The organism is Nonomuraea sp. NPDC004702 (genome assembly GCF_053601695.1).
Window position 1 is genome coordinate 1 of sequence record NZ_JBSGCE010000016.1, and the last position, 105,344, is coordinate 105,344.

Consider the following 105,344-nt stretch of genomic DNA (forward strand, 5'->3'; position numbering starts at 1 on the left):
TCGCCGATCGTGACCGGCGGCCTGAGCTGTACCTCCGAGCCGTTGCCGCCCGGCCGGAACGTCAACCTGCCGCCCTTGATGTAGATGCGGCCATCAGTGGCGGGCATGCTGCCCGTGTCGGGGGCGGCCATGCCGCGCATGATCCACCCCTGGGACGCCTCGGTGAGCGCAGGCCGGGACTTGAGCTGGGCCTCCAGGTCCTCGACGCGCTTCTGCAGGGCCCGGATCTCGCCCATCAAGTCGTTGGGGAAAACGTCAGGCACCGGGAGCCTCCTGTCCCTCAAGCACGAGCTGCGCTTCTTCTTTGCCGGAGTCTCGGCTGGTGGGAGTGACGCGCATGCCGATCACGCGGCGGATCCGGGACTGGCGGACGTGCCACTCGTTGTCCAGCTTGATCATCGCTGTGTCGCCGAGGTTGTTCGGTGTCAAAGTGGGGTTGGCGCCGAGCGCGATCGTCACCTGGTCCACGCGCAGTGCGCCGGGAGCTCGCGCCGCCCAGAACGCGGCGTAATCGTCCAACGTGGCCTGCACGGTCGCGGTCGGGTACGAGATCGTCCGGTCCAGCCGGGGCCAGCCTGCGGCCAGGTGAGCGGTCGCGGCGGCAACGGTGGACACGAGCGGAGTCGCCGACGTAGACGCGTCCGTTGAGATGGATGAGCCGCGCGCCCGCCACCTGGTAGCCCCTCGTAGGGCGTCGATCTCTTCTGACCATTCCAGGATGTCGCCGCCGTGAGAGGAGTCGACGAGGACGTGCTGCGGTTCGGCCTGCCCGAGCGTCGGGTACCCCCAGCGCCATTGACGTTCCAGCACGCCGGAGACGAGCGCGAGGTCAATCGCCCACTCAAAGCCGTTGTCGACCTGCGCCAGCTCGATCAGCCGTTGCCCGTAGGTGCCGCCCTCCGAGTCCAGGTAGGAGCGGGTTCGCAGCACGCCTGAGGTGCCGGGCTGGAGCACCAGTCCGATGTTGGCGTTGGCCTGCGCCATCGCGTGGCTGAGAAGCTGCCGTGCGATCTCGACCTGGTCGATACCGGTGTAGAAGAGGTCCTGCTGGATCTCCACGTGCGACAGGTAGGCGTCCAGCGTGGAGCCCCGCAACTGCACGGTGGGGATGCCGCGGCGGGACCGTCCGATCGTCGCCGCGGTGATCCAGTACTCGCCCCACGGGATGCCGTCTCTGAGGATTTGGCAGGAGATGACGCCAGGCCCGCGGTCCAGGACGGTGTCGTCGAGCGGGATGATGTCAGCGACCTGCGCTCGCACCTTCCGGTTCGGGATCGGGATGCTGGCCGAGAACGAACCAGCCTGAAGGAGCCGCTTGTCGAACGAGACGCCCTTCAGATCCAGGTCGCCCAAATACTGCCGGTCAAGGACTCGGATAATCGAGTACCTGTAGCGAGACGTGCCGCGGCCTGGGGTGAACGGCTGGCTCGGCGGCGGATCCGGCACCTGTGCTGTGGACGCCTCCACCACGACGACCAGCGCCGCACACGCCAACAGGGTCGTGCTGGCCAGGTGGAACTGCTGCCCCGTGGCGGTCGTGGAGACGACGTTGCGCCACACGACCTGTCCGGACACGTCGTCCTCGGACTGGATGTCCGCCAGCTCGGCGAACCCGACCGGCGTCGACCAGCTGACGGACGTGTTCGATGGCGTCCCGGCTGCGAATCTGAATTCCAGCCCGCTGGACGTGGCCGGCACGATGCTGGGCGAGATCGCCGCCTGGCTGTTGGTGAACGCACTCCCCAGCCCCACCTGCGGCTGAGTGGTGACCGCGCCCGCTATGGCAACGACGACACACACGCCGTCGGCGGTGCCCCCCTGTGTGATCGTGTACTGGGCGGGTTCGGCGTTGGTGCCGAGCCGCCACCACACGTCCACCGCCGACAGGGTCCCGGCCAGGCCCTCGATGTGGCCGATCCGGGTCCACGTTCCGCCGCCTGTCAGGTTGGCGAACCCGCCGCCGTCCACGCTGAGGAACGCCAGCAGCGACATGCCTGACGTGACACCTGTAGGTGCGTTGACCTGCCATGAACCCGTTTGGCCGATGCCCTGCGTCCACGAGCGGATAACGGCGGCCAACGATCCACCGCCTCACCACGTGTCGTGCAGGTCAGAGAGTGGCGTCGCGCCAGAAATAATCCGCGCCCTCGCCGCCGCCCGAGGTGGCGGTGTAGAGGATCACGTTGTTACCCGGGGACAGGACGAAGTCCTGCACGGGAACGCTGCTGCCGGTCAGCGCCGACATCTTCGACACCCCGGCCAGGGTGATGGTGCCGCCGTCGGTGTCGATCTCCAAGGTTTGCCCGGCCGTCAATGTGATGGCGAGCTGCAGCGTCCGGTCTGATGTCTGATTGGCGAGCGTCGGGTTGGTGACCGGTCCCTCGATGCGGATTAGCGGATGAGAGGCAGCGTTGCCCGCGTTGCCGAGCCCGGTGGTGGTGTTCAGCGGGACGGTCACCCCGTACCGCTCCAAGCTGTACCGGCGAGGATCCGCACACGCGATCAGCAAGGACACTGTGGGCAGGCCCACGTTGTAGTCGCCATCCAGGTCGATGTCGCGGGCGATGACCTGCCCGTACGCGAGCGTCGGAGCCCCATACGACTTGATCACCAGCGGTAGCGGATCCTCCGAGTCCGGGATGCCGGTCGCCGCCGCGAGCTGATCGATGACGGCGTCGATCTGCGTCGGATCCGCAGCCGAATCCGGCTGCAGCTTCAAGGTCACCAGGCGCTGCTGGGCGAGCTTTCGCGCGTCCCACGCGCCGTGCCGGTTCGGTCTCTCCTCGTTGAGGTTGTCGATGTTCGGGGTGCCCATCCACCCCTGCACCGGCAGCAGCACTCTGACGCTCGTGCTGGGCCCCCACAAGGTGCCGTTCCACTCCACCTCGCCGTTAGCCCCGGTAAGACTGTCTCCGGGTTTGATCGGGACGGTGACCGAGATCGCCGGCCACTCCGAGACGCTCTCGAACGGCGGGAGGGTGAACACCTGGTCCCGATGGAGCGTGATCGCCGGCCACTCGCTGATCGACTCGAACACCGAGAGGTTGACGTTGGCGTTCGGGGTGACCACGCTGACCGCAGGCCACTCCGACACCGACTCGAACGGCCCCAGCCCGATCGGCCGATCCCACATGCGTGGGTGACGGGCGATGACCGGGCGGTTCGAATATGAGCGTCCGGAGCGGGCCACCGGCCACCTCCCTTACCAGTTGGCGGCGCGGTGCACAGCGGTCGGTGGCGTCCAGACGCGGTTCGGCGGAACAGGCTGTTCTTCGATGATCTCGACGGCGATCCACGTCCACGACGCCGCCGAGGTGCTGAAGGCGTCGAAGTTGAACGTGACCGCGGTGCCGATCGCCCCGGTGTTTGCCGCCTTGACGACACTCATGCCGGCGGTATTGATGCCGCGCACCCACACCTGCTCGTCGTCAGTGGATGTGGGGGCGCCACCTGCGGCGGTGTCGCGGGCCACGGCCAGGCCGCGGCTGTTGGCCACCGTGCTGTTGTAGCCGGTCGGGCTGATGTTGTTCGTGGTGCTGCTGCCCGATCCGGTCGCGCCGATCGGTGTACCCAGCCCGGCACCGGTAACCACGTAGACGCTGAATCCGCCGACGAACGTGGCCGCCGTGTCGCGCGCCACCGTCACGGTCATCCCGGTACGAGCGTCCGGAACTGGAGCAGTCCAGATCGCGTCCTTGGAATCGGCGGTGATGTGCCGTTGAGTCCACGTCAGCGCGGCACCCGAGTTGGACAGCGCCGCCAAGCCGCCGATCATCGTGCAGGCGACCAGAAGGCTCTGAGCGGGCGCGTCGAACGCGGCGGTAGGCAGCGACGTCGCAGAGGCGGTAGAGACGAGCGGCGGCGACGTGGCGATCGCGATCGCCATCAGCAGCGCTCAAACCACATGGCGGCCCGCACGTTGACCACCGCTGGCGCGGTCAGGCGCAGCACGAACCCTTCCCCCAGCGCGGAATCCGGCGAGTCGCCGAGCGGCCAGTCGTACATCACCAGGCCGCCGTTCGGGGTGAGCAGGAACGCTTCTACAGCGGTGAGCACGGTCGGTTCGGTGGTCCAGTTCTTCGCCGCCTGAAACCCCGTCGAGGCGTGCCTGCCGTACACCTGGTTGATCGTGACCGTGGTGTTGTTCGTGCCGGTCGGCGGCTGTGTGGCGAACGTCGCCGTGCACACCTCGACCAGCACGGGCACCGCCGACGCGGTCACGCCGTCGAAACCGACCCGGAACTTACGCAGGTCCACGGCGTGGTTCGCGGTTGTCGCGCCCGACTTCACGCCGAGAATCGTCTTCGCCGTCGCCGCGGCCAGCGCCACCGCGCCCTCGGTCGTGATGCTGTATCCGCTCTTGGCCATGAATCGGCCTCCTCACATGCGAAAACCCCCGCACGCTGGCGAGGGTCGAAGGTCGAATTCGATGGTCAGGCGGCGTTGCGCAGCACGGTGCGCCACAAGCCGGTCGTGTCAGGCGTCACCGTGTAGGTGCCGTCGCTGGAGTCGTAGGTGGCACCGAACCAGCGCAGCATGAACGCCTTGTTCGACAGGCTCGACGCGTACACGAGCAGGGCGTCAGCAGCGATCGTCGCCGACGTCCACGACACCGCCGAGAACCGCCACCCAACCTTGTTCGCCGCACCGGCCAGCTCAGCAAACGACACCACGGTGAGGCTGCTCCCGCCCGCCGTGTATCCGGGCCCGGTCGTCTCTCCCGAGTTCCACGGCGCCGTCCCGTAGGCGGGATTCGTCTGGCTGAAGTCGGGAGTCACCGACCCGGTCCACAGCGCGCCCTTGAACACGCCCGGCGTGGTGGAGCCGACGTCGATCGTGATCTGCTGCCGGAACGTTTTGACGTAGGTGTCGTTGAACCAGCCGTCCTGAGTGATAGCCATGACGCTCCTCAGGCCAGGTTGATCGTGACGTGCTTACGCTGCTTGCCTGACGGGGTGGTCTCCTCCGTCACGATGTGTCCGGCGGTGTCCCGGACAGCCTTGAACCGGCCGCCTTCAGGTGTCGCACCTTCGGCCACCTCGTCCCGAGTGGCAGATGTCCACCCGGAAGGCCGCGTCTGGATGTTCTTCTGCCGTAGCCGCTCCGCGTACGGGATGTCCTCGGCTTCGTTTTCAGGCATGGCTGAGCCCGCCCTCCTCACGTGTTGATGTTGAAAGGCGGACTCAGCCGCGCGTGTACAGGTCGGCCTTGGCCCACAAGATGTCGGAGTCGACCGTCTCCTTGATCGTGGTGCCGTTGAAGTTCACCGTCTTGTTGATGATCGGAGCGACAGACGCGGAGCCCGAGCCGTTCGCGCCCGCACCGTACGAGCCCCCCAGGCCGCCGTAGGATCCGCTGATTTGCTGAGGCTTGGACACCTTCGACGCGTTCACCGGACCGCTCGACGCGTACCCGGTGACCGGCTGAGAGCCAGACACCATGCCGCCAGCGGTCGACTTCTTGGGCTGGTTGCCATCGACGAAGCCGCCGCTCTTGCCCTTCAGTGACCCCATGCTCTTCGTCGCACTGGCGCCGATCCCGCTCTTGGACGAGCCGGCCTTGGTGGAGCCTGTCGACTTCTTCGCCGACGCCCCGACCTCCTCCTTGATGGAAGCCATGGTCTGCGTCAGCTCGTACACCGAGCCCGTCAGACCGTCCACCGAGCCTGCCACCGTCGAGGACATGTCTGACACGCCAGTGCCGAGCAGGTCGATGCTGTCCCCGATCACCTGCGATCCCGACAGCCACGACTGGTCAAGCTCCGCGGCCGATGCCCCGACTTTGCCGATCGAGGACGTCAGGCTGCCCGCCTGACCCATCGTGGATTGCAGCGCCCCCATGACCGCCTGCAACCCGCCGGCCACCTGCATGCCGCTCGCGTCGATCGTGACCGACAGGTCGGACAGGCTCTTGGCGGCCTGCTGGTTGCCGAGCTGCAGCCCGAAGTCGTTCGCGACCTGGGCGAGCAGTGCGATTGCCCGGTCCCGGTACTGGGACGCGTACGGGATGTACGCCTCCTTGCCCGCCTCAGCGAACACGGTGTTGCTGCCGGACACGAACGTCGCCTGATTCGCGACCATCGGCTTGATGCCGCCGGCTGCCATCAGATCGACCCCGCCAGCCTGGATCCCGCCCGCGGCCTTCTTCTTCGGCGGCGTTGACGGGGCCTTGATGCCGATGGGGATGTCGTACGGCTTAATGAACTGCTGGAGCAGAGCGTGCAGAGAATCCTTGGCCTTCTGCGTGTTGGCCGTGATCTCAATCTCGCGCGACTTCAGCTGCGCCAGCATGTCGCGCAAGCCCTTGGCCGAAAGCATGGCCTTCTCCGCGTCCGTACGGGAGATCCCGTACGCCTGTGCCAAGAGCAGGATCTGCTCGCGAGCCTCAGAGTTCTTGCCCGCCAACTGGCCGAGTTTCGGAAGCTGCTCCAGGATGGTCCTCGTGCCATCAGTGGTCTTGCCAGACAGCGTGGCTGCACCGTCAGCCGCTAGACGTACCGCGTCGATGTAGCCGGCGAACTTCTCCCGAGCGACGATCACCGCGTCCCGCTGCTTGTCGGTCATTGACGCGTTGACCTGCAGCTTGCCGTTCGCGGCGTTGATCGCCTGCTCGGCGTCGTTGTACGCCTTCTTCATGTTCTGGACCGCCTGCAGGGCGTCCGTGCGACCGGCGAAATCCGACAGCGACTTGGTCAGCCCGCCCACAGCCGTGGTCGCGGTTCCGGCAGCGCCGCCCATCGTGCCGAGCGCATCCCCGGCCACCTTAGCCCGGATCGCCGCAATCTCCTTCTGGTGGTTGAGCTTGTCCAGCTCCTCGCTGAGCGCGTCAACCCTGTCGCCGGCAATCTTCCCAGCGCTGGTGAAGTAGATCCATTCAGCGATATTGGCGCCTTGCTGAGCTTCCTGCTCCTTCAAGGCTTGCGTGACTGCCGCAATCTGCTGGTCGAGGTTGTCGCCAGCACCGGCCTTGACAACGTCAACGAACTTACCTGCAGCCTCCGTAGCCGCCGCAAATCTCTCTTCCAGGAGGATCAATCCGCCTGCAGTCGCGACTCCTCCAGCGATGGCACCGACGCCGCCAAGCTTGTCTCCGAGCCCGCCAACTGCGTCACCGAGCTTGGACGCTCCCGTCTTGGCCTTATCGAATCCGTCCCGCAGGGCGCCAAGCTTGCCAGGCATGTCCAGAAAGAACCGTGCGATCCCAAGTCCGGCCTGGGCGGCCTTGATGGCAATGATTGCCACAGCGATCAATCGGATGTGCTCAGGGTCCATCCCGGCCGTCAGCTTGGCGAGAAGGCTAAGGCCACTGAAGGCACCCACGCCGAGCGGGGCGACCGCCTCGCCAATGTTGCCGAGGGACTTGGCGAGGTTCTTCGCCAGTTCCAGCACCTCGGGCGCATTCTCCTTCACGTAAGCGATGAACTCGTGGAACTCGGGCGAGTTCTTGAGGTTCTGGCCCCATTCGGAAAACGCCTGCGATGCCTTCTCTACCCCGCCAACTACGGTAGGCGTGAACGGCAAGAATGCGTCAATGAGTCCAGCGACGCCCGTTGTAACGTTAATGAACGAGTCGCCCAGGCCGGTCATGGCGCCGGGGATTTGCGTGTTGAGGTTGAATAGGAATTGCTGCCAGAACGGGCCAGTCAGGGCTTTCTCGGCGTTCTGGCCGAACGCCAGAAGCCCGACGCTTGCGCTCTTGGCAAGCGGTCCTGCCTCCTGCAGGCCCAACCTCATCAGGTCAAGGCCCTGGTTGATCACGGGGAAGACGTCCGGTTCGAGGGACCGCTGCCAGTCGACGTACTCGTCCTTAAATGTCTTGATGTTCTTGGCGAGCGCGATCTCTTGCTTGTTCAGATCCGCGAAGGCGTCCTTGAGCTTCGCCGCTCCGCCACCCCCGCCGGACATGGCGGCCTGCTGCTGAAGGTGAAGTTGCTTAAGCTGGGCTTCCGCCTGCGCGACCTTGTCCTGGGCTTGCTTGAGCTTGTCCAGGCCGGCCTGGTACTCCTTGGTGCCCTTGACGCCCTCACGGTTCGCCGCTGCCGTGTCCTTGCGCGCCCGCTGGGTCTTGACCTCCTGCTCCCTGCTGCGCTGCTGGGCCATCTCCAGACCGAGCATCGCCCGCTCAAGCTCAAGGTCAGACGCCTTGCCCTCGTCATGCTTCCCCTGGACGTCGGCCAGCCGAGCCTCGGCCTCACGCACCGCCAGCGCCGCATCCTTCTGAGAGAGAATGCTGCGTTCAAGGCTGAAATTCATGTCCTCCAGGGCTCGCCTGCCCGCCTCGCGCGCCCTGGTCAGGTCCTCTTGGGCCGCCCTCTCCTCGTTCTGGGCGTCCTTCAGCCTGCGCTCGGCCTGCTCCAGCTGCATGGCCTGCTGAGCCGCCTGAGCTGCGGACTGGCCAGCTCCACCCGTCGCACCGCCCGCCGACTTGGCCGCGGTCTCCTGCGCCTTCAAGGCGTCGTTGATCCGAGACAGGGCGGGAACCGCCACCGCACCGAAGGCTGCGGCTCCAATTCCGGCAGCCGCGAAGGCACCGCCGAGCGCGGTCACGCCTACAGCGAGGGTTGTCACCGCTGGGAGAGATGCGAGCGCAGCGCCCACCATGGCGATGCTGCGCAGCGCCCCTGCCGCGTCCGCATCGATGGTCACGGTTGCGGTACGGCCATCGACCCGGTTGATCTCGCTGTCGATTGACCGTAGCTCAGCCATCGCCTGCGCGACGCCAGCCTTGACCTCGAACGCCACGTCCTTGTCGTCGAGCGCTTCCAGCTCCCGCTGCAGCGCCTGCATTTCGGCGTACGCCTCAGCGGCATCGATGTCGACGCCGACCGTCTTGGACGACAAGCTTTCGAGCCGTGACCGGATCTCGGCAATCTTGACGTCGGCCGCAGAGCTGTTGACGTCGATGTCGATCGGCGGCAGCCGCTTGGCCGCGTCCTCCAGCTTCTTGCGGAACCCGGCGGCGAACCCTGCGCTCTCACTGAACTTGCGGTCCAGCTCCTTCAGGGTGCTTTTGGCCTGCCTGCCACCGGCCACGAAGTCCGTGACCGCGAGCTTGAGACGGGTGGTAACGGTGCGATCGGCCACGACTCACCTCCATGTAACGAAATGAGTCGTTCAGCACTAATGAGGTGTTGTACCGTGTCACGATCGCTTGCGGGATCGGGGGATTCAGCGAACCGAGGGAGTTCCCGTGAATATCGGGCCAAATGAAATGCTCGTCGGCCTATTCGTGGTGGTCGTGATCGGCGTGCTGGTCATCACCGTCGTGATGACTCTGCGCCGCAGCAAGAGGCCCCGCTAGCGCACCTTGCGCACCTGGAAGACCCAGTCAGTAGGGTCCTCGATGCTCCGCTTCTTCATGGTCAGCGGCGCGCACCCGTGGCATTTCAGCGGCTCCAACGCCACGTACGCGCCCTCGCTGGCCGGATCTGTCGTCTCCTCCAACGGGAGACCGCACCCTGGGCAGAGGCCGGCCTGCGCATCCAGGTCGGCCGCGGCCCAGTCGCGGTCATCCTCGGTCCATTCCGGCTCTCGAACTGTGATCGCCCGCACCAGACGGCCCTCACCGTCGTACTCGAACTCCGTGATTTCTCGCGGTTCACGCCCGAGCAGTTTCGAACGAGGAATGCCGTACGTACGGGCGATCTTCAGCTCGCGCTGGTGTTGGACAGAATCGCGGAGGCAGCGTACGAGAAAGGGACCTCGCCGGAACCGCCGTTCAGCTCCAGGATCGCGTTCCACAACGAGGACCACTGGCCCTGGGTGATCCGGTCCACGATCTTGCCGGCCTGATCCTCGTTGATACGCGGCTTCACCGAGCACGCGGCCAGCGCGGCAACCGGGAACGTGTCGCGGTTGAAGTCCGCGGGCGCGTCTTGCTTGCGCGGCTTGTGCTCCTTCAGCAGGTCAGACCACTCCTTGCGGGGCAGGGCCCGCAGCAGGAACACACGGACGTGCTCCTGCATCTCGGCCCGCAGCGCCTCGATCTCGCCGGCCAGTCGGCGCGCCTCGCTGCCGCTGCTGGCGAGCGAGTCGCTCTCAGGCTTACGCCGGGCGGCTTCCAGATCGCGTTCGAGCTCTTCGAAGCGCGCCTGCAGATCGCCGCGCAGGCAGATCGGTACCTCGGTTTCAGGCAGCTTGAGCCCGTCCAGGAAGTCGTCGATGTCCTCGACGTACCGCTGTGCGGCCACTACGCCACCACCGCGTCGATGTCGGAGTCACTGTGGTTGTACAGCTTGGAGCTGAACTTCTGCACCTCGTTGAGAGCGGTCTGCTGCTTCTTGCGCCTACCGTTCTGGACGGGGTGGATCTCCGCCTCGTCGCCCGTCACCCACGGAAGCGCCTCGTCCTTGGTGCGGCGCACAGCCAGGAAGCCGTCCTGGAAGGGAACCAGGGTGTTGTAGGCGACGTCCTCGCCAGATACGAGCTTGCGCTTACACATCAGCTCGATGTTGTACTTAGCGGTGCCCACTCGCTCGGTTTCGGACTTGCTGGCCAGGCTGGTGTTGTCCACAGGCGACTCATCGGGCTCGATTCCCAGGCCGTCCTTGAGGATGTACTCCTGTAGGTCGACGCCGGCGTTCAGCTCGGATGCGGGCGGGTTGGAGATGCTGGACAAGGTGAGCAGGTACGTCACCTTGATCATGCCATCGCCGAGAAGGTCCTCACCGGCCATCGTTGTCCTCCTTGTCCTTGCTGGCCGGGCGCTTGGTGGCGCTCTTGTCCGGCGTGACGGTTTGCGTTTGCTCGGCGGGCGCCGGCTGGTCGAGGCGCTCGTACGCGCCTGCGAAGTACGGGTAGGCGGACTCGCCGACCTGGGTCTCCTGGCCGGTCTCGCGGTGGCGGACCGGGATCATGCGTGGGCGGCCCATCAGCCGATCACCGCGAAGGTCAGCGTGGCGCCCGGCGTTGCAGACCAGGTGAGGGAGATCAGGTTGGAGTCGGCGGGGTCTCGCATCGACGGCAGAAGCAGGATGTGCGAGAGGCCAACCGCCAGCGTCCACGGCTTAGCCGGGTTGGCGACGTTGTAGTTGGTCTTGCCAGGAACCGTGACAGTCAGGGTGACCGTTCCGGCGGTGGTGTTGTTGATGACCATCCGCGTCGGACGAGTAATGCCGCTGATCTTGTCGCCAACGGCAGCTTGATGCATGGTCAGGGTCGCACCGTCAACGGTCGTTCCCTGTGGTGCTCGGGTGGCCATGGGGCTCCTTTCGGGGCATGCCAAAGAGCCCGGCCACCCATGGGTGTCGGGCTGAAGCGGGTCTTTAGTTGGTGCGGTCGCTCCGCACCAGGTATTGCGCAGTGGCGAAGAACAACGGCGTCGAGGCGTCCTCGCGCTGGACCGGCTGAGCGCCTTCCTGCCGGATCGGGCGCACCCGCCTGCCGGGAACAGTCGGAACAGTTGTAAGCAGGGACGTGGCAATCTTGTCGGCCACCAACGCCGCCTGCTCCGGTGTCACGCCCACGCTCGTCACTTGGAAGCGCAGATCGTTCGGCGCATCATCCGACAGCGAGCGATCCGCGAACGACTCCATGCCGACGTCTGGATACAGGACCGCGTACGGCATAGACGCGTTCTGCGGGGCCATCGCCCAGTAGATGCCGATCGTGTTCGGCAGAGCAGCGTCGATCATCGCCAGGATGGCGTTGACGAGCGGGCGCGACTCCAGCGGCGCGCTCACATCAAGTCCTTCACGAGCTTGTCCACCGCAGCGTTGAACTCCGGCTCGATCGCCGTAGTAGCGCGGGCCCCGTCTAGGTGGGGCGGCTGGTGCACCGAGCCGAACTCGAAACCGCGCCCCATCCCGCCTTGCGGGAGCAAAGAATCGGGCCCCACCTCCCACACCGCTGCAGACAGGTCGTAGATCTGGCTGGCAGTGATGCTGCGCGGGTAGTGCTTGCCGTGTGGCAGCGCGGTGTCGCGGGCGTTCTCCCGCCACTTGCGCTGCAGCTTGAGCGCGTAGTCCTTCACTAGCGGAAACGCGCCCTCTGCCACGCGCTGAGCTCGGTCTTCGATCTCGTCGCCGACAGGGAGGAGCTCGGAGAAGTCCAGGTCGAGATCGGCCATCGCTTATCCCTCCTTGTCCTCCACAAGCAGCCGTCTAGCTGTGGACGTGCCGGCGAGGTTGATGCCGATGACCTCCAGCGGCCTGCCGACCAGCCACGCATCATCAGATGCGGTGACAGTCAGCCGGTCCTCGCGCCGGATCTCCGGTGCGGCATCCCACGGCAGCACAGCCACGTACTGCCCCAAGGTGACTTCACGTTCGCCCCACTCCGTCTCGCTGCTGGAGCGGGGCTTGATCCGGCAATTGCCGCTGTAGACCGTCGTGTACGTCTGCTCGTACTGGCCGGTCTCCTCGTTGAGCACCGGGTCGCCGTCCCGCCGCCCCACCGTGCAGGTGTCCCGCATCAGGCGGAGCGCCGCAGCACGGCCGGCAGCCAGGACGCCTTCGACGCTCACGACCGGACCCTCACCATGTAGGCGGAGGGCGGATCGCCGAGAAAAGCTCTCAATTGGGACTCTTCTCCCATTAGCAGCCCTGAGGCTGTCTCCAGGGAGTCGGTGGCGTAGGTGACGGAGTAGTCGTCGATCGACTCCGACCGGACTCCCGCCTCCATGCCGCCGCTGGCCGGCGCTGAGCCAAGCCGAGCGGCCACCGAGCAGACGAGCTCCAGGAGTTCGTCGGGAATGGGGGCGAACCCGTGGACGTAGGTGACGTTCACGTCGTAGCACGACGGGACGCCGGTGATGCGGTCGTAGCCGTCCCATCGCCAGCCCGTCAGGGTAGCGCCGCCGTCCTCAGCGAGTTTCGCGACGCTGGTGACGGAGAAGACCGGAGGGCCGGGCAAGGTCACCACCCCACCGTCCACGCGGAGGCGGACGGTGGAGGTCGTTTCACTAATCTGCTGGCCGGCCGCCCGGCGGATTCGCACCGACGCGCGGTCCAGCAGCTCGCTCTCGCGCCCCGCTGGCAGGGTGTAGCCGAACCGGGTTGCGTCGGCCGCTGTCGCGAGCGCCGCCATGTTCAGCTCGCGATGACCAGCGGCACGGTGCGCTTGAACGCCGGGGATGCGAGCGTGGCGGGCGCAGTGGTCGTCAGCGACGAACCAGAGGTGACGGCGAGGTTCGTCTCACCAGTCAGGACCGGCTTGGCGCCGACGGCGCCCACCAGAGTGGGCGGGGTGCCTGCCGTGACGTTGATCGCCGCCCAGTAGATGCCAGACGTGACCACGCGGTACGCGCTGGACAGTGCCAGCGTCTTAGCGGTGTCGGCAGCCCACGCCGTACTCGTCTGGTCCGCCGTCTGAGCGATCAGAGCCGGGGTGGACGCCGTCGAGTACAGCGCGAACCACCACGCGGTCGGGGTGGCCGCGGCAGTCGCGCCAGAAACGAACGTCAGGTTCGTGATCAGGTCACCCGCCGACAGGTACAGGGGAACTGCCGTCATGACGCCCGTAGAGAGCGCGGCCAGATCGGCCAGCGGCGCCCGGGGCAGGTTCGCGCGGTGGAACACGGCGTCCTGCGAAGGGCGGCTGGCACCGCTGGAGAGCCAGCCGAGGTCCTCGCGCACGAGGCCGGTGTAACGGCCGTGAACGGTCACTGCTCGTCTCCTTCATCGTCGGCGAACCGCTCGACGAGCTGGTCGCGGGTGAGCTGATCGGCATCAGCCTCAGCCATGCCGTGGGCAACCGCGTAGGCCACCCACGCGGCCTTGGACGCGGACTTGCGGGGCGGAGCGTCCTCGTCCGCCTCGGGCGCCTGCTCGGCGATGGCAGGCTCGATGGGATGGACTCCGTAGCCCTTGCGGCTGAAGTAGGCGAGAGCCGCAGCGTTGCTGGTGTGGCCGACGCCGCCGGAGAAGACGACGCCGGCGACCTCGCCGCGGAACTCGGGCTCCGGGGTGGTGATCCGGTACAGCATCACGCCACCTTCACGTTCCGGAACACGCCGCACGCCTTGGTGTTCTTCAGTACCGCGGCGAGCGGGCCCATCTCGACCTCGCCCGACTTGACCGCGCCGGCGGTGGTGAAGTCGGGCATGACCGTCTGGACCAGTGGGCTGCCGGCGACGCTGGCACCATGGAAGGCGTCCAGGCCGAAGCACACGGCGTAGATGTCAGTCAGGTTCGTCTGCGTGGTCTGACCACCGGCACCGTCCGGGTCACGTGACTCGATCGGGATGATCGGGCCGGAACCGTCGGCGGTGTCGCCAATGTCGACGAGCACCCAGTCGCCGTACCGGTCGATCTGACGGCCGAGGTCGTCCTTCATCGACGTGTACATCGACGCCCAGCGGGCCAGAGCCCGGATGCGGGTGATCGACTTCGTGTTGCCGAGGATCGCCTTCACGCCAGGCGGCAGAGCACCCGGGGTGCCCTGGTCGCCGCCGCCGACCTTCGACGGGACGATGCGTGACAGGAAGTCGTCCAGCTCATCCAGCCGCGAGTTGGCCTCGGCCTGCGTGTCCACGGTCGCCATGGACCAGTCGGTCCACATGTTGGTGCTGCCCGGGAAGTACTCGGTGGTGGTACCCGTCAGCAGCTTGTCCAGGCCGTCGAAACCGGCGGCGTCAACCGCGGTGTCGCCGTTGATCAGCTCCTCCTGCACGCGGATCTGCACGCCGGTGAGGAGCTGCTGCATCTGGAACGTGACTTCGTTCGTGGCAGCCTGACCGAGCCGGGCCAGCGCCCGGTCGATGGAGAAGGCGCCACCGAGCGGCTTCAGGTCCACGGAGTAGCGCTGCCGAGTGGCCTGACCAGTCGAGTACTCGGTGTTGTACTGGCGGAACGCCGCCGTACGGGCCGCGGTGAGGCGGGTGTAGCTGTAGGTGAGGCTGCCGCCGCCGGTGCCCGGGGTGACGGTGTCGTCCCACACCATCTGGTCCAGCAGCCAGCTGTAGCGGCGCAGGTTGTCGATGACCGCGTAGTCCACGTCGGACTGGGTGTTGACCTGCGCCTGCGCAAGGGTGACAGGCATGAAATCTCCTTGATCAGGAAGGCGAGAGCGCCTTGGTGACGGCCTCGGTGAGGCTCTTGGGACGGGTCGGCTTGTTCGGCTTTGCGCCGCCGTCGCCGGAGCCCTTGAACCGCTTGCCATCGCCTTGCGCGGGCGCGAGGTAGGGCTTCTTCTTCAGCAGGTCGTCGATCGCGTCGGCGACCTGGTCGGCGTCGATGTTTCCATCGGCGTCCACCTCGAACTGGGTCAGGTCGAGGAAACTCAGTGCGTCAGCGGGGTCGGCCAGCTTGCCGGCCGCGGCTGCTCGGATCTCCGCGCGAACGATCCGGTCGTTGGCCTTGGCGATGGCGGCCTGTTCGGCTTCCCGCCGGATCTCCTCCCGGTCTGGGGCGTCGTCAGCCTTCTCCTCAGGCTTGGACTTGGCCTTCTCGGCAGCGCGCCGCAGCTTGGCCAGTTCCGCCTCGGCCGCGTCAGCGCGGGCCTTCTCGGCGCGAGCCTGTGCAGCGGCGGTCTTCCGCTTCTCCTTCTCCGCGGCGAGCGCCTTCTCCCCCGCGGGGCCGAGCGGCTTGTCCTTGTCGTCCTGCTCGCCCTCGCCCTCTTCGGGCGCTTCCTCTTCGGACGTCTCCTCCTGCTCGGGGTCGCCGTCTTCGTGCTCTTCTGAGGCGCCGAGGACCGGCCAGATCGGGTCGCCGTTGCGGCGGAACCCCAGAGCCTGGAGGCCGGTGAGCAGGTGAGTGGGAAGGTCTGTGGACATGCATGTCTCCCGTTGCGGGTCGCCAGTGCGGCGTCTTTGGGCATGAGTAAGCCCCGACCGGTTGCGGCCGGGGCTCGGGTGGTGGCGCTATTCGGCGATGGCTACGACTGAGCCGTTGGACCAGCCGCGCGCGCGAATGAGGTCGAAGATTTCAGCGTCTCTGCGTCCGAAGCGGCGGCCCAGCATCGCAACCGTGTCCTGAGCCACGCCAGGGGTACAGGTGACGATGCCATCGTGGAGGTTCGCGGTTCCGAGCAGCGTTCCGGGCGAGCCGTCGGCGTTGACCTGGTGGAAGCGAATCTCAGCCAAGGAGGTCCGTCCTTCCGCCCGCGTATGGCGCTACCTCGTCGAGGACGCCGAGCGAGTAGTCAAGCCACGAACCACGCCCCAGCAAGTCGAAGTCAGGCCGCAAAGCTCGCAGGCGGGCCCGGAGTGTGTCCACGTCCTGCACTGTAAGAGGGTTCGGCACCCACTGGCCATCGCGCGAGTAGTGCGCAGCCGGCCGGTCGGGCGTGTCCTGGACAATCGGCCCGGTCTCCGCAAGGTTGTGCTCGCCCCACGACCACCCGTGGTCGATGCCGACCAGGCCGTCCGGGCTGGTGATGATGTTGCCGCTGTTGCGGTCCGCGTTCGCGATCAGGTGGTCAAGCAGGCCCAGCAGTTGTCCGTCCGTGCCGGAGACGTCACCCGCGCCCACGTTCCCTTCGACCCAGTTCATCCACACGGTGTCGTCGTTCTCGCGGTAGACGCGCACGACGGGCGCACCGATCGCCTGCCCGACCAAGGAAGCGAGCTGTTCAGCGTCGGCCTGCGCGCGGAGACTGGCCGCGACCTCGTTTGGGTCTCCCCAATCCATGCCCGTCTTGCGGACGAATGCGCCATTGGGGAGTCTGACGAGTTCGGTCGTGGCGGACTGGCCGCCCGAGAGCGCGGAAACCTGGGCGTCGTCCATCCGACGTGAGGCGTCGACCAGGTCACGAATGTTGGTGGTATCGCGCTGGTACGGGGTGGATTCCGTGCGCCTGGACGCCAAAACCGCCTGATCGCGCCCCTTCGGCGCCACCTGGGGCCTGTCAATGAGGTAGCCGTGCTCATGCAGGAGCTGGATGGCTCGGTCCCGGTCGCCGCCCGCATCCTGGAGGATCTGTGCGGGCATGAGCCGCGTCTGGCCTCGCAGTCGCTTGCCAGCGACCCCTCTTCGGGTGGAGCCTTCAGTCGTGGTTTGACGCCCACCAGCGACCTTCATCCCGCGCCGCGCGTTGACGACTTGCGACACGTCCGCACCCAGCCTGATCGCTTCTGCGCCAGCGGCGGTGAACGCCTTGTTCTGCTCGTCGGCGCTCATCTGGTCGAACAATGCACGCGGGTTCGGGGGCGGCGTATTGCCCTCTCTGTGCGGGACCATCGTGCAGTCGCATCGCTCGTGCCGCTCGAACCCTGTCGAGTAGCTGTAGACCCTACCTGCCAGGACGATGCACCTGGCGCACGCCGGCAGAGTCACATGCCGGACGTACATGACCCACTCGCGACGCGCAGTGATACCCACCTGGTCGGCGGCTCGGGACGCGTCGGCGATCTCAGTGTCGACGATGTTCACCAGCGATGCGAGGCCGCTACGCAGAGCGTCTTGGTCGTCCGCGCCGCGCGCCAGCAGGCCGAGGGTCCGCAGGGCGGGCTGCATCAGCAGGCCCGCCAGCGTGCGACCATCCGCAGCCACTCCAGCCAGCGCCAGCGGATCCACCATGAAAGGCGAAGGGGGCACCTGCTGCTCCGCCGCGAGCGCGTCCAAGTACCGCTGAGCCTGCGCCGCGGCAGCGGCCTGCCCGCCGGCAAGGACACGGATGATGTCAGCGAGCAGATCCAGCCAGGACTCCCGCACGCGGGCCGGATCCACCTGCCCCCACAGTGCGTAAGCCTGCCGAATGGCGAGGCGGGCGATCCGCTGCTGGTTCCGGTAGTGGGCGTCGGCGATCTCCTCGACGGTCATCGCCTACCCCTCCACAGGCTCCTCTGGAGGATCCTCGCCGGCCTCGTTGACAGGCTGCCCCTGGGCCGGTTTCGGGTTCATGAGCTGCGCCATCGGGTCGGACTCGGCTTCCTTCTCGCGCATCTTGAGGACCCGGGCCACCTCGTGAGGTTCAAGGCCGTACTCCTCGGCGATCCACTCGATCGGGAATCCGATCTGGCGCATCTTGACCAGCGCGTCCACCTTCTGCGCTAGGGCGCGGAACTGGATGTCTTTCCAGACGACCGTGCCCGACCTGCACGCCTTGGCCTTGGCCTTGTCGTTCTGCACGAGGGCCATCAGCGTGTAGATCTCGCGGATACTCGGGTCGACGTACACGATCCGCTCGCCGGTCTTGGACACCAGCCCCGACTCCGCTGCGGTCAACGCCTCCGCCGACAGGTTGGCGAGCTTGCCGATCAGGTAGTGCGGCGGCGTGCGGGTTTGGGCGGCTACGTGCTCGACGCCTTGCTCAATCACCTTGCCGTACGCGTCCAAGTCCGCGGGCGACCATTGGGCGATGCGGGCGTTGTCGCCCGGCACCCACAGGATGCGTTCATGGTTGAGCGTGTCGAGCTCGACCGGCCTGTAGCCGACAATCTGCCCCTGATCGTTGAGGATCGGAACCTTGGGGATGTCGGCGCCGAGCACGATTCGCTGTGACAGTGACGCGTAGTCGAGGGCGTTCAGTTGGTACGCCCACACGAGGTTGATCGCGTTCTGCATGGCGATCACGCCGTCAATGTCGGACAGCGGATCGTCATCCAGGAGGTCCTGGTTGCGCAGCTCCACCATCGGAACCACGTTCATGGGGTTCGGTAGCGGCCACACGTCGTCGTTACCTTGCCGTGGCTCCCAGCCGCCCCATGCCGACGCGTTGACAAGTCCCGCGCTCGGCACGACCAGGCCAGTAACCGTCTGTCCCGTCCGAGCGGCACGATCCCTCTGGAACTTCCACACGAAGTCCCGCTGGTAGAGGGTGGCGTACTCCTTCGTGTCGTCGGCCCACAGCTTCAACGCCGCGGATCGACGCCCGGTGTCGGAGTCGTAGGCGACGATGGCCTGATCCGGGCGCTCCCAGGTCACTAGAGGCGTCTCATCGTCCTCAGGGTCGCCCCACACCAGGCAGTAGGCGCGAGAGGCTGCCAGCGTCGTAACAAACGCCTGCGACGAGCCACGCTCGCAGTTGGCGGCCTTCCACGCCTTCGACAGGTCCCTGTCGGCCTTGCGGCTGCCCTCATCCAGCCGGATACCGAGCACGTTCATCCGCTCGGCCGGCACCGCTACGACAGGCTGGCACCAGTTGTCCGCGAACCCCTCGAATCTCGTCGCGAAGTACTCCCGGAACTCAGGCGACGCGTAGCAGAGCTGATGCTTGCCGCCGTAGTAGTCGAGCCGTCTCCGGATGACGGCCTGGCGTCTGTCCAGTTCCTCTGCGAGCCGGTTGAGCACCTTCGTGGCCGCGATCGCATCCTCGGACATCTGGATCTCGGCCACGCGTCACCTCCTGGAAAGTCGGGTGGATGACGCGGTGTACAGGATGGACTCGGTCACGGTGAACAGGCCGGCCGCGGTGGCGTCGCCGGCCGCCTCGTGCGCGAGCACGCTGCAGACGGCGAGGTCGATCTTCTGTGTTTGGCTGGGCTTCTCCAGCACGTACCGCTGGCCGGGCCTAGGAGCCTTACGGGCGTTCTTTACCTGGATGGCGGTCTGCTGGCAGCCGTCATGTGAGAACGGGCTCTCGACCTTCACCACGTCCGTCAGCAGCCGCTCGGTGGCGGCATGCATCTGTGTAGGCCGGAACGTCGACCAGCGGATGACGACCTTGTCGCCGTACCGGTCGGCCCACGCGTCGATCTCTGACGTCCAGCCGGGCGGATCCAGGTAGGCGCGGACCACCTTGAATCGTGTCATGAGCTCGTCGAAGGCCGCGGCCACTTCCAGTCGCGGCACCTGGCCGCCGTACTCGGCAGGGTTCCAGATCGTCGGCAACTGGTCCGGCCCGTACGTCGGGGTGAACTGGTAGCCGTCCGCGGTCTCCGCGCGGATGCCCGTCCAGTCGTCGGAGTCCGACCCGTCGAATCCGAGCACGACCGGCACGCCGTCCGGCACGACCCGCACCTTGGCGCGGGCGTCCCATTTGTCGCCGTCGAGCCAGGCGCCCTGGCCGTAGACGATGCGGTTGCCGAAGAACCGCTCAGCCTGACCGGGGTCCTTCTCCAGCAGCTCCGCTGCTTCGGCCTCGATCGCGTCCAGGTCCACCCACGGCGAGCCCTCGTACACGATCCGGTGGATCTTCCGCCGCTCCTGCTTGTTCCGGTAGGACAGATGCGCCGGTGCCTGAGGGAAGTCGCGGAAGATGTCCTGCGCCGCGGACTCGAACGTCCGCTGCGCCACCGAATCCTCTGACGGGTCCCAGCCGTTCGTGGTCTCCCACGCCCTGCCGCCCATGCCGGCGAGGCCGCGGCGCTGAGTCTCGGCGACGCGGATCATCTTGTTCGTCGCCGTCCAGATCCCGGTCTCGTCCTGCGGCACGAACGTAACGCGCTGACCGAGCCGGGATTGCGCTGAGGAGGTGACGACGTCGATCCGCCCGCCGCCAGGGAGGCGGATGAACTCCTCACCCGTCTTCGGGATCAGCTCCGTCAACGGCCCATAGTCGATCATCGGTCGTAGGGCGTCGTAGATGTTGTCCGTCTGCTCCTCGGACGTGGCAGTGATCTGAATCAGCGGAGTCGCCCACGGCCTGCCCATCGGCTCGCCCGGCTCGTACTCGTACGTCCACCCGCAACCACAATCGTGATCGCGACAGTCGTACAGTTCACCGCCCTCGGCCCACCCGTCGAACAGGACCGGCCCGACTGCCTCGCCGCACACCACCGCACTGATGAACGGCCCCTTGCCCGTCTTCTGCGGGCGGACCGTCTGCGACCTGCGGTAGTGGAACGCCGGCGCGAGCTGTCCCCGCTTAGCGGCCGGCTTCACTCGGTAGTGGTTCAAGACGTTCCACAGCTGCCAGTCCGACAAGGCGAACGGCAGACCACGATCCTCACGGTCCGGGATGACGCAGTGAGCTTCGATCCAGTCGCCGACCAGGAACCCGAGCGTCGGCCACGAGACAACCCGCTCAGGCGTCCCCGTCACCGTCGATCACCTTGAAGCGCGACTTCGACGACGACCGCCGCGGCGCCTGCTTCTTCTCCGGCTCCGCCGGCGCGAGGTCGATCTTCCACCGGTTGCGGAGCATCCCCTGCACCGACAGGCCAAGCGAATCGAGGTACTGGCGGACCACCTTCTGCAGTTCCACCGACGCCTTCGGCTGCTCAGCCTCGGCCAGCTTGCGGACGAACATCGCGACCTCGTACCGCTGGTCCAGTCGCTCCCACATGACCGCCTGCGGACGTGACCACAGATCCACCCACAGATCCCACTCGCGGTCCTGTACGTCGATCAGAGGCCACTCTGGCGGCTCCCCCCGCCGTCCCTCGCCGGGCAGTGTGGTCCAGCCCGCCTGGTCGGCCTTACGGTCTCTCCTGAGCGCGTTCGGGTCCGGCGCCGGGCCAGACACCACGCGAGCACCTCCACGAGGCATGTCGATCACTCCTCAGCCACGTTGCGCGGCATCGGCGATCACCCCCTTGCGAGGTGATCAAGAACCTTCTGAACCTGGCGCACTTCCGGCGCCCCTCCCCCGCGGTCTCCTGTAAATCGGACATAGGGGGCATACCCCCACCCCCTCTGACCTGCGGAAACACGGCAAGCCTCTGACCTGCGGAAACGCCGCTCGTCCTGTATGTCCGTTTTCGTGTGTGTCGACATCACCCGCAAGACTGCAAGTGCCAGCCGCCAGGTTGATCACGTGCTGTGCGTGCGCTGTGATGCTCGTGGCTCATGGCCCTGAGGTTGGTGTGGTCGTGGCCACGTGGCCCCTTAGGGCCGAGCCCGTCTATGTGGTCCACGTCCGTGGCCATGGGCCTGGCGTGTAGGGGTAGGGCTAGGCAGGTGTCGCACTCACAGTGTGGGTGTGTGCGTAGGTATGCCTTGCGTGTGCGCTGCCATGCTCTGTCGTAGCCGCGCCGTGAGGCTGTACCACGGGCCTGCTCTGCTCTGGCCTTGCACCCCTCACACCTACCTTTAGGGCACAGGGTCGGGCAGCCTGGGGTGCTGCACACCTTGAGGGCCGGCATGAGGCTAGCTGTGGATGAGGTCGGTCTCGGACAGCACCCACAGGGCGAGGCCGGAGAAGAGCAGGACCATGACCCACGCCTTCTGGATGGCGGATACAACTCCGCCGGCGAGGAAGGCTACGAGGGTGAGGAGTAGGAGGATGTCCATGACGGGTTCTCCGTTCCTGCGGTGATTACGTTGGGTAGGTATGGGGCCCGCGCTTGGGGAGACTCTGCCCTAGATTTCTTACGCTGGGTGATCGACATGAGTGCGTGGCACCCGGCTGTAGTCCTCGCCCCGGACAGGCTCTACCTCGTGCGCCGGAAACCAGGACTGCTGTTCTGGCTGGAGCCCGCCACGGAAGCCTGGGACGGTCAGCACGTACTCAACCAGCGCTTCCCACGTCCGGTCCGCCTTCTGCCGCCACTGCAGGATGTGGCCCGCCTTAGCGGGATGCTGAGGGAGACGGACGACGGGCTGGCCTTGCATGAGAGCGAGGATACCCAGCAGGACGAACGTGTATTCGAGTCGGGCTAGCGGCTGGTGTCGAGCAGAGCGGCAGCCTCCACGCTGAGGTGCTCGCGCAGGCGGGGCAGGTCGCAGGTGAGGATGCGGTCCAGCACGATCGGGCAGGCGTTCTCCCAGCCGCCTTCGTCCTGCACCTGCTCCAGGCGACCTACGAGTGTGGCGAGGTCGACCTGTAGAGCGTCCATGCCGGCCTCCGGGGTGAGGGGTTGTTCCGGGCGGGTGCTCCCAGCGAAGGCGCACACGGTAGGTGTGTCCTCATACCCGCCCGGAGGACTAGGAGGTCAACCGTCGATGTCGCGGAAGCGCCTGCCGACCAGCCAGCAGGCGAACCCCTGGACGGCGACGGAGAAGACCAGTGCGGCGACGCTCATGAGGGCCCAGAAGGCGTCGTCGTCCATCACTCGCTCAACCACTCAGGGTTGAAGCCGGGACGGTGGCGGTAACCGCTCGCAAGGAGTCGAACGAGGATGTCTGACTGGTGGGCGACGAGGTAAGCAGAATTGCCCTGTGGACGCTTCAGCGCGTACTCCGTGGTGCTTTCGCACAGCGCGATGAGGCGCAGTTCGGCTTCGCAGCGGGCGATCGTGTCCCGAGGGCCGTGGCGCACGATGTACTCGGCTCGGCCCGCGTCCATGCAGTAGTCGTAGTCCGTCAGGTCTTCGACGCTGTACCAGTCGGGCCCTTCGTTCCGCGCCCTGGCGAGGTCGCTCTCTATCGTCGAGCGGAGCCAGGAAAGCAGGTCATCGGCGGCCATCAGACGAGACCATTCCCTCGGGCCCAGCCTTCGCCCATGGCGCGCAGAAACCGCTGATCGGGCGTCTCGGTTGTCTGGACGTTAACGACCACTCGCGAGACAGGCTCGTACGTCTCGGCGAACACGTCCTCGGCGCACGGGTAGAACTCGCCCTTCACGCCCTTAATCACCCACTGGCCCGGATACACCGTTACCCACGTGTCGTGCAGCTCGTCGTACACGTGGGCGTGCTCCCACACTCCTGTGATCTCGTCCGGCGTGAGGAACCGCGACTCGCCGTTGTCTCGGACGCCGACGAACGTCTTGATCTCCTGAGCGTTCTCGCCGGTCCACTGGACGGCAGTGATCTCGACAGGCTTCTTCCTGAATCGGGGCATGCGCGTCTCCAGGGGGGTGCAGGGGGTTGTTGTGCGGCCCTGGACCCAACCCCCCAGCTAGTCAGGGCCGCACGCATATGGGGGTGGGTTGGCGGCCCCGCTCCCTCGCCGGGACGTGGGCCGCCAACCCGCTCACGCGACAGTCACCTACGGGGGCAGGAGTGGTCGCGCGAGCAGCGCGCCTCCAGCACAGGGCACGCGCCTATGGGGATCTCTAGCGGCGTATAGGGCCGTGAAATGCGAAAAGCCCCGCCGAAGCGAGGCTTTCAGGCATGGCTACCGCACGCCGTTTGATCTTTCAGTGAGCAGATTAGCACGCCACAGCCCTTTTGCGCCTACTACGGTCGCGCGTCGCCTCAGCCTTGAATACGTCAGCAAGGCGGAACAGCTTATGCTTGCCGCGCGTGCCGGCCGGAGCCAGCGCGCCACGGTGCACCCATGTGTAGATCGTGGCGACCTTCACGCCCACCTGCTCTGCCGCTTCTTCCGCAGTGAACAGCAGCTCGTCGAAGATGTCGCCTGTCACGCCTCCACCCCGATGCCCTCGTCGAGGAGGGAGGCGAGCCACGGCCACTGGTCGAACGGCCAGCGGTGGCGTTGCGGCTTCTCCCACCCGCACGGACATTCGTTGTCGTCGCACAGGCACTCGCTGTTGACGCAGATGATGAGTTCCCGCTCGGGGAACGCTCGCATGCTGGTGGCGTCGCAGATGTGGCAGCGGAACTTGAGCTTCCGCACCACCTCCGCGTCTCCGATCGTCGAGGAGGCCAGCCGTCGCAGGCGTAGCGCCTCGCCGTGGACGTGGTCGGCGAGGTCCTCGTGGAGGTCGATCCGGTCGAGCAGGTCCACGAGCCGGCGGATCCGGTCTGTGGTGGTGGGGTGCTCCAGCGGGGTGAGGCCGAGCCTGTCGCAGACGGCTTCTTCGAGTTCGGCAACGGCGGCGGTGATGTCTGCGGCGGCATCGAGCACTTCGAGGCGGAGCGGCGCCCTGCCGTCGCCGAGCGCTTTGAGGCCGCGGGCGAGGTTGTGGAGCTTGGCTTGGCGTTCCTCGACGGCGCGGGCGTCGAGGCGGGCCCGCTGCTGTGGGGTTAGGTCTTGTTCGGCCCACCGTCTGGGGGTGCCGGGGAGTAGCGCGGTGTCGAAGTGCTGGAGTGCGTCGCGCAGAGCGGCGAAGTGATCGTACGTGCGCTGGGACATTTCGGCCTCCCCGATGGATACGCTTACGGGAGACCGCTTATGAGGGCATTGCGGTGGGCGAGGACTAGTGGGACGAGGCGGCTCTCCGGTGGTGCGGAGGGCCGCTTTCGCTGTCTACTGAGAGTCTGGCGCATGCTTTGATGCGTGCTCGCCATCAATCGTCTCACGAGTTCGTAGGCTTGAGACGACCACCCAGGCGAGGGTTCCCAGCGCCACCAGGACTCCCATGACGGCCAGCGCCGTTTCCGATATGGCCTGCGCTGCCACGCACGCACCGCCCACCACCCCCAGGCCGGCGATGATGACCCTGTCCCTAGTAAAGATCTTCCGCCGGGGTTGTGCGGCCGGCGGCGCCGGGAACGCCTCCCACAACAGCCCGCATTCGGGGCACCGCCACGGCTGTCCGTTGGCGTGCGCCTCGGCGGGGCGCTCACAGCGGTGGTCGCTCAAGGTGTCGTTCCTTCTGGCGCCGGTCCTTCTAGGCGTTCGCTGAGCCGCTCCCCGGCCTTGGTAAATGGCCCCGCGAGCCGAATTCCTGGGTAATGCTGCTGCATATGCGGCCACACCTCATCGATTAACCCGCGCCCGCGTTCGTAGGGGTGCACGTACACCCAGATGGCGGCGGGCCCGCCTTTGTAGTCGCGGCTGTTGACACCGATGGCGCCAGCGATGAGCCGGGCGCGGCCGATGAAATATCGCTGCGAGGGGAGCAGTACAGCGGTGACGTGATCCCCAGGTGGGAACTTGGCGTTGTAGCCGACTCCCATTTCGGTTTCGCGATCGAACTGGCGGCAGAGCTGCTCGACGATGCGGCGTAGCCTCATTGGGGACTGCTGGGAGACCAGGGGCCATCGCTGACGGTTCAGCGTGTCTGGCAGGTAGGGCATGCGGATGACGGTCCAGCCGGCTACCAACATGGCGCCAGGATCCATATTGCGTTCCGTCACGTCTCCTCCAGCAGATCGGTCTGTCCCTCCACGTCCCACCCGGTAGGGACACCAGTGATCCGTAAAGGCTTGCGGGGTGCGATGCCGAGCTTGGACGCGCAGTCAGGGCCGATGCCGAGAGCACGAGACTCGGGGGTGCGCAGGGTGTGCTTGCAGGCGGCGCACCGGGTGACGTGCTCTCGGGTGGCAGGCTCGTCGAGGTCGAGGTCAAGAAAGAGGGTCACGGAGGTGGTTCCCACTCGTACGGCAGCGCGATGAACGCGCAGTTCGTCCATCGGCAGACGTCTTCCGCCTTAGGGCCGAACTGGATGTACCAGGCCGTGTCCGTGAAGCGTGGCTCGTCAGCATCCATCGAGCCCTCGGCGACCAACTCGGCATACTCCTCGTCGGTCTCGTACCACTCGGTGCGCTTCTCCAGAAGGATGCCCAAACCTCTCAGCCGTTTGTCCGGGTCTCGGCTGTACATAACGGACGTCTCCACCACGAGATCGCCAGGCTGCGGGTCTGAGAGCCGCCTGTCGATGTCCTCCACGACCGGGGCGGGGTTACCGACCAGGGTCGTTCTGTAGAGCAGCCGAGCCACACCGATGAGGGCTTCGCGGTGCATGACAGCAGAACCTTCGAGGGAAAGTAGATCGTCCTCGCGGTCGGTGCCGCTGGCGACGTCTTCGCGGGGTTGCTTGAGGGTCACAGGCACGGATTCTCCTCCTGGGACACCTCAGGGGGCAGGGCGAGGAGTCGCGCTCCAGCAGCGGCCACAGCCGCGCGTGCGTTGCCTGCCAACTCCCCGAACCCGGCGATCCCTTCGCGGATGGCGCGGACCTGCTCAGGGCTGAAGAGCGAGGGCATGTGGTCAGTGTCCGTCATCAGTCTCCTCCTCTGGGGGCAGGCTAGCGTCGAGAGCGGCACGAAGGCGGTCTCTCGCGGCCACCACCTTCTGTGCCCGCGCTGGGTCGTCCTCTGGCATGTAGGAGTGGCGGACCGTGAGGCGGAGGTCGTCTGCGGGAACGACGACCATCCCCGCAGCCTCGACGGCCCTCACGTGGACCTCAGCAGCACTCACGCAGACCGGGCAGCCTCTCCCGTCCTCAGGGCGACCGCAGCCGGCCAGGGCTATCAGCTCAACGGGAGTCACGGGGTCGTCTCCTCGGGCACGTCGTTGCTGGCTGCCTCGCTGACGAAGTTCTTGTCGGCGACCATGAGGATCAGCGCCCACCGGCGCATCCCGGCGAGGCGATACCAGTGGGTTCGGTTCTGGTTGCGGTGGGCGGTGTTGGCGAGTTCCCAGCCCTGGCGTCTACGCAGGCTGATCTTCAGCACGGGCGTCTCCTTCGATCTCGTCGGCGACCGCGAGCAGAATCGCGATGCCGCTGCTGCCCTGGACCAGGCGCTTGTGCCGCTTGATGAACGCCCGGAAGTTGACGAACCCCCACTGCTCGTCATCGTGGGCGATGCTGCGGATCTGCTCGGCCATCTCTCGCTGGGCTTGGGCGGCGAGGACAGGAGCAGCAGCCTCCAGAGCAGCGCGGGCGAACGCCTCGCGGTCCCACTCGCGCAGGCTCTCGTACTCCCTGCCGATCGCCAGCGCAGCGGCTCGTACGGCTTCCTCGGGGATGCGCTTCGGCTCTCGGGTCTCGGCCACGGGTCAGCCCTCCTCAGGGACGTCAGTGGCACGGGGCCACGTGAGATCCGCGTCACTGTCGCGGTGCAGACCGTCGTGGCCGTCACGCCGGTCGCAGATGACGGGAACGGGGCCGACGAGGGCTCCAGTGAGGCATGTCCTGCGGCTCTGTCGCTGACGTTCGGCGCAGCGGTGCGGAGGCAGCGACTCCAGAGTGCGCGGGCGTACTCGTGCCCCGCAGTCGTCGCAGAGGACGGAGCCAGTAGCGGCGAAATCGGCCTCGGGGTCGTAACTCTTCGAGGTGTCAGCCACGGGTCAGTCCTCCTCTCCGAGCGCCAGGAAGGCGCAGCGGAGTGCGTACTTGTCGGCATAGTCGGAGTGACCGCACGCGGACTGTTCGATCCGGCGGATCTGGTCGATCGTGGCCGGCGGAAGGCCAGTCCCGAGACGAATCAGGTTGGTCAGGTCGAGCATCTGCTCCGCCTCCCAGCCAACCCATGCGGACTCTTCTCCGTACGGTCCGGGCACACGCTCTTGTCTCCTGTAGCGCTGTTTCGCGGCCTCCCGCAGACAGTCGAGGAGGCGGTCTCTGGCTGTGATACGCGCTTCGAGGCTTGCCATCGGGTCAGCCCTCCACTTCCTGGGAGGCTTCCGCCTTGCGGCGCAGCAGCTCCCAGCACCAAGAGCAGCCGCACAGCTCCCAGTGGTCCTTGGTGGCTTCGGCGAGCCGCTCTTCACTGAGCAACCGGAGGCCGGAGTAGTCGTCAGCCATCGGGTCAGCCCTCCTCGGACGCAGGGGCGGGGATCTGTCCGAGATTGATCAGGAGCGCTACGCCCTTCGTGGTGACGACTAGCGGGCGTCCCTTCAACGGCACGTAGTCGCCCTTGCGGAGGAGGCCGGCGTTTCGGAGAGCGTCCAGGGTGCGACGGTGGATGCCGCCTCCTGGGCGTGATGATCCCGGGTCGCGGTCCACGTACACGGTGCCCTCGTGGGCGCGGCGGAGCAGGACGAGCTGGGCGGTGGAGATCGTAGCCATCAGGAGCCCTCCTCGGAGGAGGAGTCCGGAGAGGCGGAGCTCCATGGTCCCCATGTCGTGGTCTTGACTCGTTCGGCGACGATGCCGCCCTCGGCCTTGGCCTTCTTCTCGGCGAGGTGCTGCGGGTAAGGGCCGTGGGCGGACAGCTTCCCCTTGCCCCGCCAGTAGGAAACGACGACGTACTCGCGCTCCTGTTCCTTGTACGTCGGGTCGTCGCCGAACACGTCGGCGAGGACCTCCCGCTCGTTCGGGGTGAGTTCGTTGCTCATGTCGCCTTCCTTGGCTGCATTGGGGTCTTGGGTTGCGCCCTCTCCCGTGTAGGCGGAGAGGGGGCGGGGGTCAGTCCTTCGCGGCGTCTCGAACGGCCGCCTTCGCCATCTCGATCAGCTCGCCCGTGCTGGGCAGCGGCGGCTGAGCTTCGGGCTTCAGCAGCGTGTTGAAGGCGAGGAAGTCGGCAACCATCCGGTCTTCGCAGTAGACGGCGTACTCGCCGCGCTGGCTCGGGTAGCCGATGCCCAGGTGGTCGATCTGGTAGGTGCGGCCGTCTTCGCCGACGTACTCGGCGACCATCTCGGTGGTGTCGCTCATCTCGGTTCTCCGTTCAGGGGGTCAGGGGCGGGCGGGACAGTGTTGTCCCGCCCGGAGGTCCGGTGGAGGACACCGGGACCGGAGGGGGTCAGTTGTCGTGCTCGTCGAGTTTCTGCTCCCAGTCCGGGTTGAGTTTGGGAGCCTCCGCCCTGGTGCGGGGCGGGTCGTTGCGCCGCTTCCAGATCCGCGCCCAGTAGTCGGGCAGCAGTGCCAGCGACACCAGGGAGCAAAGCGTGGACTGCGGACCGAACCCCATGAGGGTCCAGCGCGCCCAGTCGCGGGCCCTCCGGAGCGGGCGGCTTCTGCCGGACAGGTAGCCGAGCAGGAGCCCGAGCGTTCCTGCGATCGCGAGCAACATCACGTCTCCTGATCAGGCGCAGACGGGGCGGGCGTCCAGGTAGTCGGCGTTCTTGCGGGTGATCGACTGGCCGTTCTCCAGCACGAGCGTCACCTGCCGGTAGCGAATCTGGCCGGTGCTGCGGAGCTTGGCCAGGTTGACGTGTTTGACGACCTCGGCGATGCGCAGCCACGGCCCGCGCGAGGTGAGGCGGACGTGCCAGCCCTCGCGGATCGCTCCGGCCTGCCAGTCGCCCTCACGGCCGGGGCCGACGTAGCGGAGGTTCTCGTGCTCGCCCACCCGCCACGACAGGCGCTCGGCGAGGTAGCGGGCGTTGTCCCACATGTGGTTGGACGGGTTGAGGTCGCGGCGGTCGTTGGTGCCGTGGTGCCGGACGAACTCGCCGTCGCGGCGCTCGACGAACACCCAGACGGGTCCGGAGAACGTGTTGGTCTCGGCCTGCTCGCGGAGCAGGCTGCCGTCCAGTTCGGGAACGTCGAGAATGCGCTCGACGGTGAGGGTGTGGCCGGTCAGCTTGGTCGCGGTCATGAGCGTCATCACGTCTCCTACGTCGGGGTGGGCCTGTCTTCAGGGAGAGGGGGTTGGGGGCCCCTCTCGGGGCCCGGGGGTCTGCTAGACGGGGACGATCTCCATCCACCAGGACCACGAGGGGCCCTCCTCGTCGGGGTCTTCGTCCCACCGGATCAGGTACTCGGCTTCGGCGTCTTCGCCCTGGCCGTCGATGCGGGTCCGGAGGATGGTGCCCTGCGCGGGGTAGTCGGTGTCCCAGTAGCGGATCCGGGTTCCGATCTCCATGACCTGCATCTCGTTCTCCTTGACTCCCTTATGGTGGCTAGCCACCTTCTGATGAGATGAACATAGCATGCCCCCTAGAAGGTGGCTAGCCCCTCTGGCACACTGATCTCATGCCGACCGAGCACCGCCTGAGCGCCAAGGCGTTCCGCCCCCAGCCAGACGAGTACGACCCCGTTAAAGACGGGCTCGCCGAGCGGCAACGCACCATGGACGACTTCCTGCGCGCCTTCCTCCGCCTAGCCCGCGAAGACCTCGACGCCGCCCTGAAGCTCGTAGAGCCGCACTGGCCGCCCGCCAAGCCGAAGGTTGGCCGGCCCCGCAAGACGCCTCCCGCCGGCGAGTAGCCCGTCACCGGGACTCCCACCGGACGATCAGCTCCTCGTCCGTAGCGACCACCTCGGCGGCGTCATCCCACTTGGCGGCGTCCTCGCCCAACGCCTGACGGGCCAGCGCCACCAGGTCCGTCAGGTCTCCCCACACGCACGGCAGCGGCAGCGTGTACTCGGTCCAGGTCTTGGTCACCTCACGGTGCGAGACGCGGGTCATCGGGACGCCTCCCCAGACTGCTGCGAGGCCGAGACGGGCGCGACATGGCCGAGCGCGACGCCCCCTGCCACGCCTTCCACCATGACCACGGGCGTGTGCCCGCCGAGCATCCACGCCTGCGACCGGGTGCGGGTGGTGAGGCTGTCATCTTCGCCCTTGATGGGCCAGTAGCGGACGGGCGTGCCGACAGGCCGCCGCGTGTTCCAGTCGGCGACTTCCTGATCAGGTGTGCCGGTCATCGTTAGATTCCTCTCTCGAACACGGCCTCAGATAGGCCATGTGTCGATCTTGATTAGGACTGGAGTTCTGTTCTCGGAGCGCTGAGAGCCCTTCAGAAGCGGCTCTCAGCCACCCGTCCGCTACAGGGAGACCGGAGACGCCTCTTCTCGTCCCGTAGCGGCCTTCTGGGGCCCGCTAGAGCCGGTCCCGTCCGAGCCGTCCCCCGCCTCCGCGCCCGTCGCCCCGAACAGTGCGGCGCACGCCTCCCACGGCGACAGCCCGCCAGCAGTCAGCCGGTCCAGGTCAGCCACCACGTCCAACTCCGCCGCCTCCACCTCAAGGACGGTGTCGGCGTACGTGGTGAGCATCGGGCTCGACTCGGCCACCTCGGAGACGACAGCAGGAGCGGCGGGAGCGGTGTCAGCCCACGGGGCTCTGACGAGGCGGGCCGCCCACATGTCGAAGGCGCTCACGTCGCGGTCCCGTTCAAGACCCGAGCCACCCGCAGCGCGTACGTGAAGTCGTCCGGTAGCGGCCCGTCCTCGCGGAGGTCCACGCCGTCCCAGGACTCCAGCCAGGAGGCCAGAGGCTCAGCCAACGCAGGCGAGGCGAGAGCGATCCACTGACCGTCGTTCACGGCCTGGTTGCGCATGTAGCGCCAGGCGGCGTCTTTGGCGGCCAGGTTGATCTCTGCAGTCAGCGCGTCGTCCGCGCTGACCGCGACCTGCATGCCGTAGTCCTCCTGCTCTTCCAGGTCGCCGCACACCCAGCGGCCCGGGGTTGCTCCAGCGGCCAGCATGCGCAACTTGGCCGCTGCCTCGCGCAGCTCGTCGCTGAGGGTCATTTCGCTGTCAGCGCGTTCAGTGATCTTGGTGTCAGCCATTCGGGGTCTCCTCTCTAGCGGGGGACGGGACAGGGAGCGCCGGCATCGGCTCGCCGCCCAGCAGTGCCGCCCGGTTCGGGCACTGGCTCAGCGGGACGCCCAGCGGAAGACCATCCACGGCCAGGGCCGCCTTCAGGCGCTTGGCCCAGGTCTCTTTCAGGTCGGCCGGGTCGTAGTACTGCCGGTCGTAAGAGCCGTCGATCACCACGGCGATGTCGAACCCGCCGTGCGGGCTCTCGATGGCGATGACCTTCAGCCAGTCCTCGCGGATCTTCAGTAAGCCGGCCGTGGTCTCGGGAGGTGTGGTCATGGGCGGTCCCTTCAGGAGGCCAGGTGCAGGTTCGGGGAGCCGTTGACGGGCTCGGGCGCGAAGTCGACGGCGCGCGCGTAGTGGCCTTGCCAGACGAGCGGGATGGTCGCCGTGGGGCCCTGGCGGTGCTTGGTGACCATCACGTCGAGTTCGCCGGCCCGGGGGGTCTCCTGGTGGTAGACGTCCTCACGGTGGAGCAGCATGATCACGTCTGCGTCGTTCTCCAGCCCGCCCGACTCGCGCAGGTCGGAGGTCATCGGGCGCTTGTCGGCCCGCTTCTCCGACTCGCGGTTGAGCTGGGAGCCGACCACGACCGGAACGCCGAACTCGCCGGCGAGTTTCTTCAGGCCGCGGCTCATCTCCGACACTTCGAGTTGGCGTGACTCGGCGCGCTTGCCGCTGCTCATGAGCTGCAGGTAGTCGACGACGATGAGCGCGGGCGGCATGCCGTTGCGGCGCATCCGGCGCACGGCGGCGCTCAGGTGGGCGATGGTGGTGCCGGGGTTGTCGTCAATGATCAGGTCGTCGTACTCGGCGAGCTTGGCCGACGCCTCGGACGCGCGGATCCAGTCCTGGTCGGACAGCTCGCCTCGCTGGAGCAGGTGCAGGTTGACCCGCCCCATGGCGGCGATCATGCGCATGGCGATTTCGTCGCGGGTCATCTCCAGGCTTGCGAACAGGACCGGCTGGCCGAGCTTGTGCCGGACATGAGTCGCCAGGTTGATCATGAAGACGCTTTTGCCCATGCCCGGCCGTGCGCCCACGATGATGAGCTGGCCAGGTCGCAGCCGGGTGAACAGCTGGTCCAGGTCGCTCCAGCCTGTCGTGATGCCCTGCATCGGCGTCTTCGACCCGAGCCGGTCCATCAGCGGGCCGACAGCGTCCGCCACCGACAGCGCCGTGGACGGCGTGGACAGGCGGGTGGCCTCGTCGATGGCGTCGCGGACGGCGTCGATCCGCTCGTCCAGGTCCACATGGCGGGCGCCCATGATCTGCTTCACGCGCTCGGCCGCGGACAGGGTGTGGCTGGTGATCGACGCCTCGCGCACCTGCCGGATGTAGCGTCCGACGTTGACCGCGGTCGGCACCCCGGCGAGCAGGTCGTGCAGCGTGAGCACTCCGCCCACGCGTGGCAGGTTGTTGTGCTTGTCCAGCTCGTCGGCGACGGTCAGTGGATCGATCGGCATGTTGCGGTTCGCCAGCGCGGCGATCGCCTCGAACACCAGCTGGTGGGCGCCCCGGCGGAAGTCGCGGCTCGTCAGGCTCTCCAGCGCCAGGCCGACTGCGTCGGCTGACATCAGCATCGATCCGAGCACCGCCGCCTCGGATTCCAGGTCGAGTTCGGCCTGCTCGTCCCGGTCGGCGTTCATGAGGCCATCCGCTTGTCGTCGCCCTCAAGCACCACGACGGTCGCGCCCGACGCCAGGCGGGAGGTGATCCGCTCGCCGAGCTTCTCGTCCAGGTCGTCCAGGTTCGAGGTGATGATCGTGGGCCGGCCGTGCGCCCACCGGGTGTCGATGACCGGCAGCAGCAGCTCTCGCGTCCATTCGTTGATGCGGAAGCTGCCCAGGTCGTCCAGGGCGAGCACGTCGGCCTCGCGCATCTCGGCGAGCCGCTCCAGGTCCTTGGGCGGGCCGACCGTCTCCTGCCATTCCGCCTGCGACAGCATGAGCACCTGGCCGGCGAAGCCGCACTTGATCGCCCGCTCCATGACCTCCCAGCTCGACCACGTCTTGGCGACGCCGGTCGGGCCGAACAGGATCAGGTTGCCGGCGGTGCTGCCGAACAGGCGTGACCCCCACTGGGCGATGTCGTCGTGCAGGGCTCCCTTGTGGCGTAACTGGATGGGGCGCTTGGCCTGGAAAGCGGCCACGCGCTCGCGACGGCGCCTAGCGTGCCACTCCGACAGGTCATCGTTCATGATCGCTTCCTTCCGAAGTTGCGGGCGTTCTCGTAGCCACCGACACGGGGCGGCAGGGGGGCCGGGCCCTGGTGAGCGGGGCCATCCGTTCCCGTGGCAGACCGGGCCGGGGTGGGCTCATCGAGCCAGCACTCGCTGTTCAGCCAGGTGGCCGGGTGCTTGCCGTAGCCGCGCAGGACCTGGGGGTCGGCGTGGTAGCGCTGGGCAGCCTCGACGAGAACCGAGATGTCGTCGACCTTGCGGACAGCCTTGTTGAACGCCTTACGGGCCGCAGCGGGCGCCTTGTGGATCGGGTAGGCGGCGTACCACTCGGCGAAGCGAGGGTGCTCGGCGTCGTCGGCCGCGGACTTACCCCCCGCCCCCCTCTTGGTTGTAGAGAGTTTGTGTTCTTCTTCTGAAGAAGAAGAACTACTAACACCTATAGCGCGGCCAATTTGGCCAGTGGGCAAATTGGCCACTGGTTGCGACCTGCGGGTTTGCGATCCCACCGTCTCGCCTACCGGCCAATTTGGCCACAAGGTCCCGTCCCTAGCGTCCAGATTGGCCGCTCGGGGTTCACCACTGGCCAGATTGGCCGGTAGGGATTTCTCCTGGTCAGCACCAGCGGCCAGATTGGCCACTGGCCAGATTGGCCGGTAGGACTCCCCCGCGCCGACCTGCCTACCGTCCAAATTGGCCGGTAGGGCTTCGGTGGGGTTGAGGCGATAGCTGTCGGGCAACCGATGACCCGTGTCACTCACCCGCCGGCGGCGAGCGATGAACCCGCCCTCCTCCAACTGGTCGAGGTAGCGGCGCATCGAGCGTGTGGCGACCATCGCGTCCACTGCCACCTCCTCCTGACTTGCCGTGCACTCCCACGCTTCGTCCACCCGGCGGGCGAGGCACAGCAGCGCGATCCGTGCTCCCGGGTTGTTGGCGATCGACTGAGCCCACGCCCAGTCGATCGCCGCTTGGTTCACGCCCACAGCTCGCGGCCCTGCGGGTTGTTCGTCGTCGGTCACGTAGAGCGGCTCTCTCTCGGGTGATGCTCGGGTTCGGGGCTATGAGAGGTGTGCCGGTCTTCGGGGTGTCGCCACTTCAGTCCCCCTGATCAATCAGTGGTTCGATTTCGAGACTAGCCCACATTGACATGTGGGGCCTACTTTTCATGTGGGCACATTGCTAAGTGGGCCCCACATGCTAAGGTGGCCACATCAGTGGTGTGATGATGGAGAGGTGACCGACCAGATGGCTGCCCTCGACGCCGCATACGCCCGAGTCCGGGAAGCGGAGAAGTTTGCCGAAGACCTCGTCAATGCCGCATGGCTGGACTTCGGTCGCGCCATCCGCGATGCCCGCTCGTCCGGCACAAAGCAGGCCGACATAGCCCGGCACTTCGACCGAGAGCCGGAACACATCCGACGCTTGCAGGAGGACGCGGATGTTGTCGATGGCCTGAAGCCTCCGCCCGCCCGCAAGATCCGCCGACCAGCGCGCGATTCGGTCGCCGCGGCGTGGGCACTGCATAACGTTTCGGCGGTCAGCCCTGAAGAGGCCTCTGCAGTGCTGGAAGCAATCAAGGCGGCAGCTGCCGGCAATACGTCTACCGGTGCCCAAGACGAGAAGACGCCCTAAGGCCTTCACGACGCCGCCCTAAGCCGAACCGCGTCCTTCACGGCGTCGGCAGGGATCAGCGCCACCCGCAACCCCAACACCGCCGCGTACGACTCCAGCCGGTCCAGCGGCGGCAAACTCCTGCCGCTCTCCCACTGGGAGACCGCGTTCTGTGAGACGTGCAAGCGCCGGGCAACTGCTTGCTGTGTCCAGCCGAGCTCATAGCGGCGGTCTCTCAGCTCGGCCACCAGGGCGTGCAGAGCGAGCGTCACGACGCCACCGCCTGCTTGGCCCCTTGCCGGCGTCGACGCCCTGCCTCGTTCGCGCAGTCCTTGCACTGGGAGTTCAGGCCGTCCTTCGAGCGCCGGTCCCGCGGGAAGTCGGCCGCGGGCAGCTTCTCCAGGCAGCTGTGGCACTCCTTCTCGTCCACGGTCGACGCGGGAACGGGTTCGGGGTGGGTGGTCGCGTACCTCATGCGCCGGCGACGCTGGGTGGCGCGTTCTTCTTCGCTCAGCCCGCCCCATACCCCGTACTTCTCGGGCAGGTCGAGGGCGTAGTTGAGGCAGGCGGTGCGGACGGGGCAGCTCCGGCACAGGAGCATGGCCTTCCATTCGCGGACGTCACGCTCGGGCTGACGCTCCCCCTCGGGGCCGAAGAAAAGCACCAGGTCCTCGCCGCGGCAGCGTGCACGCTCCTGCCAGGACCAGTTAGGCGTTGCCACGGGTCTCCTCCTCGTCTCGGGTGGGGACGGCGAACAGGTCAAGGGAAGGCTGCAGCGGTTTCGACAGCCGCCGGCGGATCAGCTCGGCGTGGGGCGGCTCCAGCTCGATCAGGACGGCGCGGAAGCCCTCCAGGACGCACGCCTCCCCCGTGGTGCCGGACCCTGCGAAGGGGTCCAGCACGACGCCGCCGGGAGGGGTCACGAGACGCACAAGCCAGCGCATGAGGCTGAGGGGCTTCACGGTGGCGTGAGCGGTGCCGTCGTCGAGCTTCGGCCGTTCGGCGCTTCCGGCCTTGGCCTCGTAGCGGAAGGTCGGGAAGAAGCGGGAGGCGCCGCCGTCGTCACGGCGTTTGGTCACGTTGTGGCGCCCCCAGATCCCGGAGTAGGTCGCCCCTCCGCCTGGCTGCGACACCTCGGTATCCCGGATGTCGCCACCCGCGCGCCGGACGCCGCTCTGCCGGTCGAGTTCGGCGACCGGGCAGTCCGGCTCGCACGCCCCTTCGTCGACGCACAGGGCGCTGTGCGAGAAGACGAGGTTGGTCGGCCAGCGGCCCTCAGGGGCCCCGCCGCGTACTCCCGGCAGGGGAGCGAAGTTCGTGCCGCCCCGGTCGGTGTAGCGGGTCTCCTGCGAAGCCTCACCGACGCGGGGACGGGACTCTCCGGTCGGCGCGATGCGACAGGCGGCGATGTTGATCGCACCCACGCCGTATCTGGTCACGTTGGCGGCGATGGTTCCGGCCGGCGGCTTGCGCGCGAGGATGATGGGTTCGTGGGCGGGCTTCAACGTCGTGTTCCACCCCTCCCAAGCCGCTCCGTCGCCGAACGCCCTCTCCATGGCCTTGGCCACGCTGATGCCCTTGCTGAACCCTGAGCCGTAGATCCAGTGCAGGCTGTCCCTGATCTCGAACCCGACGTCCTCGATCGCGGCAGCGAGCCGGTGATAGGTGCGGGTGCCGCCGAACGCCAACAGGTGCGCACCGGGCTTGAGCACGCGGAGGCACTCGGCTGCCCACGGCTCACACCATGACTGGAACGCCCTCATGTGGGCCGCGGCCTCGTTCGGAAAGTTTGGGCGCGCGCAGGAGCAACCGTTCGGGCGCGTGCGGTCGTACTTGGTGCCGCCGCAGTTGCGGCACACCGGGTTGCCGGAAGCGGCCCAGGAAGGGGTACCGGTGTGGCGGCGGAACGGCGTCCCGTCGCTGGCGCCGATCAGAGGCTGCTTGCCGCCAGGCTTGAAGGTGTCCCACTCCGCGCCCATGAATTCCAGGCCGTAGGGAGGGTCAGTGACGACGGCGTCAACGCTGGCGTCGGGCATCCCGACTAGCACCTCGCGGCAGTCCCCCACGTACAGCGTGACGGTGTCGTCGCTCCAGTACGGCCCAGTCACCGGTCCTCCTCGAACACGTCGTAGAGGTCGGCCTCGCCCTTGAGCACGGCGCGCAGGAGCCTCTGATGACGGTCCAAGCCCGGGTTGAACTCCGGGTCCGCCATCTCCTCCACAGGGCGGGAGCGGCGCCACATCCACGAGATCGCGGCGATCAGGACCAGGGCCAGGACGCCGGCCGTGACCGGGAGGAGCGTCCCCCCGGAGGCGGCGTTGGCGAGCGTGATCCAGTCGGCGAGGTTGCGGAGCACGTCCATCACTCACCGCCCGGCTCAGCGCACGTGTGGGAGGAGATCGCCTGAACCATCTCGACCAGGTGCGTTCCTGCCTGAACCTCCATCAGCGGGGTCTCGCAGGTGCCGCAGGTCAGCCAGTGGTATCCGTCATCGCCGTTGATGTAGTCGGCGGCAGCTCCGGCGGGCAGCACGATCGGGTCCGTCTCGCCCTCGACGACGACCGCCCGGAAGCACCGAGTGTCAACGTCTTCTCCGTCGTCGTCCACGCGACTGACCGACACTCGAACGGTGCTCCCGATGGCGTCGCAGGCGACCCAGTGGGCCAGCCGCTCGTCGTATCCGCGGCAGCCGTACACCGCCAGCGCGGCGGCGACTGTCTCGGGGGTGATCTCGCTCATCGGGAGGTCTCCTCGTAGGGGTTGCGGCGGAAGGGCTCGGGGGCGAACGGGACCAGGTCCTCGTCCGCGAGCGGGACCATCGCGAGCGGGGCCCGGCGGCGAGGGAAGACCACTGCCGGACGGAACTGGGCGAGGCTGGCCCATCCGGTGAGCGACCCGTGACGGCGGTGCCGGCCAGAGTGGCGGGCGAATAAGCGGGTCACGAGTGCCCCCCAACCCGCTCCAGCTCGTCGTGCGCGGCCCCCAGACGGGCGATGTTCCCGTCCGGGTCCCACGACTGCTCCCCGCCCGGCGGAGGGACGTGAACCCCAGCAGCCGCGAGCATGTCGGCGTACCCTCGGGCGACGTCCCGCGCCGCACGCGACTCGGCCTCGAACTGGTCCAGTTCGGTCTGCTTCTGCGAAATCCACGCCATCCGCTCGTTGACCTCCTGCTGGAGGACGCGGATCTCCTCGCTCTTCTGCACGGCGAGAGTGCCCTGCGACTCGGCGTGGTGGGCGGCCTGGTTGAACAGCGACTTCAGGTCGCCGACGACCTTCTCCGCTGCCTGCTGGGTGGCGAACACCACGGGAGGCATCGGGGCGGTGAGCTGATCCTTGCGAGACATTGAAGCTCCTGGTCAGAAGTGAGTCTTGGGAGAGCCGCCCCCTCGCCCCGTCCCCCGATAGGTCGGGGCGAGGGAAGCGGAAGATCAGAGGTCAGGCGGTGAAGTGGTTCACAACGGCGATCACGGCCCACAGGCCGACACCCAGAACCACCAGGGCGATCACGGCGCAGATCGCGAACCAGACGTTGAGACAGCCGTCCTTGGGAGGCGTAGGAGTGGGCATGATCATGGCTGCCTCCTTAGGCGGGATGGTCGATGTCGGAGGGGCTGCCGTGCTCGTACTCGGCACCGCGGGCGAGATCGGCTCCCTGGGCGGAGAGGCACGCCTCACAGGTCCCGCACGGGTACAGGCCGGTCCTGCGCAGGCACGGCGTCGGGTCGCACTCGTGACCGACCGGCATCGTCTGCCGGCAGGTGGGGCAGAACGCCACCTCGACCACGCCTTCGAGCAGGTCCAGTTCGACCGAGTGGACGACCCCGCAGGACAGGCAGGCGGCGTCGTCACCATCGATCTCGTGCTGAACCACAGGGCCGCAGGTGGGGCAGGGCAGGTTCGCCTTCACGACGCCACCGCCTCGACGTCGTCGACCCGCAGCCACGTCCCGTCAGGGAGCGGGAGCGCCCAGCCGAGCCAGGCGACCATCACCGGCTCGGTAGCCGGGTCGGTCGTGCCGTTCGTGGACAACACCCACCCGTACGCTGCCGCTTGGCACTCCCACGGCTTGAGCGTCACCTCGCCGTGGCAGCCCGAGACGGGCGTACCGCACAAGGTGATCAAGTTGGAGATGACGTTCGCCGCACGTGAGCCGCCCTGCCCCCGATTGCGCCGGTGGTGGACGTTGCCGCCGCCGTTCAGGACGACGCCGCACATCACGCACGTGTCGTTGTCGCGGCGACGAGCCTGGACCTTCAGCGCGTCCAGGCCGCGGTTGGTCTTGGCCTGCTTGGAGGCGCTCCGCTTCGGCGGGTTCGGGGCGGTCTTGAAGCCCTTGCCCCGCGGCATGGGCTTCTTCGGCTTCAGCTCCGTGTACCGCTTCAGCGGCCCGCCGGGCTTCACTGCTCCCCCGCTTCGATAGCGGGCTGCAGGAACCGCTCCAGCGCTTCCGTGACCTGCCCAGACCGGTAGGCGGCAGCGATGGCGTCCTCCGCCCCGTCGGCGACCTTCGTGATCGAGTACGGGTCACCGACACCGACCTCGACGCCGGCGACCTCCGAGCCGTCCGTGTCGACGGGGTGCCCGTGGCGTTTGCAGTCGTCCAGGATCTTCTTCTCGAACGCCGGCCGGACCGACGTGGACGTAACCTCCTCGACCTCACCCGGGTAGTGCATGGCCACCCAGGCGACGAACTTGTCCCGGTCCGTCACCCGGGCGGACACGCGGCCCTTCGCCTGAGTGACTGCCCCGGCGACTGTCCCGTCCGGGAGGACCGCGTTCGTGCGGTCCCCCGGCAGGGCGGTCTGACGGAGCTCAGCATCAGCGTTGTCCTTGGCCTGCTTCAGACGGGCGGTAATGACCTTGAGCACGACCTCGGCCAGCGCCACATCGTTGGAGATCACGCGGCAGCCCCGTTCGACTCGGCGCTCATCTCGTGGTTGAGCTGCTGGATCCGCTGGTTCACGTACGCGGCCTCCGCGTCGCTGATCTCCCTCGCCTTCAGCAGCGGGTTGATCGCAGCCCACACGCCACGCAGGGCGTCGACGTTGGCGGCGTTCTCGGCCTCGCCGAGCAGCTTCCGCGCAGACTCGGACAGGTTGTCCAGGTCAGGCGACTCAGCGCCCGGCTTCATCTCCGTCATGTCGCGCACGTTCGCCGCGGACGGGTCGCACTTGAGCGCGTCGAAGATGAGCCGCTCCAGCGTGAAGTCAGGCATCGGCTGTGGCTTGTCCACGCCCGGCTTGATGCCGGCGTGGACAGAGCGGGCTCCCACCACGATCGGCGGGTGGTCGCGGGACAGGCGCACCCACACGGACGCGTCGTAGGAGAGGTTCTTGTGCCCCTCCACCTTGTAGTCCTTGCTGCCCTCGACCGGCCTGCCCGAGCTGTCCAGCGAGGCGACCTCTTTGCCTCGGGCGGTCATGACCACGATCCCGGGGAAGGTCATCAGCATCGTCATGAGGCGGCGGTGCCTCGCCGTGGCGTCGTTCCAGAGGTTCATCGGGATCTGCACCTCAGCGTTGGGGTCACGCTGAAGCCGCTGCTGGTTCGACCTCGACCCCTTGGCGCGGTTCGCCGCCCAGTCCTTCAGCAGGTCCCACTCGGCGGTCATCGAGTCGATGACCAGCACCACGGGCGGTTCACCAGCGGCGGCGGCGCGGGCGGCCTCCTGCCGGATCTCGGCGACCTGGCCGATGATGTCCTGCCAGGTGCCGTCGTGCTCGACCACTAGGTAGCGGGCTCCGGGGATGGCACCGTACTCGTCGGCAGCGCCCTCATTGAGGTCGATCCAGTACGTCTGGCCGACCTTCTCCGACGCGGACAGTTCGGCCGCGGCCCAGCTCTTGCCAGCTTTCTCGCCGCCCTCCAGGAGGATCAGCGGCCACGGCACCGCACCCGTGGGCCTACGGGTCCTGATCGCCATCAGGCCACACCTCCCTTGCGCTGGCGCTCCCTTGCGCAGGTCACGCAGCGACGACACCTCGGCTGCTTGGGTGAGCGGTATGTGTTCTCGGGGGTGTACTCGTGGCCCCGGGGGCAGTGGGTGATGGCCTCTCCCTGACGGCGTAGGTTCTCCACCTGCGTGACCGGCTCCAGATGCCAGGGGTTCACGCAGGGCTTGTTCCGGCAGAGGTGATCCACCTGGAGGCCGTTGATCTCCATGTCGGGAGCCCAGAGCATCAGCGAGGCGCGATGCGCGAGGAGGCTGCGTCCGCCCATGTTGAAGTAGCCGTAACCGGCCAACTGGCGGCCTCGGGTCCACTCCCAGCAGCCCCCGTCTGTCACGCGGATCTTGCTCATGAAGCGATCGGCTTCGCGCGAGGCGTCGATGTGCCAGCGCCGCAAGTCGCGCCGATCGTCCTTGGTCGCCGGCTCGAACGTGAAGGTCACTGCTGCTCGTCTCTCTCGTCGTTGGGGGTGTAGGTCTGGAGGGGGCGGGAGTGCTCGCGCCAGGCGGCTACAGCGCCGGCGCACACCTCCCGCCGGTCCACGTCCAGACGGGAGTGCAGGGCGCCGGTCACGGCCAGCTCGCGCACGTCGTGCTCGGTGAGGCGCATCTGTGTGGCGGCGTCAGTGATGGACAGCCAGTTGGAGGTCATGACGCCTTCACCTCGATGGGTGTCAGGCAGTCGCACCCATAGGCGCTGCATTGCTGCGTGAACGTCTTGCTCGGCTCCCACTCCCCGAACTTCCGGCCGGTGTGCTCGTTGACGACCAGGTGCCCGCACTCGCAGCGGGCCCGGAGGTCGTCTTCGTCCCACCAGGTGTGGCCGCGCTTGTCGCCCGGGACGACCGCCTCGACGCGGTATCCGACGCACTCGCCCATGCCGTCGAGTTCGCCTTCATCCATGAGCAGCTCGGCGTCGTCGGCGGATTCGGCGGTGACGCGGTACTCGTACTCCAGCAGGGCGCGGATGATGAACTCCTGCTCAGGCATGTGCCGCTCCCGCCTGCTCGGCGAGACGGGCAGCCTCAGCCAGCGCCTCGAACACCGCGGCGTCGGTAGGCGCGGTCTGGTATTCCGGGTCGAGGCTGAGGTCGAGCGTCTTCGGCCCGTCATTCCATCCGCTGACCAGGTCGATCAGGCTGCCGGCGTCGAGCTGGTCAGCGCGGATGTCCGGATCGATGACCTGGGCCAGTAGCTGGCCCGCACTCACCAGCACGTCATCGACTGGCTCGTACTCGTCCGGGTCCGTGTCCTGGAGCTCCGACCAGTAGTACGGGGTGTACCCGGCGGCGACACCCATCGCGCCGAGCACGCAGCACCGGCCGTCGTACTCGTAGTCCCCGAAGGCGCGGCCCCGCTCCTTGAGCACATCGATCGTTCCGCGTAGGACACCGATCGGGCTGGGGATGACAGAGATGAGAGTCACGCCGCCACCTCTTCACCCATCTGAGCGGCCAGGTCAGCGCGCCGCGCCTGATCGATCAGCTGGTCGCGCAGATCGCCGGCCGCGCGGATGTTGTCGTCGTCCTCGACGCCGTCGGCGACGCGCACCGCTCTGGCTGGGGTAAGGCCGTACTGGTCGGCGAGGATCGCGGTGAGCAGCGACGTGCGCAGGCGAGGACCTCCGTCGTCGTACTGGTGCTCGTAGACGAAGGCGGCGAGCGCCTCCAGGGCGGGGCTCATTGGGCCTGCTCCGTGCGCTGCTCGATCACCGTGACGACGGCCTCGTACACGCTGGGCGTCTCGCGCTTCATCCACTCGAAGAACTCGATCTGGCGCTGCCAGTCCTTCAGGGTGGGCGGTATCTTGTTCATGACTTGCTCGCTCTCTTGTCGTGGTCCGACTTGCGGTTGAGCGGGTGGTCAGCGAGGTCAGCCCTGTCCGGCTGGCCTCGCGCTTACTTGCAGGGCTTGTGGTGACGGCCCACGTACTCGCTGGCGTCGGCCTGGCGGCGCTCGATGCAGCCGACACGCCAGCCGGCGATCACCTGGAAGCGGAAGCGCTCAGCGCGGCTCATGCGGCGTCTCCGATCAGGGAAGAGAACGGAGCGGTACCGCCGAGCTTCTTGTGCAGGTAGCGCAGCCCGTCGACCGTCAGCCGGACCTGCTGCGTCAACTGCTCCTCATGCGTCCGCGGGTTCTTGTACGAGCGGGACCGGAGCTGGACGTGCCGCTCGTGAGCGGCGTACGGGATATCCCGCGAGTCGATCAACTTGAGGTCGCGCAGCGTCTGGAACAGCCGGTTCTGGCCGGTCGAGATGGCCGGGTCACGGTTGAGGACGAACGCGGCCTCGCGCACCGAGTAGTCGCCATGCGCGGACGCGAGCACGTCCCACGACGACGCCTTCGGCTCCAGCTCGCCGATCCGCTCGTTCGCCTTGTCGATCGCGCGAGCCTGCCGGGCGGCAAGCTCCAGCGCGTCGGCGTACGTGCGGGGGATCTCGAACTGCGGCTGCACCAAGTACGAGCCCGCCCTGCGGATGGCCGGCAACACCTCATCCGTGACCCAGTCCTGAAACTGCTCAGCGAACGTCGTGTTGCTCCGCATGATGAGCCGGTAGAGGCCAGCCTCGGAGATCAGGACCGTCTGCGGGTCGAGGCCCAGCTCAGCGAGGGGGAACGATTCGTTACCCCCCTTATGACGTGCAGGAACGTGGTCCTTGATCGCCTTGCGGGTGTTGGCGTACGCCAGGATGGTCGCCGCGTCCTTGCCGACGAACCACGGCTCGCCGTCAAGCAGAATCGACCTGACGACCTGGCCAGTGACCGGAAAGCGGAAGGGCTGGATGTCGCTCATGCCGCCCCCTCGCTGCGGTAGAGGCGGGACACCGTGAAGTCGGCGACCGGCACGTTCGGGTTCGTGGACGCCGGCGGGCGCTTGCGCTGCGTGGTGCGCTTGGGCGGAGCCTGCTCGCGCCGCTGCGCCTTGGACTGCTCGCGCGGCTTGGCCTGCTTCGGCTCCTGGGCGGCCCCGGCGATGATCTGGGCGATCTGCGCCTCGGTCCAGAACACGTGATGGCCGAGCTTGCTGCGAGGGATGTTGCCGGCCGCGCCCTGCTGGTACATCCAGCTTGGGCTTTTGCCGATGAGGGCGGCGGCCTGGCGCACGTCGTACCTGACTGGCGGAGTCACGCCGACTCCTTCTCGGGCACGTGGCAGACCTCGAATATGTCCCCGAACTTGAGTCCGTCGATCTGAAGCAGCAAGCCGAACAGCTTGGGGCCAGGGGACGACAACCCTCGAACCGCTCGACTCCATGTGGCTTCGTTCACGCCGACTCGTTCGGCCACTTCCCGCGATGTGGAGCACTTGAAGCGCTTCATGAGCAGGTCGTTGACGCCTTGGCGGATGCGGATGGTGGGTGCCATGTTTCCCTCCTTTCCTTGCGTGCAAGCCACATTAGTCACGTGCATGCGCCTTGCGCAAGGCTCATGTGCATGATCGTCGGAGTCATGAAGCTGTAAGGAAGGGGAAACGGTCTGCATATAGGGTCTGACCAGTACCCTTGCGCCGGACGCAAGCTAGACAAGGCTTGCGCAAGGCTCTATCGTCATGCACATGGTCAAGACGCCTGACTGGCCAGCCGACCGTTTCAAGGCGCTCATCGACCGCATCCTTGACGAGACTGGCCTGAACAAAGCACAGCTCGCTGCACTAGTGGGGATCAACCCCTCACAGGTGAGTCGCTGGTACAGCGGCGCCACCCGGCCAAGGTTCGAGACGCTCACCGGCCTCGGCGCCGCACTCAGAGACCGACATCCCCAACTACGCCTCGGCCCAGCCGACCTGACGGCTGCCGCCGGCTACTCCACCGAGGACGCCATCCCCTTCCCCGCCCCGCCTCAGGTCGAAGCGCCGGCCCTTCCGTCCCACCTGGCCGACATCGAGGACCCCACCCCCAAAGAGGCCGCGATGCTCCGTTATCTGGCATCGATGCAGGAAGAGATCCGACAGCTCAATAAGAAGGTCGACGCCCTGACCGCTGAGCGTGATCGTGACGACTTGGAGAACGGAGCTTCTCAACAGAAGGGCGCGTGACGGCGGAATACCTGTCCGAAACTAGGGCAAGCGCGACACTTATTGTCACAGAATGACCACAATCACGTGCGGGGCATAGACCACTCACGGGGCCCAGGCGTCACATAAAGGTCCCGACAGCTCATAAAGGCGAGGGATAGCACAAAAGTACGCATCAAGGGGAGGTGCGGACGTTTGATGACGTCCCCGAGCAACGAAGCTCCTTCTACCAATCCCTCCTACAACAGCCTGATCCGACGCGCGTTACGGCACATCAGCCGATCCTCAGCGCGCGAACGAGCCCTCGCACAGGTGGTGGCCTCCACCGAACTAGAACTCGACGAAGCCAGACGCCGGGCCAGCATCGGCGCCCAAGGGGAGGAGGTCCCCGAGCAGATCACGCACGCCCTACGGTCCCCTAAGGGCGTCGACCCTACTGTGATCGTCTACCACGACGGCATGACGATCAAAGCCAACCTCTATTCCCAGGGAAAACGAAACCCTCGCCGAGAAGCAGCGGTCTGGCGTTGCATACGCGAGACCGCCATTCGGGCACGGGAGCAGCTCCCGTGACCGAGAACCAGCGCGACAACGTGCACGAATACAGGCGTGAGCGGTTAGAGCCAGAAATCGCCGCCATGTCTGTAGAGATCGACGAAGAAGACAACCCCATTGTGATCGTCAATATCGACGACCCCGCCGCCAAGAAAGCGATCAAGAAGGTGATCGTGTGGCTTGGCGGCATCACCGGGCTCGCCTGGCTCCGCGAATGGGCCGCCGAGTCAGCGCAACGACAGATCGCCCTAGCGGCGGCCAGTACTGCCGCAGTTGTCATCGCCGGCGCAGCAGTAATGACGGACGTGACTCGGCACGACGTGGCCCCCGCGCCTCCCATCACTGCCGAGAGGATCGTCACTCTTCCTCCGCTGCCCCCAGTCACGATCACCGCGGTTCCGTCCACACCTGCAAAGCCGTCACGCCGGCGAACCACCGCCGGGCAGGCAGATGGCGAGGACGAGCCGCCTCCTTCGACGGCGCCCCCGCCGAGACTCGTGACCACCCCGAGGTCGTCCTCCACAGCCGCCCCTGCCACATCGCCGCGCGCTCACACGACGAAGCCGACTGCTTCGCCCAAGACCGCAGAACCCGATGGCCGCCACGGCGACGCAGACTCGCGCGAGAGAAGCGCAGCGCCACCAGCCACCACGCCACCGTCCCCGCAGCCCACCGCTCAACCGGAACCCACTCCGGAGCCCACGGTGGCCGCGGCTCAGGACTGCGACGGCGTGGTGGAGGTTGACCTGGATCCGCTGCTGGATCTGTGCCTGCTCGGCTAGCCTGCGCCTAATCCCTCACCCTCAAGGAGCTCCCCCATGGCGTTCCATCAAGTGCGCGCTGACGGCCGGATCGTCGCGCGCTGGAAGAGAGCAGACGGCACTTTCGGAACCAAGTCCCGCCACCCCGACACGAGCGAGTACTGGAAAGACGGCGAGGAGGCCGAGCGCTGGGGCGAGTGGATGGAGGACCTCGAACGCCGGGGACTCGCCCCCGACTACTCTCGCAAGCGCAAGAAGCCTGCCCCAGAGCCCGAACCTGAGCAGGCAGACGACGGCGTGACCGTCAACGAGTGGTTCGCTCGCTGGTGGGAAGGGCTCGACGTCGGCCTGAGATCCCGCGGCAACTATGCCTACCTGTTCCGCGCCCACGTCCTGCCGGAGTGGGGGCACTGGAAGCTCGCCGACATCAAGGCCAGCGACGTCAACGCCTGGGAGCAGCGCATGCTCAAGGCCGGGTACGCCCGCGACGGCGTCGCATCCGGCGCTCGCACCAGGCTCGCTACGCTCCTCGGCGACGCAGTCACCGAAGGTCTGATCGGCTCGAACCCTGCGCTGCGGCAGCGGCACCGTGGGCGCCGCTCCGGCGTCGGTACTGCGGGCCGCGGCCGGGAGAAGACCGCCATCACGCCGTTCGAAGCGCTCTGCCTGGCCGAGCGCATGGGAGTGCTGTCCGGGCGCGACGACGAGACCATCGCAGGTCTCTTGGCGGCCTGGGGGGCGCTCCGGTACGGCGAACTCATCGGCCTGCAGCGTGAGTATGTCAAGCTCGGCCGCCTCCGCATCGACTGGCAGCTCATCGAAGACAGCGGCAAGTTCTACCTCGGGCCGCCCAAGGACGACAGCAACAGAGACGTCGACCTGCCCGCGTTCCTGCAGAGCCTGCTGAACCGGCAGATCGCCGCCCATCCGGACCAGCGGTGCCGGTGCAAGCCGGTGACGGTCGAGGGCCAGGAGGAGCAGCCGTGCCAGGGTGGCGGCCCCTTCGTGTTCCTGGGCGAACGTGGCGGCCACCACCGCAACTCCAACTTCGCCCGACGGGTGTTCGACCCTGCCGCGGACGGCTGGTACCCGACGTCGAAAGGCAAACGCGGAACGGCTAAGAACCGCAAGGAGGATAAGAACCAAGCCGCCTACAAGCCGGTCCTTGTAGAGCTCGCCAGTCCGTGGCCGGGAGCTCCCGTTCCGGCGTGGCCGGCGGCTGTTCCTGGGCAGCCGTTTGAGCATCCTCCTCTGCGCGGGTATCAGCGGCGGCCTCTTGGGCTTGGCGTGAACGCGGCGTCCTCTCGCGCCCAGTTGGTGGCGTTCGCCATCCGACAGGGCATCCCGGAGGAGCAGGCGCACGATCTGACGCGGGAGGCGATCCTGGACCTGTTCGTCCGCTCCCGCTACGTGTCGGAGGGGGCGCCGGTCGCGTCGTGGCTGCCGGTCAAGGAAGGGCTGACCCCGCACGACCTTCGGCACGCGCACAGCACGTGGCTGATGGATCTGGGGACGCCTCTGCAATTGCGTGACGACCGGATGGGGCATGCCTCGCCGGAGATGCGCGGCATGCGTGGAACGTACACGCATGTGTCGCGGGAGTCGCGGGCTTGGTTGCGGGACCAGCTGGAGCGGTTATGGCAGGACGCGCTCGCGCGACGGGCGTGGTTCGGTCTCCATTCCCCTGTCGCTGTCTTGGACGAGTTGCTAGCTCCGTTCCGTGACGGAGAGCGGGAGCCGATCGCCCCGTTCGAGGCTCGCGGAGAGATACTCCAATTCCCTACTTCGCGTGCGGGTTAATGGGCTCTCATCGCGAATCCATCGCGAAAAGCTCTGGACAACGAGAAACGCCCGGCTCCGAGATTCCTCGGACCGGGCGTTTTGCCTGTTCAGAATGCGAGCCCCCAAACGGAATCGAACCGTTGACCTTCTCCTTACCATGGAGACGCTCTGCCGACTGAGCTATAGGGGCCTGTCCGCTCGCTGCGGACAGGTGTAACCATACACGGCACTCAGCCATGATGCGAACTCGTACGGGCCTCCACCGCGCCGCCGGATCCGCGGCGCGCGGCGAGATCGATCACCTCGCACAGATCGGCCAGGTCGACGTGCGCGGCCACCTCCGCCACCGAACGGCAGTCGGCGACCAGCCACCCGTTCCTGCGCACCCGCAGCACCTGCCGGCCCGCCCGCATCACCGGCACGACCTCGACGCCGTCGAGGCCGACCCATCGCCTGTCCATAGCGGCACACCCTAGCCGCCGGGTCTCTCAATTTCCGTCCGCCACAGGCGTTACCGCCATGCCAAGTCGGCACCAAGAGGCGTCTAAGAGCCGCGTCCCACGCTGGTGCCAAACGGACAGAAGGAGCACCGAAATGGCACCCAACATGCTCGGCTTCCGCATCACGCACCGGGCCATGCGCGGGGACACCCGCCGTCTGGCCGAGGTGATGAGCGCGATCGCCGCCGGCGAGCAGCCTGCCGGTCAGGAGCGGCTGCGGGCGATCGCGACGTTCACCGCCAAGCTGTGCGCGGGCATCCACCACCATCACCAGGCCGAGGACAACGTGTTGTGGCCGGTCATCGTGCGCTCGGCGGGCGCCGAGGTGGACCTGAGCGACCTGACCGACGACCACGCGGCGCTCGACCCGCTGCTGGAGGAGATCACGACGGCCGCGGCCCAGCTCGGCTCCGACGGGCAGGCGGCCCGGCGGATGGCCAAGTCCCTGGCCGCGCTCGCCGACCTGCTGGACGAGCACATCGAGGAGGAGGAGCGGCTGATCTTCCCGGTCGTCGCCAAGTACGTCTCGGAGGCGGACTGGGAGAAGGTCGAGACCGAGGTCAGGAAGGGCGGGGACGTCCGGTTCGACCTGCCGAGGATCGCCCAGTACGCGCAGCCGGAGGAGCTGGCCGAGCTGCGGCGCCTGGCCGGGCCGGTGCTCGTGGTGCTGCTCGCGCTCATGGGGCGCGGCCACCGGCGCCGCCAGAGCCTGATCTTCGGCACGCCGTGAGCCTCCTGGGACGGCTCAGCGGCGCGCCCGGCGGCGGGCGGCCTGCGCCCAGTGGGGCGAGCCGACGCGCTCGGCGACCTGCAGGGCCTGCGCGTAGTGGCCGTCGGCCGGCAGCCCGAGCAGCTCGGCCAGGTCTCCGAGCACCAGCGCGACCGGTCCGAGCGTGACGGACCCGCTGCTCATCCCGGCCAGCTCGTCCGCCCACGGCAGCAGGACGCGGTAGGAGCGTGCGGCCACCTCGCGGTCCTCCAGGGCGACGGCGGTCTGGCCGCGCAGCGCCTGCCACATCAGCCAGTAGTAGTTGCGCGGCAACCACGACTCGGGCCGCCACACCCGCCGGGCCGCGTCCAGCTCGCCCGCGGCCGCCAGCGCCCCGGCGTAGATCTCGTGCACGGTGGCGCTGTTCACGCGTTCCCGGATGGCGGCCAGCTCGTCGAGGGAGTCGCGGACGTTCCCGCGGGCCATCCGGACGGCGAACCTGCCCAGAGCGCCCATGGCCCGCGCGTTGACGCCGCCGCGCTCGGCCATCTGCTCGGTGAGCCCGGTGTAGACGGCCTCCGCCTCGTCGAACTCGCCCTCGACCAGCTTCCGCAGCGCGCCGAACAGCGCCAGGATGGCCAGCGACATGCCGAGCTGGCCGCTGGTGGACACCGCCACGCCGCTGTCGGCGTGCCGCCTGGCCGCCTCCAGGTCGGTGCGTCCGAGTGCGGCCATGAGCAGCGCGCAGTGGCCCAGCGTGAGGTAGCCGACGAGCCGGTGGGTGCGGCCCAGCTCCAGCAGCTCGGCGCCGACGGCCTCCAGCTCGTCCCGCCGTTCGGGGCTCAGCACGGCGAAGTAGCGGGCGTTGAGCGCCAGGCAGAGCAGGTCGGGACGGCCGAGGCGGCGGGCCAGGGCCACGGCCTCGGCGCCGGCGGCGTCCACGCGGTCGTCGTCGTGCCCCTCCAGCTCGAACACGAGCGCGGCCAGCAGGCGGCAGCGCGTCTCGTCGTCGGGACCGGCGGCCAGCTCGCGTTCCACGGCCTCCATGAAGTCCCGGTTGTAGAGGGAGTCCACCTGGATCGTCCAGACCACGGGGGCTTCGTAGGAGGTCAGCGCGCGGGCGAGCGCGCCGCGCGGGGCGGCCAGCTCGACGGCCCGCGTCCTGGCGGCCAGCGCGCCCAGCACGTCGCCGGCGTGGCCCAGCGCCGACACCAGTCCGCACAGCAGGTCGAGCCGGGTCGCGTCGTCGGTGGCGAACTCCAGCGCGGCGCGCCACAGCGCCGCCGCCTCGCGGTGCGCGTGCAGGCCGGACGCCTGGACGGCCGCCGCCTTGGCGTACCGGACGGCGTCCGGCACGGCGGCCTCCAGCGCGTGGTGCGCCAGGGCCGCCACGTCGTTGGGCCGCAGCCGCTCCAGCACCGACACCACGCGCCCGTGCAGCCTGGTCCGGCGGATCCGCGCGGTGTCCTCGTACAGCGCCTGCCTGACCAGGACGTGCGTGAACCTGACGCGGCCCGGCCCCGGCTCGGCCAGCAGGCCCGTCATGACGCCGGCCTCCAGGCCGTCGAAGACGGTGTCCTCGTCGCCGTCGTGCAGCGCGATCAGCACGTCCACGTCGGCGTCCCTGCCGACGACGGCGGCGTTGCGCAGCACGGTCTGGGCGGTCGCGGGCAGGCGGGTGATGCGGCGGCGGATGAGGTCGCGCACGCCGGGCGGCAGCGCCTCGGCGGCCTGCGGCCCCTCGGACGCCAGCAGGCGGGCGATCTCGCAGACGAACAGCGGGTTGCCGAGCGTGCGGTCCAGGACCGTGCGGACGGTGGCGGGGTCGAGGCCGGCGCGCTGTGAGTGGCGTTCGAGCAGCGTGGCGACGGCGGCCTCGTCGAGCCCGGCGAGCTCGACGTGCCTGCTGCCGGTGGCGAGCGCGGCCAGGGTGGCGGACAGGTCCTCGGTGGTCTCGGCCGGGCGGTAGGTGGCGACGACCAGGATCCGCGCGGCGGGGTCCAGGTGCCGCAGCAGGTGCAGGGTCTCGCCGTCGGCCCGGTGGACGTCTTCGAGCACCACGAGCAGCGGCGCGCAGCCCGCCAGGTAGCCGGCCACGGCCCTGGCCAGCTGGAACTGGTTCTGGATGGCGACGCCGTCGTTCAGGAGGGGGGCCAGGCGGGCCGCGTCGGCGGCGGCGGGCGGCCGTACGGCGGCGAGCTGCCGGACGATCTCGCTCCACGCCCAGGCGGGCGGCGCGTCACCGTCGATCTCGGGGCAGCGTCCGAACGCGACCCGCCACCCGCGCTCGGCCAGCTCGGCCGCGAACGCCTCGGCCAGCGCGCTCTTGCCCGCGCCCGGCTCGCCGCCCAGCCAGACCGTGCGCCGGAAGGGCCGCACGGCCTCCTCCCGCAGCGCGGCCAGCTCGCGGGCCCGGCCCACGATCGAGGGCTCCTGCGCGGCCACGGGCCGTTCCTGGACGTGTTCGACGACCTCGGGCGCGTGCAGGGACTCGGATTGGCGGAGGATGTCCTGTTCGAGCGCGCGCAGGGCCGGGCCGGGATCGACGCCTAGCTCCTCGGCCAGGTTCTCGCGGGCCTGGCGCAGCACGGCCAGCGCCTCGGCCTGGCTGCCGGCTCGGTAGAGGGCCAGGGCCAGCAGGCGGACGGCGTTCTCGCGCAGCGGGTGGGCGTCGGCGTGGCCGCGCAGCTCCGGCACGGCCTCGGCGTGGCGGCCCATCAGCAGCGCGGCCTCGGCGCGGTACTCGACGGCGACGAGCCTGAGCTCGGCCATCCTGGCCGCCTCGGGCGCGGCCCACTCCTCGGTGAACTCGGCGTAGGCGGCGCCCGTCCACAGGCCGAGCGCCTGGTCGAGCAGGTCATGGGCGACGGCGCCCGCGCCCCGCTTGAGCGCCGCGCCGGCCGCGTCGATGAGGCCGGGCAGCCGCCAGGCGTCCACGGCCTCATCGGGCAGGCAGAGCCGGTAGCCGGGCGGGGCGCTGACGATCACTCCGGCGGGGGCGCGCGGCGGCCGGTCGGGTTCGAGGACGCGGCGCAGGTTCGAGACGTAGACCTGGAGCGCGGCCAGGGCCTTGGGCGGCGGCTGCCCCTGCCACAGGTCCTCGATGAACCGGTCGGTCGAGACGACCTGGCCGTCGGCGGCGACCAGGCGGGCGAGCACGGCGCGCTGCCGGGCGGAGCCCAGGTCGAGCCGGCGGCCGTCCAGGGTGGCGTGGAGCGGTCCAAGGAGGTGTAACTGGAGCATGGCACCCTTTTTCCGTACCGGTAGCGCCCGCTTTCAGTACCGGTAGAAGCCCGCGAAGTCCGATCTTCGCCCAATATCGTCAATGCGCACCGAGGCCCCCGTCTCAGGCGCGTTCATCATCTTCCCACGACCCAGATAGATGCCCACATGATGCGTCTTGATCTTATTTTTCGTGATTTTTCCGAAGAAGACTAAGTCGCCCGGCAGGCCGCGCTCGACGGGCCGCATCCTGCGCACGTGGTCGTCGGTGTTGCCGGGGCCGAGCACGTCCCTTCCGTTGGCCAGGGCGTACACCCATCGGGCCAGGCCGGAGCAGTCGAGGCCGCGGGTGCGCGCGGCCGGGCAGGGCTTGATCCGGCCGCTGTAGCCCAGGCAGGTGCCCTTCGTGGGGCCGGGCCGCTCGCCGTGGCCGCCGCCCCACGAGTACGTGATGTCGTACCGCTCGATCTCGTACGCGATGCGCACGATCCTGGACGCAACGAACGTCGACAACGGCATGGACGCCGCGCCCGCCAGCAGAATGACCAGGGCGGTCACCGCCAGGACCAGCCGCCGCCGCGCCACCCGTTTCTCCCTTAAGCCGAGATCCCGGGTTTTATCCTACCTATCGCGATATTTCAGCTTTTGAGGTCAAGTGTGACCGTTCCTACCTCGACGACCATCCCGACCCGGCCCTTCGGCTTCGGCCTGGTGGTGAAGGCGAAGGCGGCCTTCTGGCCCCGCTCCAGCTTGCCGACCACGCAGCGCACCGCCGTGCCGCTGAACTTGCAGCCGGGGGCCTTGACCACCTTCTGGCCGCCGTACGCGCGCCCGGAGACCACGATGTCCTCGACGGGGTGCGGGCCGGTGTTCGTGATCGTGACCCGGTAGAGCTTCCTGCCCTTGACCAGGCCGGAGACCGACACCCGGGCGGGCGGGTTGGCCAGCGACCGCAGCTGGGACTCCGAGCCGTTGAAGGCGTTCTGGCCGCCGGCCAGCGAGCCCTTCTCCGCCGACTGCCAGAACGTGTGCCGCTTCCAGCTCTTCGGCAGCTCGCCGGGGTCGCTCCCCCAGCGGGCCAGCCAGAGCGGGTTGGCCTTGAACGCGCCGGAGTTGCCCGTGCAGGTCTGCCACCAGCTCGTGGTGGTGTAGATGATCGCGTCCCGGCCGGTCTGCTGCCGGTACTTCTTGGTGAAGTCCTTGATCCAGGTGACCATGTCCTCGGCGGACAGGTCGTAGCAGTTGTTCTTGCCGTTCTTGTCCTTGTACGGGTTGTCCTCGATATCGAGGACTCCGGGCAGCGTTTGACCGTCGCTGGTCCAGTTTCCGCCGTTCTGCAGGAAATAGTCGGCCTGCGCTGTCCCGTCGGATTCATGCGGTTGCGCAAAGTGATAGGCGCCACGCACGAGCCCGGCCGTCGCGGCCCCGCCGAACTGCGCGTCGAACCGTGGGTTGCGGTAGTTCGTGCCCTCGGTGGCCTGCACGAACGCGAACTTGCCGCCGCCGGCGGCCACGCTCGCCCAGTCCACGTCGCCCGTCCAGTTGCTGACGTCGACACCGGGAACACCGTCGGCCGCCTCCGCGACCCCTGTCATGCCGACAGCGGCAATTACCGCAATTAACCACAAGCGTTTCACGCCCGAGATCATCGCGGAGTCGCCACTAACGCCGCAAGCACGGAAATATCACGTCTTTCCGTGAAAAAGCGCGAAACCCCATGTCGAGGCCCGGAAATCCGCCTTCCGCGACCACCTCTCCGGACGTCGTTTCCGCAGGTCAGAGCCGTATATGAACGTCACATTCGCGTTTGCCAAATCGATGCCACCCGGCCCAAACTGAACCGATCCCCGAAAGGGCCCCTGACCAGGGGCTTCTTCGCCATGCCCAGGAGGCACCACCCATGATCCACACCCGGGCCCTCACCCGAGTGTTCACGATGAAGAAGGAGACCGTCGAAGCCGTACGCGGCATCGACCTCGACGTCGAACCCGGCCGGCTCGTCGCCTTCCTCGGCCCCAACGGCGCCGGCAAGTCCACCACCCTCCGCCTGCTCACGACCCTGCTCCCGCCCACCTCCGGCACCGCCGTCGTCGCCGGCCACGACGTCACCCGCGACCCGGCCGGCGTGCGCTCCCGCATCGGCTACGTCGGCCAGAAGAACAGCGCGGGCGAGAGCTTCCGCGTCCGGGACGAGCTCGTCACGCAGGGCCGCTGCTACGGCCTGACCGTCTCCGACGCCGTCGCGCGGGCCGGCGAGCTGATGCGCCTGCTCGACCTGGAGGACCTGGCCAGCCGCAGGCCGGGCACGCTGTCCGGCGGCCAGCGCCGCCGCCTGGACATCGCGCTCGGCCTGATCCACCGCCCCGACCTGCTCTTCCTCGACGAGCCCTCGACCGGCCTCGACCCGAAGAGCCGCGCCGACATCTGGCGGCACATCCTGCGCCTGCGCGAGGCGTACGGCACCACGATCTTCCTCACCACCCACTACCTGGAGGAGGCCGACAACATGGCCGAACGGGTGATGATCATCGACAACGGCTCGATCATCGCCGACGGCACGGCCGAGCAGCTCAAGAACGACCTGGCCGGCGACACCGTCACGGTCACCACCGACACCGCCCAGGACGCCGCCAGGGCCGCCGAGCTGACCGGCGGCCAGGCCGAGGGCGTCACCGTGCGGGTGCGGGTGGCGAACGCGCCCGCCGCGCTCCCCGGCTGCCTGCGGGCGCTGGACGCCGCCGGGATCAAGGTGACCGCCGCCGAGACCGCGCGCCCCACCCTTGACGACGTGTTCCTCACCCTCACCGGGAGAAGCCTCACCGATGACGACCTTCCTGCGTGACACCGCCACCGTCTTCACCCGCGAGTTCCGGCCGGTCCTGCGCGAGCCGGTCGCGCTGCTGTTCGAGATGGGCCAGCCGCTGCTGTTCCTGTTCCTGTTCGGCGCGCTGCTGGACGGCGCGGTGGGCTCGTCGTGGCAGTGGTTCGTGCCGGGCATCCTGGTCATGATGTGCCTGACCGGGCCGATGTCGGCCGGTTACACGCTGCTGGTCGAGCTGATCGGCGGCTCGCTGGAACGCATGCTGGTCACGCCGCTGAACCGGACGGCGATGCTGGTGGGCCGGGCGATGAAGGCGATGGTGGTGCTGCTGGCCCAGGCCGTGCTGATCATCGTGCTGGCCGTCCCGCTGGGGTTCGAGCTGTATCCGGCGGGCGTCCTGGCGGGGCTGGCGCAGCTCACCGTGTTCGGGGTGGGGCTGGGGGCGTTCTCGTTCGTGCTGGCCATCCGGTCGGCGCCCGGCGGGACGCTGTTCTACGTCGTCAGCCAGTCGATCCTGTTCCCCCTGCTGCTGCTGTCGGGCGTGCTGCTGCCCCTGGACACCGCGCCCGGGTGGCTGCGCGCCGTCGGCGCGGCGAACCCGGTCACGTACATCGTCGAAGGCCAGCGCGCGCTGTTCTCCGGCGACCTCGCGAACCCCTCCGTCCTGTACGGCACCGCGTCGGCCTGCCTGGTCGCCGCGATCGGCCTGTACCTGGGCAACCGGGCCATGCGCAAGGGCGTGTGAAATGGAGGCATGACCCGTGTGATGGCCTCCAGCACCGTGCCGTGGATCCCCGTCGAGCACCGCCTCGACGTGATCCTCTCCCCGGACCTCCCGCCCGCCGACGGCACGACCTCGGCGTTCGCGTTCGTCACCGACGGCGTCGGCAGGACCCTGCTCACCTGCGTCGACCGGCCCGGACGCGGCTGGGACGTGCCGGGCGGCCACCTGGAGGCCGGTGAGAGCGCCACCGAGGCCGCGGTCCGGGAGCTCCAGGAGGAGACCGGCCTCCTCCTGGAGCCGTCCGCCCTGTCGGTGTTCGCGTGGCAACGCGTCGAGCTGCTGCGCCCGGCTCCGGCCGGTTACCGCTACGCGCCGCTGACGTACATGGTGATGTTCCGGGCGCGGCTGGCGGCGCCCGGCGCCGCGACCGCGCCGCCGGCCGGGTCGGAGAGCACCGGCGCGGAGTGGCTGCCCCGGGAGCGGATCAGGGAGCTGTGCGCCCACCGCACCTGGCTGCCGCTGCTGGAGTGCCTCTAGAGGGTGCGCGCGCGTTCGAGGTCGGCGCTGCGGTAGTGCCGCTCCGGGATGCTCGCCAGCGTGGACGGGTGCACCTGCGGGCCCAGGCCGTACAGCTTCTGGAAGCTCATGATGAGCGGACGCCAGGCGTCGGGGTCGATGTGGTCGTCGGTGCCCTTCATCCGGATGTCCTCGTGCACCCAGACCCGCTGCACCCGCACCTCGAACGCGAGCACCCCGCCGTCGCCGACCGGGTGCGTCTCCTCCACCACGACCTCCATGGCGACCGGGCACTCGGCCACCCGGGGCGCGGCCACCGTCTCCGACGGGCCGGCGGTCAGCCCGGCCCGCCGGAACTTGTCGGGCACGAACCGGTAGCCGCGCTGGTGCTTGCGCTCGGGCACCGGGTCGCTCCCGGTGGTCAGCGCCAGCCGGTCCACCTGCGGGGCGAGCGCGTCGGACGGCAGGTTGAGCACGCCCTCGCCGGTCCGCAACAGGTTCTGGGAGGTCTTCGACCTGGCCCCGAGCCCCAGCATGCCGCGCCAGCCCAGCCAGAAGGCCGACGACATGGGGGCGAGGTTGGGGGTGCCGTCCTCGTTCACGGTGGAGATCAGGACGACGGGGGTGCCGAAGTAGAGGATGTTGGGTTCAATGCGGACGTGCTGATCCACGACAGTGTTCATGCGTCCCACTGTCGCCGCCGGTGCGGGCCGGACGCTGGCGGCCTTCGGACCTGTCGTTGCCGGGCCGGTCAGGAGCGCGGCACGAGCCTGATCGTGGCGGCCCGCGCCTGCCCGCTGACCACCGAGTCCACGATGCTCTCCGGGTAGTGGCGGTACTTGGCCCGGTACGCGGCGTCGATCCGGTCGTTGAGCTCCTGGTCGGCGTCGGCGAACGTGACGCCCTTGTCGACGCCCCCGGCCTGGATCCGGCCGCGTCCGCGCTCCTGGGCGCCGCGGAACCAGGTGCCGTCCCGCCCGTTCACGGCCCGGACGTACAGGTCGTCGCCGAGGCGGACGACCCAGATCGTCACCGGGCGGCGCAGCTCGCCGTCGCCGCGCAGGGACGCGATCTGCAGCTCCTCGGCGGCGGCGATCCGGTCGAGTTCGTCGTTCGTCCAAGCAGTCATGGTGGGGGCCTACCCGGAACCGGTCGGCGGCGCCGGCGGTCATCGTCCGTAGTTGGTAAATCCGCCGGGGTCAGGGGAGGTAGCCGGCGCGCCTGGCCGAGACCACGCTCTCCATGCGGGTGTGGGTGCCGAGCTTGCGCATCGCGCTGCGCAGGTAGCTCTTGACCGTCTCCGGCTTCAGGTCGAGCCGCCGGCCGACCTCGGCGTTGCCGCAGCCGACCGCGACCAGGGAGAGCACGTCGAGCTCCCGGGGGGAGAGCGGGTTGGCCGGGACGGGGCCGCCGTCCGGCGAGGTCAGCCGGTCGCAGACGCCCTGCAGCCGCTCGCGCAGGACCGGGTCGGCGACCTCCTGGGCGATCGAGCGCAGCTCGGCGTGCGCCTCGCGCAGCTGCTCCCATTCTGGGCCGGCGGGCCGTTCGCGGGCGGCGCCGGTGATCGCGGCCGTCTCCAGCGCGGCCACCCGCCGCTCCACCTCCGCGCGGACGGCCAGCTCGACGCCGAGCCGGGCGGCGATCTGGTTCATGCCGTCGAGGACGCGGGTGCCGAGCGGCAGCGGCTCGCGGACGCCGCCGTAGAGCAGCCCGTAGACCGTCTCGCCCACCACGACGGGGACGGCCGCGATCGCCCGCAGGCCCTCCGCCGCCACCGGCCTGTCGTATTCGTGGCTGATGCGGGAGTCGGTGACGTAGTCCTCGACGCTGCCCGGCCGGGCGGTGACCAGGACCCGGCCGCCCAGACCGCTGCCGGTGTGGATGGCGAGCCCGCGCAGCACGTCCGTGCGGACCCCCGTCACCTCGGTGAGCCGCACGGCGCCGCCCGGGGCCGACACCGCGCCGCCGAACAGGACGGGCAGCCCGACGACGTGCCGCATCCGGGTGAGGGCGGCCCGCAGGAGCACGGCGGCCTGCGGGGCCAGGGCACTCGACGGAAGATGTGTCACCGCCATGTCACCAGCATGGCACGCGGCCGGCGTCCCGCGGCTACCCCTGAACGGGGGTAGCGTGCCGCACCGCCCTGGCGGATGCTTCGGGCATGGGTGACTCACTGCTCTCCTACGCGTCCGGCGTCTCCGCGCTCCCCCTGCTGGGCGAGACGATCGGGGAGAACCTGGAACGCGCCGCGGCCCGGTACGCCGGCCGCGAGGCGCTGGTCGAGATGGCGAGCGGGCGGCGCTGGACGTACGCCGAGTTCGACGCCGCGGTGAACGAGGTGGCGCTCGGCCTGCTGGCCAGGGGCATCGCCAAGGGCGACCGGGTCGGCATCTGGGCGCCCAACTGCGCCGAATGGGTGCTGACGCAGTACGCCACCGCCAAGATCGGCGCGATCCTGGTCAACATCAACCCGGCCTACCGCGCCCACGAGCTGGACTACGTGGTCCGCCAGTCGGGCATGCGGCTGCTGGTCAGCGCCGTCGAGCACAAGACGAGCGACTACCGCGCGATGCTCGCCGAGATCGGCTTCACGCAGGTGGTGTTCATCGGCGAGCCCGGCTGGGACGAGCTGGTCGAGACCGGCCGCCGCGCCGACCCCGCCGTGCTGCGGGCACGGGCGGCCACGCTGTCCTTCGACGACCCGATCAACATCCAGTACACCTCGGGCACGACCGGCTTCCCCAAGGGCGCGACGCTGTCGCACCACAACATCCTCAACAACGGCTACTTCGTCGGCGAGGGCGTCGGCTACACCGAGGACGACCGGGTCTGCCTGCCGGTGCCGCTCTACCACTGCTTCGGCATGGTCATGGGCAACCTGGGCGCGACCTCGCACGGCGCCTGCGTGGTGCTGCCCGCGCCCGGCTTCGACGCCGAGGCCACGCTGCGGGCCGTGGAGGCCGAGCGGTGCACCTCCTTGTACGGCGTGCCGACGATGTTCATCGCCGAGCTGGGCCATCCGCGCTTCGCCGACTTCGACCTGTCGTCGCTGCGCACCGGCATCATGGCGGGCTCGCCGTGCCCGGTCGAGGTGATGAAGCGGGTGATCGGTGAGATGCACATGAGCGAGGTGGCGATCTGCTACGGCATGACCGAGACGTCCCCCGTGTCGACGATGACCCGCCGCGACGACGGGCTGGTACGGCGCACCGAGACGGTCGGCCAGGTGATGCCGCACCTGGAGGTGAAGATCGTGCACCCGGAGACCGGGCTCGCGGTGCCCCGGGGCGAGCCGGGCGAGCTGTGCACCCGCGGCTACTCGGTGATGCTCGGCTACTGGAACGAGCCGGACAAGACGGCCGAGTCGATCGACGAGGCCCGCTGGATGCACACCGGCGACCTGGCCACCATGGACGCCGAGGGCTACGTCAACATCGTCGGCCGGATCAAGGACATGGTCATCCGCGGCGGCGAGAACGTCTATCCGCGCGAGGTCGAGGAGTACCTCTACACGCATCCCGACATCGCCGACGTCCAGGTGATCGGCGTGCCGGACGAGAAGTACGGCGAGGAGCTGATGGCCTGGATCGTCATGCGCCCCGGCACCGAGCCGCTGACCGCCGAGGCGATCAGGGACTTCTGCGCCGGCCGCCTGGCCCACTACAAGGTCCCCCGTTACGTGCACCTGGTCAACGGGTTCCCGATGACGGTCACGGGCAAGATCCGCAAGGTCGAGATGCGCGAGCAGGCCGTCACCCTTCTGGGGCTCCACCCCTGACCTGCTGAACCGCGGGCGGCGGGGGCGCGTATCTCCGCGTGTGCGCTCGAAGCAGACCTCGCTCGCGCCTGGCCCGGCCCGGGACCCCGTGGGAGCATGTGGGGGTCGCGCCCGCCCCGGGCGGCGCGGCCTGGTTCCTGGCCTCCGACAACCTGGCGGGTCGGCTATGAGAGCTTCTGCCCGGACGTACGCCGTGTTCGCGGTCGGCGTGGGCGTCCTGGTGCTGGTCGCGGTGCTGCGCTTCGGCGGCGGCGCCGGCACGGTGGAGGTCTTCGGGCTGCCCACCGCCGGTCCGGTCACCGACTGGGGGCTGCCGCTGGCCCGCCTCGCCCTCGACCTGTGCGCGGTGGCGTGCGTGGGGACGTTGCTGGCGGCGTCCGTGCTGGCCCCGGCCGGCTCGCCGGAGTCGGCGCGGTGCCTGCGCGCGGCGGGCTGGTGGGCGCTGGGCTGGGCGGTCGCCGCCCTGGCCGGTTACGTGTTCACCCTGTCCAGCTTCATCCCGATGCCGGTGCGGTACCTGCTCGCCGAGCCCGGCATGCTCGACTTCGGCACCTCGCTCCCGCAGACGCAGGCGCTCCTGGTGGTGCTGGTCACGACGTTCGCGGTGGCGGTGGCCACGCTCGTGCGCCGGCTGCCCGCCTGGGTGCCGCTGGCCCTGGCGGCGTTCGGGCTGCTGCCGCCCGCCTACGTGGGCCATGCCGCCTCGGCGGCCGACCACGACATCGCCGTGTCCGCGCTGATGGCCCATCTGCTGGGGGTGTCGGTGTGGGTGGGCGGCCTGGCCGCGGTGCTGGTGCACTTCCGGCGCTCGGCCGACCTGCGCGTGGTGCTGCCCCGGTTCAGCACGATCGCGCTGTGCTGCTTCGCCGCCGTCGCCCTCTCCGGCGTGGTCAGCGGCTGGGTGCGGCTCGACCGCCTGTCCGACCTGTGGCTGAGCCGGTACGGCCTGCTGCTGCTGGCCAAGGTCGCCGCCCTGGCGGCGCTGGCCTGGTTCGGCCGGCGGCACCGTCTGCGTACCGTGGCCGGCGTGGCCGACCGGGGGGTGCGGGGCACGTTCGTCCGGCTGGCCGCGGGCGAGGTGATCGTGATGGTGGCGGCGACCGGGCTGGCCGTCGGCCTCTCGCGCACCCCGCCGCCGCCCGGCGCGGGCGGCGGGCACGACCATCCCGTCCTGGAGTACGCGCTCGCGCCCTTCTCGCCCGGCGCCCTGCTCAGCGAGGTGCGGTTCGACCCGCTCGTCCTGCTGCTGCTGGCGTTGCCCGCCGCCGGTTACCTGGCCGGTCTGCGCCGGGTGCCCGGCTGGCCGGTCCTGCGCACGCTCTCCTGGCACGCCGGGCTGGCCCTGGCCGCGGTCGCGCTGTTCGGCGGCGTGGGCGGGTACGCGCGGGCGATGTCGTCGGCCCAGGCCGTGCAGCACGTCGTGCTCGCCGTCGTCGCGCCGCTGCTGCTGTGCGCGGGCGCGCCGCTCACCCTGGCCGCGCGGGCCACCGGCCCCGGCTCCCAGTACGGCCCGCTCGGCGACCGCGCCCTCGGTCGCCGTCTCACCCGTCCCGCGCTGCTGACGGCCGCCGTCCCGGTGCTGCTCCTGCTGCTGTACGGCACGCCGTGGCTGCCCTGGTCGCTCGCCGGGTACGCGCCCCACCTGGTCACCATGGCCGTGTCCGCCGGGGCCGGCCTGCTGGTCGCCTGGGCGGTGCTCGACCTCGACCCGCTGCCCAGGCCGTTCCCGTGGGCCGCGCGGGTCCGGCTGCTGGCCGTGGCCGCCGCCGCGTACCTGGGGCTGGGGACGTACCTGCTGGCAGGCCCGGCCGTCGCGGCGGAGTGGTTCGCCCTGGCGGCCCCGCCCGGGGTGCCCGACCCGCTGGCCGACCAGCGCGCGGCCGGGGCGGTGTTCCTGCTGGCGCCGCTGGCCGCCTACGCGTTCCCAGCCGTACGCCTGGCACTGCGACGGCAGGCCGCCCGCGCGCACCGGCCCCGGTCCGTCCTACACTCATCCCCTATGGGCGATCTCCCGGTCTACGACGTTGTCCTGTTGCCGCCGCACGACGTCAACGCCGAGGCCGTGCGCCTGAGCCGGCGTTGCGCGGAGGCCGCCGCGACCGAGTTCGTCCTGCGCGAGGACGGCCTCTACCCGCACATCTCCCTCTACATGGCCAATTTCACCCCCGACCAGCTGGAAAAGGCCGTCGCGCTGCTGCGCGACCTCAGCGGCCGCACCTCCGCGACGCTCCTGGAAGGCGAGTCCTTCGCCGCCAACGACCAGGGCATGGTCGAGCTGTTCTTCCGGAAGACGGACGCGATCACCCGGCTCCAGGAGGACGTCGTCGCCGCGCTCAACCCGTTGCGCACGGGCCTGCGCCACCGCGACCCGGTCGGCCGCGTGCTGGCCGACCACCGGCTCACCGCGCCGCCCACGGCCCGCGCCAACCTCGACCTCTACGGCTACGACGAGATCGGCGACCTGTTCCGCCCGCACATCACCCTCACCCGGCTCCAGCAGCGGGACCACCCGCTCGACCTGGGCCTCCTCGCCTCGCCGTCGGCCTTCACCGCCACCTACCAGGCCCTCGCGCTGTGCGTGATGGGCGAGCACGGCACCTGCACCGAGATCGTCGAGACCTTCACCCTCGACACCGCCCCCGTCACCCCGACGGCCTGACCGCCCCGGCCGAGGCCAGCCTGCGGGCCAGCTCCCGGCAGCGTTCCCCCAGCTCCGGCGGGTCGAGCACCTCGAAGTCGTGGCCCAGCGCGACCACGTGCATGAGCACGTAATCGAGGCTGCCCGCGCCGCTGACCAGCTCGCACCGGTCGCTCCCGCGCTCCCGCACGACGGCCGCCGACGCGGGGACCTGCGCGCGTACCGTGGCGGCCGGGGCGTGCAGGAGGAAACGCGCCTGGTGCGGGTAGGCCCGGCTCGCCACGCCCTCCTGCACGTACGCCGCCGCGTCCGGCGCCGGGCGCGGCCGGAACCGGAAGGTGCGCGCGGCCACCGCGGCCATCCGGTCCACCCGGAAGCTGCGCCAGCCGTCCCGGTCGAGGTCGTAGGCGAGCAGGTACCAGCGCCGGTCGGAGGTCACCAGCCGGTACGGCTCCACCCGCCGCCGCCCCACCCGCCCTCCTGACGGGTAGTCGAAGCCGGCCTCGACCTCGTCCCGGCAGGCCCTGGCCAGCGTCATGAGCACCTCGGGATCGACCGGCACGCGCCCGCCGCCGAACGACTCCACCGCCCCGGACAGCGCGCGCACCTCGTGCCGGAGCCGGGCGGGCAGCACCGTGTCGAGCTTGGCCAGCGCCCGGATCGCGGCGTCGCCGGCGCCCGCGACCGCGCTGTCCGCCCCGGCGAGCAGCGACACGGCGGTGGCGATGGCCTCCTCGTCGTCGAGCAGCAGCGGCGGCAGGTCCTGGCCGGGCCCGAGCCGGTAGCCGCCGCCGATGCCCTGGCCGGCGTGCACCTGGTAGCCGAGCGCGCGCAGCCGTTCCACGTCACGGCGGACCGTGCGGGACGTGACGCCGAGCCGCCCGGCCAGCTCGGGGCCGGTCCAGACCTGACGCTGCTGCAACAGGCCGAGCAGGGTCAGCACCCGCTCGGTCGTGCCCCGCTCCGCGCCGCCCGTCTCGTCCATGCCGCCACCCTGCCAGAAAGCGGACCGATCCTGTCCGCCGGTGAGGTGATCGTGTTTCCATGGACGCACACACACTCGACTGGAACCGCACGTTGCGCGAGCAGTGGGAGTTCCACTGGAACCACCAGCTCCGGGCCCGGCTCGACGGCCTGACCGACGAGGAGTACTTCTGGTCGCCGGTGCCGGACGCCTGGAGCGTACGGCCGCGCGGCACCTCCACGGCGCCCGTCCAGGCCGGCGCGGGCGGTCACACGATCGACTTCGCCTTCCCCCAGCCGGCGCCGCCGCCCTTCACCACGATCGCCTGGCGGCTCGGCCACGTCATCGTCGGCGTGCTGGCCGTCCGCAACGCGGTGCACTTCGGGGCGCCGCCGGCCTCGTACGAGACCTGGGAGTACGCCGGCGGCGCGGCCGCGGCGCTCGACCAGCTCGACACGCAGGCCGAGCGGTGGCTGGCGGGCGTGCGGGAGCTCGGCGAGGACGGCCTGCGCGCGCCCATGGGCGACGCGGAGCCCTTCCCGGAGGCCCCCATGGCCGACCTGGTCCTGCACGTCCACCGCGAGCTCATCCACCACCTGTCGGAGGTCTGCCTGCTGCGCGACCTGCACCTCCACATGAACCGCCCCTGACCGGAGGCGTCGCTTCCTACGCTCTCCCCATGAGCACCGACATCTACGGCTTCATCGAGGCCCGTCACCCGCTCGCCCACGAGGACTGGTACGAAGGCGACCCCTGGACGGCCGTCTCCATCCCGCTCCACCCGCTCTACGACGACCAGGACCACGAGTCGTTCGCCTGCCTGTTCGGCATCCGCGACCGGCTGGGGTGGCCGCCGGTCGCGACCGGCCGCGGCCTGCCGGACGACGTGTCGGGACCGGTCCGCGCCGAGTACGAGGACACCGCCCGCCTCGACCCCGCCGTGCACGGGTGCACCTGGGTCTCCTGGGCGGAGCTGCGCGACCTGGACCTGACGGCACGCCCCGCGGCCGGATCCGTTCCCTTGACCCGTCTCGACCTGCTGGGACCGGAGACCGGGTGGGCGGCCGTCTTCGAGGTGATGCGGGCGCTGGCGCGACGGTTCGGGCCCGACGGCGTGCGTCTGGTCGTCTGGTTCGACTGAGCGCCGGCGTCACCCGCGTTCGACAGGGGCCGGTCCCGGCGCAGGCGGTGTTCCAGGGGTGGCGCGCCGTCAGGGGGCGCCGAACCAGGTGGACAGGGCCTCGCGCAGCGCGGGCGCGGCCGTGCCGGCCGGTTCGTCAGGGCCGGCCGCCCAGGCGACGTGCGCGTCCGGACGGATCAGCAGCACGTCGGCCGGGCGCTGGTCGCTCTTGGCCGTGTGCACGTCGACCCGGTCCCGCCACTCGGCGGCGACCTCGCGCAGGTCCGCGCGGTCGGCGAGATCGAGCAGGACGGGCCGCGCGGCGTGCATGAGCTCCGCGACGCCGGTCATGCCCTGGCCGGTGTGCAGGGTGAGGTCGGGGGCGAACGCGCCGGCCAGCGGGTGAGGGTGCGAACCGGGCATCGGGTAGCGGATGTCGCCGCCGGCCACCATCGCGCCCATGCGGCGCAGCGGCTGCTCGTCCGTCAGCAGCTCCTGGAAGACTTCCCGGAGCGCCTCGGCGGCCGCGTCGTGCCCGCGCCGCAGCGCCACCTGGGCGCGCGTGTGCAGCATGGTGCGCGCGCCCGCCAGCTGACGTTCCTCCTGGTACGTTCCCAGCAACCCGGACGGCGCCCACCCCCGCACCTCGGCGGCCAGCTTCCAGGCCAGGTTGACCGCGTCGAGCATGCCCGCGTTGAGCGCGATCCCGGTCGCCGGGAACAGGTGGGCCGCGTCCCCGGCCAGCAGGATCCGCCCGTCGCGGTACCGTTCGGCCTGCCGCGCCTTGAACGTGAACCGTGACAGCCGCAGCGCCTCCCCCACCCGCAGGTCCACGCCCACCACGCGGCGCAGGCTGTCCTGCAGGTCCGGCACGGTCATCGGGACGTCGTCGTCGTACTCGGTGCTCTCGTCCTCGGTGGTGTAGAGCGAGACGACCCTGGAGTCCGGCGACGAGCCGACGCCGAGCAGGCCGCTCTCGGTCCGGGTGAAACCGGCGCGGATCGTGCCGAAGCCGGGCACGTCGAGATCGCCGTTGCCGAGCACGGTCACCTCGTCGGGCAGGGTGACCTGGGCCAGCCGGTTGACCTCGGGATAGACGGTGCCGGGGAAGGCGATGCCGGCCAGCTCCCTGACCCGGCTGCGCGCGCCGTCGCATCCCACCACGTACCGGGCGGTCACCTGGTAGGGGCCGTCCGGTCCGCGTACGTCCAGGGTCACCGCGGTGTCGTCCTGGCTCGCCCCGACCACCTCGTGGCCGCGGCGCAGGTCGACGCCGAGCTCGCCGGCGCGCTCCTCCAGCAGCCGCTCAAGGAGCTGTTGCGGCAGCGGCAGGGCGTGCATCGGCGGGTCGGCCAGCTGGGTGAGATCCAGGTGCACCCCGCCGAAGGGGAACCTGGGCGCCGGCATCGGATCGGTGCAGGCCGCCGCGAACCGGTCCAGCAGGCCGCGGTACCGCAGCAGTTCCAGGATCTGCCCGCCGAGCCCGCCGGCCTTCGGGACGTCCCTGCGCTGCGCCTTCCGCTCCAGCACCAACGGCCGCACCCCGGCCAGCCGCAACTCCGCCGCCAGCATGAGACCGGTCGGCCCGGCCCCCACAATGATCACATCGGCATCCATAACCAGCCATCCCTCTCACAGCCACCATCCGGCCGCCCACCTTATGCCGCATGGCCTTGGGAGACGCCCTAGCCGTCCACATGAGGGACGACGACCACCTGATCGTCGTCTTCGTAGATGATCCTGCCGGGATCGGCCGATTCGAGGCGTACACACTCCACATCGTGCGCGGCGAGGATCGCCAGATACCCCGGCACCCGCTCGACGAGCCGGACGGCCGACGCCTTGAACCAGGCCGCCGCCATCGGGTTGACGTCTCGGCGGTAGACGTCGGGGTCCACGGTCGTCGGGTCGGTGAAGTTGGCCTCGTACCACGCGTTGTTCTCGCGCCTGAACGCCTCCTCCTCGTCCGACAGAAGACCCCGCTCGGCGAGGCTGTTGACCAGCCCGAACACCCCTGGGTACGTCCCGCGGCCGTTCGGCGCGGGACTCTGGAACCTCACGAACACCGGCTCTGCCGTCAACGTGCCTCTCCTCGGTGTGCGGCCCACTGGCTCTCGGTAAAACGGGCGTTGACTGACAGTAAAAACTTGCCTACTGTGAGTGCTCGACATCACAGAACTCATCGAGAAGGTGAAGCTCATGCTCAGACGAGTCGAATCCGACCGGTGGCAGGAAGCGCTCGATGTCAACCCCCTCTACAACGGCCTGGTGCCCGAGGGCGGCGTGCCCCGCTTCAAGATGCCGGCCAGCCCGATGAACCCCAGCGCGGCCCAGGCTCTCATCCGCGACGAGCTCCTTCTCGACGGCAACGCCCGGCTCAACCTTGCCACGTTCTGCACCACCTGGATGGAGCCGCAGGCCCGCGAGCTCATCGCCGAAACCCTCGACCGCAACATCGTCGACCACGACCAGTACCCGCAGACGGCCGACATCGAGGCGCGCTGCGTCAACATGCTCGACCATCTGTGGAACGATCCAAACGGCGTCAGCGTCGGCTGCTCCACGGGCGGCTCCAGCGAGGCGGCCATGCTCGGCGCGCTGGCGATGAAGTTCCAGTGGCGCGCGCGGCGCCGGGCGGCCGGGCTGCCCATAGACCGCCCCAACCTCGTGATGGGCACCGCCGTCCACACCTGCTGGCCGAAGTTCTGCCAGTACTGGGACGTCGAGCCGCGCTGGATCCCGATCGAGGAGCCGGCCTACACACTGTCCGCCTCCCGGCTCAGGGAGTTCTGCGACGAGAACACCATCGGCGTCGTCGGCGTGCTCGGCTCCACGCAGTGCGGCAAGTACGACCCGATCGAGCAGATGTCGGCCGAACTCGACCGGCTGGAGGCCGAGCGCGGCCTGAAGATCCCGCTGCACGTCGACGCCGCCGTGGGCGGTTTCATCACCCCGTTCCTGGAGCCCGACCGGGTGTGGGACTTCCGGCTCCCCCGGGTGCAGTCGATCAACACCTCGGGGCACAAGTTCGGCCTGGTGTACCCGGGCGTCGGCTGGATCGTCTGGCAGGAGCCCGACGCGCTGCCCGAAGACCTGGTGCTCTCCTGCGACCTGCTCGGCGGCAACATCGACACCTTCACGCTCAACTTCTCCCGCTCCGGCGCGCCGGTCGTCGCCCAGTACTACAACTTCCTGCGGCTCGGCTTCGACGGCTACCGCGCCGTCCAGCAGACCTGCCGGGACGTGGCGACCTACCTCGGCGACGAGATCGCCAAGCTGCCCGAGCTCTCGCTCATCGCCGACGGCTCGGAACTGCCGGTGCTCGCCGTCCGGACCGCCCCCGGTTTCGACGGCTTCACCGTCTTCGACCTGGCCGAACGGCTGAAGATGCACGGCTGGCAGGCCCCGACGTACTACCTGCCGCCCAACCTGGAACACATCGCCGTCATCCGCTTCGTCATCCGCAACGGCTTCAGCCAGGACATCGCGGCCAAGCTGCTGGCGAACCTGCGTACCGAGGTCGAGTACCTGCGTGACAACCGGGTCCCGCGGCCGCGGACGTCCGCCGAGCAGCCGGGCGTGCCGACCGGAAGGTGAGCCGGCGGTCCCACTGAAGGGCGATCCCCAGGTCTGGGGGTCGCCCTTCTCGTCGGTCGCCCGCGGGCCGTCCAGTGCCCGGGGAAATATGACTAAATGTCCGGATCATGAGGACGTCATGAGCGATCGGTGATCGCGTCTCTGGTCGGCGTACGCGCAGGCCAGCAGGCTTGTAGCCATGACGGACGTGGTGCGGTTGGACGCCGTGAGCAAGGTGTACGGCAAGGGCCAGGGCGCGGTGGCGGCCCTGCGTGAGGTGTCGGTGGGCATCCCGCAAGGGTCGTTCACCGCCGTGATGGGCCCCTCGGGGTCGGGCAAGAGCACGTTCCTGCACTGCGCGGCCGGGCTGGACGTGCCGTCGTCCGGCTCGGTGCGGCTCGGCGGCACGGAACTGTCGGGCATGGACGAGACCGGCCTGACCGAGCTGCGCAGGCAGCGGATCGGGTTCGTGTTCCAGGCGTTCAACCTGATCCCGGCGCTGGACGTCGTCGAGAACATCACGCTCCCCCTGCGCCTGGCCAAGGCCCGCGTGGACCGCGAATGGCTGGCGGAGATCCTGCGCCGGGTCGGCCTGGAGGGCCGGACCGGGCACCGGCCCGCGCAGCTCTCGGGCGGCCAGCAGCAGCGGGTGGCCATCGCCAGGGCGCTGGTCACCAGGCCGGAGGTGGTGTTCGGCGACGAGCCGACGGGCGCGCTGGACACGATGACCGCCCGCGACGTGCTGAGGCTGCTGCGCGAGGTGGTGGACGGCCTGGGCCAGACGGTGGTGATGGTGACGCACGACCCGGTGGCCGCCTCGTACGCCGACACCGTGCTGTTCCTGGCCGACGGCCGGATCGTGGACGCGATGACCGCGCCGACCGCCGACAAGGTGGCCGAGCGCATGACCAGGCTGGGAGCGTGGACGCGGTGATCACCTTGGCGTTGAGGACGTTGCGGCACAGGAAGGCCGCGTTCGCCGGCGCGTTCTTCGCCCTGCTGTGCGCCGCCGCACTGGTGTGCGCGTGCCTGATGTTGCTGGAGACCGGCCTGCGCGGCGGCGTCGCCCCCGAACGGTACGCCGGCGCCCCCGCGATCGTGGCCGCCGACCAGTACGTGCGCCAGACCGTCGACAAGGGCGACGGCAAGAGCAAGACCAAGGCCAAGCCCCTGACGGAACGCGCCTGGCTGCCCGAGTCGGTCGTGGCGGCGATCCGGGCCGACAAGGTGATCCCCGAGGTGACGTTCCCCTTCGGCGGCTTCACCGGGCACGGCTGGGAGTCGGCCGCGCTCACCCCGTTCACCATCGCGAAGGGACGCGAGCCGAAATCGGCGGGCGAGGTCGTCGTCGACGCGCGCGCCGGCCTCGACGTGGGCGCCGAGCTGCGCGGACACCGCGTGGTGGGCGTCACCGCGCAGGCGCTGCCGAGCCAGGACACCGTGTTCTTCAGCACCGCCGAGGCCCGCCGCCTGGCCGGTCACCCCGGCAGGGTCAGCGCGGTCGGCGTGTTCCCCGGCCTGGACCGGGCGCCCGAGGGCGCGGTGGTCTACACGGGCGACGAGCGCGGCAGGCTGGAGTTCCTGGACGCCGAGCAGGCGCGGGTCAAGCTGATCAGCATGGGCGGCGCGCTGGCCGGCACGTCGCTGCTGGTCGCGATCCTGGTCGTGATGGGCACGTTCGCGCTGTCCATCCAGCAGCGGCAGCGCGAGCTGGCCCTGCTGCGCGCCGTGGCGGCCACCCCCCGGCAGGTGCGCAAGCTGGTGGGCGGCGAGGCGCTGCTGGTCGCCGGGGCGGCCGGGGTGCTGGGCGCGGCGGCGGGCATCGGCGTGGGGTTCTGGCTGCGCGCCCAGTTCGTCTCGCTCGGGACGGTCCCCGCCAACCTCGGCCTGGTGGTCAGCCCGTTCCCGCCGCTGGCCGCGCTGCTGGCCACGGTCGGCGCCGCCTGGGTCGCGGCCCGCGTGTCGGCCCGCCGGCTGACCAGGATCCGGCCGGTGGAAGCCCTGGGCGAGGCGGTCCTGGACAGCGGCAGGGTGGCCCGGTGGCGACTGGTGGCCGGGCCGCTGGCCCTGGCCGGCGCGGTGACGCTGACGGTGGTCCTGTCGAACCTGCGCACCGAGGCGGCGGCCACGCCCGTGACGATGCTGACCGCGCTGGTCTGGACGATCGCGCTGACGCTGCTCGGCCCGCTGGTCGCACGGGTGGCCGCGGCGGTGTTGTCGGTCCCGCTGCGGGCCTCCCGGGTGGGCGGCTTCCTGGCCGCGCGCAACCTGCGCGCCAACTCGGGGTCGCTGGCCTCGGTGTTGTCGCCGCTGACCCTGATGATCGCGATGACCTGCACGATCCTCTTCGTCCAGACCACGATGGGCCACGCCGCGCAGGAGCAGGCCGACGCGGGCACCCGCGCCGAGTACGTCGTGACCGGCGTCTCCGCCGCCGAGGCGGCCAAGGTTCCCGGCGTCGAGGCCGTCACCCGGGTGCTGCGCACGACCGTCCGGTCCGGCCTGGACAAGTACGGCGCGCAGGCGGTCACCTACGACGACCGCACGATGGACCTGGGCATCGTCGCCGGCTCGATGAAGGACGTGGCCGTCAGCTCGACCGCCGCCGAGCGGCTGGGCGTCGGGGTGGGCGACCCGCTGAAGCTGACGCTGGGCGACGGCACCCCCGCGACGGTGACGGTCAGCGCGGTGTACACCCGCGGGCTGGGCTTCGGCGACCTGACGTTGCCGTACGACCTGGTGGCGGGCCACGTGGACGAGCCCGCGGCGTCCCTGCTGGTCAAGGCGCCAGGGCTGACCGTGGACGCCCTGGCCGGGGCGCTGCCCGGGGCGTCGGTGCTGGACCGGGCGCGGGCCGCCGAGGTGAGCGCGTCGAACCCGCAGGCCACGTTCGTGGCGCTGGGCCTGATCATCGCCTTCACCGCGATCGCCGTGGTCAACACGCTGGCCATGGCCACCTCGGCCCGCTCGGGCGAGATGCGCGCGCTGCGCCTGGCCGGCACGACGCGGCGGCAGGTGCTGCTCATGCTGCGGCTGGAGACGCTGGGCGCGGTGGCCACCGCAGTCGTGCTCGGCACCGGGGCCGCGCTGGTGACGCTGGCCGCGTTCGGCGCGGGGATGACCGGGTCCGCGGTGCCGTACGTGCCGGTGGGGACGTACGCGGCGGTGGTCGGGGCGGCGGCCGTGCTGGCCCTGGCGGCCACCGTCCTGCCCGCCCGGCTCACGATGCGCTCGGCGGCGTGAGCGGACGGTCAGTCCGCCGGGCGCGCGGGTACCCAAGAAGCCCGAGGCGGTCAGTCCGTCGGGAGCAGGGTGCCGAGGGGGCCGAGGTCGAGGTTGAGGTCGGCGGGCGTCAGCCCGAACCGGTCGCACAACTCGGCCATGGCCTCCTCCAGCCGCATGAGGGTCAGCCCCACCGCCTCCAGTTGCTCCCCGGTCAGGTCGCCGTTGTCCATCCGCCGGACGCACTGGCGCTCCACCAGCTGGCGGATCAGCTCGACCAGCGTCAGCACCAGACGGCTCAGGTCGTGCTGCACCGAGTCGGCGTCCGTCTCCAGCCGCCACTCGCCGGGTCTGGCCACCCGCCCGTCAGTCGGGCTCGTCATGTCGCATCCCTCCTTCGACCGCGTCCCCCTCGCGCACGCTGACCAGCAGGGCTCTCAGGGAGATCCGTACCAGGTCGATGCCGGAGATGGACAGCACGAGGTCGCCGGTCACCACCGCCCCGCCCGCCAGCAGGCGGTCGAGCAGATCGACGAGCGCCACCCGCTGGTCGGGCAGGCGGCCCTGGGCGGCGAGCCGGGCTCCTCTCGGCTCAGGAGGCGTCACCGCGGGCCGCCTCACCGTCCTGGTCGAGGGCGGCGAAGGAGTAGGGCGCCCACGGGCCGACGAGCTCCACGGTGACCCCCCGGTCGGCGACGTCCTCGATCACCTGCGCGAACTCGGCGGCGCGTGCGTCGTCCACCAGGTAGGCGCCGTTGAGGACCATCTGCTCCCGCCGTCCGGACAGCTGCGGGTCCTGGGCGCGGTGGCATCTGCCGACGACGGCGACGTCCATCAGCGCCTCGTGCACGGCCCGGGCCTGCTCGGCGGCCCGGCGCCAGTCGGCCTCCCGGCTGCGCAGGGCGGCCCGGCGGCGGTTCAGGTAGGCCGCCCCCGGCGTCGCGCCCTGCGTCGCGTCCTGCGGGTCGGCCGTCGGCTCCGTCCCGCCGGGAACGGCGTACGCCTTGACGCCCCACTCCCGCCGGCCGGCCACCCGCGCCAGCACCGCGTCGAACTGTTCGTGCCGCTCGTCGAGCAGCTCCCGGACCTGCGCCTCTCCCGTGTAGACGGTGACCAGCCGCACCGGCGCCGTGGGCCTGAGCGCGGCGACGGCCTCCACCACCCGGTGGTGGGTGCGCGCGGTCTCCTCCAGCCAGGCGAGGTCCTCCATCGAGCGGCGCAGTGCCTCCTCGCCGAACTCCGCCAGCGAGACCGTGCTGAGAAACGCGGCCAGACCCCGGTGCGTCAGGCGGCGTACGGGCGCGCCCGCCACCCCCGCCAGGCCGTCGGGCCCCTCGCCCTCGTCGCGGGTGACCGCGTAGAGGTAGACGCCCTGGTCAGTGGCCACGCTCGACCGCCTCAGGCACGTGGCCGGGCGCGTGCCCGGTCGCGGCGCCGCCTTCCACCACCCGGGCGGACACCATCTCCTCAAGGGCCGCGAGACGGCGGCGCAGCTTGCGGTTCTCCTTCGCCAGCTCCTGGGTGTCGCCGGTGAGCCACGGGTCGTGCTCCCACCAGTCGATGCCCATCTCGCGGGCCGTGTCGACCGAGGCGATGAGCAGGCGCAGCTTGATCGTCAGCAGCTCGATGTCGAGCAGGTTCACCTGGATGTCGCCGGCGATCACCACGCCCCGGTCGAGCACCCGTTCCAGGATGTCGCCGAGGTTGGCCGACTCGCGGCCGCCTGAGGCCGGCTGGTACGACGCCCCGGGCATGTACGGGCTCGACCGCACGTTGGCGCTCACCGCGAGCCCTCGGCGAGGTCGCCGCTGCCGCGCTTGTACCGGCGCACCCGTCGGTAGGACAGGAGGCCGCCCGACATGTCGAGTTCGAGCTCGTACAGGGCCAGGGTGTCACCGGAGGACGGGATCCGGCGGTCCTCCACCATCTCCACGCCGACCAGCCACCCGTCCTCGGCCGGCTCGACCAGCGTGACGCTCTCGGCCTCCTTGCCGGTCAGCTCGGTCATCATCCGCAACCCGACCCCGGCCACCTCGGCGGCCGGCATGTCCGCCGGACGCGTGCGAGGCGGCCCCTCGCCGCCGGTTTCCGCATGCCCTGTCGTCCCCGGCACGCGCTTGTGCTCGGTCTCCTGCCTGGCAGGCACCACATCACCCCCGTACTCCCCTGGTGCGGCCCCCCGCTAGCGCCTCACCAGCCGACCATCCCCCGCAAGATCTCCTCCACCGCCCGGTCCTCCTCCTCCGCGGAGATCCGGCCGTCGGCCCTGGCCTGCTCCACCGCCTCCAGACGGCGCCGGACCACGGCCGGGTCGTGCAGCTCGCGCTCGACCTGGTCGCGCATGAGCTCGCCGAGCTTGACGACCCCGTAGAGCGGCATGAGTGGCCAGCCAAAAAGCAACGTCCCCAGTCCCAAGGATGTTCACTCCTCCCGGGTGCCCGCGTCCGTGCCGACGCGGTCAGCTCGTGTTGACGAAGCCGTACGGTCAGCTCGTGCTGACGAAGTCGTACGGTCAGCTCGTGCCGACGAAGTCGTACGGCGCCATCGGCCCCAGCAGCCGCAGCTCGACGCGTCCCGACCAGCGGCGGGCCAGCTCGTCCACGGCCTGTTCGAACTCGGCCCGCCGGTCGTTCGCCACCAGCGCGGCCACGTGCGCGGCGTCCCGTTCGTGGGAGGGCTCGCGCACGGCCAGCTGTTCGCAGACGTCGGAGAGCTCGTCCACCACCGTCGCGGTGTCGGCCTCGCGCTTGTCCGCGATCGTGCCCTCGATGATCTCGCCGAGCCGCATGCGCTCGTTGCGCGTCGCGTCCTCCGAGCGGCCGGCGATCTGCTGCCGGAGGCTCGCGGCCTCGCCGTTCTCGCGCAGGATCTCGGTGAGGATCGCGCGCTCGTCGTACCGGCCGTTGACGACGTACTGCGTCCGGCCCTCCACCTCCTGAAGGGCGTCGGCGAACTGGTCGTGGTACGGCTTCAGCAGCTCCTCCACCACAGCCTCGGAGTCCGTCAGCACCGCCCCGAACCGGAACGGCAGCACCGGCACCTCCGCCGCGGTCTGGTCGAGCAGCCGCTGGTGCGCCTGAAGGTCGCGCGGGCGGCCGAGCGGGCGGTCCGGCTCGACGTCGCTCACCAGAGCGGCGACCTGGCCGAACGGCACCAGCCGCACGTCCCCGCCGGGATCCCCCACCCCCTTGGTCCCGGGCTCCACCTCGACGTCCATCGGCACGATCCCGTACACGTAGGACGCGTAGCCGTTCATGCTCGCCTGCGCCCTGTCCTCGGACCCGGCGGCCTCCGCGGCCTCTCTGTGTGGCGACATCTCAGTCATCCTCTCTACGACGTGCCCGGCGCGGCTCTTCCTCGCGGTCCACGACCTCACCCGTGAGCTCCTGCAGCTCGTCGGGCTCGTCGGAGGCGGCCTCCAGCTCCCCGGCGTCAGGCTGGTTCGCCTGGCCGACGGCCCTGGCCGCCGTCACGCCCTCGACGACCTCCGGCAGACCCTTCTCGGTGGCCGACAGGTCGAGGCGGTTGGCCGCCTCCGCGAAGCGCAGGTACGTGTCCACGCTGGCCACGACGATCCGGGTGTCGATCGTCAGCACCTCGATGCCGACGAGCGAGACCCGGACGAAGGCGTCGATGACGAGGCCCTTGTCGAGGATGGTGTCGATGACGTCCGCCAGACTTGTCCCCGCGGTGCCGCTGCTGGCCGGTGTACCGCGACCGGCAGGCTGAACGGTCATGTCGTTCCCCCTGGTTCTGGGTGGCCGGGCCCTCGGCGACAGGCCCTGACGAGTGGCTACTCGGCTCGGATCCGGCGCCGGCGTACCGGGCGGTCCCGGTCCTGCTCGGCGGACCGGCGGGTGGGCGCTCCGGCGCGACGCGCCACGGCCGGAGCCGCGGGACGCTCCTCGGGCTCCTCTTCCTCCTCTTCTCCTTCTTCTTCCTCCGCAGGCTCCTCGAACTCTCCCTCTTCCTCCTCGAACTCCCCTTCTTCTTCCTCGGGCTCCTCCTCTTCTTCTTCCTCTTCCTCCTCCTCAGGCTCCTCTTCGTACTCCTCCTCGGGCTCTTCGGCTTCCGCCCGCTCGCCCTCCTCGGGCTGCTCCTCCTCGGGCTGTTCCGCTTCCGCCCGCTCGCCCTCCTCGGGCTGCTGCTCCTCGGCTTCCTGCTGCTCCCGCTCCTCCTGGACGGCGGTCTCGTGATCCTTGACGACCTGACTGTCGCGGATCTCGCCGCGCCAGCCCTCCAGCTCGTCGGGCTTCAGCAGCAGGTGCGCCATCACGTGCCGTCTGAAGTGCTTGAGCTCCAGGCGTACGCGCCGGCCCTGGGCGCGCCACAGGTTGCCGGTGCGCTCGAACAGGCCCTGCGGGTGGTACTCCAGCACGACCAGGACCCGGGTCAGGTCAGGCGAGACCTCGTGGAAGGTCACCGCTCCGTCGACATACCCCTTCGCTCCCTCGGACCGCCAGATGATCCGCTGGTCGGGGATCTGCTCGATGATGTGCGCCTTCCAGGTCCGGTGCGACCAGAAGACCTGGGCCTTCCAGGACAGCTCCTCGTCGGACTCCTGGTTGATGGTCTCGACCTTCTTCATGAAGGTCGGGAAGTCCTGGAACTGGGTCCACTGGTCGTACACCAGGCGCCGGGGCGCACCGATGTCGATCGACTCGACGATGTTGGTGATCTTCGCGTGGCCGGCCTTCCCGCCGCCACGGCCGGTGATCTTCTGCCAGATGCCTTTGAGGCCGCCCTTGAGGCCCCCCTTGATGCCTCCCTTCAGACCTCCCGTGAGGCCGCCTTTCAGCGCTCCGCTCATGAAGCCGGGCTTGTCCGAGCCCGTGACCGCGCTCATCAGGCCCTTTCCGCCGTGTTCGACGTAATCGGTGAGCCGGCCGGTCAGTCCTTCGAGCTTGTCCCCGGCGGAGGACAACACTCGCGTGCCCGCCGCCTGCAGGAGCCCCTGCGCGGACTGCACGAGCCGGTCCATCGGCAGGTTGTCGGCGATGCCCTGGCCGGCCTCCCCGGCCTTCCCCGCGACGTCCCCTGCCTTGCCGGTGACGTCCCCGGCCTTACCGGTCACGTCCCCTGCCTTGCCGGTGACGTCCTCGACCGTGCCCGTCGCGGCCTGACCGGCTCGACGGGCCGTTCCGGCGGCCTTGCCCAGGGCTTCCCCGCCGCTTCCGGTTGCCGTCCTCTTCGCTGCATCAGCCACCGCACTCACCTCCGTGACTGGCCGACCCGCCGGACAGGACGTGTCCGCCGCTGCCCTCTGTGACCCTCATGACCCTCTTGACCCTCGGGCCTGCGTCTGGCCTGCTCCGGCGCCTCGGGTTCCTCTTCGTCGTCGTCCTCCTGGTAGCGATCGTTTTCGTCGTAGTCCTCCTCGCCGTAGTCGGCTTCCTCGTCCCTGGGTGCCTGCCGCTTCGTGGGCTGCGGCTCGGCTTCCTCTTCCTGCGCGGTCTTGGACTTCTCCCCACGCTCCTGGAGCTTGTGGGTCAGGGAGTCGATCTGCTTGGTGGCCGCGGAGATCACCGCCGCCTTGCCGACGTCCATGAGTTCGCCGCGAAGGCGGCCGGTCATCCGCTGGATCTCGGGATTGGAGCCGAGGGTCTTGACGCCCTGCGCCAGCAGGCCACCAGCCCCGCCCTTGCCGCAGCTGGCGCGTCCCGCCAGCCCGGCCGCCGCCAGTGCCGCGGCCGTGCGCAACTTGTGGCGCCTGCCGAGGTAGTACCCGGCGAGTACGGCAAAGGCCATCTGCAATCTGCTCGACATGGTCAGCTCTCCTTCCGCTCGCTCACCATCTCGACCCGCACTGGAGTCGTGCACGGTCCAGTGCGCGGTCCAGTGCGCGCGGACAGACCCCGAACACGCCGACGCCTGCTCGCCGCGGCTTGACCTACCCGGAAAACCGACAAAGCACCCAATTGGCGAAAAACGGGACAGGGAGTTGGTGTGTGGGCGCGAATCCAAGCCGACCCATCAGGGCGTGTTTAGCCTCGCCTGCCCCCGGGCCCAGGCGAGTCGAAGTGTCAGGACCTGGGCCCGACCTGCCCAAAGATCCGCCAACTCCAGAACCGGAGTGCTTGCGCCGAGCGTCATACGGGCCAGACGGCAACCGTCTGAGCGTGATCTCGGAGGCGACCATGAACGACCTGCCATCTTCCGTGTTCATCCGTCCGGCCCCATCCCGGTCCGCGGCACGCGGCAAGGGCGTCCTTCCGCCGTCCGCGCTCTTCCGGGGATCGCCGCTCGCCCCTCGGCGGCGTTTCGGCCACGTCTTCGTCGTCATCGCGGTCGCCCTCTCGCTCGGGACGGGCGTGTTCGTCGGATTCACGGTCAGCCGCGGGCTGCAGGAGGAAGCCCAGGGGCGCGGGCCGGCGGGCGTCGTGAGGGCGGCCGTCCCGCAGGCGGCTCCGTCCGCGCCTCCCGGGCCACCGGCCGCCCAACCGCCCCACCCGGTCACGCGGCCGAAGACCGCGGCGAAACACACGGCGAAGCACACAGCGAAGCGCACGGCGAGGAAGCCGCAGCACGCCAAAAGGCGGAGGCACCACCACTCGCCGTGCGCCAGGTTCGAGGGGTTGCGGGCGCGGGTGTGCCACACGATCTTCCGTTGACTCTTGAGCTCATCAAGAGTTGCCGATATAAAAAGATAGTGCACGAAGAGACCGCCGAGGACACGTTCTTCCGTGAGCTGGGAGGCGCCTGCGCCGAGCTCCGGCAGGCGTTCGCCCGGCACGTGGGCATGAGCCCCCACCGGGTCCAACTGCTCATCCGCCTGCGGCGCGACGGCGAGACCAGCCACAGCGAGCTGCGCCGGACGCTCGGCATCGACGGCGCGAGCGTCACCCGGCTGGTCAAGGAGTTCGAGGCCGAAGGGCTGGTCAGCCGCCGCCTGGACCCGGCGGACAACCGCTACACCCTGTCCGCGCTCACCCCCGCCGGCCAACGATGCGCGGCCGATCTCGACCGTTCGCACCAGGCGTACCAGGAGCGGCTCCTCGACGGCGTCCCGCCGCACCAGCGGGACCTCGTCCTGGACGCCCTGCGCCGCGTCCGCGCGAACATGACCGAACAGGAGAGCCGATGACCGAGGACGCACGAGCCGCGGCCCACCGCATGTACGCCGCCTTCAACGCCCGCGACCACGCCGCCACGACGGAGATCTTCGCGGCGGACTTCCACAGCCACCCCCTGGGCACGACCGGCCCCGACAGCGTCTCCCAGGCGTGGCGGCGGTTCCACGAGGCGTTCCCCGAGGTCCAGGTGGTCGTCGAGGACCTGATTGTCGAGGGGGACACGGTCGCCGTCCGCACGAGCGTGCACGGCATTCCCGACCGGGAGCCACCGACCATGCTGGAGATGTTGCGGGTGCGCGACGGACGGATCGCCGAACTGTGGGGCCTGTCCTCACTGCGACGCGACTCCTGAGCCCGGCCTTCCCCGCAACGCAGAAGAGGCCCCGAAGGGCCTCTGACCTGCTGTTGGAACCGGCGGCCGGCGCAAGGTCCCGAGCTTGCGCGGGCTTGGCCGACAGTTTCACAGTCCCGCCACATGAGCGCTCTGACCTGCGGCTTCTTCCGGAGGGCGGTTCCGGCGGGTCGGCCCCGCCCTCTCGTCGGAAGCCACGGGTCACAGGCTGCGGGCGGTGATGTCGCCGTTGGAGGTGGTGGCGTGGATGTCGAGCTCGACGGTCCCGTCGTTCTTGAGTGCGTTGGTGACGCGGCCGTGGCTGGTGCCGGCGTCCAGGGCCGCCGAGACGCCGTTGGCGGCGGTGATCGAGATGTCGCCGGACTGGGTGCGGAGCACGACCTTGCCGCCTGCGGCCTCGGCGATCCGGATGTCCCCGCGTGCGGTGCTGATCTCCGCGGGCCCGCCCAGCCGGCCGACCTCGACGTCGCCGTCGACCGCCGTGAGGCGGAGGCTCGCGGCCTCCTCGATCTCGATCCGGCTGTACGCGCCTTCGAAGGCGACGTCGCCGAGGCGTCCGGTGGTCCGCAGCTCGGCGCTGGCCGCCTTGGCCTCGACGCGGGAACCGGCCGGCAGCTGGACCGTCACCTCGATCGACCCGGACGGGCCGAGGATCTGGCTCTTCGCCGCGGTCGCGATCCGCAGGACGCCGTCGGCGTAGTCGACCGTGGTCTGCTCCGCCGCCTGCACGTCGCGGCTCTTCGAGGCGTTGGCGGGCCGGACCTCGACCGTGGTGTCGCTCCGGTCGTCCGCCACGAACTGCACGCGTCCCGCGGGGATGTCGAGGACGACGCGGACGGGGGCGGGGGTGGTGAACTGCATGATGCTCTCCTGCGAGTGGTGGTCTCCGACGCCCGCCCCTGGAGGGACGGGCACTTGGCCCGCTTCGCGGCCCTGGGGCCGCATCGCTGAACCGTTCATGGGTCAACCATCGCGGACCGCTCTGATACCGCGCCGTCACCGCCCTGACATGGCCGCTGACACCCGGCAGGACGCGGGCGGCCCCCGCCGCCCTGCGGCCTCAGCCCATCGTCGCGAGGGTGTCGCGCAGCCGGCGCAGGTCGCGCATGCGGGCCTCGTACGTCGCCCCGACCACCACGAGCAGCAGGCCGCCCACGGCGATCGGCACCCAGCGCGGCACCGCGAGGAACAGCTCCGACACGTACGGAGCCAGTTCCCGCACCACGACCCCGGCGACCACGACCGCGCCGATCGACGTGGGCGCCTGGAGCTTGAACCGGACCCCGGCGAGCAGCACCGCCAGCGCCAGCACGCCGAGCGCCAGCGACCGCCGCCATTCGGCGTCCGAGTACACCGCCACCAGGCTGGGCAGCATCGTGAAGGTGAGACCCGCCCCGTAGGCGGCCCACGACGTGACCGCCGCGCCGCGCCGCCGCCACCAGCCGGATCCCAGCAGCACCAGCGAGCACGGCACGGTGTACGCCTCGACGACGGTGACCTCGTCCGCCCCCAGCCGCAGCCACGACGCCATCAGCAGCAGGACGGCGCCGGCGTACCTGAGGCCGGTCCCGCCGCTCCGGCCGGCCGGACCCGTCCACAGCGACATGAGCAGCACCAGCACCCCCGCCACGGCGAACCCCAAACTCCCCGCGACCAGCAGGCGCACGCCCAGCGAGAGCCCCGCCGCCACCGCCTCCAGGCCGAGGAACAGGGCGGCGAAGCCGACTCCCCAGAGCCGGAGCTCCTTCGGCCTGGCCGACAGCGCCATCGCGGCGGCCGCCGCCGCCAGGATCGGCAGCACGATCAGCGTCGCGGGCTCGCTGCCGAACGCGTACGCCGCCGCCCGTACCGAGACGGGAGCGGCGACGAGCGCGCAGGCCACCGCCCACCAGGGCGTCCGGCCACGGGTGGCGGCCACCGCGAGCGCGACGGCCGACGCCGCCTGCACCGCCGTCGCGACCGGGTAGGGCATCCCGAAGGCTTGGGGGGCGACCGCGATCGCGAGCACCCCGGCCACCAACGCCCCGGCCGCCGCCACCTTGCCCAACCACCCACCATGGCCGCGCCCAACCGCCGCCAGGAGGGCGGCCGCCGGTATGGCCAGGACCACCACGTCCACCGGCGACGCCATCTCGAACGGCGGCCACTCCCGCCCGTTCCAGGCGCCCGTCCAGAGGACGTCCAGCCAGGCGAACGGCGCCGCCAGGGTGACCACCAGCCGGGGCAGCACTGTCAGCGTGGTCAGCAGCGCCACCAGCCCGCCGGTGCCCATGACCGCGGCCCGTACCCGCCGCCAGGGCAACCGGCAGGCGGCGAGCACCACCCCGAGCGCCGGGACGAGGTAGGCCAGGGGACGCCAGTCCATGCCCGGACCGTCCAGCATCGGTTGCGCCAGCGCCGCCGGCACGGCGATCAGCGTGAGCGCGGTCCCGACGGCGACCGCGGAGCCCCAGATCTCCCTCTCGGCGTCGCCCCGCCTGGCCAGCAGCCAGGTCACCCACCCGCCGAGCAGCACCAAGGCGACCAGCGGCACCGACCTGACCAGCGCCTGACCGACGGAAGGCGATCCCAGCGCGTACGGCACGCCGCTCAGCAGGGCGAGGACCGCGACCCCGCTGCCGGTCGAGGCGGCCGTCACCCGCACCGCTCCCCGGCCGCGGCGGACCAGGACGACGTCCAGCGCCGCCGTCGTCACCAGCGCGGCCACCAGCCAGGTCACCGACCAGTCTCCGACCAGCAGCGCCAGGACCGGCTGCGCCAGCACCACGGCGACGGGAGCAGGCCCGTGAAGCCGGGTGATCCGGGCATAGGCCACCAGGATCAGCGCGGTGAGCCCGAAAACGCCCGCCGTGTACTGCAACCCGTCGAGGGAGTCCACCCCGAGGAGTCCCACCCGCCTGGCCGCGTAGCCGTCGAGCAGCAGCAACGCGACCGCGAACCCGGCCATGGTCTCAGCCGTCGCGGTGAGCCTGCGCCGGATCAGCACGACCGGCGCCAGCATCACCAGCGCGGTGAACGCGGCCAGCACGGCCGCGCGCCCGCCTATGCCCAGCCGGCCCCAGCTCACCACGGTGAACACCGCCGCGGCCACCGTCAGCAGCAGACCACCGAGGATGAGCAGGACATTCTTCGCAGCACCCGCGGAAACCTCCGGCCTCACCGCGCCATGGCCCGCACCCCCGGACCCGGCCGCCACCCCCGAATACGGCGGCAACGCGCTCGCTCCTGACTGACCCGCCGCGCCCGCGCTCGCGCTCGCCTCTGGCTGACCCGCCGCACCGGCGCTCGCCTGTGGGTGGCCCGCCGCACCGGCGCTCGCCGGCTCGGCGCGTAAGGCGCGGAGCAGTTCCGTACGGCGGGCCTGCAGCCCGGCGAGCTGGTTCCCCAAGCTGGCGAGAGCCTGGTCCACCTGCCAGAGCTCATGCGCGACGGGGCCCTGCAGAGGCAGCGCACATCCCGGGCATCTGGAAACCGGCCCCTGAAGCCCGGCCCCGGACAACATCACCCCGCAGTCCGGACACTTCATATTTCCCTGCACCGACACTCCGTTTGAGCCCGACGAGATGACCCATATTGCACCGTGACGTCCTTGCGAATCACTGTCATCGGTTGTCGTAGCGGATTCCGGTCCGAGTGATCGAGCGGCGGATCCGCGGTCCGGTCTAGGCTGACGGCCACCCGAAACGATCCAGGAGCGCGCATGGGCGGGGCGACCTCGGCAGACTACGCCTGGTTGAGCGACCGGTGGACCGACGGTGTCGGCACCACCGTCTTGTGCATCACGTTCGTCCGTGACCTGTCCCCCGCCGACGCCCTCCGACGGATCAAGGTCACCCCTGGCACTCACGGCGACTTCAACGTCGCCGCCTACGCCGCTCGGGGCGGAACCGTCCTCGCCGACACGGGATGGGCCACCAAGTACGTCAGCAACCTGGCCGAGCCGTTGTCATTGGGCACGGCCGTGGCCATGGTGTTCGCCGATGTCGAGGACTCGGACTTCACCTACAGGGTGAACGACCGCCTGATCACCACGTTCGGCCTGTACGGCTACCGCTACCGGGAGGGCGACGATCCCGACCGGCTGCTCGCGGATGTCCGCGAACTGGGCCTGTACGACGACGGGGACGGACACCACGAAGACCCCATCCCCGGCGCTCTGGCCCTCGCCTCCCGCGCCACCGGCGTACACCTGTCCAGCACCCACTACGCCCGACCGGCCCTCACGGGTTCGACCGATCACCTCATGGCAGGTTGACCGCGCCGAGGACTACGCCGACGGCCACCCGGCACCCGTCCCCCTCCTCGGGTCTTCACGACGGTCAACCGCACGACGAAGTGCGGCGCACCGCTCGCCGGTGATCCCCGCCGGAATGTCAGATCCACGTGCCACACTCCCCGTGATCATTCAGGAGGGAGAAACCGGTGCGCAAAACACGCCCGCGGATTACGCATGGGAGACCGACTGCGCCTCCTCGACGTAGCGGACGCCGATCTGCCCATCAGGAACCCGGGACGCCGCCGCCCGTCTCCGCACGCCGGACCAGCGCCAAGAACATGACCAGCACCGCGCCCGCCGAATAGTGCAGTATCGGCCCGAACCTGACGATGTCCCAGCCGCCGAACTCAAGCGTTTCCCGGCAATCGTCCAAGATGACCCGAACAGCGTAGGGAAGGCTGAACACCCCGGCGAAGACCACGAACAGCGCCACCGTCACCCATGCGGCGAACGCCCCCCAACCGCCACGAAGGGCGAGAGTCGCACACAGCCCCAGCGCCATCACCCCGGTGGGCCAGCCGGACAACTCCGCGACGATGGTTCCCCAGTTGATCTCGATCAGCCAATCGAACTTCCCGGGTTTCCACGGCTCGGCACTCAAGGGGCAGGCATAGCCGTGCGCCGAGTAGGTCGGCCCGTCAGAAAGGCGCCACTGCAAGGTACGCGAAGCGGGAGCCGCCAGAGCCGCCAAGGTCAAAAGGGGCACTCCCCAGCGCGGAGGAATCGCCGATAACGGAAGCAATACAGCCGCCATGTGATCGCAGTAAAAGGGCGCCCAGCCTAGATCATTTCCCGTACGTACGTCAGCAGGCACCCTTCACGGCGGCGGGGAGCTCTCGGGCAGCTTTCGCTGTACCTGCATCCACAATGGGCCGATGCGGGAACGTGGGTGCATCTGGGCCGGCTGTGGACGAACGGCGATCCATTCCTCGCTGTCGACGCTTCACCGCGCAGATTCGTTCTGTCAGTCAGCTGCTCTACGGTGTGCCGTTACGACGTCCTCTGTTGTGATCGGAGTGGTGCGCATGGGGTTGACGACGCCTTCGGCGCCGTTCGATTTGGCGGCTGTCTTCCCTGAACTGGCAGGTCAGCACCGGACCACGGTTCGTCTGCATCCACGCCGGGGAGAGCCGGCCGTCATGGACAGCTCTCTGGGCGGGCCGTTGTTGTGGCCGGCTGATGAGCCTTGGCCGATCTGTCCTGAGCCGCTGTCTCATCACCCCTCGGAGGGGTGGGATCCACTTCCGCTCGTCGCGGTCATGCAGCTGTTCGCCCATGACGTTCCCGAGCTGCCCTTCCCCGATGACACCGACACCCTCCAGGTGTTGTGGTGCCCGCTCGATCACGAGCCGTACTCTCAGCCTCATCCGATCGTGCGCTGGCGCAAGGCGGAAGAGGTCGGAAGTCTGCTCACCAAGGCCCCCGAGCCGGATCCTGACAGCGACGACTCGTATCTCCCCATGGCTTGCGTCCTGTCGCCGGAGCGGGTGGAGGAGTACCCGGATGGCTGGGAGCTTCCCGATGAGCTCGGGGCTCGGATCAGTGCATGGCAGAAGGATGCCTCGAACTCTGACGACTGGAGCTACTTCTCGCACCTCTCAGCTGCTCCAGGGAGCAAGGTCGGAGGCTGGGTGGACTGGATCCAGGATCCGGTGCAGTTCGAGTGCGGCAGAGGCCATGAGATGGCACACTTGCTGACCATTGCGAGCTGGGAACTCGACATCAAGAGCGGCAGGCGTTGGGCGCCCATCGAAGAGCGTGCGCTGCTTACCCCTCACGCCCCTGAAGAAGTGCAGAACCCCACCGATCTCATGATCCAGGACGCTGGATCGCTCTACATGTTCGTCTGCCTGGAGTGCCCTGAGCGCCCAGTGGACTACATCAGCCAAGGGTCATGACTTCACCGCCGCGGTGATCGGCCGGTTCGGCGACAGCTTCCGCTGGGTGTCGGCGAGCTGCGTCACAGAGGGATCGGCAGTGCCGAGTGGGGGCTGTCCATCAGTGCTTCGTCCAGGCGGACGCCGCTTTCCAGCTCCACCACGGCAAGGCAGGCCGCAATGATGTCCACCCTCGCCTCCGCGTCCTCGCTGTCATAGCCGCTCGCGAGAAGGTCGATGTACGGACTCAAGGGACCCAGGTGGTCTGCCCATCTCGTGAAAGGCAGGGGGTCTGGATCCGGGTGATGGAGAAAGCCCTCGGTGTGGCCGTAGCGGGCGTACATGCTGGTGTTGCCTTCGATGTCGAAGGACACGTACCAGTGCCGGAACCCCTGGCCGGCGAGTCGCTCGGTCATCTCCGTGCGGTCGCCGCCCGGGTTGACCCAGTCCAGCGTGACGATGCCGTTGCCGACCTGGTAGAGGCTGATGGAGCCGGTGCTGCGCGGCAGTTCGTCGGGAACTTGGAGGGTGGCGAGGTCTGCCCCGAGTCGGCCTACAGCGTCTTTGATGGACAGGACACCGGAATCGGGAAGCGTCACCGTGTAGGCGATGGTGTCGAGGACGCTCAGCATGTCGCCGTAACAAGCGACGATTTCGTCCAACACGGGGCCTTGAGTCATTCGGTGATTCCGTGCTGCTTCAGGCGGGCGACCAACTCACCCATGTCCCTGGCGCTGGACCATGCCTCGCCTCCGACGCTCAGCCGTTCCTTGCCCCCTACCAAAGCCGTGCCTCCGGATCGCCGTCCGACCAGCTGCGGATCTTCGAATATCAGCCCCTGCGGAGGCACGAGCATCAGCTCGGCACCCGGCGGAAGAGGTTCCCCCGGGTCGTGCACCTCCAGTTCCTGACCAGGATGCTCGCGCGGGAACGCGAGCATCCTGGTGCCGACCGGAAACGCTTCTTCAAAATCTGCGACGGATCTGCGCGGCTTCCACTGCTCGACCGGGACCTTCGGATCGCTGACCACACCACCCTGGCTGAGCTCTATGTAAACGAGCCCATCAGGGATCGTTTTCCGCCCCCTGACGCCCTTGAGCGCTTCCGTGACACGCATCCGCAGGACGACGCGATGGTTCAGAGGACCGCCGGGATAAGTCTTCAGAACGGGGCCCTGCTGCCAGCCGTCGATTGTTCCGGCTGCCACGACGGGACGGTCCGCGGCGAGATCCTCCGGCGTTCTGTACGGGTCGAAGTCGGCCTCGACCACGCGTAACAGCGACAGGTCCAGAGAGCCTTTCGCCTCAGAGCCGGGGGCCTGCACCTGTTTCGGGCCCGCTTGTGTCGCGGGTGCGCCGCCGCTGGGTCCACCACAGGCGGACAGGGCCGCCGTGGCGGCGAGGGCGAGCGCGGGAAGGGTCTGCTTCCGCATCGTTGTCCTCCCTCGTGGTCAGGCCCGGGAACGGACGCAGGTCGGCGATGTGGTGAGCATTGTAGGTGTGGATCCAGGACCCGCTGGGGTGTCGGTCGGCGCCCAGGACTCGTCCATGGGCGGGGAGCAAGTGGTGTACCGGTCGCGTCCCCCGTCCGGACCGCCTGCCACGAAACTCAGGTGCGGCGTCGCGTGGACGCCCTTTAGGCTGTGCCGGCGAAGCCCGACTTGTATCAATCTTGGTGAATCGGGGATGCGTGAGGTATGACGAGTCAATTGTTCGCGATCTGCTTCAATGCGATCCGTCCCTCGGACCTGGCGCGGTTCTGGTCGGGGGTACTGGGCTGGGAGATGGCCGACGGCCCTGACGACGACGTCGCGATCCTGCCGCCCGACCCTGCCGGCTTCCGCGTCCGCTTCCTGCCGAGCCTGGAACCGAAGATCGGCCAGAACCGGGCGCACTTCGACCTGACCAGCACCTCCCCGGACGATCAGCAGCAGACGGTGGCCAGAGCACTGAGACTCGGCGGGAAGCACATCGACGTGGGCCAACTCCCGGAAGAGGGACATGTGGTGCTCGCCGATCCGGAGGGCAACGAGTTCTGCGTCATCGAGGCGGGCAACAAGTTCCTCGCCGACACTGGTGTCATCGGTGCGCTGGCCTGCGACGGCACCCAGGAGGTGGGCTATTTCTGGAGCGAGGCGCTGCGGTGGCCACTGGTCTGGGACCAGGACCAGGAGACCGCGATCCAGTCGCCGAGCGGCGGCACGAAGATCACGTGGGGCGGTCCTCCGGTGGCGCCGAAGACGGGCACGAACAGATTGTGCTTCGAGCTCGTGACGCTCGCCGACGCCGACTGGGAGGCGGAGGTCGATCGCCTGCTCTCGCTCGGGGCGACGCGTGCCGGTGAGGATAATGGCGGCCAGATCCTGATGTTCGACCCGGACGGCAACGAATTCTCCGTACGCAGCCCCCGGTAGCGGGGCTCTGCCCGTCCGGTCCGTGTTTTCGATGCATCGCACATTTCCGGCTTGCGGCCGTACGGACCGTGCTGCGCCAAGGTGGCGCCGGATGCCGCAGGTGGTGCGGCGCCCAACCGTCCCCGTACGGGCCGGGCTGATCTTCAGCTGGCCGCACTCGGCGGGGGCCGGCGTCGACGGCCGCCTGCGCGCCGGCTGCGGAGGCGGGGAGGGCGTCGGCCGGCCGCGAACACAGCCCCGCAGATGCGTGCCGACCGCCACCTCACGCCGAGAGCGCGCTCGGCGGGCTGGTGACCGCCGGGTACGCGCTGTGGCGGGGCTGGCCCCCACAGTGCCCGCGTGGGTGCCGGCCGGCGCCTTCGCCGCCACACCGGCCGTCGGCGCGGTCGCCGGGATCTGCTCGGCGATCAGGGCCTCCCACCTGCCTCCCGCAGTGGCCCTGGCCTCCAGCTGACCCCGGTACGTCGGGTCGATCTTCCAAGCGAGCAGCACGCCGCCACCCGGGCGGGAACAGCGTCCTACTGGGTCAGGGATTCGGCGACGAGTCGCCAGATGTCCGCGGCCAGGTCCATGTTGCCGCTCTGCTGGGCCTGCTCGGCGAGCTTGCGCAGCCCGGCGAGCGCCGCCTCCTGCTCGCCCTCTTGCAGCAGGACGCGGTTGCGCAGGACGTCGAGCCGCATCCGCTCCTGGTAGGTGAGCAGGTCGTCGAAGCCGGTCAGCCGGTCGAGGACCGTGCGGGCCTCGTCGAGGTCGCCGGCGAGGACGGCGATCCGGGCGCGCACGGCCAGCAGTTGCTGCTCGATGGCGGGGGCGCCCGCGAACGGCATCGCGGCCTGGACTTCGGTGACACGCCGCCGGGCGGACTCCGTTCTGGGCGGGTCGGCCCTGAGGTCGAGCCGGGCCGCGCCGAGGCGCAGGCGCATCCAGAGCGTCAGGTCGTCACGGCCGTCGAAGCCGTCGATGGCCTGGTCCATCAGCTCCGCGCCGGTGTCGAGGTCGCCCTGGCGGACCCGGATGTTGGCCACGGTCCACACGGCTTGTGTCCGCAGCGTTCCCGAGACCTGGTCCGCCAGCGTGAGCAGTTCGTCGGCATGCCGGGCGGCGTCGGGAAGCCGCCCGGCCTCGGCCAGCGCCGACACCAGGGCCAGCAGCGTGGAGGCGCGCACGCGGGCGGGCAGCGCTTCGCGTTCGGCCAGCTCGTAGGCGTGTGTTGCGGCATCGACGGCGCCGACGATCTCTCCGGTGCTGCGCATGCAGCGCGACAGTGCGGCCAGCACCCTGGACTGCAGCTCGGGCAGCCCGATCTGCGCGCTGAGCGTGGCCAGCTCGTCGAGGCAGGTGCGCTGCTCGGCGTACTCCTGACGCCACTGACGCCATTCGGCGACTTGCCAGAGGGCCTGCCAGCGCAGCAGGGGGTCCTCCCCGCGGGAGGTTTTCAGGGCGTCGCTGAGGGTCTGGCCGCCTTCGTCCTGGCTCAGGCCGGTGGCCAGGGTCAGGCTCTCGGCCAGGGAGGTGGCGGTGGACTGGGTGAGGGTGGCGGGGCTGATGCCGAGCTGGGTGGCCAGGTGCGTGATGGCCCGTTCGGTGGGCTGACGCGCCCCTGATTCCAGCCGGGACAGGTATCCGGTGGACATGCCCTCGCCCGCGAGGGCTGCGAGCGTCAGGCCGCGTTCGGTCCTCAGTTGCCTCAGTCGGCGGCCGAAGAGTGGTTGTTCGAGCATGTCCGAACTCCCGGGTAGCGGTTGACGTCGTCCGACGTCCGGAGGGTAGCTCACTTGCCGCACTCAAGACAAGTTCTTGCCTAGGGCCAACGCTGACTCCATGTGGCTTTGGCAATCCATTTTGGCAACTACTTGCCAAGACTGTGGCAACAGCCGTAGCGTTCCTGTCGTCGCCAACGGGCCTCGTCAACGACAAGCCAGAAGCAACCCGAAGGAGCACCGCCATGCCCATCGCCCTCACCGACCAGGACCAGCTCACCCTGCGCACCGCCGCCTGGGGCGCCGTCTCGCTGATGTCCGCCGCCGGTGCCGCCGGCTCGGCCCACAAGGCCGCCGCCGAGGGCTCCGTCGCCCTGACGTCCGCGACCGGCCTGGTCGGGCACGTGCTGGCCAAGGCGCCCAAGGGCGTGAAGTACGGCAGGACCGTGGCCGAACTCGCCGACCAGGTGCTGCCTGCCCTGAACGCCTCCATGAGCCTGCTCGCGAAGTCGGCACCGGCCGAGGCCGACAACTTCCGCCGCACCGTCCTGGTCGCCGTCGAAGCGGCCACCCACGGGAGGCCCAGCCCCACCATGACCGAGATGGCCCGCAAGATCAGCGCAGCCCTCGACACCGCCCCGGCCACGCCCGAGGTGAGCGCGGCGAGCACCGTGGCCGGGCAGGATCGCCCGGAACTGCAGGAGGCCATGCAGGCGTACGTCGATTCCGGGGTGGCCACCGGAATGCAACTGCGGGTGAACGACGAGCGCGGCGAGTGGGTCGGCACCGCCGGGGTGCGCGAGCTGGGCTCGCCGGAGAAGCCGCCGGCGGACGGACGGTTCCGGGTCGGCAGCTCCACCAAGACGTTCGTCGCGACCGTGGTGCTGCAGCTCGTGGCCGAGGGCAGGATCGGACTGGACAGCCCGGTGGACGGCTACCTGCCCGAGTTCGCGCTGGACGGCCGGATCACCGTACGGATGCTGCTGCAGCACACCAGCGGGATCTTCAACCACACCGGCGAGTACTACGAGGACGGGACGTTCGCGCCGGGAATCGCGTGGTCGGGCAAGGAATGGGTGGACGGCCGGTTCCACACCCACCAGCCCGAGGAGCTGGTCCGGCTGGCGCTGTCCAAGCCGGCGCGCTTCGAGCCGGGCACGGACTGGAGCTACTCCAACACCAACTACGTGCTGGCCAGGCTACTGATCGAGCGGGTCACGGGCCGCTCGTTCGCCGAGGAACTGCGGCGGCTGATCCTGGGCCCGCTGGGACTGACGGGCACCGAGGCGCCGGGCACCTCGACGGAGATCACCGGACCGCACGCCCACAGCTACTACCGGTACGAGGACGGCGGCCAGGAGCACACGGTGGACGTCACCAGCCAGAATCCTTCCTGGATCTCCGCCGGCGGCGACATGATCTCGACCACCCAGGACCTGCACACGTTCTTCTCCGCGCTGAACGGCGGCCGGCTGCTGCCCGCCGAACTGCTGACCGAGATGCGCAAGCCGGACCCGAAGATCGGCTACGGCCTGGGGATCTTCGAGCAGGACCTGGGCGAGAACGGCGGCACCGTCTACCACCACAACGGCGGCATGGCCGGCTCCGCGGCCCTGATGTACAGCACGCCCGACGGCCGCAAGACGATGACGGCCTCCGTGACCTACGTGGACGACGCCGCCCTGTCCAAGGCGGCGGCCTTCCAGCAGGCGACACAGCGGCTCATCGCCGAGGTGTTCGGCGACGGCCGGCCCGCGAACTGACAACAGCGACCAAGCCCCCAGAGACGAGGACATCATGAACACGACGATCAGCCGGCGCACGGCCGTCGCGGCGCTCGCCACGGCGGTGCTGGCGGGAGCCGCCACCCCCGCCATGGCCGCCATGGCCGCCGCCCCCGCCGTGGCCGCCTCCAGCGCGCAGGATCGCCCGGAGTTGCGCAAGGCGATGAACGCCTTCGTCGACGCCGGCTTCACCGGGATCCAGCTACGCGTGCGCGATCAGCAGGGCGACTGGGCCGCCGGCGCCGGGGTGCGCAAGCTGGGCTCGGCCGCCAAGCCCCCGGCCGACGGGAGCTTCTGGGCGGGCAGCATCACCAAGACCTTCACCGCGACCATGGTGCTGCAACTGGTGGCCGAGGGCAGGATCGGGCTGGACAGTCCCGCCGCCGACTACCTGCCCGGCTACGGGCTGGACGAGCGGATCACCGTACGGATGCTGCTGCGGCACACCAGCGGGATCGTCAACTACACCGGCGAGTACAACCCCGACGGGACGATGGACGAACCGGGGATCCCCGCCAACGGAGACGAATGGGTGCCCAACCGGTTCAACAGCTACGAGCCCGAAGAACTGGTACGTCTGGCGCTGTCCAAGAAGCCGCGCTTCGAACCCGGGACGCAATGGAGCTACTCCAACACCAACTACACCGTGGCGCTGCTGCTGATCGAGAACGTCACCGGCCACCCCTACGCCACCGAGCTGAAGCGGCGCATCACCGGCCCGCTCGGACTGCGGGGCACCCTCGCCGCGGGCAACCGCACGACGGCACTGCCCGGCCCGCACACCCACGGCTACTACCAGTACAAGGACCGCGTGATCGACCTCTCCCACCAGAACCTGTCCCTGCTGACCGGCGCCGGTGACCTGATCTCCACCACCCAGGACCTGGCCACGTTCTTCTCCGCGCTGAACGGCGGCAAGCTCCTGCCCGCCCCGCTGCTGGCCGAGATGCGCACGACGATCCCCACGTCCATCCCCAGGCAGGACTACGGCCTCGGCATCTGGGCGCAGGACCTGGGCCCCGGCTGCGGCACCGTCTACCAGCACAACGGCAGCCCGCCGCACGGCTACGGCGCGCTGATGTACAGCTCGCCCGACGGCAGCAAGACCCTGACCGCCTCGGTGACCTGGCTGGACTCGGCCACCAGAGGTTCGGCGAAGGACTTCCTGACGCTCGTGGACGCCCTCGTCAAGCAGGAGTTCTGCGACACACCAACCGGACAGACACGGCCGGACAAGCCTGGCCCTGCCTTCTGAGGAGCCCGTGACCGCAGGGGCGTCGGGGACGGCGAACACGGCGGCCGGCCTTCTACACGTGCTCTACGCTGCGTCCACTCCTGGAGAGCCCTTGGCCTTCGACAAGAGCAGAGCACAGAGCAGGGCCGTGAGCATGAAGCCGGTCACCGCAGGGACCGCGATGGAGAGGTAGAGCGAGAGATTCCCATCAGGCACCCAGGAGTCATAGTCCGGTTGGATGAGGACGACCGCCAGCATGGCGAAGGGCGCCAGCAGCCCAACGGCCGGCCACGCTCGGCGCTCTGAACACCCCAGAACGAGACCCACTGAAGATCAAAAGCCCAGTTACGGGGGCTTTGCTGGACCCCTCAAGGGTGGAATGCACCGAGGACGACTGGATACATGTCTGGAGCGACGGGATCCGCTTCGAAGGAGCATGTGGGCCCCTGAACCTCGGTGAGCTGTCGGAAGCATTTCGCGACTTCATCGACAATGCCGTCCCCGTCACTGACTGACGCTCTCACCAGGTTGCCTCAGGCTGGCTGCCCCGGGAGAGCCCGACGGCAGCTTCCGACAGAGCCGACGGCTACGCGGCGCCTCCGGCCTCCTTCCGGTCAGCGCCGCCCGCTTCGCTCTCCGATGACCGGCTAACGGATTTGCGCCACGCCCGGTGCCGCGTCCGACCGGCACATGCACACAGCAGCCCAAGCATTTGAAGGCTGACGTAGACGAACAGGAATCTGTAGGCATTCGGCCACACGCGCCCGTCGTTGACAGCGAATACGAAGAAGAAGCCAGCAGCACCCCAGCCCAAGCTGATCAGAATAAGCGCCCGACCGGCTCTGTACCAGCCAGATCGGCGATACGCGTCCACACCGCGAACTGTCCCACGAACACATCACCCCAACAAGACCGCCTCCAGCGGATACCTCCCGCTCCGGAGCCTGTAAAGGGAGTTTGGATCTCTAGCCTGACGAGAGGCTTCGAATCCATCGGACGGCCCCGCGTAGGCACAGGCCGACCAGATAGCTGTCGGGCGTCTTGTCGAACCGGAAAGCCAGCCCACGCCGCTGTCTGATCCGGTTGATGCAGCGTTCGGCCGTGTTGCGCTGCTTGTAGAGATCGGGATCATGGGTGACCGGCCAGCCGCCGGCAGATGGGTTAGGTTGGTCGAGATGAGGACATATGAGGACTTTCCGGCGGAGCTGGTGACCGAGCGGCTGCGGTTGCGACGGTGGGTGCCGTCGGATGCAGAGCAGTTCCGCGGGTTGTGGTTCGAGCGGGACCCGCGAGTGCCGGCGGCCCGGCGGATCGATGCCGAGGGACGGCCGACGATCGAGGACGTCCGCGGGTGGCTCGTTGACAATCCGCTGACGGCGGCTCCTGGGCTCGGGTTGCTGGCCATAGAGCTGCGCGACACCGGTGAGTTCATCGGGTATTGCGGATTGACCGTCGGCCAGGGATCGTTCGACGAACCCGAGATCGCGTACGAGCTGGCACAACGAGCTCACGGCCATGGTTATGCGACAGAAGCCGCCCGTGCGGTCTTGGAAGCCGCGATTCGAACAGGGCGTCGCCGCCTCTGGGCCACTGTGCGGGAGTGGAACACACCCTCGTTCCGCGTCCTTGAGAAACTCGGCTTCCACCGAAGCGACCGCATCGACGAGGACGTCGAACACGGCAACTCGATCTGGATGACGCGCGTACTCGACCCGCAGTAGAGACGCGAGCATCAGCCACCAGATCACGCAGCTCGCGCAAGTGGCCGCCGCCGAAGGCCTCGACGGGACGCAAGGGGTGGGAGTTTGCCGGACGGTCATTCGGTGCGGCCGCGCATCCTCTCGACCAGCCAGGCCCGATCTGCGTCCGCCTTCACCGCCCCGACAGGATCGGCACGGTCGAGCGCCGAACAGGACCGTCTGGACGCACGCACCCCGGCCCCGAACGCCGCACGGCCCTCAGACGGCCTCAGCGCCCCCCCAACCCTCACCTCCCGGTGATGAGGCCAGCACGGCCACACTCCCCAGGCGCCGCTACGGAACCCGAAAAGATCTTCCGGCGCGAGGTCATCGACCAGCACCAGCTGCTCGCACAGACGAACCCGGAAACCCGCGGACAGGTAGGCCGTACCTGTCCTGTACACAGGGCTGCTCGACCGGCGCCGGTATCTCGGAGGCTCCATATGGCCGGACGGGGCCTTTGCTCAGGGCACCAGCATCGTCATCACCTCGGGCGGCAGGGCCGGATTGGCGGCCGCGGCTTTCAACACCTGCCAGTCGTCATCGGTGAGCAGCTCGACGATGGCCTGGGGCGGCAGGGCCCGGTGACCGGCGGCGAGGGGTCTGGCCTGCCGATCCAATAAGCAGACCAACAGCGCCGGAGCCGTCGCGTTGGGGTGCCGGGCGATCTCCCGCAGTGCCTTGCGCACCGGCGGCCCGTGCCGAGCCAGGTCCTCCAGCAACTCCGGTGAGGCCTCCGGGTTCTTCGCCACTTTGGCCATGACCCGTACCCCGTGCCGCTGCACCATGGCATGCAGCCGCGCGTCGGACAGGCCCGGGTGCGGAGCGATGGACTTGACCACCTTGGCATCGAGATCGGCAGCCAGCCCATCGCGGATCTCAGGCGGCAGGTCACGTCGTTCGGCCAGCAACATCCGCATGACCGGATGTGGCCAGGCGGCCAGCTCCTCGATCTCGGCACGCGAGGCGGTGGCGATCCTCGGCAGCAGGGTGGAACCGATCTTTGTGTCGTCGGCCAGGCGGGTGAGCACCTCGAGCGGCACTCGCGGGTTGAAGGCGAGGCCGCGCCGCACGTCGGGGTCGGCGTCGGCGGCCAGCGCGCGGATCAGGTCGTCGCCGATCGCGGGATTGGCGGCCAGGGCGGCGCGGACACCGGGTTCCGGGCTGGCAGCGAGACGTTCGTAGACTGCCGCAGGCAGATCGGGGCGGACCGCCAGTGGCCAGCGCAGCAACATCGAAGGATGGTCGGCAAAGCCGACGACGGCCGCGGCGGGCGTGGCCGGGTTCCACAGGGCATTCACGCGCGTCTGGTGAACGGTGGACTCATGATGAGAGCCGTCGCAGGCGGCGGCTGGCGGCAGGTCGCAGTCGAGCCGGGGGCAATCCGGATCGTGGTAGAACGGCGTCTCCTCCCGGTCACAGACCAGACACCGCCGCGCCGGCGGCAGCCCCTCGCCGGTGACCAGCGCGGCCAGCACCGCCGGCGGCGCCGCCTCGTTGCCGGCCACCGCGCAGCGGACCTCGGCATGGGGATGCGCCGCGAGCCGGGCCGCCATGTCCGCAGTCGCCTGCAACGCCAGCTCCGCGACAACCCGTACCTCCGGATCGACGGCGAGGATCTCCTGCGCCTCGGCAGGGAGACCAGGACAGGCGGCCAACCGTTCCCGGCGTTCGGTGATCGGCTCCGCCGCCAGCAGGCGCGCCCAGGCCGGGCGACCGGCGCCCTCCGAGAGCAGGGCCAGGGCGGCGAACGGCTGTGCTCCAGGATCGACGTCATCAGCCGTCAGCAGCCCCCGCTCTGCGAGCCGTCCAGCGCTCTGTTCGACGCGGGAGACCAGCGCGACCGCCTGCGCGTGAGTGAGGTCCTCCCGCTCGGCCAGACTCACGGCGATGTCCTCGTCGGCAACCACGATCAGCCGGTCGACCAGATCGGGCAGAAGGGCTGGATTGGTAGCGAGGCCGCACAGGACAGAGTTCACAGGAGCATCCTGCCCGGGCCGTGATCACATGGCTCGTGATTATCTCCGTGATGGCGAGGTCTTACCTCCCGACCGTCGCCTTGTTGTGCACGAGACTTCGGTCACCCGTGCAGGCGACTTCGGAAATCGACACACAGATGGTGATCTCGATTTCGTCCTTTTGGGCTTCGGGACCGTTGCAGGAACATTGGCACGGAATAGCCCGGTTCCATCGCGGGGCACCCACGAGCGAGAGCGTGCCTCTGGCCGCCATGCTCAGGTCATCACAAGGACGAGGTCACGACGCGTTCGAAGCAACGTAGTGGCCGGTAGCCGGTGGCGTCGAGCTTGGCCGGTTCGGTGCCGACGATTCGTTCATCACGCAGAGGGCCGGGCGCAGTAGCACGCGCCCAATGCCAGCGCGTAGAGGGCGGCAAGAGTGCTGCCGAAGTAGCTGCATTGCCGTCCCAGGGTGCTTGGTTCCTTCCGGAGAGCTCTGTGACGCTCCGTCCTGAGGTGGACGCGCGCACTATGGGAGCCAGTGTCGCCGCAGACACATCTCGAGCGCAGCGGTCCACCACCCATGATCGCTAGGGAATGCAGAGGGAACGATCAACCATAGAGAGCCAGCGCCACTCGTGGACGGCCGGGCACAACGCGAGAGGCCCGCCACCGCGTTTCCGCTGGCGACGGGCCTCTTCCCGCCCCGCAGGTGCAAGGTTCGAACTTGCGTAGGCTGAGCCGACGGTTCTACAGCGGGCCGAAGATCCAGGCTTCGACGAGCCGCTGAGCTGGGAATATAGCTTTGGCGGTGGCATCCGTCTGCTGCATCATCCCGTGTATATCCCGGATCTTGATCGTGCTTCGGCGTGGTGACCTGTACTCAGAGATAGTCCCGCCAGAACGGGACCGTGGCATGCGGCTGCCATTCCTCGCCGCGTCCCGGGCGTGGTTCCTGGAACTCCTGGTTGATGTAGTCGGCCAGGTCCGTGCCGTAGTAGATGATGTCCCAACCCCGCATGGACAGGACGGGATGCCCGTAAGTCCCGCGGCCGGCCGGAAGGAACCGGTGCGCATAGAGCGGGGCCATTCGGGGTGTGTCCGCCAGCCGGAACCGGGCCGTTTCGACGGCTTCCAACGGATCGCTCGGCCGCTCGCCCCAACTCGATCGCCAGTGGCCGTGCTCGACGTCCCACAAGAGACAATCGACAGGCCAGGCGACGTGCTTCCGCAGAGCCTCGGGATCACCGTTCCGCCAATCAGGCCAAGGATTCTCCCACGTCTGCCCTTCCTCCCAAGGCTGACGCACCGGCAGCCCAGCCGCCAGGAAAGCCCGATGATCATCGGCGAACTCGAACCCGTAGTCCTGCTCAATCCGCGCTAATTCCGCCTCGGGAAGCCCTTCCTCGATTTCACAGCATGCCAACTCCGCCAGTCGACGCGCAGCCTGCACACCGAGCCGGACCCCTTCCCTGCCGATCACTGATGCCCCTCCTCACCTGGTGGCCACAAATAGTCTGTCGATCACGAATACAACCTACGGTGGTCATCATGCGCGCCCTGCCCCCTTGCGCCCATGTGCTCCTCGTAACTGCCAGCCCAAGGGCGGGCACGGAGCGGGACGCTTGAGCAACGAGGAGAACGAAGGACCGTCTGGTCGAAAGTGGAGCGGTAGTCATGGCCTGCCGTCGGCAACGACCTCGCGGAATGAACCATAGATACGCCGGGAGCGAAGATTATGGCGTACATGGTCTCGATTCTCATGGCTGACCGGTTCGCCACTATCCCAGGTACCCACGGCTTTACAGGGCGTCGCGACTAACGCTCGACCTATGTCTCGACCTGCTACGCGACTCCTGCACACGCGCTTGGCTACAGAGATCATTTCCCACATATTGCACGGCAAGTCGATCACGCAGTGAGGCAGCTGGCACGCCCTGATAATGGGCTCATGAAGCTCCCGGCAGAATTGCGTGACCAACTGGCCACGCTTCGAGGCGACCTGCTACGCGGGCAGCTTGTCGGCTCTGTCACCGATGCGGGCTGGATTGCCTGCGAGCTGATCGGAGCCGGAGTCGACACACCGACCCCCCTTGAGCTGGCCGGATACGCTCTATCCATCGGCTCCATGTCCGAGATCGAGCCCTTGATCCGTCAGGTATTGTCCGAGTGCGGAATGCCTCCCATAGACCCCCGCCAAGAGCCATGGGCTACCGCCCGCGATATCTCGCTGGCCATGCGGGACGGCACACTACCTATCTCACCCGGAGCCGATTTTCTGATCACTGAGCTAATGGCGAGGTGCGGCTATTCGCCGGAGATCACCGAACTCGTGATCCTCATCGATGACTGGGAAGCCGTACGGGATACGCAACCAACCGATGAGGAGCTCCGCGTGCGTGCCGGAAGGATCGCGGAAGCTGCGGAGCTGCGCAGCTCGCACACACCTCCACCTGCCTGATCATCCCGTCTGCCGTCGTCCCGCTCGAAGGGGAAGCGGGCCAGGGCCACGGGTCAAGGGTGGAGCGCCCCATCGGACGAACGACCCTTGACCCGTGGCCCTGGTCTGCTCGGCTTGTCCCGGGTCGATGGCGGGCGGGATGATCAGGCTTCCACGCCAGCCACTTACGGTCCTGGTTCACCGTATGGCGATCATTCCGGAGTCGGAGCGCCCCCGCCGGAGGCCTGGGTTAATCAGGAGTAGAAGCCCTCCCAGTACTCCTCGTGACTCTCAGTGAAGTCATCGGGACGCGTCCGGCGCAGCTTGCGATACCGGTCTACGTAGAAGTCGAGGGCTTCGTGAAGAGTGCATTCAAAGGTGTCCTTGATGAGCTTGATGCCTCTGATCGTTTGCCCCTGGATGACGAGGTCGTCTAATCCGGCCAGTTCATCGCTCATGCGGTGATCCTTGAGGTGGACCGCTGCTCCGGCAAACCGTTTTCCGGTCGAGAGTGTGAGCCATGGGCGGTGGCGCGGCAACCCGTGCTGAAGGTTCGGTCCGTACGGCCGGGGCCGGCGTGCGGCGCCCGGCCCGGCGTCCCGCCGCCGTTCGGGACCGGCCCCCAGGCCGCACGCCCGGACGGCGGGCGGGCGGAGGGCCGGGGGTACGGCGGCGCGCCGCGCCGCCGCTTGAAGCCAGAGCAGTCGGATCAGATCTTCGGCAACTGAGGAGACAGGGAGGGCGGCAAGAGCAGGCGAAATGAACTCCTCACCGTCGCCCAAGTCCTCGACGAACTCGGCGGAGTCTCCCGCCGCACGTTCTACCGCTGGCGCGAGATCGGCAAGGCACCGAAGGGCATCCGCCTGCCCAACGGCGAACTCCGCATCTACCGCAGCGACCTCGACGCCTGGCTCGAATCCCTCCGGAGCGCAGCATGACGACCTCGTACGACGTGAAGTTCTGGGAGATCCGCCGGAACAAGTCCAGCAAGCACCCTCCTATGAGGTGCGCTGGAAGGTCGGCGGCCGGGAGAAGTCCAAGACCTACAAGACCAAGGCCCTCGGCGAGAGCTTCCTGACCGACCTGCGGCAGGCTGCAAGACGCGGTGACGCATTCGACCTGGAGACCGGTCTTCCCGAGTCGATGATCAAAGCCAAGGACGCGCGGACCGTCCTCGACTTCGTGAAGGCATATGTCGAGGCCCGTTGGCCGCACGCGGCTGCCAAGAGCCGTGACAGCATGTCCGACGCCCTGGCGACGGCTCTCCCGGCACTGACCACAGACAAGGCAGGGCGGCCGGACGCTGCCATCCTCCGCACTGCCCTGCGTCAGTACGTTCTCCTGCCCGAAGACAAGCGGCCCACGATGCCGGCCGACATAGCGTGGGCCGTGCGCTGGCTGGAGGCAGCCTCTCTCACCATGGAAGCCCTCAACGAGACCAAGGCCGTCCGCCCTGCCCTCGATGCGCTCACGCTGCGCCTCGACGGCAAGAAGGCCGGCGCCAACACAATCAAGCGGAAGCGCGCCATCCTGCACCACGTCTTTGAGTACGCCGTGGAGCTGGAAGAGCTGCCGTCCAACCCGCTGCACCGCATCAAGTGGAAGCTCCCGAAGACCACCGAAACAGTGGACCCGCGGGTTGTGGTCAACCCTGGCCAGGCCCGCGAACTTCTCGTGGCACTCACCTACATCGGCAAGCGCCAGCGCGGCGGAAAGGGCCGAGGGCAGCGGTTGATGGCCATGTTCGCCTGCATGTACTTCGCCGCACTCCGGCCTGGCGAGGCCGTCAGTCTCCGCGAGCAGGACTGCCACCTCCCACCGCAAGGCTGGGGACGACTCACTCTCGACGGCTCGCGCCCCGAGGTGAACCGCCGATGGACCGACACCGGTGACGCTCACGAACTACGCGGTCTCAAGCATCGGGGCCAGGATGACGTCCGCCGCATCCCGATCCCGCCGGAACTGGTCAAGATCCTTCGGCAACACATCGCAGAGTTCAGCATCGCCCCTGACGGACGGCTGTTCCGCAGTGAGCGCGGCGGCGTGGTCGCCTCAACGGCCTACACCGAGGTCTGGCAGGAAGCCCGCACCCTCGCGCTCACACCCGCCCAGGTCGCCTTACCACTCGCCCGCCGACCGTACGACCTCCGGCACGCGGCCGTCTCGCTCTGGCTAAACGGTGGCGTACCGGCTCCAGAAGTGGCGGCCCGTGCTGGCCACGGGGTGGATGTGCTGCTGCGTGTCTACGCCAAGTGCATCGATGGCCCGGAGGAGATCGTCAACCAGCGGATTGCGGACGTACTGACCGCATGAGATCACCCGTGGCACCATTCGAAGGGCTCCGGCTTCCCTCCGGGGCCCTTCGGCGTTGTAGGGCGCATCATCCCGCACACATCCCGGATCATGGGCGCCGACCTGGGGAAGCGCCGCCGGATCCATCCCGCGTATATCCCGTGACCAGCGACAAACGGCCGCTCAGAGCTGCCTACGACTGCATACCCCTGAAACGCAGAAGAGGCCCCGAAGGGCCTCTGACCTGCAGCTACTGCTGGTGGCAGGTGCAAGGTTCGAACTTGCGTAGGCTGAGCCGACGGTTTTACAGACCGCTCCCTTTGGCCACTCGGGCAACCTGCCGTGCCATCCGCTCTCGCGGCGACAGACAGAAGAATAGCGGACTTCCGAGGTGTACGTGACACCAGTTTGTCCCCAGCCGGATCGTGGTCACCGGCTGCGCCGGAACAGCAGGCGCCCCATCCCGCGTGCGTGCTGGTCGAAGCCTGCCGCGTCGTTGGTTCTGGGGAAGGGTTCGTCCGGGACGGGCACGCCGAGGAAGTCGCACAGTGGCTGCCAGCCCTGGGCGACTTCGAACACCAGCAGGCGGTCCTGGGGGATGGTGGCTTTGACCTCCTCCACGTGTTCGGTGAAGATCTTGAGAGCGAGTTCGGTGTCGGGGATGCCGCCGCCGAAGACGCGCTCGCTCACGACCAGCCGGGTCATCCGGATGAATGCCGCGAAGTCCGTGTCGAGGAGGCGGGAGAGTGTGGCCATCGTCCGGCCCGACCAGGTGCGGGCGCGGGCCGACTGTTTGAAGATGGTGGCGTTCATGCTGGCCAGCCAGCGTTCGGGGTCGCGGACGGTGAGGATGACCTTGGCGTCGGTGTAGTGGTGGGCGAGTTCGCGCCAGTACGCGGCGGCCGGCCAGTCGACGCAGGAGTCGTACCCCGACATGAGGGTTTCCCAGGTGACCGGACGGCCTTCGGCGAGGTCCAGCCAGCGTCGGATGTGGACGGGATTCTGGAGCACCTCCGTCATGTGGTGACATGGGCCGAAGCCCAGACGTTCCAGCGCGGTCTTCGTGGACAAGGTTCCGGTACGGCCGAAGCCGGCTCCGATGACTCGCATGATCCCTACCAATACGATCGGAAACTGCGAAATGTGGGCCCACAGGCATGATCCGTCGCCAAGAGCCCGGCATCAAGCCGCCTCGCGCCCACGTGGACTGCACGGCGCGCCGATGCTGGCTAGGCTCGTTCGCTGGGTCCGCGCATTCGGCGTACGACGGAGCGGTTTCGCGTACGGCGGAGAGGCGGGATCCCTAATAACGCTTTCACAGCCGAGAGGATGGGTGTTTTGGCCGATTCATCTTTCGATATCGTCAGCAAGATCGACCGCCAGGAGGTCGACAACGCGCTGAACCAGACGGCCAAGGAGATCGGACACCGCTTCGACTTCAAGGGCACCGGGGCGAGCATCAGCTGGACCGGTGACAACATCGAGATCAAGGCGAACAGCGAGGAGCGCGCCAATGCCGCACTCGACGCGTTCAAGGACAAGGTGGTCAAGCGCGGGCTCTCGCTGAAGATCCTCGACGCGGGCGAGCCCAGGCTGTCGGGCAAGGAATACCGCATGCTGGTCACCCTCAAGGAGGGCATCGACCAGGAGAACGCCAAGAAGATCTCCAAGCTGATCCGCGACGAGGGTCCCAAGGGCATCAAGGCGCAGATCCAGGGCGAGGAGCTGCGGGTCAGCTCGAAGAAGAAGGACGATCTGCAGGACGTCATTTCTCTGCTCAAGGGCAAGGATCTCGACATCGCTCTGCAATTCGTGAACTACCGCTAACAGGTCGGCATCCGGGGCACATGGCGGCGTACGCGCCTTCTTGTGCCTCGGGCCTGCATTCTGGATGGAACGGGCGAATCCGGCATCGTAGGCTCGACAATCGTGACGAAGATCCCCCTGCGCCGCTTCACGGCACGCGTCCTGCCCCTTGATGCGAAAGACCGAGTGCTGCTGCTGCACGGCTTTGATCCGCAACTGCCGGACAAACCGTTCTGGTTCACCATCGGGGGCGCGGCGGAGGCCGGGGAGGAGCTTCGGCAGGCAGCCGCGCGCGAGCTGTACGAGGAGGTCGGGATCCAGCGGGAGGTGGCGGAGTTCACCGGGCCGTACGGGACGAGCACGATCGAGTTCTGCTGGTCCGATTATGCGATCACGCAGGACCAGACCTTCTTCGCGATCCGGGTGCACGACACCGCCGTGTCGTTCGAGCACATGGAGCAGATCGAGAAGGAGACGACGACCGGGCATCGGTGGTGGAGCACGGAGGAGCTCGAGAACACCGAGGAGACCTTCTTCCCGGAGGACCTGCCGGCCATCCTGAGGAGGATCGCTGCGGCCGGAGAGCCCGGGCAGCCCTGACGTCGCCGGAAGGCCCTGATCGCCACAGCAGGACCGCTGAAGGGCAAGGTGACGGGTGAGCCCCGTTCGGGGCTCTCGGTCGATTTCGGAGGCCCCGGCGCATTCGGCACGGAGGCGTCCCCCGCACACCGTCCTGGCCGGGAAGGTAGGTCAGCGGCGGTAGCCGGCCATGCGCTCCAGCCTCGCCACCCGCTCCGACGTGGGCGGATGCGTCGAGAAGAGGCGGCCGAAGCCGGATCCGCTGAACGGGTTCGCGATCATCATGTGGGACGCCGACGTGAGGCGGCTGTTCTCGGGAAGCGGCAGCCTGCGCGCACCCATCTCGATCTTGCGAAGGGCCGAGGCCAGGGCCAGCGGGTCGCCCGTGAGCCGCGCGCCGGACTCGTCGGCCTGGAACTCTCTGGTGCGGGAGATCGCCATCTGGACCATCCCGGCCGCCACGGGCCCGAGGATCATCATCAGCAGCGCGCCCACGAACCCGGGCCCCTCGTCGTCGTCGGAACCGCCGAAGAAGACGGCGACGTAGCTGAGCCACGTGATCATCGTGGCCAGCGCACCGGCCACGGAGGAGACGAGGATGTCCCGGTTGTACACGTGAGACAGCTCGTGCCCGATCACGCCGCGCAGCTCGGACTCGTCGAGCAGCTGGGTCAGGCCGTACGTGACGCACACGGCGGCCTTCCGCGGGCTGCGGCCGGTCGCGAAGGCGTTGGGCTGGACCGTCGGGGAGATGTACAGCCGCGGCATCGGCTGGCGCGCCTCGGTGGAGAGCTCGCGGACGATCCGGTAGAGCGTGGGGTGCTCCACCTCGCTGACCGGCCTGGCCCGCATGGCCGACAGCGCGATGCGGTCGGAGAAGAAGTAGGCGACGCCGTTGCTCAGCAGGGCCAGCACGAGCGCGATCTGCAGGCCGGTGCCACCCCCCAGCCACGCGCCCATCACGATGATGAACGCGGACAGACCTCCCAGGAGGATGGCGGTACGCAGACCGTTGTGGTGCAAGGTCTCCCCCCTTCGTGGTCCGGGTTTCACCTCGTCCAACGACGACGACCCGGTCTATCGTTCCCCGGCGTGCTCAGCTGCGGGCGGAGCGCGACTTACCCCCGTGTCCGCCGGGGGACAGGGCGCGGTGCGGCCCGGCTGCCCGCACGAGGACAGCCGGTGTCATGACCTGCCTACGGTCAGCTCGTGGCCGATAAGGACGTCATGTCCAGCACGAGCTGCGGAGCGACCGAGAAGAGGATCGCGACGGCCAGGGCCAGGCCGACGGCGAGCCACGCCGACGGGGACGAGCCACGCAGGCGCGTCTCCCCGGCAGGGGCGAAGAGGCGGGCCGCCCAGGCGGCGTAGTAGTAGAGGCCGATCACGGTGTTGACGGCCATGACCAGCG

Annotated in this window: 137 protein-coding genes, 2 tRNA genes and 1 pseudogene (1 of these 140 running past the window's edge); 31 read left to right on the forward strand and 109 right to left on the reverse strand. The window is 68.9% G+C overall.

The genetic code is table 11. From position 1 onward, the window contains the following. The 27 genes from ACWEJ6_RS20925 to ACWEJ6_RS21055 form a co-directional block, all read right to left on the reverse strand. Positions 1-263, reverse strand: a 263-nt coding sequence (locus tag ACWEJ6_RS20925; RefSeq protein WP_452425453.1) for a hypothetical protein, incomplete at its 3' end; no start/stop codon positions are given. Then, positions 256-1,992 carry a hypothetical protein gene (locus ACWEJ6_RS20930; protein ID WP_452425455.1) on the reverse strand — a complete coding sequence of 579 codons (1,737 nt, stop codon included), beginning with the start codon at positions 1,990-1,992 and terminating at the stop codon, positions 256-258. The genes ACWEJ6_RS20930 and ACWEJ6_RS20925, both read right to left, overlap by 8 nt. Positions 1,993-2,110: 118 nt before the next feature. Next, the gene (locus ACWEJ6_RS20935) at positions 2,111-3,190 is read right to left on the reverse strand and encodes a phage distal tail protein (protein WP_452425457.1); all 1,080 of its coding nucleotides are present in this window, start codon (positions 3,188-3,190) and stop codon (positions 2,111-2,113) included. Between the two features lie 12 nt (positions 3,191-3,202). Beyond that, the gene (locus ACWEJ6_RS20940) at positions 3,203-3,886 is read right to left on the reverse strand and encodes a hypothetical protein (RefSeq protein WP_452425459.1); all 684 of its coding nucleotides are present in this window, start codon (positions 3,884-3,886) and stop codon (positions 3,203-3,205) included. Then, entirely contained in the window at positions 3,886-4,368 is a 483-nt protein-coding gene (locus ACWEJ6_RS20945; protein WP_452425461.1) for a hypothetical protein, read from the reverse strand. Before ACWEJ6_RS20945 ends, ACWEJ6_RS20940 begins: the two co-directional genes overlap by 1 nt. A 65-nt stretch (positions 4,369-4,433) precedes the next feature. Continuing rightward, positions 4,434-4,901, reverse strand: a complete 468-nt coding sequence (locus ACWEJ6_RS20950) for a hypothetical protein (RefSeq protein WP_452425463.1) — start codon at positions 4,899-4,901, stop codon at positions 4,434-4,436. An 8-nt stretch (positions 4,902-4,909) separates the two neighbouring features. Continuing rightward, complete coding sequence (locus ACWEJ6_RS20955) at positions 4,910-5,140, reverse strand: hypothetical protein (RefSeq protein WP_452425465.1); 231 nt, start codon at positions 5,138-5,140, stop codon at positions 4,910-4,912. 43 nt (positions 5,141-5,183) lie between these two features. Next, positions 5,184-9,083, reverse strand: coding sequence for a hypothetical protein (locus ACWEJ6_RS20960; RefSeq protein ID WP_452425467.1), 3,900 nt, complete (start codon positions 9,081-9,083; stop codon positions 5,184-5,186). 213 nt (positions 9,084-9,296) lie between these two features. Further along, positions 9,297-9,443, reverse strand: a complete 147-nt coding sequence (locus tag ACWEJ6_RS20965) for a hypothetical protein (protein ID WP_452425469.1) — start codon at positions 9,441-9,443, stop codon at positions 9,297-9,299. 203 nt (positions 9,444-9,646) lie between these two features. Next, positions 9,647-10,189 carry a hypothetical protein gene (locus ACWEJ6_RS20970; RefSeq protein ID WP_452425471.1) on the reverse strand — a complete coding sequence of 181 codons (543 nt, stop codon included), beginning with the start codon at positions 10,187-10,189 and terminating at the stop codon, positions 9,647-9,649. Then, positions 10,189-10,674: a phage tail tube protein gene (locus ACWEJ6_RS20975; protein WP_452425473.1), complete on the reverse strand. Its 486-nt coding sequence runs from the start codon at positions 10,672-10,674 to the stop codon at positions 10,189-10,191. The genes ACWEJ6_RS20970 and ACWEJ6_RS20975 overlap by 1 nt, the downstream gene beginning before the upstream one ends. Further along, positions 10,664-10,870, reverse strand: a complete 207-nt coding sequence (locus ACWEJ6_RS20980) for a hypothetical protein (RefSeq protein ID WP_452425475.1) — start codon at positions 10,868-10,870, stop codon at positions 10,664-10,666. Before ACWEJ6_RS20980 ends, ACWEJ6_RS20975 begins: the two co-directional genes overlap by 11 nt. Beyond that, positions 10,870-11,199, reverse strand: a complete 330-nt coding sequence (locus ACWEJ6_RS20985; RefSeq protein WP_452425477.1) for a hypothetical protein — start codon at positions 11,197-11,199, stop codon at positions 10,870-10,872. Before ACWEJ6_RS20985 ends, ACWEJ6_RS20980 begins: the two co-directional genes overlap by 1 nt. 64 nt (positions 11,200-11,263) lie before the next feature. Next, on the reverse strand, positions 11,264-11,680 hold the full coding sequence (locus ACWEJ6_RS20990; RefSeq protein WP_452425479.1) for a hypothetical protein: 417 nt from the start codon (positions 11,678-11,680) through the stop codon (positions 11,264-11,266). After that, on the reverse strand, positions 11,677-12,066 hold the full coding sequence (locus tag ACWEJ6_RS20995) for a hypothetical protein (protein WP_452425481.1): 390 nt from the start codon (positions 12,064-12,066) through the stop codon (positions 11,677-11,679). The genes ACWEJ6_RS20990 and ACWEJ6_RS20995 overlap by 4 nt, the downstream gene beginning before the upstream one ends. Before the next feature lie 3 nt (positions 12,067-12,069). Then, positions 12,070-12,462: a DUF6093 family protein gene (locus ACWEJ6_RS21000; RefSeq protein ID WP_452425483.1), complete on the reverse strand. Its 393-nt coding sequence runs from the start codon at positions 12,460-12,462 to the stop codon at positions 12,070-12,072. After that, positions 12,459-13,025 (reverse strand): hypothetical protein, encoded by a 567-nt coding sequence (locus ACWEJ6_RS21005; RefSeq protein ID WP_452425485.1) that lies wholly within the window; start codon positions 13,023-13,025, stop codon positions 12,459-12,461. The genes ACWEJ6_RS21000 and ACWEJ6_RS21005 overlap by 4 nt, the downstream gene beginning before the upstream one ends. A 2-nt stretch (positions 13,026-13,027) precedes the next feature. Then, positions 13,028-13,603 (reverse strand): hypothetical protein, encoded by a 576-nt coding sequence (locus tag ACWEJ6_RS21010; protein WP_452425487.1) that lies wholly within the window; start codon positions 13,601-13,603, stop codon positions 13,028-13,030. After that, complete coding sequence (locus ACWEJ6_RS21015; protein WP_452425489.1) at positions 13,600-13,923, reverse strand: hypothetical protein; 324 nt, start codon at positions 13,921-13,923, stop codon at positions 13,600-13,602. Before ACWEJ6_RS21015 ends, ACWEJ6_RS21010 begins: the two co-directional genes overlap by 4 nt. Then, the gene (locus tag ACWEJ6_RS21020; RefSeq protein ID WP_452425491.1) at positions 13,923-14,978 is read right to left on the reverse strand and encodes a major capsid protein; all 1,056 of its coding nucleotides are present in this window, start codon (positions 14,976-14,978) and stop codon (positions 13,923-13,925) included. The genes ACWEJ6_RS21015 and ACWEJ6_RS21020 overlap by 1 nt, the downstream gene beginning before the upstream one ends. Before the next feature lie 13 nt (positions 14,979-14,991). Further along, entirely contained in the window at positions 14,992-15,711 is a 720-nt protein-coding gene (locus ACWEJ6_RS21025; protein ID WP_452425493.1) for a hypothetical protein, read from the reverse strand. Between the two features lie 87 nt (positions 15,712-15,798). After that, complete coding sequence (locus tag ACWEJ6_RS21030) at positions 15,799-16,020, reverse strand: hypothetical protein (RefSeq protein WP_452425495.1); 222 nt, start codon at positions 16,018-16,020, stop codon at positions 15,799-15,801. Continuing rightward, positions 16,013-17,698 carry a VG15 protein gene (locus ACWEJ6_RS21035; RefSeq protein WP_452425497.1) on the reverse strand — a complete coding sequence of 562 codons (1,686 nt, stop codon included), beginning with the start codon at positions 17,696-17,698 and terminating at the stop codon, positions 16,013-16,015. The genes ACWEJ6_RS21030 and ACWEJ6_RS21035 overlap by 8 nt, the downstream gene beginning before the upstream one ends. A gap of 3 nt (positions 17,699-17,701) precedes the next feature. Further along, positions 17,702-19,213, reverse strand: a complete 1,512-nt coding sequence (locus ACWEJ6_RS21040) for a phage portal protein (RefSeq protein WP_452425499.1) — start codon at positions 19,211-19,213, stop codon at positions 17,702-17,704. Positions 19,214-19,216: 3 nt separating this feature from the next. Then, the gene (locus tag ACWEJ6_RS21045) at positions 19,217-20,860 is read right to left on the reverse strand and encodes a hypothetical protein (protein WP_452425501.1); all 1,644 of its coding nucleotides are present in this window, start codon (positions 20,858-20,860) and stop codon (positions 19,217-19,219) included. Next, positions 20,844-21,287, reverse strand: a complete 444-nt coding sequence (locus ACWEJ6_RS21050) for a phage terminase small subunit (protein WP_452425503.1) — start codon at positions 21,285-21,287, stop codon at positions 20,844-20,846. Before ACWEJ6_RS21050 ends, ACWEJ6_RS21045 begins: the two co-directional genes overlap by 17 nt. A gap of 620 nt (positions 21,288-21,907) precedes the next feature. Continuing rightward, entirely contained in the window at positions 21,908-22,051 is a 144-nt protein-coding gene (locus tag ACWEJ6_RS21055; protein WP_452425505.1) for a hypothetical protein, read from the reverse strand. An 87-nt stretch (positions 22,052-22,138) separates the two neighbouring features. Here ACWEJ6_RS21055 and ACWEJ6_RS21060 point away from each other — a divergent pair, with 87 nt between their 5' ends. Continuing rightward, the gene (locus ACWEJ6_RS21060) at positions 22,139-22,420 is read left to right on the forward strand and encodes a hypothetical protein (RefSeq protein ID WP_452425507.1); all 282 of its coding nucleotides are present in this window, start codon (positions 22,139-22,141) and stop codon (positions 22,418-22,420) included. On the opposite strand, the gene ACWEJ6_RS21065 is transcribed toward ACWEJ6_RS21060, so the two are convergent. From ACWEJ6_RS21065 to ACWEJ6_RS21155, 19 genes are all read right to left on the reverse strand, one after another. Beyond that, positions 22,417-22,596: a hypothetical protein gene (locus ACWEJ6_RS21065; protein WP_452425509.1), complete on the reverse strand. Its 180-nt coding sequence runs from the start codon at positions 22,594-22,596 to the stop codon at positions 22,417-22,419. The genes ACWEJ6_RS21060 and ACWEJ6_RS21065 overlap by 4 nt on opposite strands. 212 nt (positions 22,597-22,808) lie before the next feature. Further along, entirely contained in the window at positions 22,809-23,165 is a 357-nt protein-coding gene (locus ACWEJ6_RS21070) for a DUF6221 family protein (RefSeq protein WP_452425511.1), read from the reverse strand. Beyond that, complete coding sequence (locus tag ACWEJ6_RS21075) at positions 23,165-23,542, reverse strand: hypothetical protein (RefSeq protein WP_452425513.1); 378 nt, start codon at positions 23,540-23,542, stop codon at positions 23,165-23,167. Before ACWEJ6_RS21075 ends, ACWEJ6_RS21070 begins: the two co-directional genes overlap by 1 nt. A 310-nt stretch (positions 23,543-23,852) precedes the next feature. After that, the gene (locus ACWEJ6_RS21080; RefSeq protein WP_452425515.1) at positions 23,853-24,068 is read right to left on the reverse strand and encodes a helix-turn-helix domain-containing protein; all 216 of its coding nucleotides are present in this window, start codon (positions 24,066-24,068) and stop codon (positions 23,853-23,855) included. Beyond that, entirely contained in the window at positions 24,065-24,739 is a 675-nt protein-coding gene (locus tag ACWEJ6_RS21085) for a hypothetical protein (protein ID WP_452425517.1), read from the reverse strand. The genes ACWEJ6_RS21080 and ACWEJ6_RS21085 overlap by 4 nt, the downstream gene beginning before the upstream one ends. A 446-nt stretch (positions 24,740-25,185) precedes the next feature. After that, positions 25,186-25,686 carry a hypothetical protein gene (locus ACWEJ6_RS21090; RefSeq protein WP_452425519.1) on the reverse strand — a complete coding sequence of 167 codons (501 nt, stop codon included), beginning with the start codon at positions 25,684-25,686 and terminating at the stop codon, positions 25,186-25,188. Beyond that, on the reverse strand, positions 25,683-25,910 hold the full coding sequence (locus ACWEJ6_RS21095) for a DUF6011 domain-containing protein (protein ID WP_452425521.1): 228 nt from the start codon (positions 25,908-25,910) through the stop codon (positions 25,683-25,685). Before ACWEJ6_RS21095 ends, ACWEJ6_RS21090 begins: the two co-directional genes overlap by 4 nt. Continuing rightward, the gene (locus ACWEJ6_RS21100) at positions 25,907-26,383 is read right to left on the reverse strand and encodes a hypothetical protein (protein WP_452425523.1); all 477 of its coding nucleotides are present in this window, start codon (positions 26,381-26,383) and stop codon (positions 25,907-25,909) included. Before ACWEJ6_RS21100 ends, ACWEJ6_RS21095 begins: the two co-directional genes overlap by 4 nt. Next, on the reverse strand, positions 26,374-26,553 hold the full coding sequence (locus ACWEJ6_RS21105) for a hypothetical protein (RefSeq protein WP_452425525.1): 180 nt from the start codon (positions 26,551-26,553) through the stop codon (positions 26,374-26,376). The genes ACWEJ6_RS21100 and ACWEJ6_RS21105 overlap by 10 nt, the downstream gene beginning before the upstream one ends. A 264-nt stretch (positions 26,554-26,817) precedes the next feature. Further along, positions 26,818-27,006: a hypothetical protein gene (locus ACWEJ6_RS21110; RefSeq protein ID WP_452425527.1), complete on the reverse strand. Its 189-nt coding sequence runs from the start codon at positions 27,004-27,006 to the stop codon at positions 26,818-26,820. Further along, the gene (locus tag ACWEJ6_RS21115) at positions 26,984-27,328 is read right to left on the reverse strand and encodes a hypothetical protein (protein ID WP_452425529.1); all 345 of its coding nucleotides are present in this window, start codon (positions 27,326-27,328) and stop codon (positions 26,984-26,986) included. Before ACWEJ6_RS21115 ends, ACWEJ6_RS21110 begins: the two co-directional genes overlap by 23 nt. A gap of 294 nt (positions 27,329-27,622) precedes the next feature. Continuing rightward, complete coding sequence (locus ACWEJ6_RS21120; protein WP_452425531.1) at positions 27,623-27,781, reverse strand: hypothetical protein; 159 nt, start codon at positions 27,779-27,781, stop codon at positions 27,623-27,625. A gap of 151 nt (positions 27,782-27,932) precedes the next feature. After that, complete coding sequence (locus ACWEJ6_RS21125; RefSeq protein WP_452425533.1) at positions 27,933-28,079, reverse strand: hypothetical protein; 147 nt, start codon at positions 28,077-28,079, stop codon at positions 27,933-27,935. A 4-nt stretch (positions 28,080-28,083) separates the two neighbouring features. After that, complete coding sequence (locus tag ACWEJ6_RS21130; RefSeq protein ID WP_452425535.1) at positions 28,084-28,344, reverse strand: hypothetical protein; 261 nt, start codon at positions 28,342-28,344, stop codon at positions 28,084-28,086. Then, on the reverse strand, positions 28,344-28,613 hold the full coding sequence (locus tag ACWEJ6_RS21135; protein ID WP_452425537.1) for a hypothetical protein: 270 nt from the start codon (positions 28,611-28,613) through the stop codon (positions 28,344-28,346). Before ACWEJ6_RS21135 ends, ACWEJ6_RS21130 begins: the two co-directional genes overlap by 1 nt. A gap of 70 nt (positions 28,614-28,683) precedes the next feature. Further along, positions 28,684-28,932 carry a hypothetical protein gene (locus tag ACWEJ6_RS21140; RefSeq protein WP_452425539.1) on the reverse strand — a complete coding sequence of 83 codons (249 nt, stop codon included), beginning with the start codon at positions 28,930-28,932 and terminating at the stop codon, positions 28,684-28,686. Positions 28,933-29,020: 88 nt separating this feature from the next. Then, entirely contained in the window at positions 29,021-29,290 is a 270-nt protein-coding gene (locus ACWEJ6_RS21145) for a hypothetical protein (protein WP_452425541.1), read from the reverse strand. A 12-nt stretch (positions 29,291-29,302) separates the two neighbouring features. Next, positions 29,303-29,827, reverse strand: a complete 525-nt coding sequence (locus tag ACWEJ6_RS21150) for a hypothetical protein (protein WP_452425543.1) — start codon at positions 29,825-29,827, stop codon at positions 29,303-29,305. 75 nt (positions 29,828-29,902) lie between these two features. Then, the gene (locus ACWEJ6_RS21155; RefSeq protein ID WP_452425545.1) at positions 29,903-30,094 is read right to left on the reverse strand and encodes a hypothetical protein; all 192 of its coding nucleotides are present in this window, start codon (positions 30,092-30,094) and stop codon (positions 29,903-29,905) included. A gap of 101 nt (positions 30,095-30,195) precedes the next feature. Between ACWEJ6_RS21155 and ACWEJ6_RS21160 the strand changes: the two genes are divergently transcribed. Continuing rightward, positions 30,196-30,429, forward strand: a complete 234-nt coding sequence (locus tag ACWEJ6_RS21160) for a hypothetical protein (protein ID WP_452425547.1) — start codon at positions 30,196-30,198, stop codon at positions 30,427-30,429. A gap of 4 nt (positions 30,430-30,433) precedes the next feature. Here the strand turns inward: ACWEJ6_RS21160 and ACWEJ6_RS21165 are convergent, their stop codons facing one another. The 8 genes from ACWEJ6_RS21165 to ACWEJ6_RS21200 all read right to left on the reverse strand — a co-directional run bounded on the left by ACWEJ6_RS21165 (position 30,434) and on the right by ACWEJ6_RS21200 (position 34,965). Then, positions 30,434-30,631: a hypothetical protein gene (locus tag ACWEJ6_RS21165; RefSeq protein ID WP_452425549.1), complete on the reverse strand. Its 198-nt coding sequence runs from the start codon at positions 30,629-30,631 to the stop codon at positions 30,434-30,436. Beyond that, positions 30,628-30,870, reverse strand: coding sequence for a hypothetical protein (locus ACWEJ6_RS21170; RefSeq protein ID WP_452425551.1), 243 nt, complete (start codon positions 30,868-30,870; stop codon positions 30,628-30,630). The genes ACWEJ6_RS21165 and ACWEJ6_RS21170 overlap by 4 nt, the downstream gene beginning before the upstream one ends. A 120-nt stretch (positions 30,871-30,990) precedes the next feature. Continuing rightward, complete coding sequence (locus tag ACWEJ6_RS21175) at positions 30,991-31,323, reverse strand: hypothetical protein (protein ID WP_452425553.1); 333 nt, start codon at positions 31,321-31,323, stop codon at positions 30,991-30,993. Next, entirely contained in the window at positions 31,320-31,733 is a 414-nt protein-coding gene (locus tag ACWEJ6_RS21180) for a hypothetical protein (protein ID WP_452425555.1), read from the reverse strand. The genes ACWEJ6_RS21175 and ACWEJ6_RS21180 overlap by 4 nt, the downstream gene beginning before the upstream one ends. After that, positions 31,726-32,043: a hypothetical protein gene (locus ACWEJ6_RS21185; RefSeq protein WP_452425557.1), complete on the reverse strand. Its 318-nt coding sequence runs from the start codon at positions 32,041-32,043 to the stop codon at positions 31,726-31,728. Before ACWEJ6_RS21185 ends, ACWEJ6_RS21180 begins: the two co-directional genes overlap by 8 nt. 11 nt (positions 32,044-32,054) lie before the next feature. Beyond that, a complete protein-coding gene (gene dnaB / locus ACWEJ6_RS21190) occupies positions 32,055-33,413 on the reverse strand; it encodes a replicative DNA helicase (RefSeq protein ID WP_452425559.1) in 1,359 nt (452 codons plus the stop codon). Then, the gene (locus ACWEJ6_RS21195; protein ID WP_452425561.1) at positions 33,410-33,964 is read right to left on the reverse strand and encodes an ATP-binding protein; all 555 of its coding nucleotides are present in this window, start codon (positions 33,962-33,964) and stop codon (positions 33,410-33,412) included. Before ACWEJ6_RS21195 ends, dnaB begins: the two co-directional genes overlap by 4 nt. Then, complete coding sequence (locus ACWEJ6_RS21200) at positions 33,961-34,965, reverse strand: hypothetical protein (RefSeq protein ID WP_452425563.1); 1,005 nt, start codon at positions 34,963-34,965, stop codon at positions 33,961-33,963. The genes ACWEJ6_RS21195 and ACWEJ6_RS21200 overlap by 4 nt, the downstream gene beginning before the upstream one ends. A 214-nt stretch (positions 34,966-35,179) precedes the next feature. On the opposite strand from ACWEJ6_RS21200, the gene ACWEJ6_RS21205 reads away from it, so the two are divergent. Then, complete coding sequence (locus ACWEJ6_RS21205; protein ID WP_452425565.1) at positions 35,180-35,578, forward strand: hypothetical protein; 399 nt, start codon at positions 35,180-35,182, stop codon at positions 35,576-35,578. Positions 35,579-35,583: 5 nt separating this feature from the next. Here the strand turns inward: ACWEJ6_RS21205 and ACWEJ6_RS21210 are convergent, their stop codons facing one another. The 21 genes from ACWEJ6_RS21210 to ACWEJ6_RS21310 all read right to left on the reverse strand — a co-directional run bounded on the left by ACWEJ6_RS21210 (position 35,584) and on the right by ACWEJ6_RS21310 (position 44,873). Then, entirely contained in the window at positions 35,584-35,829 is a 246-nt protein-coding gene (locus ACWEJ6_RS21210; RefSeq protein WP_452425567.1) for a helix-turn-helix domain-containing protein, read from the reverse strand. After that, the gene (locus ACWEJ6_RS21215; RefSeq protein ID WP_452425569.1) at positions 35,826-36,278 is read right to left on the reverse strand and encodes a WhiB family transcriptional regulator; all 453 of its coding nucleotides are present in this window, start codon (positions 36,276-36,278) and stop codon (positions 35,826-35,828) included. Before ACWEJ6_RS21215 ends, ACWEJ6_RS21210 begins: the two co-directional genes overlap by 4 nt. Then, positions 36,265-37,665, reverse strand: coding sequence for a DNA-methyltransferase (locus ACWEJ6_RS21220; RefSeq protein WP_452425571.1), 1,401 nt, complete (start codon positions 37,663-37,665; stop codon positions 36,265-36,267). Before ACWEJ6_RS21220 ends, ACWEJ6_RS21215 begins: the two co-directional genes overlap by 14 nt. Further along, positions 37,662-37,919 carry a hypothetical protein gene (locus ACWEJ6_RS21225; protein WP_452425573.1) on the reverse strand — a complete coding sequence of 86 codons (258 nt, stop codon included), beginning with the start codon at positions 37,917-37,919 and terminating at the stop codon, positions 37,662-37,664. The genes ACWEJ6_RS21220 and ACWEJ6_RS21225 overlap by 4 nt, the downstream gene beginning before the upstream one ends. Then, positions 37,919-38,296 carry a hypothetical protein gene (locus ACWEJ6_RS21230; RefSeq protein ID WP_452425575.1) on the reverse strand — a complete coding sequence of 126 codons (378 nt, stop codon included), beginning with the start codon at positions 38,294-38,296 and terminating at the stop codon, positions 37,919-37,921. Before ACWEJ6_RS21230 ends, ACWEJ6_RS21225 begins: the two co-directional genes overlap by 1 nt. Then, positions 38,293-38,499, reverse strand: a complete 207-nt coding sequence (locus ACWEJ6_RS21235; RefSeq protein ID WP_452425577.1) for a hypothetical protein — start codon at positions 38,497-38,499, stop codon at positions 38,293-38,295. The genes ACWEJ6_RS21230 and ACWEJ6_RS21235 overlap by 4 nt, the downstream gene beginning before the upstream one ends. After that, positions 38,496-38,903 (reverse strand): hypothetical protein, encoded by a 408-nt coding sequence (locus ACWEJ6_RS21240; RefSeq protein WP_452425578.1) that lies wholly within the window; start codon positions 38,901-38,903, stop codon positions 38,496-38,498. The genes ACWEJ6_RS21235 and ACWEJ6_RS21240 overlap by 4 nt, the downstream gene beginning before the upstream one ends. 91 nt (positions 38,904-38,994) lie before the next feature. After that, positions 38,995-39,132, reverse strand: a complete 138-nt coding sequence (locus ACWEJ6_RS21245; RefSeq protein ID WP_452425581.1) for a hypothetical protein — start codon at positions 39,130-39,132, stop codon at positions 38,995-38,997. Between the two features lie 10 nt (positions 39,133-39,142). Next, positions 39,143-39,466 (reverse strand): hypothetical protein, encoded by a 324-nt coding sequence (locus ACWEJ6_RS21250; protein ID WP_452425583.1) that lies wholly within the window; start codon positions 39,464-39,466, stop codon positions 39,143-39,145. Further along, positions 39,463-39,960 carry a hypothetical protein gene (locus ACWEJ6_RS21255; protein ID WP_452425585.1) on the reverse strand — a complete coding sequence of 166 codons (498 nt, stop codon included), beginning with the start codon at positions 39,958-39,960 and terminating at the stop codon, positions 39,463-39,465. Before ACWEJ6_RS21255 ends, ACWEJ6_RS21250 begins: the two co-directional genes overlap by 4 nt. Further along, positions 39,957-40,460, reverse strand: coding sequence for a hypothetical protein (locus ACWEJ6_RS21260; protein WP_452425587.1), 504 nt, complete (start codon positions 40,458-40,460; stop codon positions 39,957-39,959). The genes ACWEJ6_RS21255 and ACWEJ6_RS21260 overlap by 4 nt, the downstream gene beginning before the upstream one ends. Beyond that, the gene (locus ACWEJ6_RS21265; protein WP_452425589.1) at positions 40,457-41,482 is read right to left on the reverse strand and encodes an AAA family ATPase; all 1,026 of its coding nucleotides are present in this window, start codon (positions 41,480-41,482) and stop codon (positions 40,457-40,459) included. The genes ACWEJ6_RS21260 and ACWEJ6_RS21265 overlap by 4 nt, the downstream gene beginning before the upstream one ends. Next, the gene (locus ACWEJ6_RS21270; protein WP_452425591.1) at positions 41,482-41,949 is read right to left on the reverse strand and encodes a hypothetical protein; all 468 of its coding nucleotides are present in this window, start codon (positions 41,947-41,949) and stop codon (positions 41,482-41,484) included. The genes ACWEJ6_RS21265 and ACWEJ6_RS21270 overlap by 1 nt, the downstream gene beginning before the upstream one ends. Further along, positions 41,946-42,158 (reverse strand): hypothetical protein, encoded by a 213-nt coding sequence (locus tag ACWEJ6_RS21275; protein ID WP_452425593.1) that lies wholly within the window; start codon positions 42,156-42,158, stop codon positions 41,946-41,948. The genes ACWEJ6_RS21270 and ACWEJ6_RS21275 overlap by 4 nt, the downstream gene beginning before the upstream one ends. Beyond that, entirely contained in the window at positions 42,155-42,496 is a 342-nt protein-coding gene (locus ACWEJ6_RS21280) for a hypothetical protein (RefSeq protein WP_452425595.1), read from the reverse strand. Before ACWEJ6_RS21280 ends, ACWEJ6_RS21275 begins: the two co-directional genes overlap by 4 nt. Next, positions 42,489-42,932 (reverse strand): DUF6197 family protein, encoded by a 444-nt coding sequence (locus ACWEJ6_RS21285; RefSeq protein ID WP_452425596.1) that lies wholly within the window; start codon positions 42,930-42,932, stop codon positions 42,489-42,491. Before ACWEJ6_RS21285 ends, ACWEJ6_RS21280 begins: the two co-directional genes overlap by 8 nt. Beyond that, the gene (locus ACWEJ6_RS21290; protein ID WP_452425598.1) at positions 42,929-43,189 is read right to left on the reverse strand and encodes a hypothetical protein; all 261 of its coding nucleotides are present in this window, start codon (positions 43,187-43,189) and stop codon (positions 42,929-42,931) included. Before ACWEJ6_RS21290 ends, ACWEJ6_RS21285 begins: the two co-directional genes overlap by 4 nt. Continuing rightward, positions 43,186-43,320, reverse strand: coding sequence for a hypothetical protein (locus ACWEJ6_RS21295; protein WP_452425600.1), 135 nt, complete (start codon positions 43,318-43,320; stop codon positions 43,186-43,188). Before ACWEJ6_RS21295 ends, ACWEJ6_RS21290 begins: the two co-directional genes overlap by 4 nt. A gap of 199 nt (positions 43,321-43,519) precedes the next feature. Beyond that, positions 43,520-44,302 carry a phage antirepressor gene (locus tag ACWEJ6_RS21300; protein ID WP_452425602.1) on the reverse strand — a complete coding sequence of 261 codons (783 nt, stop codon included), beginning with the start codon at positions 44,300-44,302 and terminating at the stop codon, positions 43,520-43,522. After that, entirely contained in the window at positions 44,299-44,637 is a 339-nt protein-coding gene (locus tag ACWEJ6_RS21305; RefSeq protein ID WP_452425604.1) for a helix-turn-helix transcriptional regulator, read from the reverse strand. Before ACWEJ6_RS21305 ends, ACWEJ6_RS21300 begins: the two co-directional genes overlap by 4 nt. After that, on the reverse strand, positions 44,634-44,873 hold the full coding sequence (locus ACWEJ6_RS21310; protein ID WP_452425606.1) for a hypothetical protein: 240 nt from the start codon (positions 44,871-44,873) through the stop codon (positions 44,634-44,636). Before ACWEJ6_RS21310 ends, ACWEJ6_RS21305 begins: the two co-directional genes overlap by 4 nt. 190 nt (positions 44,874-45,063) lie before the next feature. Between ACWEJ6_RS21310 and ACWEJ6_RS21315 the strand changes: the two genes are divergently transcribed. From ACWEJ6_RS21315 to ACWEJ6_RS21325, 3 genes are all read left to right on the forward strand, one after another. Continuing rightward, positions 45,064-45,543 carry a helix-turn-helix domain-containing protein gene (locus ACWEJ6_RS21315; RefSeq protein WP_452425609.1) on the forward strand — a complete coding sequence of 160 codons (480 nt, stop codon included), beginning with the start codon at positions 45,064-45,066 and terminating at the stop codon, positions 45,541-45,543. A gap of 548 nt (positions 45,544-46,091) precedes the next feature. Continuing rightward, positions 46,092-46,859 carry a hypothetical protein gene (locus ACWEJ6_RS21320; RefSeq protein WP_452425611.1) on the forward strand — a complete coding sequence of 256 codons (768 nt, stop codon included), beginning with the start codon at positions 46,092-46,094 and terminating at the stop codon, positions 46,857-46,859. Between the two features lie 36 nt (positions 46,860-46,895). Further along, positions 46,896-48,638 (forward strand): hypothetical protein, encoded by a 1,743-nt coding sequence (locus tag ACWEJ6_RS21325; protein WP_452425613.1) that lies wholly within the window; start codon positions 46,896-46,898, stop codon positions 48,636-48,638. Positions 48,639-48,737: 99 nt separating this feature from the next. Here the strand turns inward: ACWEJ6_RS21325 and ACWEJ6_RS21330 are convergent. Together ACWEJ6_RS21330 and ACWEJ6_RS21335 are read right to left on the reverse strand one after the other, a co-directional pair. Continuing rightward, positions 48,738-48,810: transfer RNA gene (locus ACWEJ6_RS21330), tRNA-Thr, on the reverse strand. A 40-nt stretch (positions 48,811-48,850) separates the two neighbouring features. Next, entirely contained in the window at positions 48,851-49,081 is a 231-nt protein-coding gene (locus ACWEJ6_RS21335; protein WP_452425615.1) for a transposase, read from the reverse strand. Between the two features lie 133 nt (positions 49,082-49,214). On the opposite strand from ACWEJ6_RS21335, the gene ACWEJ6_RS21340 reads away from it, so the two are divergent. Continuing rightward, the gene (locus ACWEJ6_RS21340) at positions 49,215-49,850 is read left to right on the forward strand and encodes a hemerythrin domain-containing protein (protein ID WP_387679750.1); all 636 of its coding nucleotides are present in this window, start codon (positions 49,215-49,217) and stop codon (positions 49,848-49,850) included. Positions 49,851-49,865: 15 nt separating this feature from the next. On the opposite strand, the gene ACWEJ6_RS21345 is transcribed toward ACWEJ6_RS21340, so the two are convergent. Genes ACWEJ6_RS21345 through ACWEJ6_RS21355 form a run of 3 tightly spaced genes read right to left on the reverse strand, consistent with a single transcriptional unit; the run spans position 49,866 to position 54,646 of the window. Beyond that, a complete protein-coding gene (locus ACWEJ6_RS21345; protein ID WP_452425617.1) occupies positions 49,866-53,072 on the reverse strand; it encodes a BTAD domain-containing putative transcriptional regulator in 3,207 nt (1,068 codons plus the stop codon). Positions 53,073-53,105: 33 nt separating this feature from the next. After that, on the reverse strand, positions 53,106-53,636 hold the full coding sequence (locus ACWEJ6_RS21350; protein WP_452425619.1) for a C40 family peptidase: 531 nt from the start codon (positions 53,634-53,636) through the stop codon (positions 53,106-53,108). A 53-nt stretch (positions 53,637-53,689) separates the two neighbouring features. After that, positions 53,690-54,646 carry a lysozyme gene (locus ACWEJ6_RS21355; protein WP_452425621.1) on the reverse strand — a complete coding sequence of 319 codons (957 nt, stop codon included), beginning with the start codon at positions 54,644-54,646 and terminating at the stop codon, positions 53,690-53,692. Positions 54,647-54,951: 305 nt separating this feature from the next. Here ACWEJ6_RS21355 and ACWEJ6_RS21360 point away from each other — a divergent pair, with 305 nt between their 5' ends. The 3 genes from ACWEJ6_RS21360 to ACWEJ6_RS21370 are packed head-to-tail and all read left to right on the forward strand — an operon-like array spanning position 54,952 to position 57,133. After that, positions 54,952-55,893, forward strand: a complete 942-nt coding sequence (locus ACWEJ6_RS21360; RefSeq protein ID WP_397154341.1) for an ATP-binding cassette domain-containing protein — start codon at positions 54,952-54,954, stop codon at positions 55,891-55,893. Further along, the gene (locus ACWEJ6_RS21365; RefSeq protein ID WP_352355773.1) at positions 55,874-56,617 is read left to right on the forward strand and encodes an ABC transporter permease; all 744 of its coding nucleotides are present in this window, start codon (positions 55,874-55,876) and stop codon (positions 56,615-56,617) included. Before ACWEJ6_RS21360 ends, ACWEJ6_RS21365 begins: the two co-directional genes overlap by 20 nt. Before the next feature lie 9 nt (positions 56,618-56,626). Next, a complete protein-coding gene (locus ACWEJ6_RS21370; RefSeq protein WP_452425624.1) occupies positions 56,627-57,133 on the forward strand; it encodes an NUDIX hydrolase in 507 nt (168 codons plus the stop codon). Here the strand turns inward: ACWEJ6_RS21370 and ACWEJ6_RS21375 are convergent. The 3 genes from ACWEJ6_RS21375 to ACWEJ6_RS21385 form a co-directional block, all read right to left on the reverse strand. Continuing rightward, the gene (locus ACWEJ6_RS21375; RefSeq protein ID WP_452425626.1) at positions 57,130-57,795 is read right to left on the reverse strand and encodes a flavin reductase family protein; all 666 of its coding nucleotides are present in this window, start codon (positions 57,793-57,795) and stop codon (positions 57,130-57,132) included. The two genes, ACWEJ6_RS21370 and ACWEJ6_RS21375, sit on opposite strands and share 4 nt — an antisense overlap. A gap of 68 nt (positions 57,796-57,863) precedes the next feature. Then, positions 57,864-58,241, reverse strand: a complete 378-nt coding sequence (locus ACWEJ6_RS21380; RefSeq protein ID WP_358289818.1) for a DUF2255 family protein — start codon at positions 58,239-58,241, stop codon at positions 57,864-57,866. A gap of 70 nt (positions 58,242-58,311) precedes the next feature. Beyond that, positions 58,312-59,187: a LuxR C-terminal-related transcriptional regulator gene (locus tag ACWEJ6_RS21385; RefSeq protein ID WP_358289821.1), complete on the reverse strand. Its 876-nt coding sequence runs from the start codon at positions 59,185-59,187 to the stop codon at positions 58,312-58,314. 86 nt (positions 59,188-59,273) lie between these two features. Here ACWEJ6_RS21385 and ACWEJ6_RS21390 point away from each other — a divergent pair, with 86 nt between their 5' ends. Beyond that, positions 59,274-60,890, forward strand: coding sequence for an AMP-binding protein (locus ACWEJ6_RS21390; RefSeq protein ID WP_452425628.1), 1,617 nt, complete (start codon positions 59,274-59,276; stop codon positions 60,888-60,890). Between the two features lie 166 nt (positions 60,891-61,056). After that, on the forward strand, positions 61,057-63,549 hold the full coding sequence (locus ACWEJ6_RS21395) for a bifunctional copper resistance protein CopD/cytochrome c oxidase assembly protein (protein WP_452425630.1): 2,493 nt from the start codon (positions 61,057-61,059) through the stop codon (positions 63,547-63,549). Here the strand turns inward: ACWEJ6_RS21395 and ACWEJ6_RS21400 are convergent. Beyond that, positions 63,533-64,513 carry a helix-turn-helix transcriptional regulator gene (locus tag ACWEJ6_RS21400; RefSeq protein ID WP_452425632.1) on the reverse strand — a complete coding sequence of 327 codons (981 nt, stop codon included), beginning with the start codon at positions 64,511-64,513 and terminating at the stop codon, positions 63,533-63,535. The two genes, ACWEJ6_RS21395 and ACWEJ6_RS21400, sit on opposite strands and share 17 nt — an antisense overlap. A gap of 59 nt (positions 64,514-64,572) precedes the next feature. On the opposite strand from ACWEJ6_RS21400, the gene ACWEJ6_RS21405 reads away from it, so the two are divergent. Both ACWEJ6_RS21405 and ACWEJ6_RS21410 read left to right on the forward strand, forming a co-directional pair. Further along, a complete protein-coding gene (locus ACWEJ6_RS21405) occupies positions 64,573-65,142 on the forward strand; it encodes a DinB family protein (RefSeq protein ID WP_452425634.1) in 570 nt (189 codons plus the stop codon). A gap of 29 nt (positions 65,143-65,171) precedes the next feature. After that, positions 65,172-65,633: a hypothetical protein gene (locus tag ACWEJ6_RS21410; RefSeq protein ID WP_452425636.1), complete on the forward strand. Its 462-nt coding sequence runs from the start codon at positions 65,172-65,174 to the stop codon at positions 65,631-65,633. A 69-nt stretch (positions 65,634-65,702) separates the two neighbouring features. Here ACWEJ6_RS21410 and ACWEJ6_RS21415 read toward each other — a convergent pair whose 3' ends face one another. Then, a complete protein-coding gene (locus ACWEJ6_RS21415) occupies positions 65,703-67,217 on the reverse strand; it encodes an FAD-dependent monooxygenase (protein ID WP_452425638.1) in 1,515 nt (504 codons plus the stop codon). Between the two features lie 80 nt (positions 67,218-67,297). Then, on the reverse strand, positions 67,298-67,693 hold the full coding sequence (locus tag ACWEJ6_RS21420) for a hypothetical protein (protein WP_452425640.1): 396 nt from the start codon (positions 67,691-67,693) through the stop codon (positions 67,298-67,300). A gap of 118 nt (positions 67,694-67,811) precedes the next feature. On the opposite strand from ACWEJ6_RS21420, the gene ACWEJ6_RS21425 reads away from it, so the two are divergent. The 3 genes from ACWEJ6_RS21425 (at position 67,812) to ACWEJ6_RS21435 (ending at position 72,431) form a co-directional block, all read left to right on the forward strand. Then, positions 67,812-69,209 (forward strand): glutamate decarboxylase, encoded by a 1,398-nt coding sequence (locus ACWEJ6_RS21425; protein WP_452425642.1) that lies wholly within the window; start codon positions 67,812-67,814, stop codon positions 69,207-69,209. A 178-nt stretch (positions 69,210-69,387) separates the two neighbouring features. Then, entirely contained in the window at positions 69,388-70,122 is a 735-nt protein-coding gene (locus ACWEJ6_RS21430; protein ID WP_387679795.1) for an ABC transporter ATP-binding protein, read from the forward strand. Continuing rightward, complete coding sequence (locus tag ACWEJ6_RS21435; RefSeq protein ID WP_452425644.1) at positions 70,110-72,431, forward strand: FtsX-like permease family protein; 2,322 nt, start codon at positions 70,110-70,112, stop codon at positions 72,429-72,431. Before ACWEJ6_RS21430 ends, ACWEJ6_RS21435 begins: the two co-directional genes overlap by 13 nt. A gap of 50 nt (positions 72,432-72,481) precedes the next feature. Here ACWEJ6_RS21435 and ACWEJ6_RS21440 read toward each other — a convergent pair whose 3' ends face one another. The 10 genes from ACWEJ6_RS21440 to ACWEJ6_RS21485 all read right to left on the reverse strand — a co-directional run bounded on the left by ACWEJ6_RS21440 (position 72,482) and on the right by ACWEJ6_RS21485 (position 78,176). Next, positions 72,482-72,793, reverse strand: coding sequence for a gas vesicle protein K (locus ACWEJ6_RS21440; RefSeq protein ID WP_358289847.1), 312 nt, complete (start codon positions 72,791-72,793; stop codon positions 72,482-72,484). Then, positions 72,777-73,016 carry a gas vesicle protein gene (locus ACWEJ6_RS21445; RefSeq protein ID WP_358289850.1) on the reverse strand — a complete coding sequence of 80 codons (240 nt, stop codon included), beginning with the start codon at positions 73,014-73,016 and terminating at the stop codon, positions 72,777-72,779. The genes ACWEJ6_RS21440 and ACWEJ6_RS21445 overlap by 17 nt, the downstream gene beginning before the upstream one ends. Further along, positions 73,003-73,797, reverse strand: a complete 795-nt coding sequence (locus ACWEJ6_RS21450; protein WP_452425647.1) for a GvpL/GvpF family gas vesicle protein — start codon at positions 73,795-73,797, stop codon at positions 73,003-73,005. The genes ACWEJ6_RS21445 and ACWEJ6_RS21450 overlap by 14 nt, the downstream gene beginning before the upstream one ends. Continuing rightward, positions 73,787-74,164 (reverse strand): gas vesicle protein GvpJ, encoded by a 378-nt coding sequence (gene gvpJ / locus ACWEJ6_RS21455; RefSeq protein ID WP_352355870.1) that lies wholly within the window; start codon positions 74,162-74,164, stop codon positions 73,787-73,789. Before gvpJ (ACWEJ6_RS21455) ends, ACWEJ6_RS21450 begins: the two co-directional genes overlap by 11 nt. A 26-nt stretch (positions 74,165-74,190) precedes the next feature. Further along, positions 74,191-74,556, reverse strand: a complete 366-nt coding sequence (locus tag ACWEJ6_RS21460; RefSeq protein WP_364326847.1) for a gas vesicle protein GvpO — start codon at positions 74,554-74,556, stop codon at positions 74,191-74,193. Between the two features lie 44 nt (positions 74,557-74,600). Next, positions 74,601-74,825: a gas vesicle protein GvpG gene (locus tag ACWEJ6_RS21465; RefSeq protein WP_387679805.1), complete on the reverse strand. Its 225-nt coding sequence runs from the start codon at positions 74,823-74,825 to the stop codon at positions 74,601-74,603. 97 nt (positions 74,826-74,922) lie between these two features. Beyond that, positions 74,923-75,726 carry a GvpL/GvpF family gas vesicle protein gene (locus ACWEJ6_RS21470; protein WP_452425650.1) on the reverse strand — a complete coding sequence of 268 codons (804 nt, stop codon included), beginning with the start codon at positions 75,724-75,726 and terminating at the stop codon, positions 74,923-74,925. Position 75,727: 1 nt separating this feature from the next. Beyond that, on the reverse strand, positions 75,728-76,147 hold the full coding sequence (gene gvpJ, locus ACWEJ6_RS21475) for a gas vesicle protein GvpJ (protein ID WP_452425652.1): 420 nt from the start codon (positions 76,145-76,147) through the stop codon (positions 75,728-75,730). A 56-nt stretch (positions 76,148-76,203) separates the two neighbouring features. After that, positions 76,204-77,616 (reverse strand): SRPBCC family protein, encoded by a 1,413-nt coding sequence (locus tag ACWEJ6_RS21480; protein ID WP_452425654.1) that lies wholly within the window; start codon positions 77,614-77,616, stop codon positions 76,204-76,206. Positions 77,617-77,621: 5 nt separating this feature from the next. Further along, complete coding sequence (locus tag ACWEJ6_RS21485; protein WP_452425656.1) at positions 77,622-78,176, reverse strand: hypothetical protein; 555 nt, start codon at positions 78,174-78,176, stop codon at positions 77,622-77,624. Positions 78,177-79,059: 883 nt separating this feature from the next. On the opposite strand from ACWEJ6_RS21485, the gene ACWEJ6_RS21490 reads away from it, so the two are divergent. Together ACWEJ6_RS21490 and ACWEJ6_RS21495 are read left to right on the forward strand one after the other, a co-directional pair. Continuing rightward, positions 79,060-79,494, forward strand: coding sequence for a MarR family winged helix-turn-helix transcriptional regulator (locus ACWEJ6_RS21490; protein ID WP_452425658.1), 435 nt, complete (start codon positions 79,060-79,062; stop codon positions 79,492-79,494). After that, positions 79,491-79,835, forward strand: a complete 345-nt coding sequence (locus ACWEJ6_RS21495; protein ID WP_358289875.1) for an ester cyclase — start codon at positions 79,491-79,493, stop codon at positions 79,833-79,835. Before ACWEJ6_RS21490 ends, ACWEJ6_RS21495 begins: the two co-directional genes overlap by 4 nt. Before the next feature lie 201 nt (positions 79,836-80,036). On the opposite strand, the gene ACWEJ6_RS21500 is transcribed toward ACWEJ6_RS21495, so the two are convergent. Continuing rightward, positions 80,037-80,699 carry a DUF4097 family beta strand repeat-containing protein gene (locus ACWEJ6_RS21500; RefSeq protein ID WP_387679886.1) on the reverse strand — a complete coding sequence of 221 codons (663 nt, stop codon included), beginning with the start codon at positions 80,697-80,699 and terminating at the stop codon, positions 80,037-80,039. 196 nt (positions 80,700-80,895) lie between these two features. After that, the gene (locus ACWEJ6_RS21505; protein WP_452425660.1) at positions 80,896-82,995 is read right to left on the reverse strand and encodes an SCO7613 C-terminal domain-containing membrane protein; all 2,100 of its coding nucleotides are present in this window, start codon (positions 82,993-82,995) and stop codon (positions 80,896-80,898) included. 540 nt (positions 82,996-83,535) lie between these two features. Here ACWEJ6_RS21505 and ACWEJ6_RS21510 point away from each other — a divergent pair. Then, positions 83,536-84,090, forward strand: coding sequence for a DUF6461 domain-containing protein (locus tag ACWEJ6_RS21510; protein WP_452425662.1), 555 nt, complete (start codon positions 83,536-83,538; stop codon positions 84,088-84,090). A gap of 244 nt (positions 84,091-84,334) precedes the next feature. Here the strand turns inward: ACWEJ6_RS21510 and ACWEJ6_RS21515 are convergent, their stop codons facing one another. After that, complete coding sequence (locus ACWEJ6_RS21515) at positions 84,335-84,712, reverse strand: hypothetical protein (RefSeq protein ID WP_452425664.1); 378 nt, start codon at positions 84,710-84,712, stop codon at positions 84,335-84,337. Positions 84,713-85,118: 406 nt separating this feature from the next. Here ACWEJ6_RS21515 and ACWEJ6_RS21520 point away from each other — a divergent pair, with 406 nt between their 5' ends. Further along, positions 85,119-86,009, forward strand: a complete 891-nt coding sequence (locus ACWEJ6_RS21520) for a DUF1963 domain-containing protein (protein ID WP_452425666.1) — start codon at positions 85,119-85,121, stop codon at positions 86,007-86,009. A gap of 62 nt (positions 86,010-86,071) precedes the next feature. On the opposite strand, the gene ACWEJ6_RS21525 is transcribed toward ACWEJ6_RS21520, so the two are convergent. Then, positions 86,072-86,650, reverse strand: a complete 579-nt coding sequence (locus ACWEJ6_RS21525; RefSeq protein WP_452425668.1) for a hypothetical protein — start codon at positions 86,648-86,650, stop codon at positions 86,072-86,074. 14 nt (positions 86,651-86,664) lie between these two features. Beyond that, a complete protein-coding gene (locus tag ACWEJ6_RS21530) occupies positions 86,665-87,420 on the reverse strand; it encodes a hypothetical protein (RefSeq protein WP_452425670.1) in 756 nt (251 codons plus the stop codon). Positions 87,421-87,696: 276 nt separating this feature from the next. Between ACWEJ6_RS21530 and ACWEJ6_RS21535 the strand changes: the two genes are divergently transcribed. Together ACWEJ6_RS21535 and ACWEJ6_RS21540 are read left to right on the forward strand one after the other, a co-directional pair. Next, on the forward strand, positions 87,697-88,401 hold the full coding sequence (locus ACWEJ6_RS21535; RefSeq protein ID WP_452425672.1) for a VOC family protein: 705 nt from the start codon (positions 87,697-87,699) through the stop codon (positions 88,399-88,401). A gap of 91 nt (positions 88,402-88,492) precedes the next feature. Next, on the forward strand, positions 88,493-88,855 hold the full coding sequence (locus ACWEJ6_RS21540; RefSeq protein WP_452425674.1) for a hypothetical protein: 363 nt from the start codon (positions 88,493-88,495) through the stop codon (positions 88,853-88,855). Positions 88,856-88,919: 64 nt separating this feature from the next. On the opposite strand, the gene ACWEJ6_RS21545 is transcribed toward ACWEJ6_RS21540, so the two are convergent. Then, positions 88,920-90,122: a helix-turn-helix domain-containing protein gene (locus ACWEJ6_RS21545; RefSeq protein WP_452425676.1), complete on the reverse strand. Its 1,203-nt coding sequence runs from the start codon at positions 90,120-90,122 to the stop codon at positions 88,920-88,922. 224 nt (positions 90,123-90,346) lie between these two features. Between ACWEJ6_RS21545 and ACWEJ6_RS21550 the strand changes: the two genes are divergently transcribed. The 3 genes from ACWEJ6_RS21550 to ACWEJ6_RS21560 all read left to right on the forward strand — a co-directional run bounded on the left by ACWEJ6_RS21550 (position 90,347) and on the right by ACWEJ6_RS21560 (position 94,840). Beyond that, the gene (locus tag ACWEJ6_RS21550; protein ID WP_452425678.1) at positions 90,347-91,864 is read left to right on the forward strand and encodes a serine hydrolase domain-containing protein; all 1,518 of its coding nucleotides are present in this window, start codon (positions 90,347-90,349) and stop codon (positions 91,862-91,864) included. Between the two features lie 34 nt (positions 91,865-91,898). Then, entirely contained in the window at positions 91,899-93,140 is a 1,242-nt protein-coding gene (locus ACWEJ6_RS21555) for a serine hydrolase domain-containing protein (protein ID WP_452425680.1), read from the forward strand. A 1,154-nt stretch (positions 93,141-94,294) separates the two neighbouring features. Next, entirely contained in the window at positions 94,295-94,840 is a 546-nt protein-coding gene (locus ACWEJ6_RS21560) for a GNAT family N-acetyltransferase (RefSeq protein ID WP_452425682.1), read from the forward strand. Between the two features lie 482 nt (positions 94,841-95,322). Here the strand turns inward: ACWEJ6_RS21560 and ACWEJ6_RS21565 are convergent, their stop codons facing one another. Beyond that, positions 95,323-96,837: a hypothetical protein gene (locus ACWEJ6_RS21565; protein WP_452425684.1), complete on the reverse strand. Its 1,515-nt coding sequence runs from the start codon at positions 96,835-96,837 to the stop codon at positions 95,323-95,325. 862 nt (positions 96,838-97,699) lie between these two features. Continuing rightward, positions 97,700-98,299, reverse strand: coding sequence for a hypothetical protein (locus ACWEJ6_RS21570; RefSeq protein WP_452425686.1), 600 nt, complete (start codon positions 98,297-98,299; stop codon positions 97,700-97,702). Between the two features lie 468 nt (positions 98,300-98,767). Here ACWEJ6_RS21570 and ACWEJ6_RS21575 point away from each other — a divergent pair, with 468 nt between their 5' ends. Then, a complete protein-coding gene (locus ACWEJ6_RS21575; RefSeq protein ID WP_452425688.1) occupies positions 98,768-99,277 on the forward strand; it encodes a hypothetical protein in 510 nt (169 codons plus the stop codon). A gap of 233 nt (positions 99,278-99,510) precedes the next feature. Here the strand turns inward: ACWEJ6_RS21575 and ACWEJ6_RS21580 are convergent, their stop codons facing one another. Next, entirely contained in the window at positions 99,511-99,714 is a 204-nt protein-coding gene (locus tag ACWEJ6_RS21580) for a hypothetical protein (protein WP_452425690.1), read from the reverse strand. A gap of 294 nt (positions 99,715-100,008) precedes the next feature. Here ACWEJ6_RS21580 and ACWEJ6_RS21585 point away from each other — a divergent pair. Together ACWEJ6_RS21585 and ACWEJ6_RS21590 are read left to right on the forward strand one after the other, a co-directional pair. Beyond that, positions 100,009-100,194 (forward strand): annotated as a pseudogene (locus ACWEJ6_RS21585) (helix-turn-helix transcriptional regulator); the annotation flags it as partial. A 67-nt stretch (positions 100,195-100,261) separates the two neighbouring features. Next, positions 100,262-101,569 carry a tyrosine-type recombinase/integrase gene (locus tag ACWEJ6_RS21590; protein WP_452425692.1) on the forward strand — a complete coding sequence of 436 codons (1,308 nt, stop codon included), beginning with the start codon at positions 100,262-100,264 and terminating at the stop codon, positions 101,567-101,569. Positions 101,570-101,805: 236 nt separating this feature from the next. Here the strand turns inward: ACWEJ6_RS21590 and ACWEJ6_RS21595 are convergent. Both ACWEJ6_RS21595 and ACWEJ6_RS21600 read right to left on the reverse strand, forming a co-directional pair. Continuing rightward, a tRNA-Tyr gene (locus ACWEJ6_RS21595) sits at positions 101,806-101,890 on the reverse strand. An 87-nt stretch (positions 101,891-101,977) separates the two neighbouring features. After that, positions 101,978-102,658 (reverse strand): sulfotransferase family protein, encoded by a 681-nt coding sequence (locus ACWEJ6_RS21600; protein WP_397154440.1) that lies wholly within the window; start codon positions 102,656-102,658, stop codon positions 101,978-101,980. A 219-nt stretch (positions 102,659-102,877) separates the two neighbouring features. Between ACWEJ6_RS21600 and ACWEJ6_RS21605 the strand changes: the two genes are divergently transcribed. After that, entirely contained in the window at positions 102,878-103,375 is a 498-nt protein-coding gene (locus ACWEJ6_RS21605) for a YajQ family cyclic di-GMP-binding protein (protein ID WP_352322494.1), read from the forward strand. Between the two features lie 102 nt (positions 103,376-103,477). Next, positions 103,478-103,954: an NUDIX hydrolase gene (locus ACWEJ6_RS21610; RefSeq protein ID WP_452425694.1), complete on the forward strand. Its 477-nt coding sequence runs from the start codon at positions 103,478-103,480 to the stop codon at positions 103,952-103,954. 150 nt (positions 103,955-104,104) lie between these two features. Here the strand turns inward: ACWEJ6_RS21610 and htpX are convergent, their stop codons facing one another. After that, positions 104,105-104,956 (reverse strand): zinc metalloprotease HtpX, encoded by an 852-nt coding sequence (htpX, locus tag ACWEJ6_RS21615; RefSeq protein WP_358289996.1) that lies wholly within the window; start codon positions 104,954-104,956, stop codon positions 104,105-104,107. Between the two features lie 179 nt (positions 104,957-105,135). Beyond that, positions 105,136-105,344, reverse strand: partial view of an NADH-quinone oxidoreductase subunit N gene (locus ACWEJ6_RS21620; protein ID WP_452425697.1) — the final stretch only. The gene runs 1,351 nt beyond the window's last position; 209 of the gene's 1,560 nt are visible here — the last part of the coding sequence; its start codon lies beyond the right edge, outside the window; its stop codon occupies positions 105,136-105,138.

Coding starts and splice junctions, on each gene's coding strand:
- ACWEJ6_RS21335 (WP_452425615.1), bottom strand. CDS start 49,081: ATGGACAGGCGATGGGTCGGCCTCGACGGCGTCGAGGTCGTGCCGGTG.
- ACWEJ6_RS20975 (WP_452425473.1), bottom strand. CDS start 10,674: ATGGCCGGTGAGGACCTTCTCGGCGATGGCATGATCAAGGTGACGTAC.
- ACWEJ6_RS21240 (WP_452425578.1), bottom strand. CDS start 38,903: ATGTCTCGCAAGGATCAGCTCACCGCCCCGATGCCTCCCGTGGTGTTC.
- ACWEJ6_RS21530 (WP_452425670.1), bottom strand. CDS start 87,420: ATGCGGAAGCAGACCCTTCCCGCGCTCGCCCTCGCCGCCACGGCGGCC.
- ACWEJ6_RS21495 (WP_358289875.1), top strand. CDS start 79,491: ATGACCGAGGACGCACGAGCCGCGGCCCACCGCATGTACGCCGCCTTC.
- ACWEJ6_RS20985 (WP_452425477.1), bottom strand. CDS start 11,199: ATGGCCACCCGAGCACCACAGGGAACGACCGTTGACGGTGCGACCCTG.
- ACWEJ6_RS21120 (WP_452425531.1), bottom strand. CDS start 27,781: ATGCTCGACCTGACCAACCTGATTCGTCTCGGGACTGGCCTTCCGCCG.
- ACWEJ6_RS21245 (WP_452425581.1), bottom strand. CDS start 39,132: ATGATCATGCCCACTCCTACGCCTCCCAAGGACGGCTGTCTCAACGTC.
- ACWEJ6_RS21485 (WP_452425656.1), bottom strand. CDS start 78,176: ATGTCGAGCAGATTGCAGATGGCCTTTGCCGTACTCGCCGGGTACTAC.
- ACWEJ6_RS21425 (WP_452425642.1), top strand. CDS start 67,812: ATGCTCAGACGAGTCGAATCCGACCGGTGGCAGGAAGCGCTCGATGTC.
- ACWEJ6_RS21605 (WP_352322494.1), top strand. CDS start 102,878: ATGGGTGTTTTGGCCGATTCATCTTTCGATATCGTCAGCAAGATCGAC.
- ACWEJ6_RS21145 (WP_452425541.1), bottom strand. CDS start 29,290: ATGTTGCTCGCGATCGCAGGAACGCTCGGGCTCCTGCTCGGCTACCTG.
- ACWEJ6_RS21300 (WP_452425602.1), bottom strand. CDS start 44,302: ATGAGCGACATCCAGCCCTTCCGCTTTCCGGTCACTGGCCAGGTCGTC.
- ACWEJ6_RS21280 (WP_452425595.1), bottom strand. CDS start 42,496: ATGCCTGAGCAGGAGTTCATCATCCGCGCCCTGCTGGAGTACGAGTAC.
- ACWEJ6_RS21390 (WP_452425628.1), top strand. CDS start 59,274: ATGGGTGACTCACTGCTCTCCTACGCGTCCGGCGTCTCCGCGCTCCCC.
- ACWEJ6_RS21560 (WP_452425682.1), top strand. CDS start 94,295: ATGAGGACATATGAGGACTTTCCGGCGGAGCTGGTGACCGAGCGGCTG.
- ACWEJ6_RS21600 (WP_397154440.1), bottom strand. CDS start 102,658: ATGCGAGTCATCGGAGCCGGCTTCGGCCGTACCGGAACCTTGTCCACG.
- dnaB (WP_452425559.1), bottom strand. CDS start 33,413: ATGAACGCCGACCGGGACGAGCAGGCCGAACTCGACCTGGAATCCGAG.
- ACWEJ6_RS20955 (WP_452425465.1), bottom strand. CDS start 5,140: ATGCCTGAAAACGAAGCCGAGGACATCCCGTACGCGGAGCGGCTACGG.
- ACWEJ6_RS21130 (WP_452425535.1), bottom strand. CDS start 28,344: ATGGCTACGATCTCCACCGCCCAGCTCGTCCTGCTCCGCCGCGCCCAC.
- ACWEJ6_RS21155 (WP_452425545.1), bottom strand. CDS start 30,094: ATGCAGGTCATGGAGATCGGAACCCGGATCCGCTACTGGGACACCGAC.
- ACWEJ6_RS21345 (WP_452425617.1), bottom strand. CDS start 53,072: ATGCTCCAGTTACACCTCCTTGGACCGCTCCACGCCACCCTGGACGGC.
- ACWEJ6_RS21470 (WP_452425650.1), bottom strand. CDS start 75,726: ATGTCGCCACACAGAGAGGCCGCGGAGGCCGCCGGGTCCGAGGACAGG.
- ACWEJ6_RS21400 (WP_452425632.1), bottom strand. CDS start 64,513: ATGGACGAGACGGGCGGCGCGGAGCGGGGCACGACCGAGCGGGTGCTG.
- ACWEJ6_RS20930 (WP_452425455.1), bottom strand. CDS start 1,992: ATGTCGCTGCTGGCGTTCCTCAGCGTGGACGGCGGCGGGTTCGCCAAC.
- ACWEJ6_RS21160 (WP_452425547.1), top strand. CDS start 30,196: ATGCCGACCGAGCACCGCCTGAGCGCCAAGGCGTTCCGCCCCCAGCCA.
- ACWEJ6_RS21020 (WP_452425491.1), bottom strand. CDS start 14,978: ATGCCTGTCACCCTTGCGCAGGCGCAGGTCAACACCCAGTCCGACGTG.
- ACWEJ6_RS21325 (WP_452425613.1), top strand. CDS start 46,896: ATGGCGTTCCATCAAGTGCGCGCTGACGGCCGGATCGTCGCGCGCTGG.
- ACWEJ6_RS21015 (WP_452425489.1), bottom strand. CDS start 13,923: ATGCTGTACCGGATCACCACCCCGGAGCCCGAGTTCCGCGGCGAGGTC.
- ACWEJ6_RS21025 (WP_452425493.1), bottom strand. CDS start 15,711: ATGTCCACAGACCTTCCCACTCACCTGCTCACCGGCCTCCAGGCTCTG.
- ACWEJ6_RS21360 (WP_397154341.1), top strand. CDS start 54,952: ATGATCCACACCCGGGCCCTCACCCGAGTGTTCACGATGAAGAAGGAG.
- ACWEJ6_RS21580 (WP_452425690.1), bottom strand. CDS start 99,714: ATGAGCGATGAACTGGCCGGATTAGACGACCTCGTCATCCAGGGGCAA.
- ACWEJ6_RS21365 (WP_352355773.1), top strand. CDS start 55,874: ATGACGACCTTCCTGCGTGACACCGCCACCGTCTTCACCCGCGAGTTC.
- ACWEJ6_RS21370 (WP_452425624.1), top strand. CDS start 56,627: ATGACCCGTGTGATGGCCTCCAGCACCGTGCCGTGGATCCCCGTCGAG.
- ACWEJ6_RS21195 (WP_452425561.1), bottom strand. CDS start 33,964: ATGAACGATGACCTGTCGGAGTGGCACGCTAGGCGCCGTCGCGAGCGC.
- ACWEJ6_RS21180 (WP_452425555.1), bottom strand. CDS start 31,733: ATGGCTGACACCAAGATCACTGAACGCGCTGACAGCGAAATGACCCTC.
- ACWEJ6_RS21035 (WP_452425497.1), bottom strand. CDS start 17,698: ATGACCGTCGAGGAGATCGCCGACGCCCACTACCGGAACCAGCAGCGG.
- ACWEJ6_RS20980 (WP_452425475.1), bottom strand. CDS start 10,870: ATGGGCCGCCCACGCATGATCCCGGTCCGCCACCGCGAGACCGGCCAG.
- ACWEJ6_RS21545 (WP_452425676.1), bottom strand. CDS start 90,122: ATGCTCGAACAACCACTCTTCGGCCGCCGACTGAGGCAACTGAGGACC.
- ACWEJ6_RS21230 (WP_452425575.1), bottom strand. CDS start 38,296: ATGAGCGAGATCACCCCCGAGACAGTCGCCGCCGCGCTGGCGGTGTAC.
- ACWEJ6_RS21310 (WP_452425606.1), bottom strand. CDS start 44,873: ATGGCACCCACCATCCGCATCCGCCAAGGCGTCAACGACCTGCTCATG.
- ACWEJ6_RS21125 (WP_452425533.1), bottom strand. CDS start 28,079: ATGGCTGACGACTACTCCGGCCTCCGGTTGCTCAGTGAAGAGCGGCTC.
- ACWEJ6_RS21555 (WP_452425680.1), top strand. CDS start 91,899: ATGAACACGACGATCAGCCGGCGCACGGCCGTCGCGGCGCTCGCCACG.
- ACWEJ6_RS21005 (WP_452425485.1), bottom strand. CDS start 13,025: ATGGCGGCGCTCGCGACAGCGGCCGACGCAACCCGGTTCGGCTACACC.
- ACWEJ6_RS20945 (WP_452425461.1), bottom strand. CDS start 4,368: ATGGCCAAGAGCGGATACAGCATCACGACCGAGGGCGCGGTGGCGCTG.
- ACWEJ6_RS21085 (WP_452425517.1), bottom strand. CDS start 24,739: ATGTCCCAGCGCACGTACGATCACTTCGCCGCTCTGCGCGACGCACTC.
- ACWEJ6_RS21150 (WP_452425543.1), bottom strand. CDS start 29,827: ATGACGCTCATGACCGCGACCAAGCTGACCGGCCACACCCTCACCGTC.
- ACWEJ6_RS21165 (WP_452425549.1), bottom strand. CDS start 30,631: ATGACCCGCGTCTCGCACCGTGAGGTGACCAAGACCTGGACCGAGTAC.
- ACWEJ6_RS21290 (WP_452425598.1), bottom strand. CDS start 43,189: ATGAGCCCCGCCCTGGAGGCGCTCGCCGCCTTCGTCTACGAGCACCAG.
- ACWEJ6_RS21385 (WP_358289821.1), bottom strand. CDS start 59,187: ATGGCGGTGACACATCTTCCGTCGAGTGCCCTGGCCCCGCAGGCCGCC.
- ACWEJ6_RS21380 (WP_358289818.1), bottom strand. CDS start 58,241: ATGACTGCTTGGACGAACGACGAACTCGACCGGATCGCCGCCGCCGAG.
- ACWEJ6_RS21430 (WP_387679795.1), top strand. CDS start 69,388: ATGACGGACGTGGTGCGGTTGGACGCCGTGAGCAAGGTGTACGGCAAG.
- ACWEJ6_RS21105 (WP_452425525.1), bottom strand. CDS start 26,553: ATGACGGACACTGACCACATGCCCTCGCTCTTCAGCCCTGAGCAGGTC.
- ACWEJ6_RS21135 (WP_452425537.1), bottom strand. CDS start 28,613: ATGAGCAACGAACTCACCCCGAACGAGCGGGAGGTCCTCGCCGACGTG.
- ACWEJ6_RS21410 (WP_452425636.1), top strand. CDS start 65,172: ATGAGCACCGACATCTACGGCTTCATCGAGGCCCGTCACCCGCTCGCC.
- ACWEJ6_RS21575 (WP_452425688.1), top strand. CDS start 98,768: ATGAAGCTCCCGGCAGAATTGCGTGACCAACTGGCCACGCTTCGAGGC.
- ACWEJ6_RS21275 (WP_452425593.1), bottom strand. CDS start 42,158: ATGACCTCCAACTGGCTGTCCATCACTGACGCCGCCACACAGATGCGC.
- ACWEJ6_RS21185 (WP_452425557.1), bottom strand. CDS start 32,043: ATGACCACACCTCCCGAGACCACGGCCGGCTTACTGAAGATCCGCGAG.
- ACWEJ6_RS21355 (WP_452425621.1), bottom strand. CDS start 54,646: ATGACAGGGGTCGCGGAGGCGGCCGACGGTGTTCCCGGTGTCGACGTC.
- ACWEJ6_RS21340 (WP_387679750.1), top strand. CDS start 49,215: ATGGCACCCAACATGCTCGGCTTCCGCATCACGCACCGGGCCATGCGC.
- ACWEJ6_RS21055 (WP_452425505.1), bottom strand. CDS start 22,051: ATGGACATCCTCCTACTCCTCACCCTCGTAGCCTTCCTCGCCGGCGGA.
- ACWEJ6_RS21375 (WP_452425626.1), bottom strand. CDS start 57,795: ATGAACACTGTCGTGGATCAGCACGTCCGCATTGAACCCAACATCCTC.
- ACWEJ6_RS21170 (WP_452425551.1), bottom strand. CDS start 30,870: ATGACCGGCACACCTGATCAGGAAGTCGCCGACTGGAACACGCGGCGG.
- ACWEJ6_RS21070 (WP_452425511.1), bottom strand. CDS start 23,165: ATGGCCGCCGATGACCTGCTTTCCTGGCTCCGCTCGACGATAGAGAGC.
- ACWEJ6_RS21140 (WP_452425539.1), bottom strand. CDS start 28,932: ATGAGCGACACCACCGAGATGGTCGCCGAGTACGTCGGCGAAGACGGC.
- ACWEJ6_RS21440 (WP_358289847.1), bottom strand. CDS start 72,793: ATGACGAGCCCGACTGACGGGCGGGTGGCCAGACCCGGCGAGTGGCGG.
- ACWEJ6_RS21065 (WP_452425509.1), bottom strand. CDS start 22,596: ATGGACGCTCTACAGGTCGACCTCGCCACACTCGTAGGTCGCCTGGAG.
- ACWEJ6_RS21315 (WP_452425609.1), top strand. CDS start 45,064: ATGGTCAAGACGCCTGACTGGCCAGCCGACCGTTTCAAGGCGCTCATC.
- gvpJ (WP_352355870.1), bottom strand. CDS start 74,164: ATGCCCGGGGCGTCGTACCAGCCGGCCTCAGGCGGCCGCGAGTCGGCC.
- ACWEJ6_RS21295 (WP_452425600.1), bottom strand. CDS start 43,320: ATGAACAAGATACCGCCCACCCTGAAGGACTGGCAGCGCCAGATCGAG.
- ACWEJ6_RS21225 (WP_452425573.1), bottom strand. CDS start 37,919: ATGGACGTGCTCCGCAACCTCGCCGACTGGATCACGCTCGCCAACGCC.
- ACWEJ6_RS20950 (WP_452425463.1), bottom strand. CDS start 4,901: ATGGCTATCACTCAGGACGGCTGGTTCAACGACACCTACGTCAAAACG.
- gvpJ (WP_452425652.1), bottom strand. CDS start 76,147: ATGACCGTTCAGCCTGCCGGTCGCGGTACACCGGCCAGCAGCGGCACC.
- ACWEJ6_RS21550 (WP_452425678.1), top strand. CDS start 90,347: ATGCCCATCGCCCTCACCGACCAGGACCAGCTCACCCTGCGCACCGCC.
- ACWEJ6_RS20995 (WP_452425481.1), bottom strand. CDS start 12,066: ATGGCCGATCTCGACCTGGACTTCTCCGAGCTCCTCCCTGTCGGCGAC.
- ACWEJ6_RS21405 (WP_452425634.1), top strand. CDS start 64,573: ATGGACGCACACACACTCGACTGGAACCGCACGTTGCGCGAGCAGTGG.
- ACWEJ6_RS21540 (WP_452425674.1), top strand. CDS start 88,493: ATGCCGCAGGTGGTGCGGCGCCCAACCGTCCCCGTACGGGCCGGGCTG.
- ACWEJ6_RS21510 (WP_452425662.1), top strand. CDS start 83,536: ATGGGCGGGGCGACCTCGGCAGACTACGCCTGGTTGAGCGACCGGTGG.
- ACWEJ6_RS21265 (WP_452425589.1), bottom strand. CDS start 41,482: ATGGCGATCAGGACCCGTAGGCCCACGGGTGCGGTGCCGTGGCCGCTG.
- ACWEJ6_RS21395 (WP_452425630.1), top strand. CDS start 61,057: ATGAGAGCTTCTGCCCGGACGTACGCCGTGTTCGCGGTCGGCGTGGGC.
- ACWEJ6_RS21075 (WP_452425513.1), bottom strand. CDS start 23,542: ATGCCCCGATTCAGGAAGAAGCCTGTCGAGATCACTGCCGTCCAGTGG.
- ACWEJ6_RS20940 (WP_452425459.1), bottom strand. CDS start 3,886: ATGGCGATCGCGATCGCCACGTCGCCGCCGCTCGTCTCTACCGCCTCT.